Below are 86,693 nucleotides of genomic sequence, written 5' to 3' on the forward strand. Positions count from 1 at the left end.
TGACGTCCACCGATGGGCAAGAAGGCCTGGACGTTGGTGGGGCGGCGCTCGTGTACTCGAAGCACGGAACGAACGCCGCAACCACGCGCGAGCAACCGCGCAAAGAAGAGGAAGAACTCGAGTACTTCACCGAACTCATTGCACCGCTGCCCGGCAAGACAACAGGGCCGCAACTCGAAGCGCAGGCGGGCAAGCACTGCGATTACTGCGCTGTGCGCGCGCTGTGCCCGGTCCAGATCGAAGGGACGATGATTTACAATGGCTGATTTCACACCCCAGGAACTCTTCCAGGCGCTCGGGGACGCATTTCCCCCTAGTAGCCAGCAGGCCGACGTGATTGGTGCCGAGCCGGGGCCGATGCTGGTCGTGGCCGGTGCTGGCGCGGGCAAGACGAAGACGATGGCGGACCGCGTGGTATGGCTCGTCGCCAACGGGTATGTGCGGCCGGAGGAAGTCCTCGGCTTGACGTTTACCCGCAAGGCGGCCCGCGAGCTGGGGCAGCGGATACGGAACCGGTTGCAGGCGTTGGCTCGTCACCGGGAGCTCGTACGGGAGCTCGATCCTTCGGGTGCGCTGGCGGAAAGCTTGGAGGTTATCGCGCCGACTGTTGCTACGTATGACTCGTACGCGGGCGAGCTCGTTCGCGACTATGGGCTGCTTGTCCCGGTGGAGCCGGATGCGCGCCTGATCACGCAGGCTGAGCTGCACGCGATCGCCGTCGAAGTCGTGAGCAATTACAACAAACCACTCATCGCGGAAGGTGCCCCTGCCCCCGCGATGAGCACAGTGGTGGAGGACCTACTGAAGCTCACCACGGCGATGGGCAACGCACTGGCAGACCCAAACGATATTTACGAGGCCGCGGAGATCTTCCTGAAAGAGACGGAATCGCTACCGAAGTCGCCGCGGAGTAAAACCGAGTTCTGCAAGACCATGACGGGGTGGCGCAACAAGCAGCGCCAGCGCCAGTTGATGTTGCCGCTGGTTGAGGAGCTTAACGCGGCGCTGCGTGAGCGTGGTGTGGTCACGTTCAACGAGCAAATGAACATTGCGGCCACGCTCGCGGAGCAGCACGCGTCCGTCGGTGCTGCGCAGCGGCAGAAGTACCGCGTGGTCATGCTCGACGAGTACCAGGACACCTCGCATTCGCAGCGAGTGTTGCTGCGCAGCCTGTTCGGCGAAGGCCAGGACCCCACGTTGACGGTGACTGCGGTGGGCGACCCGATGCAGGCAATCTACGGCTGGCGCGGGGCGACGTCGGAAAACCTCGCGGCATTCGTGGAGGATTTCCCTGCCGCGGGCGGTGTACTGGCGCAGAAGAAGCAGCTCACCATCTCCTGGCGTAACCCGAGCAAGGTGCTTGAGATGGCGAACCAGGTCTCCACCGCGATCCTTGGCAGCGGGGAAGATCGTGCCGTCGCGCCCCTGGAACCGCGCAAGGACGCTGCGGCAGGCGACGTGGACATGCAGTTCTTCCAGCGGGAGGAGGAAGAAATTGAGTTCGTTGCCGACGCGCTGCAGCAGCAGTTTGAGCAGGGCGGTAGGCTCTCGGCCGCGGTGCTGACCAGGAAGAACAGGCATGCGCAGCCGATCGCCCAGGCGCTTGAAGCCCGTGGTGTGCCGTATGAGATCGTGGGGCTCGGCGGCCTGCTGGATACCCCAGAGGTGCAGGACACGTTGGCTGTGGCCACGATGTTGGTCCGCCCTGAGGATTCTGAGGCGGCACTGCGTGTGCTGGGTGGGCCGTCGGTCGGGCTCGGGCTGGCGGATATGGAGGCGCTCGCCGCGCGTGCCAAGAACCTGCAAGCCCGCGCGGACGGTCCGGCCGCGGAGGAGGAAGCAGCCAGGCCGGTGCCCGCGGACCCGGAGGAGCGCCTCATCGAGGAGCTGACGCAGCTTGCACTCGAGGCGGAGGCGCTGAAGATGCAGTCCGCCAAGCCGGCGGGCCTGGCGGACGCGGTGGCGGACCTGGGCGAGCCAGAGCGCTACAGCGAGGACGGCTACAAGCGCCTGCAGCTGCTGGCGTCGCGGCTGCGACAGCTGCGGCGCAATTCGCTGGGCAAGCGGCTCAGTGACCTGTTCGCGGACATCATCGAGGTCTTCGGTATTCGCGTTGAGGTGCTGGCGCGGCGCTCGTCGGCAGGCACGGTGCACTTGGACCAGCTGCTGCACTACGTCGAGGAGTACCCGGGCACGAGCGTGGAAGCGCTGCTGGACTACTTCGAGTTGGCGAAGCAGCAGGAAGACGGGCTTGCGCCGGGTAACGTCACCGTGCGCGGGGACCGCGTGCAGATCCTGACGGTACACAAGGCGAAGGGCCTGGAGTGGGATACCGTCGCTGTGTTGCACGCGGATAAGGACACCTACAGCTCAAAGATTGAGACCTTCCTTGCCCAGATCCCGTTCCTGCAGCCTGAGACGTTCGGTGACCCGGACATCTACGAGGAGTTCGCAGAGGTAGAGCACCGCACGCAGTTTAAGAACGCTGCCAATGCGTGGCGCAAGCACATCGGCGAGGACCTCGCTGAGGAGCAGGCGCGCCTGTTCTACGTGGCTATCACACGTACGGAAAACAGGCTGTTGCTTACCGGATCGAACATCTCTCTGGGCGGCAAAAAGAATCCGAACGGGCCGTACGAGCACTTCGCGGCGTTCGAGGGCCTCGAGCTGCCGGAGCAGGTCGAGGACGAGGATGCGGAGAAAACGGTACAGCAGCCGGAGGTGGCCGTCGGCACGTGGCCTGTGCAGTCCTACGAAGCGGCGCACGCTGCCAGTAGCCAGGCCACTCGTCCGAGTGAGCTGGTCAGGGACGCGCTCGAGACCGAAATCGCGCCCGCGGCCGGCGAGCTCTACGAGCTGTGGGAGCGCGACGCCACCGCGCTCATTGAGGAACACAAGGCGGCGCAGTCGCCGGACGTGCCCGTCATGCTGCCTGGTGAGCTGACCGCCTCAGACGTGGTGGCCATGCAGGCGGACGTGGAACAGTTCGCGCGCCAGGCACGTCGCCCGGTGCCGTTCAAGCCGAACCAGTACGCGAAGCGCGGCACCGCATTCCACGAGTGGATCGAGGATTTCTACGGTGCGCACCCGCTGCTCACTGAGGACGAGCTGCCGGGCATGGGCGAGTTTGAGGTGGATCCGTCGACGCTGCAGAAGCTGAAAGCCAACTTCGAGAACAGCCACTGGGCGTCAAAGACGCCGACGCACGTGGAGTGCCCGTTTGAACTGGCGCTCGGCAAGGCGGTGGTGCGTGGCCGCATGGACGCGGTCTTTGCGGACGGCGACGGCTGGGTCGTGGTGGACTGGAAGACCGGCAACCGCCCGGTGGGTGCGGCGATGGAGGCAGCGAAGCTGCAGCTTGCCGTGTACACGGAGGCGTGGAAGCGAATCGCCAACGATGGCCGCCCAGTGAAGGCCGTGTTCTTCTACGTCCGCGATGGAAAGGACTTCACCGCGACGGAGCTTCCGGATGCGCAGCAGCTGACGAAGTTGTTGGAAGATACAGCAAACGGCGCAACTTCCGGTACAGTTTCACGCCGTAGTAGCGAGGAAGGATAGCGGAGTGAAACTGCCGTTTGCGTTGTCATGGAGTGACCGGTTCCGTGCGGATGCGGATCCGTCGGAAATACCGGTGCACACCCTGCTGGATGTCGTTCGGATTCCGTCGGCGGAACGCACCACTCCATGGGCGTTGATGGCAAGGCGCTTCGGCTACGCGGCCATGTTGGTGTTGGCCGTGGCGACGGTGGTCTACTTCGACAAAGAGGGGTACACCGAGCCACTGACCTTTATCGACGCCCTGTACTATTCGGCGGTTTCGCTCTCAACGACCGGCTACGGCGATATCACGCCGGTGACGCAAAGCGCGCGCCTGATGAATATCTTGGTCATCACGCCGTGTCGTGTGGCATTCCTGATGCTCTTGGTCGGTACGACGTTGTCGGTGTTGACGGAGGATTCCCGCAAGACGCTACAGATTCAGCAATGGAGGAGAACAGTGCGTAATCACACCATCGTTATCGGCTACGGCACGAAGGGCAGGTCCGCGGTGGATGCGCTGCTCGCGGGCGGTACCGCGCCGGGCAACATCGTTGTTGTTGATGATGACGCCGTGGTGCTGTCGAACGCCGAGAAGCGCGGTCTTGTCACCGTCCACGGCAACGGCACTCGCTCGAGCGTGCTGAAGGTCGCGGGTGTGGCGCGTGCGCGCTCAGTTGTGGTGGCGCCGTCCTCGGACGATACCGCGGTGTTGGTCACGCTGTCTGTCCGTGAGTTGGCGCCGAGCGCCATGATCGTTGCCAGCGTCCGTGAGAGTGAGAATCAGCACTTGCTGATGCAGTCGGGCGCGGACTCGGTGGTGGTCTCCTCTGAAACGGCGGGCCGCCTGCTGGGCATTGCGACGGTCACGCCACCTGTGGTGGAGATGATGGAGGACCTGCTCAGCCCGGACGAGGGCTTCGCGGTTGCGGAGCGTCCGATCGCGGACGACGAGGTCGGAGCGAACCCGCGTCACCTCGCCGACATTGTGCTGGGTGTGGTGCGCTCCGGCGAGCTCTACCGCATTGACGCCCCGGAGGCCGAGACGGTTGAGCCCGGCGACCGCCTGTTGTTCGTGCAGATGACGCAGCCGACCCCGCTGACTGAGCGCACGCGCCCGACGGAGTAGGCGGCCTATGAAGCGGTTCATTGCCTTCGATGCCGTCGGCAGGTTTGTGCTTGGAGCTAATGACACGCCCACACTTTTCGACGCCCACTCCGCCCAACCCCACGCCGAGAACACGGTGCACGTCGGCGACGATGTGTGGGCGGTGCTGGTGAGCGAGGCGCAGCTTGAGGCATTGGGCGAGCGCTTCGGCACTTGCCGCAGCCATGCAAGCGACTATCTTGTTGCGCGCGGGTTCGGTCTGTTGCGCAACCAGCGTCAGCTGAGCTTCGACCCGCGCGATGGCAGCGAAGTCACCTGGGGCGAGGCGGGCATCGTTGCGCGTGGTGCCAGCGGGAAACCGCTGTTTCCGCGTATTGACCCGTCGGTGATCGGGGTGGTGCAGTCGACGGACGGGGAGCGGATTTTGCTTGGGGAGAACGCGCGCCGCCCGGGCTACTTCACGCTGATCGCGGGATACATCGATGTCGGCGAGACCATCGAGGATGCCTTCGCGCGTGAGGTGTGGGAGGAAACGGGGCGTCGTGTCGGGGTGGTGCGCTATGTTGGGTCGCAGCCGTGGGCGCTGTCGGGTGCGCTGATGTTGGGGATGGTGGCGTCGACAAGTGATGTTGATGCTGTGGGCCCCTTGGATGGGGAGCTGACGCAGCTGCGCTGGCTGCGCCGCGACGAGCTGGGCACTGTCACGCTGGCGGTGCCGGGGACGATTGCGCGGCGGATGATTGACCAATGGGCTCGAGGAGAGTTCAACGAGAACGGGAGTGGAGCGTAAGTGGCTGTAGATCTGAGCTTGCTGGATGAGGATCAGCGGATCGCGGCGACCGCTCCGCGTGGCCCGGTGTGCATCCTGGCCGGTGCCGGGACGGGTAAGACGCGCACGATTACGTACCGCATCGCGCACATGATTGATCAGGGCACGGTGAGCCCGAACCGGGTGCTGGCGGTGACGTTTACGCAGCGTGCGGCAGGGGAGATGCGCGATCGCCTGCGCACGATGGGCATTGGCGGCGTGCAGGCGCGCACGTTCCACTCGGCGGCGATGCGGCAGCTGCGCTACTTCTGGCCGCAGATTGCGGGGGATCTGCCGTGGCGGCTGCTGGACAACAAGTTCCCGCTGGTGGGGCGGGCAGCTCGCGCGGCCGGGCTGGAGTCGGATAAGGAGATGGTCCGCGATCTGCTGAGCGAGATTGAGTGGGCGAAGGCGAGCGTGATCGGCGCGGAGGACTACGTGGACCGCATCGCGGATACGAACCGGACTCCGCCGACGGATCCGAAGAAGGTCGCGGAGGTCTACCGGCTGTACGAGGAGGCGAAGACGAGCCCGGAGGGCATGCTCATCGACTTCGACGACCTGCTCCTGCACGTCGCGGGTGCCCTGGAGAATGCGCCCGCGGTGGCGGAGGAGTTCCGCTCCCAGTACCAGTCCTTCGTGGTGGACGAGTACCAGGACGTGACCCCGTTGCAGCAGCGCGTGTTGGAGGGCTGGCTGGGGCAGCGCGATGACCTGACGGTGGTGGGGGACGCGAACCAGACGATTTACTCCTTTACCGGCGCGACCCCGGACTACCTGCTGAACTTCTCGCGCACCTATGAGCACGGCACTGTGGTGAAGTTGCAGCGCGACTACCGCTCGACGCCCGAAATCACCGAGCTGGCCAACGCGGTCATCTCGCGCGCGACGGGCCGGGCCGCGGGCACCAGGCTTGAGCTTATCGGTATGCGGGAGTCCGGACCGCAGCCGACGTTCCACGCCTACGACGACGAGCCGACGGAGGCCCGCGAGGTCGCCGCGGCGGTACAGCGCCTGATTGATTCCGGGGTACCTGCCAAGGAGATCGCGGTGCTGTACCGGATTAATGCGCAGTCGGCGGCGTTTGAAGCCGCGCTCGCGGACGCGGGCATCGTCTACCAGGTGCGCGGTGGGGAGGGCTTCTTCCAGCGCGGCGAGATCCGCGAGGCGTTGCAGGCGCTCGTGGCGGCAACCAGGCGCCACGACTTGCCGGATGACCCGGTGGTGGTGGCGAAGGCGGCGTTCGCGCCGCTCGGGTTGACGCCGACGGAGCCGGAGGGCGCCCAGGCACGGGAGCGTTGGCAGGGGCTGCGCGCACTCGTGGACCTCATCGAGGAGATCGTGCACACCAAGGAGGCCTCGAGCCTGGAAGACGTACTGCGTTCGCTGCGTCAGCGCGCGGAGGCGAAGCAACCACCGGCGATTGATGGGGTCACGCTCGCCAGCTTGCACGCGGCGAAGGGCCTGGAGTGGGACGCGGTTTTCCTCGTTGGCCTGGTGGAAAACACGCTGCCGATCTCGCACGCGATCAAGGCGGGCGACGAGAACATCGAGGAGGAGCGCAGGCTCTTCTACGTCGGCGTGACGCGCGCCCGGGAGCACCTGCAGCTGTCGTGGGCGCTGGCCAGGCAGGAGGGCGGCAGGAAGTCGCGCTCGCGCTCGCGCTTCCTGGACGGGCTGGTGCCCGAGCTTGAGTCGGAGGAAACCCCGCAGCGGTTGAAGCAGACCCGCCGCTGCCGGGTGTGCGGCAACGTGCTGTTCGCCCCGGCGGACAAGGCGCTCGGCCGGCACCAGGATTGCGACGCCGACATCGACGAGGACGTCTACCAGGCGCTGAAGCGCTGGCGGCTCAAAACGTCGCGCGCGGCGAAGCAGCCCGCCTACATGGTGTTTTCCGACGCCACCCTGCTCGCCATCGCGGAGACCATGCCGGAGGACGAGCAGGGGCTGCTCGCCGTGTCGGGGGTGGGGCCAGTCAAGGTGGAGCGCTACGGCGCCGAGGTCCTGGAGACACTCGCGGAGTTCCGCTAGACGCCTGGCAACCTAGTAGCACAGCGGGCAGTCGGGGTGCGGCTGCAGGCGAAGCGTCTTGAGTGGGGTGCGGTTGAAGGGGTCCACAAGCAGGGTGTCGCCGGTGCGGGGGTCCGGGGCGGACACGCCCGGCGGGTCCGGCAGTTGGCAGACCCGCCGAGCCATCGTTGCTGCGGCGACCACGCCCGCCTGGACCACGACCTGCCTCTTATACCCCTCCCGATGTGTATTAGAGACCGGGGCTCATGACACGCCCCCCCTTTTCGTCCCCCACCCCGCCCCCCCCCACCCCGAGACTCCGGCGCCCGTCCGCGCCGATGCGGGGCCGGTGCTGGTGTGGGAGGCGCCGCCTCCGAGCGTAGGAGCCGGACGCGAAGGGGGGGGACGTGTTGTTCTGCTGTTTGCGACGCGGGCTGTGGGCTGTGTCTGAGGCACATGGAGATGTGTATGAGAGACGCGGCGATCGCTGCCCACTGGGGGTCGCGCTCGAGGAGGTAGTGCTCGCGACAGATCAGGCACGGGCCCTCCACACCGATTGCGTAGGGGCCGACGAGAACGCGGGAGTCGATTTGCAGCACCGGAATCACAGGTCCCGTGCGGTGCCGGGTGTACGCGGCAAGCGCCCGGGTGCGGTGTGCCTGGTCGACGATGATGAGTGGGAGGGCCGAGGGGGCGTCGAAAAGAAAGCGGGAGAGCGGCTGGGTGGGCTCGGGGGAGCGCACGTGGATGCCGCTGGCACGCAGTGTTTCTACCAGCGTGTTCGCAAGCGTTGAGGTGCCGAGCAGGAGGACCTCGCGGCGCGAAACTTCGACGAGGACGCGGTAGGCAATGAGGTCCTGGATGAGGCTGCGCGCGGCATCCGCGTCCATGGAAACCGCCAGCCGCCGAACCACCTCGGGCAGTGGCCGCGGTGTGGACAGCGAGTCGAGCACCGCGGCGACTGCGCGGGCGTCGCCGACTTCGATGATGCCGCTGCGTGTGGCGTCGAGTCCGAATTGCAGCGCGTGAGGGCCCCTGCTGAGTACCTGTACCCCCATGGCCAGCGCAATGACAGTATCCGACTGGTTACACATGCTTCCCCCTCGTGCCCCTTAAGCTGTGTCGGTTGTACAGCATACAATCTTCGGCATGCAGGAGTCGGAGTTTGAGTATCGGGTGATTCGCTCGCCGCGGCGCACGCGCACAGTGCAGGCCCGGCTTATCGACGGCGTCGTGGAAGTACGCATCCCAGCCCGGTTCAGCGAGCGCGAGGAGCGCGAAGCGGTGGCCGAGATGCTGCGGAAGATCCGGAGGAAGACCCGCCACCAACACGTCAGCGACGCCGACCTTCAAGCCCGCGCGGAGGCGCTCAACGCGCAGGTGCTTGAGGGGCGGGCGAAGGTGGGCTCGATACGGTGGGTGTCGAACCAGACGAAGCGGTGGGGAAGCTGCACCCCGTCAACGGGCACGATTCGGATTAGTGACAGGCTGCAGCACGTGCCGGGCTACGTCCTCGACGCGGTGATCGTGCACGAGCTGACGCACACCTTCATCCCGGGGCACGGCCCGAAGTTCTGGGAGTGGGCAGACAAAGCGCCCCTCGCGGAACGCGCGAAGGGCTACCTTGAGGCCTACCAGCGGTTCGGCGGGGAAGGCTAGTCCTCGTCGTTCTTGCGCAGCTCCTCTTCCAGGCGCGCGAGCTCTTCGTCGAAGTTGTCGTCGGAGGAATCGTCCAGCAGGGTGTCGATGAACGCCGCCGGGTTGGACAGGTGCTCAGGGGCCGGCAGGAAGTCCGGGTGGTCCCAGATCTGGTCGCGGCGGGCCTGGCCCACGGCGGTTTCGACGCGGCGCCACAGCTCCCGTCTCTTTTACACATCTAGATGTGGATAAAAGACAGCGGGTAAGGGGATGGGGCGCGGGCTGGTGGGGGGGATTGGGGGGGGGGAGGGAGGGCGGCAGCTCGATGCCGACGACGTTCGCAAACGCGCGCTCGGCGGAGCCACCCGTTGCGCGGCGACGGTTCCACGCCTCGGCGAGCTGCGGCGTCGACGGGATACGGTCTGCCAGGGAAGCGTCGGTGACAACGTCGACCCAGCCCTCGACGAGCGCGAGCAGCGTCTCCAGGCGGGCAGTGGCGGATGCGTTGCGGGAGGTCACGCGCGGGGAGAGGTCCGCGCCCTCCAACTGCTGCAGCGCCTCCTGGATGGCCTGCGGGTCGCCGCTTTCCAGGTTCAGCCCGCGGGCCATCTCCTCGAGCTGCGAGGTATCGATCTCCAGGCCTGCCGCGTACTCCTCAACGGAGGAGACGAGGCGCTCGACGAGCCACGGCACATGCTTGAACAGGCGCTGGCGCGCCGCCTCGCGGGCCACAATGTAGACCAGAACCTCCTGGCTGGGGATCTCGAGGCCCTTGGCGGCGGCGGTGACGTTCTTCGGCAAAATGGCCGTCACGCCTGCGGGTGCGACGGGCAGGCCGAAGTCGGAGCCGGTCAGGGCTTGCTCGGCAAGGTCGCCGAGGGCGTGGCCGAGCTTGACGCCGAAGTTCATGGCGTTCATCTGCTCCATCATGCCGACCATCGGGCCCATCATCTCGCGGGCCTCGGCGGGCATGGTGTCTCGCTGTGCGCGGTTCATCTGCTCCGCAACGGGGTTGACCAGGCGCTTCCACATCGGCATGGTTTCAACCAGCCAGTCGTCCGCGTTCCACGTGCGCGGCTGGGCGTTCGCGGAAGGAAGCGTAGTGGCGTCGTCAAGCCAGAGGTCGGCGAGGCGTACTGACTCCTCAACCGCGGTGCGATCCCCCGCGGAGACCGCAGCCTTGTCGCCGACGTGCTGGCGTGCCATGCGCAGTGCCATTTCGAAGTTCACGGACTCGCCCTCTGTGCGGGCGTTCATCGTCGAGCCCATGCCGGAGAGCATCTGCCCGAACTGGTTCAAAATATCGCCCAAGCCATCTTGGCCACCGCCAACGTTGCCCCCGAACCCGAACGCGGCGAACGGGTTGTTCTGCTGGTTGCGACGCTCGTCGTCACCGTTGTCACCGTCGTTGTCGTTGTTGGGGAAGGTAAATCCGAATCCATTGCTCATAGGCACCACCCTACAGTCGTGTGCGCAGGTTGTGTTGGGTGCAAGCGGGAAAATCGCAACGCTGTGGGCGAACATCTAAGATTTGTGGGCGTGATGAACGCCGAGCAAGAACAAGCACAGGCACAGCCGCGCAGCCGCCGCCTCGCCACGATTGTGTGGGGCGCCATCCCCCTTGCGGTGCTGGCCGCGGCGCTGAGCCTCGACCATATTCCTGGCACCGATATCTCCCTGGCCGTGCCGTACGCGGCGCAGGGGCCGGGGCCGACGTTTAACACGCTCGGCGATGTTGAGGGCGTGCCCGTTGTTGAGATCGAGGGCGCGGACTCCGACAAAACGGAGGGCAACCTCAACATGACCACGGTGTCTGTGCGCACCAATATGACGCTGGTGCAGGCGCTGACCCGCTGGATCACCACGGATGACACGATTGTGCCGCTGGAGCAGATCATGCCTCCGAATACGAACCGGGAGGAGATGAAGCAGCGCAACCAGGAGGCATTCGTTGCTTCGGAGTCGGCGGCGACGATCGCCGCGATGAACTACCTCGGCCGCCCGACGACAGTGGTGGTTCACGAGGTGATGGACGGCAGCGCCGCAGGCGGTGCGCTGCAGGCGGCAGACATCATCACGAGGGTCGGGGGGAAGGACGTGGCGCAGCCGCGGGAGGTGCAGCGCATCGTGCGCGAGCACGCCCCTGGCGATCGGCTCAGCGTCGACGTGTTGCGTGACGGCGCGCCGCACACGGAGGAGATCACCCTCGGCGCGAATCCGGAGGATAAGAAGGTGCCCATGTTGGGGATCTTGATGACGTCCGCTCCGGCCGATGGCGTGCAGGTGACCTACAACCTCAACGATGTGGGCGGGCCGAGTGCCGGGATGATGTTCTCGCTGGCGGTGATCGATAAGTTGTCGCCGGGTCTGCTCAACGGCGGGAAGTTCGTGGCCGGAACCGGCACGATTGATGAGTCAGGGGAGGTCGGCCCGATCGGTGGCATCTCCCACAAGATCGCCGGTGCCCGCGACGCAGGCGCCGAGCTTTTCCTCGCGCCCGAGGGCAACTGCGCGGAAGTCATGCGCACGGACAGCGGGGAGATGCAGGTCGCGGCAGTCAAAACGCTTGATGACGCCGTGAAGGCCATGGACGCGTTCGCCCACGGCCAGCCGGTGCGCAGCTGCAGCTAGGACTCAGACTCGGTGGAGGTGGTTGCCTCCGCAGGGGTGGTGGCGCCCTCCGGGCGCTTCGCCAGCCCGAGCTTGTAGATGTGTTCGCGCGGGCCTTCGCGGTCCATGGTGAGCAGCTGCTTCATAATCTGGCCTTTGTCATTATCAATGACGGTCACCACGGCAGAGGAGCCAACCGTGGACCAGCCGACCACGAAACGGCCGGTGTCTTCCACGACTTCGCTCGAGCGCAGCTCGGTGAGCACCTGCGTACTCGTGGTGGCGACGGACTCGGACTCCATGAACTGGAACTGGCCCATCTCAGAGCTGCTGCAATCGAACGCGTCCGGGAGGCCGGTCGGGGTGCAGCTGTCCAGCTTCTCGAAGAACTCGGGCGGAGCGAGCGTCGAGAACTGCTTGGCGACCTCAGCAACGCCGTTATCGTCTTTCTTCGCAGTGCTCGTAGTGCTTGTTGACGTCCCCTCCGTCGTAGCCTCCGCGGACTCAGCCTCAGACGCAGACTCCGACGGCGAAGGCGACTCCGTGGTCTCAGTGGTGGAGGAGGCCGGTGCCTCCGTCGTGGTCGGATCTTCCGACGGCTCGTCCTTGCCACCGCACGCGGTGGCTACCACCAGCGCCATCGCCAGCACCGCTGGCGTACCGACGCGCCGACGCCAAACGTTCGAAAATGTAGCCACGTTGTGCTCCTTTACCCTCTTAGGACAGCTCATCTGGGTCTTGTTCCAACCCGTAGCGTAACGCAGCAATCACGTTCGGCGCTACGTTTGGCCCACCGCGAAGCTCGATATCGTCCTGGGCGAACATACCGCGCTCCTCCAGCTCCTCCTCGGTCAGCCGCATCTGGAGCAGGGTTTGCTCGATGCCTTCCTCACGCAGCACACCGGAGAAGAGGCGCGCCGGGCGTGGCGAGGGGTCATCGCTACTGGTGTCCCGGAACATAATCTCCTGCGCCAGCACGGCACCCTCCACCGCGTGTGGCCAGGCGATACGCGCCACGTACTCCGCGAGCTCCTCCGAGCCGGGGCGAATGTTTTCCGGCAGGTTGTCCTGGACAACGAGGGTCAGCGGCGAAGTGGCGTCGTCAACCTCGAGTTGGGCGAGCTCGTCGACAAGCAGGGAGGAGGGCACGAGTGCGAAGAGGGTCGGGCCCTGATCCCAGCCTTCCGCGTGCACGAACTCGACGGCTTCGGACATGGCCTTATTTAATGCTTGTTGGTTGAGCACGGGAACCCTTCTGTCAGTTCAGGCGTTACACTTTTTAAGGTAGAACCTTAATACGCGTACTAAGACTATTTCGAAGGAGCAGGATTTGGCCACCCGCCTCAGCCAACCACAGCCCCACGCGAAGAAACAGAACTCCGGACTTGCCATCACCATTGGTGTCCTCGGTGTATTGCTGTTTTGCATCCCGATCCTGATCGGTCTCTACACCGATTTTCTTTGGTTCGGGGAGCTTGATTTCCGTGGGGTCTTCAACCGCGTCATCGTGGCGCGAGTGGTGTTGTTTGTTATTTTTGCCGCCGTTGGCGCGCTGATCACCTACCTCGCCGCGTGGCTTGCGTGGCGCGGCCGCACAAAAGAAGCCTTGAGCTTTGAAGCCGTTGTCGGCGACACGCGGACCCAGGTCAACTTGCAGCAGGGCGTTCGCACGCTCTTGGTGTGGGTTCCGGTGGTGATCGCGGTCTTCTCCGGCCTGGCAGGGCAGCGCCTGTGGCGCACGTTCATGCTGTGGTTCAACGGGGAATCCTTCGGCGTGGATGATCCGCAGTTTGGCAAGGACCTCGGGTTCTACGCCTTCGCACTGCCGGGTATCACCGCGATTATCGACGGCCTCTCGCTCCTGCTGCTCGTCGCCTTCATCGTTGGCGCGGTGGGCCACTACTTGCTGGGCGGCATCCGCATCGGCAATAAGGTCAGCGGGGTGCCGGGCCACATTTCGACGTCCGCTCGCGTGCAGCTTGCCGTGACCGCGGGCCTGTGGATGGTGCTCAAGGCAGTTAGCTACTGGCTGGAGCGCTACACCCTGCTGTACTCCCAGAACGACATCTTCACCGGTGCGTCCTACACCACGGTCAACGCGTCGCTGCCGGCCAAGGTGATCCTGACGGTCATCGCGGTGCTCGTCGCAGCGGCGTTCTTCGCGTCCGTTGTATATAAGGACTTCCGCGTTCCTGTGCTGGCCGCGGTGCTGATGCTTGTGTCCTCGCTCGTAGTCGGCGGTGTGTGGCCGGCGCTGCTGGAGCAGTTCTCGGTCAAGCCGAACCGCCAGTCGAAGGAAGCCGAGTACATCGCCCGCAATATTGAGGCCACCCGCTACGCGTTCGGCTTGACCGACGAGCAGGTGAAATACCAGGACAACTGGGGCGCGGAAAAGGTCTCCAACGATAAGGTTGCGGACGACGCTGCCACGATCAGCAACATTCGCCTGCTGGACCCGGAGATCATTTCACCGACCTTTACCCAGAACCAGCAGCTGCGTAACTTCTACGGCTTCCCCGACCAGCTGGCGATGGACCGCTACGAGGTTGAGGGCAAGATGCGCGACTTCGTCGTCGCGGCCCGCGAGATGGACCCGAACGCGCTGCGCGAAAACCAGCGTGACTGGATCAACCGCCACACCGTGTACACCCACGGCAACGGCTTCATTGCAGCGCAGGCGAACCGTGTTGACGAGGCCGCGCAGGACGCCGGCTCCACCCGTGGTGGCCTGCCGATCTTCACCGTCTCGGACTTGCAGTCCAACGCGATTGCTGCTGAGAAGGACCAGGCGGACGAGCTGGGGATCCAGGTCGACGAGCCCCGCGTCTACTACGGCCCGGTGATCGCTTCCGCGAACGACGGCCTGGACTACGCCATCGTCGGTGATAACGGTCAGGGGCCGGTCGAGTACGACACTGACAGCTCCACCTACACCTACCAGGGCGAAGGTGGCGTCAACATCGGCAACTGGGTCAACCGCATCGCGTACTCCGCGAAGTACCAGGAGCTGAAGTTCCTGCTGTCCGACCGCGTTGGCTCAGAGTCGAAGATTCTCTACGACCGCGACCCACGCGAGCGCGTTGAGAAGGTCGCGCCGTGGCTGACCACGGATTCCAAGACCTACCCGGCCGTGATCGACGGCAAGATTAAGTGGATCGTGGACGGCTACACCACGCTGTCCCAGCTGCCGTACGCAACGCGCGAATCCCTGACGGATACGACGCAGGACGCGCTAAACCCCGACGGGACTACGCAGCGCCTGCTGAACAACAACGTTGGCTACATCCGCAACTCCGTCAAGGCCACTGTTGACGCCTACGACGGCACGGTGGACCTCTACGCGTTCGACGAAGAAGACCCGGTGCTCAAAGCGTGGATGGGCGCGTTCCCTGGCACCGTGCGCCCGGCGAGCGACATCTCCGATTCGCTGCGCGACCACCTGCGTTACCCGGAGGACCTGTTCAAGGTTCAGCGTGAACTGCTGGCTCGCTACCACGTGAACGACCCAGGCGTGTTTTTCAACAACGACGCCTTCTGGTCCGTGCCGAACGACCCGACCGCGCCGGAAGGCCGCAAGGAGCTCAACCAGCCTCCGTACTACGTCGTCGCCGGCGACCCGGAGACCAACCAGCCTTCCTTCCAGCTGATTACGCCGTTCCGTGGCCTGAACCGCGAGTTCCTGTCCGCGCACATGTCCGTGTCCTCCGACCCGGAGAACTACGGCCAGATCACCGTCCGCGTGCTGCCAACCAACACGCAGACCCAGGGCCCGAAGCAGGCGCAGGACGCTCTGATGTCCTCCGATCAAGTGGCGCGCGACCGCACCCTGTGGCAGGGCACCAACGACCTGAAGAACGGCAACCTGCTCACCCTGCCTGTTGGTGGGGGAGAGATCCTCTACGTGGAGCCGATTTACTCGCAGCGCAAGGACCAGGCATCCGCCTTCCCGAAGCTGCTGCGCGTGCTCGTGTTCTACCGCGGACAGGTTGGCTACGCACCGACGATCTCCCAAGCGCTGAAGCAGGTTGGTATTCACTCTGAGGCCGCCCAGGACATCGACATCGTCGACGACAAGGGCAAGACAAAGCCAGCCGAGGAAACACCAGCCGATGGCGAGAAGGCCGAGACCCCAGCACCAGCAGCTGCCGGTAACAAGGACGAGGCCCTGAACAACATCAACGACGCGCTGCGCAACCTGGAAGGCGCACGCGACGGCTCCTTCGAGGAGTACGGCAAGGCGCTCGACGCGCTCGACCGTGCGGTGAAGGAATACCAGAGCATGTAACCCTTCTCGTATAACCACTTGAATCCCCTGCGAACCCGTGAGGTGCGCAGGGGATTTGGTGTTTGAAAGAGGTATGCGTATAGTTATCACTCGTTGCCCGTTAAGGCAGCAGGTGAAAATCAAATATCACCCGACGCGGGGTGGAGCAGCTCGGTAGCTCGCTGGGCTCATAACCCAGAGGTCGTAGGTTCGAATCCTGCCCCCGCTACCAACTTCGGATCAGCCCCCTCTTCGGAGGGGGCTTTTCCTGTTTCTAGGGGAGAAACACGGCGGGGGAGAAGGTCCGTGATCTCAACACCGAAGAAGTCGGCAGTCTTAAAAAGGTCCTCCGCAGTCCACGCGACCTGACCGTAAATCTTCCTACTGACAGCCGCCCCAGTTATACCAAGTGCAAGCCCGACATCTTTCCGCTTAACACGCTTGCGGAACATCAATTGGTCAACCTTAGCCCCGATGGCTTCGTTGACTGTCATTGCCGTTTTCGTTTGACTCATAGTTAAAACTGTAACATGCAGTCACAACTACAGCAACTAATTGAAACTGTAAGTTGCGAAACCTTGGCCGGTGTGATTACTTAAAAGTATGAACGTGAGTGATAGTTGCAAAAATGAGGTCTGGTTGACTCCAGACGAAGCAAGGAAGCGAATACCGGGCAATCCATCTGGAGTGACTGTTCGAAAGTGGGCCAAGAAAGGCTACCTCGGCGGCGCGATTCAGCTGCCGAACGGGCACTGGCAAATTCCGGTCTCCGCGATCGATCAACTTTTGAAGGGGGCATAGCTGGTGGAGACATTAAAAAACGTCGCTTCTGCTCGCAACAGAAACGACGTCACCGAAAAGAACGGCATTCTTTTTCTTGAGCATATTCTACACCGGAACCATGGTTTGTCTAGGGCGGGGGTGTAAGCGTCATGGGCTTTAAAGAGATGACAGCCGTTGTTGACAACGTTCGCGGCTTGAAGAGTTCAGCCAAGTTTTGCCTCGCAATGATTGCTGACCGTGTCTATCCGCAGCCTGAAAAATATGGCGACCACATCCCTCGAGCGGAGATATTCGTTGACGAGCTTTGTCGCCGCACTGAACAGTCAAGGGCAACTGTGCATCGGCACCTTGCAGAGTTAGAGAAATGCGGACTCATTTTCAGAGATTGTCGGTGGGGGGTCGACCAGAACGGTCACACCACGCGATCGGCGAGCCTGGTTGCACTAAATATTGACGCGATTACGCGAGGGGACTTTCAAGACGACGGCAAAAATGCAGGTCAGGCCGTAAGTCTCAAAATGAGACATACGAAAAACCCGTTCGATAAAGACGCTGGTCAGGCCGTAAGTCTCAAAATGAGACATACGGAAAACGGCATGGACCGTAAGTCTCAAAATGAGAAGCCGTGTGTCTCAAAAGATGGCTCCGTAAGTCTCACTGGTGAGACATATAACTATGAAACAAATAAAACATCCCTGCCCCCCAAGCCCCCCGTTCGGAAGAAACGGGATCGCCGTTCGTCGGCTTCGTCGACGGGCGAACCTAGCGGTTCGAGGGGAGGGGAAGAAACTCTCTACGAATGGACCGATCGGCTTCGCACGATTTCGCTTGCGCTCATCGGCGAAGCGGTCCTGCCGGATGGTGTGACGAACGACGAACTGCAAGCCGTACGCGAGCTCGAGGCGCAACAGCGCACTCACGCGGCAGAGGCGTTGCCAGAAGCTACCAGCGATGTAATTACGCCGGTGGAAGCTGAAACGCCGTCCACGGACCATGCAGCGAGTGAAAGCGTCGTTCTAAGCCAGGACGCTCCCACTGCGGAGCGTGGCGAAGCAGCAGGCTTGTCACAGGCCGAGCTTGTCACCCTTGCGCGTGAGGTGCTGCCAGCAACGATGCAGGCAATGGGTCCACAGCACCTGGCTCGCGTTGGGCATGCGATTGACCAGCGCCTCCACGCTGGCTGGTCGAAGGGCGACGTAACGCTGATCCTGGCGATGCGCCAGCTGCCAAGCAATGTTCGGAACTTAACTGCCCTGGTCATGGCACGTTTGCGGGATGACGTGCCACTGGATCAACCACCGATTAGTCCAGGCCTTGGCCAGCATTCCAGCTTCGAGGCTCCGCTGATGCCGTCGCGCAAAATGGCGCCAGAAAAGCGCGCAGCAATCGATGCGTGCGAGCTATGTGACGACAATGGCTTTGCGCCAACGCCGGATGGAACCGCAGTGATGCGCTGTACCCACAATGCGTGCAAGGAGGCTATCTGATGGGGACGAAGCCTGCTGGCGTCGCCCCTATTGATCGGGAGCGATCGCCTAAAAAAGACCTTGCAAAACAAGTTGCACTCCCGGAGTTTTTCGCCGACGCGGCCTGTGCCACAGCAGGTCTTGCCGGGGCGTGGGATGCAAGCATTCACGGAGAAACCGACGAAGACCGTACTCAGCGCCAGTGTGAAGCGATCAGTGTGTGCAAGCGCTGCCCAATTGCCGAGCAGTGCTATCAATTTGCACTGGAAAGTGTTGAGTGTAAAGGCATCTGGGGTGGAGTGCTCTTCGTGAAAAACCGGCAAAATAGGCCTGCAGCCAGCGCATAAACACAAATAACACCATTGCATACTTATGTATAGCCCCCACTATGGGGGAGGGGGTTTACTTAGTGGCCACTTCGGCAAATATCAGGTCTGATTCATTGTTTTTACATGATTTTCAGAAAGGTAGGGATCGAAGTGAAAGCTAACAACTTTCGCCGTCGTATTATCGCGACGGTACTCGGGGCTTCGCTGCTATGCGGGGTACCCATAGCTCCCACATATGCATCGGCAGAAGATGCGTCGGACTTTAAGTCAATGCTTGATGCACACAATACGAAGTTCAAGGTGTTCTCTGTAGTCCAGGGACAGGAAGCTTATGAATACCGCGGCTTGGGGTCATCTGTGAAAAGCTTGGGGCTCGTCCGTACAGATGGATCTTGGCGGTTCCATGGTTGCCCAGATGACACATGGAGATATTTTGGACTCACTAATTTCGATGCTAATGAGAATGACGGTGTCGGAACTTACGACCGTTTTCAAAAAGCAGTAGAAGATAACCGTGCAGCGTGCGATGCTTCGCTGCAAAGCATCGTCGATACAGCGACTAAACAGCAGTGGAACCGATCGATGGAAGCGCTGGTTGCAGACGAGGCCGCTCTTAGTACTGCAGCGTGAGTACGAGCAGGCAGCGGCGGGGATGACGCAGCCGAGTGCGCGTGCTATCCGATCTGCGCTGAAGTGCTTCACGACACCGCGCTTGCGTGATCCATTGCTTGCTGCGCTGCTTGAGGAGCCACAAGCAGGTCTCAAGTTCGCTGAGCAGGTGATGCGCGCTGTACCGGCTCACTGGCCTGGGATGAGGGCACAGCTTACGGCCACTGTCGCCGTGCTGGCCCAGGCAACCGGCCAGACGGGTCTGGCTGGCGTTGCCGCACACAGGGCCACCGAGATCAGCAGCAAAGAGACGTTCCCGTCGCTGGTGGCGAAGTTAATCGACATTGGCGAGGGCAGTCGTCTCGCAGAAGTGGTTCACGAGGGCGGTGCTCAGGCTCGCGTGCAGTTGTTCGAAAACTAGTACTTCACACCCCGTTGCAGCAGTTGCTGTAGCGGGGTTTTTCTTTTCTACCCACGCCGTGACCAGGGAAGAAGGAAATCTCCACCGAGCAGGGGAGAGGTCTCTAGACAGCAGAGCTGTCTCAAAGAACGGATTGAGAATCAATCCACGACACGGAGGCACGCCATGTACCACTACACCCACGAAGACCTAGAGCTGCTCTACCTCATGTCTGACGGCATGGATGGCGAAGACGCCGATCCGGGTGCCGCACAAGAGCTACGCGACCTGGAAGCAGCAGGGGCACATCTGCCCTGGGCAGTGCTGTAACAGCACTTACAGCAGCAGCAAAGCCGCTGCTCAAACACACAATTGAAAGACAATCACACACTCACTCATATAAGGAGAAATCACAATGTCCAACCCGTTTAACAATGGCACCATCGTTGGCAACGCAGCACGCGAGCCGAAGATCTTTGAGCACGCAAACGGCGGTGCGACGGTGAAGCTCAACGTCTACGCACGTAATACGTTCAAGAACAAGTCCACAGGCAAGGTGGAATCAGAGATTGTCGAACTCACTGGCTACGTGGCTGACGCCAAGAACCTCGGCGTCTTCGGATGCATCGGCGCTGGTGATCGCGTTGCAGTGAGCTACTCGCTGAAGACTGACAACTACACCGATAAGGACGGCAACAAGCACTATCCGCTGGTAGCGCGCATCGACACTGTGCAGCTGATCGACTCCAAGAAGGAGTCTGAGGCACGAGCAGCACGCCGCGAGAACAGCGCAGATAACGCTGCTGCTAATGACTCTGAAGAAGTGCCGTTCTAGTTGCAACAACACCCCGCAGGGAAACCTGCGGGGTTATTTTTTCAGCACAGACCACGCATAACGCCGTCGCCGTCCAGTACGGGAGCGCTGATACTCCTGCTCCAGACGCTCTGTCTCTACACAGTGCATTACATGAGCCATTACATGCGCTGTTTTACTGCACTGTGTACTAGCCATTCCATTACGCACTACGCTGGCGCACTTCAAGTTCATTGAAATCTTCTCAGACATTAGTGGTTCTCCTTCAAGTGAAGAATGCTTTAACTGGCCCCACCTTACCGGCATTCCTCTCAAACTTGGCCTCTGTTCGCTATGAGCGTTGGGGCACAGCGCCTAAGGCGCATACGGAAGCTGGGTTAACATTTACTCATGTCTGTTTCTGAGCTGTCCACCAGTACCCAGAACTATTTGAAAGCTATCTGGGGGCTAAAGGAATGGTCATCCGAGCCCGTTACCGCCACACTTATAGCGAAACAGCTGGGACTCAAGCTCTCCTCGGTCTCCGATGCAGTGCGCAAAATGTCGAAGCAAGGGCTCGTGTCACACACGCCCTATGGCTCTGTGGAGTTAACCGAACTTGGCAGGCAGTACGCATTGGTCATGGTGCGCCGCCACCGATTGCTTGAGTCTTTTTTGGTTCAAGCATTGGATTATACGTGGGACGAGGTCCATGATGAAGCCGAAAATCTTGAACACGCGGTGTCTGACATGCTCATAGAGCGCGTGGATAAGTTCCTCAATTACCCCACTAGGGATCCACACGGCGACCCTATCCCTACGGTTGATGGACAGGTCACTATCCCCAGTGCGCACCGTCTCACCGACAGCGGCGCACAACCGCAGGTGACCGTGGAACGCATTTCTGATTCCGACCCACAACTGCTGGCCTTCCTCAAAGAGCAAGGCATCGTCATTGGGGCTGTTCTTACCACGCGCGAAGGAACGCCCTTTTCAGAATCGCTCGAAGTACAGGTAGCCGACAGTACTCAGTGGGTAGTACTTGGGCGCCCAGCTACGGACGCAGTGTTTGTAGCACACCACAGCCTGTAGTCTTTCCCTTTCTCATTAATCCTGTCCCTACCTGCCCTTTTAAAAACTACGGTGCGGCGTAGTTTGCAACTACGGCTGTACGTAGTTAATCTTTTCGATCATCACCTATCCCACTTATGGCTAAGGCCAGGATGAGCAGGATTGTCATGTCAGACTCACCAGATTTGGTGTACTTTTCTAGCGTTTCTGAAAACACAAAAAGATTCGTCGAACGCTTAGATAGACCCGCAGTGCGCATTCCACTGCGGCCCAAGAAAACCGGAATGATCCAGGTTTCACACCCGTACGTACTCATCGTTCCAACCTACGGCGGTGGCTCGCTCAAACGCGCAGTCCCCAAACAGGTCATCGACTTCCTCAATGACCCAATCAACCGTTCCTTTATCCGGGGCGTGATTACCTCAGGCAATACCAACTTCGGAAGCGCTTACTGCGTCGCCGGCCGCATCATTTCCGCTAAGTGCCACGTTCCAGAGCTGTATCACTTCGAGCTACTCGGCACGCAGAAGGACGTTGCCGCTGTAAAGCAGGGCCTTCACAAGTTTTGGGAGCAGCAAAGCAACTAACAATTACACCCCATTGATTTCCCACAAAATGAAGACCACATCCGCAACACACAGATTGGAAACCACAATGCCGCCACTTAAGGCCACCCCCACACAGCCCATTGGCCCTACGCCCCGCACCGCTTCAGCAGACGATGCCGGCGGTGTCGGTAAGCGCAAGAGCTACCATGCACTCAACGCGCAGCTGAACCTATTCGACGATTCGGGAAGAATCCAGTTCGACAAGGACATTGAGGCAACACAAGACTTTTTAGCGCACCATGTCACTCCCCGCATGCATCAGTTTGAATCCACCAAGCAGCGCTTGGAGTGGTTGGTTGATAACGAATACTACGAGCGGGAATTCCTTGAGCTTTATGATGACGATTTTCTGTGCACTATGTACGACAGAGCCCACCGAGCCAAGCATCAGTTCCGTACTTTCCTCGGCGCATTTAAGTTCTTTACTTCATACGCACTGAAAACCTTTGATGGCTCGCGATTTCTGGAAGGCTACGAAGAACGCGTCGCCACCACAGCTTTGTACCTTGCACAGGGCGATGAAGAGCTTGCGGAGAAGCTGGTGGATGACATCATGACCGGACGCTTCCAGCCCGCCACCCCTACTTTTCTCAACGCAGGAAAAGCCCAGCGTGGCGAAATGGTCTCCTGCTTCCTCCTTCGCATCGAAGACAATTTGGAAAGCATTGGCCGCAGCGTGAACTCTGCACTGCAGCTTTCAAAACGCGGCGGTGGTGTGGCCTTGTTACTGAGCAATCTGCGCGAATCCGGAGCCCCAATCAAAAAGATTGAGAACCAAGCTTCCGGCGTAGTCCCAGTCATGAAAATTCTGGAAGATAGCTTCAGCTATGCCAACCAATTGGGCGCTCGACAGGGCGCTGGAGCCGTCTACCTACATGCGCACCATCCAGATATTCTTCGTTTCCTGGATACCAAGCGGGAAAATGCCGATGAGAAAGTCCGCATTAAGACTCTTTCGCTGGGAGTTGTTATTCCAGATATAACCTTCCAGCTGGCCAAAGAGAACAAGGATATGCATCTTTTTAGCCCGTATGACATCGCTCGCGAGTACGGCGTAGCCATGTCTGACATGTCTATCACCGAGTATTACGACGAGCTGGTTTCCAATCCGCGAATTTCTCATACGACTATCAAGGCCCGCGAGTTTTTCACCACGCTGGCTGAGCTTCAGTTTGAATCTGGATACCCCTACATACTCTTTGAGGATACGGTCAACCGCGCTAATCCCCTCAAAGGACATATCAATATGTCCAATCTGTGTAGTGAGATCCTCCAGGTCAACACGCCATCCACCTACGGCGCCTCAGGTAACTACACCACCGTTGGCCAGGACATTTCCTGCAATCTAGGGTCGCTCAACATCGCTAAAGCTTTTGAATCACCGGACTTTGGGGAAACTGTTGAAACCGCGGTGCGCGCTCTCACGAAGGTCTCAGACCTAACAAATATCGAAGCTGTTCCTTCCATCGCTCACGGTAATGCATCCATGCATGCCATCGGGTTGGGCCAAATGAATCTCCACGGTTTCCTGGCTTCCAAGCGTATTCCTTATGGCTGCGCCGAAGCACTGGACTTTACAAATATCTATTTCCTGACCGTGACCTATCATGCGCTCCGTGCATCCCATGCGCTAGCGGTTGAGAAAGGTCAACGATTCACTGGCTTTGAAGAATCCACCTATGCCACTGGCGTCTACTTCGACAAGTACATCGACCAAGACTGGGCGCCGGCCACTGACCACGTAAAACAGCTATTCCATGAGGCTGGCGTGCAGATTCCTCAACGCGAGGATTGGCTACGGCTCAAGAACCAAGTGATGCAAGACGGCATCTACAACGCCTACTTGCAGGCAGTTCCACCCACTGGATCAATTTCCTACATCAATGACTCCACCGCGTCCATACACCCGATTGCCTCCAAGATTGAAATACGCAAGGAAGGCCGCTTGGGGCGCGTGTACTACCCCGCACCGGAAATGACCAACGACAACTTGGAGTATTTCGATGACTCCTACACCGTGGGGTACAAAAAAATCATCGACACCTACGCTATGGCCACCCAACACGTGGACCAAGGGCTTTCCCTGACTTTGTTCTTCACCGCTGACACCACTACGCGGGACATCAACAAGGCACAAATCTATGCCTGGAAAGCCGGAATCAAGACTTTGTACTACATCCGTTTACGCCAACCTGCACTCCAGGGAACCGAGGTCGAAGGCTGCGTTTCCTGTGCTCTGTAGGAACACGGTCCTTCCTTCATTCACAACCATCCATCAAGAAAGAAAGAAGCTATGTCTTCAACATCAAACACTGCTGAGCTAACCAGCATCTCAGTTACGCCGCCAAGTTACCGGCATGACCCTTCAGCCCGCATCCGCGCCATCAATTGGAATCGGGTGAGCGATGAGAAGGATCTTGAAGTGTGGAACCGCCTCACCGCCAACTTTTGGTTGCCAGAAAAGGTTCCACTTTCAAACGATCTCCCGGCGTGGCAGAGGATGACACCGGAGGAACGCAACCTCACCATGCGGGTGTTCACGGGACTCACCACCCTGGACACCGTCCAGGCCACTGTGGGCGAAATCTGTCAGATCCAAGATGCCCGCACCGAGCACGAGGAGGCCGTGTATACCAACATCGCCTTCATGCAATCAGTCCATGCCCGTTCTTACTCTTCAGTGTTTTCTACTTTGAGCAGTACGAAAGAAATTGATGAGGCATACCGCTGGGCGGTGAATAATGACCTTCTCCAGGCACGCGCCAAAAAAGTGCTCACTCATTATTTTGGACCCGATCCACTCAAGCGCAAAGTGTCATCGACGCTGCTTTCCTCGCTGCTTCTCTACGCGGGTTTCTATCTTCCCCTGCATTTTTCCGTCCACGCCACCCTGACAAATACGGCAGACATGATTCGCCTCATTCTGCGTGACAAGGCAGTGCACGGTTACTACTCAGGCTACAAGTACCAGCGCGGACTGGAAACGTCTGCTCCACAACGGCAACAGGAGATGCATGATTTCACTATTTCCTTGCTCGAAGAGCTTTATGCCCTAGAGCTGGATTATTCCGGCGAGCTATATGAGCCGTTGGGGCTCATGGATGATGTAGCTGTATTCGTTCGCTATAACGCCAATAAGGCGCTCATGAATTTGGGCTACCCGGACTACTTCCCACCTGAAGAAACGGAAGTGAACCCGGAAATCCTCGCTGCCCTAGCACCTGGAGCAGATGAAAACCATGACTTCTTCTCCGGCTCCGGTTCCTCCTATGTCATTGGCACCGCTGAAGAAACGAGTGATGATGACTGGGATTTCTAAACCGTTTCCACGACCAGACCAAGGAAGCTGGCTTGAGACCATCGCGCTGTTTGAAGCCATCCGCGAAGGAAACCAACCAGCAGCCATGCGGCTTTTGGATACGTCCGCCGCACGGGAGGCCGTCCTCGGGGGACTGTTAGGACTCATCGAACTGTACTTCCGCCATGAAGAAGACAAAGTGGATAACTTTCTTACTGCCGCCCACGCCGCCGGGCCACCGCCTGCCTTTGGCTGCAAGCCTTTTCTCCCTTGATCGCACGTACCTACGCCCAACTAAGAAGAAAGGACTTCCTATGACCACCCCACGCATTAGTGTTATCGTCGGCAGCCTGCGCCGCGGCTCATTTGCGCGCAAGATTGCACACGAAGTGCTCACAATGATCCCTGAAAACTACCAGGCAGACATCGTTGAAATCCGTGACTTGCCGCTCTATGACTTCGACTACGATGACCCCTCGGTCACGGACAAGCCCATTCCAGCTGAGTACACCACTTTCCGCGACACCATCAAGAACTCGAGCGGCGTCCTCTTTGTTACCCCGGAAAATAACCGTACTATCCCTGCCTGTCTCAAGAATGCAGTGGACATCGGTTCCAAGCCCAACTCGGATGTGGCTTGGAAGAACCTTCCCGCAGGTATCATCAGTCACTCTGTAGGCCGCATGGGCGGCTACAGTTCACAGAAGAACCTCCGGCTCGCCCTGTCCTACTTCGATATGCCGCTTCCTGGTCAGCCCGAGGTATTCCTTGGCCAATCCCCCACCCTCTTCGAAGACTCCGGCCATCTCAATGAAGGCACCGCAGGCTTTGTCAAAGACTACGTTATACGCTTCCTGCAGTTGGTCGACATGACATTAACAGCCAAGCACAGCTAGCGACGGCGACTAACCCTAGCCACCGCCCTCTACGAAGTACTTGAAGGCTTCTAAAGGGCCTTCTCAAAGACACAAACCCCGGATTCACACTCATCCTTGAGTTACCTGAATCTGAACCCAGGACGCTTCAAAAAACACCGCTCTAATTCTTCGATTTTCGCTGAATTAGAGCGGTTTTAGCGCTGTCGCTGGACACTGACCCTGGCGACATCCTGTTAGGCCGCTACAGGGCCATACAGGGCAGGGGAGACCCCCATCTACGGCTTGCCGCCGTCGGGGGACTCCTTGTCACCGTCGTGGTCGCGCTGTTGCTCCTGCTGGCGGCGCTTAGCGATGCGTTCCAGCGCGCGACGCAGTACTGCAGCGCTTTCCTCCTGAGTACGGTCGATGACGATCTCGCGGTACCGTTGCTTCATCTCTGGGTTGCTGTCAATCTCGACCCGCAAAAAGTCCTGATCAACATGCGAAATCTCCTGCAACGACTGCGTTGCTTCCTCGATGATGATCTTCGCTTCCTGCTCTGCTTCCTCGCGCGTTACTGCAGCGTCACGTGTGGCCTCATCATGTTCTTCACTGCCGAATTCTTCGGCAAGGTCAAGCAGCTCATCTGCCTGAGCTTCAGCGAGACCCAGCGTCTGCTCAGCTTCTTTGCGTGCGTCACTGCGGATCTGCTCGGCTTCTTGCTCGGCCTTTTCGCGTGCTTCGCTGCGGAGCTGTTCAGCTTCCTGCTCTACACGCTTGAGCTTGGCTTCGGCGGCGCTCTCAACCTCCTTGGCACGGTCCAGTAACTCTTCCGCCCGTGCCTCGGCAAGACCCAACTCCTGTTCAGCATCCTTCTGTGCATCATCACGAATCTTTTCGGCGTCCTGCTCGGCCTTCTCGCGTGCTTCTTTGAGTACGCGCTCGGCAACCTCGCGAGCCTGCTGTTCAGCATTTTCCTGCACACGCTGGGCTTCTTCACGGGCCTGCTGCGCCCGTTCGAGTTCTTCTGCAGCTTGCTTGCGGTCTTTCGCTGCAGCATCGACATCTCGCTGTACGGAGCTGTGCTTCCGTTCCACCTCGTCCTCACGGTTCGCAAGGTCGCGCTCCCGGTCCTGCTGTTCGACGTAACGGTCAAGATTCAGCGACTCATTGTGACGTTCAGACACATCTAGCTCTACCGGGTAACCCAACGCGTACATGTGCTCTCGAAGTCCACGCTGCGCGTCGATGAACTTCTGGTTCCCGGAGATTTGTTTGCCCTTCTTCGGGCCAGATATGTACCGCACCGACTCATCAGTGTTGTACGCGATGCCGGGCCGGCAGCGGAGCTTGTCGGGATCAGCCCCCTCTTCGGAGGGGGCTTTTCCTGTTTCCGGCTTAAGGGACATTTTGTGCGTAAACACGGCGTGTCGCGATAAGGGACATTTTGTGTGTGTGTTCAGCTCCGTCCGGCCCACCTTTTTCTCACTCCTAAGCCGGGATTCCACTGATGATCAATGCCGGTATCGAATTCTTTCGGCCCGTCGACCTCTTCCGGTCGACCTCTTCCCGTCGACCTCTTCCGGTCGACCTACTCCGGTTTACCAACGCAGGTCAGCGCAAAATCGGCCAAATAGCACGAAATGGGCCCAAAATGCCGTGACCTGCATTGGTCGACGCTAGGAGGTCGACCGGAACACCCGCTAACTCGATGCGGCCAGAATTGTGCACGTCAAGGGCTTTGCTCGTCCCCTGGCTATTTGCGACCGCCCAACGCACAGGCGGCTGGTTCTAGTTCCTTAGAGTCCTTGATCTCGCTGGGGTTCCTGTGCTGCCCGCAGACTCCATACCACACACCAGACGTCATTCGGTGTTGATTTCTCAAAACGGGCAAATGGAACTGTTTTGAAAACCATATCTGGTTGTTGGCCGAGGCCATCCCGGGAAACCAGATAGACATCTACATACAAAATGTCCCTTACGCCCACATTCGATCTTCGAGCAATAGCGTTGGGAACCGAGACGCGGTCTCCAGCGTCTAAATATAGACAAGCATTCGCAGATGGAGTATCGCCATGATGAAAACAACCACGATTAATGAAGACATTGAGTCAATGAGCAGGGCGCATAACGGACTGTCGCCTCGTGCATGGAGCCTGATTAAGCACCGAACCAAAGAATTGCTCGTATCACATATCGCCGAGTGCGCGGCAACATGGGGAGGAGATGCCAGCAGGGCGGATGCAAGCGGGTGGCAGGTCTTTGGGATTGACCAAGCAGTGCGGCTTTTGGGGGAGGAAACCCTTGGAGCGCAGTTTCAGCGATTGAATGCGTTGACAGAAGGCCTTTCTAGGTACTTGTTGGCCAAGTATTACCAGGTTCCTGCGGGCGTCTATGACGAAGTGACGGATGAACAGATTGATGCTGTCGACGCTCTCCTGGGCACGGGCGATGTTAGGAGCGTTGTAGGCGAGGTCGTTGAGGAAGCGGTTCGTCGTATCCATGTTGTTGAGGTAAAACATGCGCTTGAACAGTTTGTAGCAGGAGAGTCATGAGCGCACATGCTATTGAACAGACCGTGTATCCCGTGTTGCGCGGGACGTATTGCCTCAATGTTGGATTGGACGCTCGCTCGCGGCGAGGACGCAACCAGTTCCAAGCTTGACCGGTCAAACTGAACCGGTGTGCCAGAACGAGTTGCGGTATCGATAACCCCGCTTAGCTGTCCCAGTCCACCGCCCAGGGATCCTCTTCTTCTTGCTGCTCCATCAGCGCGTTGATCGGCTCCGTCAGGTGTTGGTCGATCACCGTCCAGGCGGCTTCGTTCTGGTCCTGCAGGAAGATTCGTTTCATCTCGTCGCTGCTGTCCGGAAGGCTCTGGATGTCCTCCGCCCATCCCGCTAAGCGTTGTGCTCTCCGAGTCCACGACAATAAATCGACCTGTTGGTTCAGCTGCCGCCAAAGTTCCTCGACTGCCTGTGGGCTGTGGTCCTTGCCCAACGTTTTCAGTGCTTCCTCCACGGTAGTTTTCATCACTGCGTCGTTCAGTTCTGCTGGTGTGATCGCTGGCTTGTGGTAGCGCATCATTCCTGCCAGCTTCGTCGCGTCCCCTCCCGTCGCTTCCAAGGCTTTGATCACGAGCTGTCCTACTTGGTATTGCAGAAATTGAAACATTATTCGGTACAGGGATTGATCCTTGTCCTGTTGAATGCCCGGTGTCGAGCGCAGTACGTCGATCGCTTTGCGCTCCAATTCTGTGTGCTCCTGGTTGAGTTGGGACACCATCTTGTACGCGGTCGGCTCGTTCGCGTTCTCCGGATCGGTTATCTTCAGGTACTCCACGATGAGGAAGATCGAGTCGCTGTCGCGATCGACCATCGGAAGATCCCAATCCGACCCTCCCAGGATGTCCGGCACTGGTCGCTTCGGGTAACCGTGAAACCTGATTTGTGGTGTTGTCATCGTTGCTCCCTTCTACTTTCGGCAATGCTATAAAGGCATGCCGACATGACGGCATGGAGTTATGCTGGCGAGACGGCATGCTGACATTCTGTGTTTGAGTCAGCGCTGGTTAGAGGGTGTCCCGGCGTATTTTCTCTCGCAAAGATTTGCGATTTTTCTTTATACTGTCAGGGACTGCTTCGGTGAGGATTTCCGTCATCGGGAAGTTTTCTCTGGCTTGTTCGCTAATACGAATTGTTAATTTCTTCTCACGGTCGGCTGGTTTCATTCCGGTTTCAGTAGCAGTGGTTGATTACCCGTGGTTGCGGAAGACGCATAGGTGGAGAGCGTCGTGCTACCCGTCGCTGACAACCCCCTCCGAGAGGGGAGCAGCTCGCAAGGTATGGTGGCGACCATGAATCACGCCACGTCCGAGTCCCCGGCTGCGCACGCTTCAGCACGTGCGGGTCACGATCCAATGATCCGGGTGCGTGATGCGCACCTGCATAACCTGAAGCACATCGACGTTGATCTGCCTCGGGATACCCTCGTGGCGGTCACCGGTGTGTCGGGCTCGGGAAAGTCCAGCCTGGCGTTCGGCACCATCCATGGGGAAGCGCAGCGTCGCTACCTGGAATCTGTTTCGCCGTTTGCGCGTCGTCTGATCGGTGGCGCGGTCAACCCGCGGGTTGGGTCGGTCGCGGGTCTGCCGCCGACGGTGGCGTTGCAGCAGTCCACCACCCTGGGTGGGGCACGATCTTCTGTGGGAACGATCTCGAATATGTCGAATAGTATCCGGCTGCTCTTTTCCCGCTCTGGCAGCTACCCGGACGGTATGCGTGAGCGGCTGGAATACGGCAGGCTCGATTCCGACGCTTTCTCGCCCAACACCACCGCTGGTATGTGCCCCGAGTGCCAGGGGACCGGTACTGTGCACCGGCCGACGGAAGCGTCGATGGTGCCGGATCCCAGCCTGTCCATCTGGGACGGCGCGATCGCAGCGTGGCCGGGGGCGTGGTTAGGGAAGAACTTCCGGGACATCCTGGGCACCCTCGGCTACCCGCTCGACGTCCCGTGGCGGGATATTCCGCAGGAGGACCGCGACTGGATCCTGTTTACGGACGAGCAGCCGGTGGTCACCGTCCACCCGGTGCGGGATGAGAACGCTGTGCATGGTTCCTATAAAGGCAAGTGGCGTTCGGTTGCCACGTACCTCACGGACACGTTGGCGGAGACGGAGTCGGATAAGAACCGTCGTCGGGTGCTGTCCTTCATGCATTCATCGACGTGCCCGACGTGCCAGGGCCGCGGTTTCCAGCCGGATACCTTGCAGGTCACCTACGCCAGCTACGCCATCGACGAGTTCAACGACTTGGCGTTGAAGGACGTGCTGGCTGTGCTGGAGGATCGCCTGGAGCGCCTGGAGGGCATCACGGAGCAGCAGTGGAACGAGCACGACGAGGCCGAAGAGCTGCTGCTGGATCAGGTGCTGCCCACGGTGCGGGCGGCGAATGAGCTGGGACTGGGGCACTTAAGCCTTTCCCGTCCGGCGCGGACCTTGTCCGCGGGCGAGCACCAGCGACTGCGGCTGGCCTCCCAGCTGAACTCGAGCCTGTTCGGTACGACCTACGTGTTGGATGAGCCCTCGGCTGGCCTGCACGTGGTGGAGCGCAAGGCGATCTCTGAGCTGCTCCAGCGCTTCATCGACGCTGGTAATTCGGTACTGCTGGTGGAGCACGACATGTCGCTCGTGGCGGGGTGCGATTGGATCGTGGATATCGGCCCGCGTGCAGGGGAGCGCGGCGGGGAGCTGGTGTTCTCCGGGCCTATTGACCAGTTCCGCGCCAACGCCGAACAGCTAGGTTCGCCCACCGCGACCGCGCTCAACGAGGCCTTCCCCAAGCTGACGGACACCCCTGCAGGCACCGGTGACTCCATCAGCCTGCGCGGCGTGCACGCACGCGCCTTCGACGGCACCGACGTGGACTTCCCGCTAGGAGCACTCACTGCAGTCACGGGCGTATCCGGTTCCGGCAAGTCCACCCTGGTCATCGGGGTGCTGGCGGACGTGGTGTCCCGCTCTGCCAAGCAGGTGGTCGGCGCCGACGAGGCCTCGGGAGAGGATGCGGATGCCGAACTCACTGCAAACTCCGACGACTCCCGGGATTTCCGGGTGGACAACGTAGAGGGCGTCGAGAAGATTCGTCGGCTGGTGCACATCACTCAGAAGCCGATTGGGCGCACGGTACGCTCCACCGTCGCGACGTACACGGGGCTGTTCGATCACGTCCGCAAGCTCTTCGCCGCGACCCCAGAGGCCAAGCGGCGGGGCATGTCGGTGTCGGACTTTTCCTATAACACGACGAAGGGCCGCTGCCCGGAGTGCGACGGTGCGGGCAGCATCGAGGTCGAGCTGGTGTTCCTGCCGGGCACGTACACCACCTGCCCGGCCTGCCACGGCAAGCGCTACAAACCGGAGATCCTTGAGGTGCAGTGGAACGGCCGCAGCATCGCCGACATCTTGGCCCTGACCGTGGACGAGGCGCTGGAGGTCTTCGCCGAGGAGCCGAAGGTGCTGCGCTCTGTCGAATTCCTGCACGCGCTCGGCCTGGGTTATCTGCGGCTGGGGCAGGGGTCCCCGGAGCTTTCGGGCGGGGAGGCGCAGCGCATCAAGCTGGCCTCCGAGATGCAGCGTGGCTCTAGCCGCAAGCACAGCCTGTACCTCCTGGACGAGCCGACGACGGGGCTGCACCCGGCGGATGTTGATCTGTTGCTTGCCCAGCTGCGCCGCCTTGTCGACGACGGCGCCACAGTGGTCGTCGTCGAGCACGACCTGCGGGTGGTCGCGCAGGCCGACCACATTATCGACGTCGGCCCAGGCGCCGGGGACGAAGGTGGCCAGATCTTGGCCACCGGGACGCCGGCGGTAGTCGCCCAGCAGGGGACGGAGCCGGATTCGCGCTCGGTGACGGCCCAGGTGCTGGCCGAACGGGCTGGGTTGCGCTGAGGGGGAGCATCCAGCGTCCTGCTGGAACGCGGTGATGCTCGACGCGGATACGCTTCTGGGTCTGCTTATCGAGTTTGCGTAGTTCCTTCGCAGCAGAAGATTTGAAGGTGATGCGATAAGGGGCGTTTGACATAGCGGAGCTTTACGCGAACCCGAGTTCCTTTTTGAGGTCCTCGAACGAGATTTCCTCGCTCTCTTGCCGAGCAATTTCGGCAGCGCGGATGTCTTCCAGGTCCTCGAGAGCTTCGACAGCGCGAGCAAAAAAAGAAGGAGAGACGACGACTGCGCGAGCGCGGCTGCCACGGCTGGTGATAACAACAGGTGTGCGCTGCGCTTCTTCTAATAGTTGGCTCTGGGAATTGCGAAATTCGCTGGACGTCACTGATTTTATTTCCATATCGTAAATGTACATCTTGTACATATCAGTTGGCAGCGATATTTCACAGGTTGTTCCGATTCGGGCTTGTGGTCAAAAGGCGCTGTAGCGCGATTGATCTGCAGGGTTTTGCTCGTGTCGAGGTGCTTAAGGAGTGCGATGCAGGTCGCGCATTTTCGCCCAGCCCGGCCGATTTTTGACGACCAGCGTCGCACTCCTTAAGCACCTCGACCGGAACAGGTTGGTGTTTGCTCGAGTTTCCCGTCAATGGGGATCGCGTGGCATCGTGCCGTAGGGCGACGGCTGAAGCCAGACGTGATTTGGAGACCCCACCTCAAGCGGAACCACGGCCGATAGGCAGCCAGATCCCGTTCAGGTGACACAGGGAACCGAAGGTCGGGCACAATGAAAGTTGTGGCGTCACCCCTAAAAGAAGAATTAGGAGAGAAACATGATCCTTGTGGTGCTCGGTGCTGCGGTCGCGCTGTTCAGTGCTTTATTCATCGTGATAATTGGGTTCCTAATTCAATTCTTCCTAGACCCCTTTTCGGTGAAGCGAAAAGTGCTTTCTCCATACCGTTTCTTAGTGGTGATGGTTTTGATAGCACCCGTTTATCTCGTATACGACGTGCGAAATGATGCGATGTGTAACGTCATGTCCAACTATGCGGGCAGCGGGAACTTTAGCTATGCGTTCAGCGCGTACTTAATTACCGCAGTCATCATCAGCGTCCTTTGGCGCATCATTGGGTACTACTTCAGCGAAGAGCGGGAGCAGGGTGGCAAAAACAACTAGGGCAGACGAGTTTCAGTACAAATTTTGATGAGCGGAAGACGCTGAGGCCTCTACTAGCATGGCGCCGGTAGAGGCTTTTGCGGTTAGCCAAAGGTCAGCGAATAGAGCTTCACACCAGCTGAAGGCCGAATCCGCAGCACTCCTTCCATAGGTGTGTCGCTTTTCACGAGGTCGAGGGTGCCGTCGGAAACATCAAAGGTCCGGTGGGTGCCGTCCGGGTACTCCACTTCTACTTCGCCCTTGCCCGACACGACCAGCTGCACCCACGCAGCATAGACGTTGATGTCCATGTGCCCGCCGTCCGTCTCGACGGATTCTGGCCCCAACGTCCACTTCCCGGACAGTGCGTACATGTATCGTTCCGGCGCGGGCTGTTCGCTGAAGTCGTGCGGGCCGTCTGTGTAGCCCTGTTGGGTTGTGTATTTCGCGCGTGCCGTACCCAGGTAGGTCTCTGGGTTGCGGTCTTTCGTGCCAGACTCATTACTTTGCTTTTCGACGACCTCCGGCAGCACCACGTCAGGATTCGTCTCTCGCAGCAACTCGCGGATGAGTTGTTCTGTCTCTGCGTAAGAACCTTCACCTTCCACGATCTGACGGACATTGCCGTGTTGATCAATGAGGTACCGCGCCGGCCAGTAGCGGTTGTTGAAGTTCTGCCAGGTGGCAAACGAATTATCTTGCGCTACCGGGTAGTGGATACCTTCCTTTTCTACGGCGGCTTTCACGTTGTCCAGATCATGTTCGAAGCCGTACTCGGGGGAGTGGATCCCGACGACGGTGAGGCCGGCGTCACGGTAGGCGTCGTAAAGCTTGGTGATATGCTCGCCGGCTCGCTGGCAGTTGATGCAGGCGTAGGCCCAGAAGTCGACGAGCATCACTCCGCCATCATGCGGGCTTGGTGGTTGGTCGGTGTTGATCCAGTTCTCGAGCTCTGCAAACTCCGGGGCAGGGCCGCAGTCGAGGAGAGAGGTGGGGTCGGATCGTCGGCAAGTGTTGAGCTCGCCTGTGCCCAACGCATTGGTAGCGAAGTCTGAGTTTTCAAAACGTTGTGACAAGCCCGCTGTCCAATTCGGAAGTGAGCGCTGAATCGCTGCCGGTGCATTGAGTGCGAGAGCAAGCGTGAATACGAGTACCACGACGCCGATTGAGCGGCGGTGGCGCTGCATCACATCGACTTTCTCCCCGATCTTGTTGCCGGCAAGTGCGAAGATGAACAGGGGTAGTGCGGAGCCCAGCGCGAACGCTACGGTGAGCAGCACCGTATTCCAACCAATTTCACCTGTACTGCCCGCCACCGTCACAGCGGCCAGTACTGGCCCCGCACATGGCACGTACACTGCTCCGAGCGCCAACCCGATTACAAAACCACCTTTGTTCTTCGCATTCTGCTGGAGTTGGTATGGGCGTGGGATGGCGTCGAAAGGCTTCTGCACGACCTCCCCGATTTTCGGAAAAATCATGCCCAAACCCACCAAGCACAACAGCGCGATACCCGTCCACCTCAGCACTGACGGCGGCAAATGAAGCGCACTGAGCAACAGGGACCCCAGCAACGCGATCACCGCGAAGCTTATGGTGAGACCCGCAACTACATGCGATGGTCTGCGCCCGACACTGACCCCGAGCACCACCGGCAACACCGGCAAAATGCACGGTGACAGCGCTGTGATCACCCCTCCGATGAATCCAACAAGAACAACACTGAACATCTCGAACGTCCTTACTTCATTACGTTTTCCTGACATCCAGAACTACGGAGCACCCCACATTTTCGGATTGCTCCAATCCGTCGCTGTGGGCGGCTCCGTAGTACTTGATAACGGGCCAGAAAACTGCGCCCGTGATACCGACACAACGAAGGAGACACCATGTCTATCAACCGCACCATCACCACCGTCAGCGCTATCGCCATCGCCGCGACCGGGCTCGTTGCCTGCAACGACACCGACAACAAGATGGACGACAAAATGGACAGCTCCATGACCCCGACCTCCTCCGCGATGATGAGCGAGGACAAGATGGCACCGTCCAGCGCGATGATGAGCAAGGACAAGATGGCACCATCCAGCGCCATGATGAGCGAGGACAAGATGATGGAAGAGTCCAAGTAACTCGTGCTGCAAGTGCTAGATTTGAAGCCTGTGGAACTAGGCAGTCTGTTAGATGGCGTGCGCGCAGGTAACAAGTCCGCCTTCGCCGATCTTTACGACGCTCTGGCGCCCCAGGTTCTTGGTCTAGCCACACATATTTTGCGCGACCACGCCCAGGCGGAAGAGGTCACGCAAGAGGTGTTCGTCGAGGTGTGGCAGAAAGCCCATACGTTCGACCCGGCTCGTGGCAACGCGAAGTCGTGGATTCTTCGAATGACAAAATCGCGGTCCATCGACCGGCTGAGGAGCTGGCGCAGCGCCCAGGCGCGCGACGAGGAAGAATTCAAGAGGCAGCTCACAACTTGGGTTGCGCCCGCAGAAGATGAGGCGCAACTCAGGCTAGAGTCGCAGGAGCTTCAACAACTCATTGATTCGATTGGGGAACCCCATCGCAGTGCGCTCATGTTGGCGTACTTTGGGGAGTGCACCCACCAAGAAATTGCTGATGCGACAGGTGTTGCGCTCGGCACCGCTAAGACGCGCGTGCGCGATGGTCTGAAAAAGTTGCGCAAGGCCGTGACATTGAAAGGAGGCCTGTGATGGATAAGGATTTCGAGGATCTTTTTAATTCTGCAGCCTTGCCAGTTGCGCCACCGCCGGAGCTCAAAAGCGCGATCATGGCGCGTATTGACGAAACGGAGCAGGTCACCGATCTCTCCTCGGCCAGAGGCAAGCAGCCGAGTCGCCGCCTCTTCGCGGTGGCAGCCGCAGTGCTCCTTGTGGCCGGTTCTGGGGTCGTGGTTACTCAGTTCAGCAACAACGATGCGTCAGAGTCCATAACAGCGCAGGGCATTGACGAGATGCATGCAGTGATGGGTGCTGAAGATGCCCGCCAGGGCCAGGTCGATGCTATGGGGGCAACCCTCGACATCGTGCTCAGTTCCGACATGGGCAAGGGCGGCGCCATGGTCAACGGTCAACCTGCGCTGGCCCATGGCATGGGGGCTCAAGTGTGGGCCGTTATGGACGACGGTGCGATGAAATCTGCCGGAGTCATCGGTCAAGAACCCCATGATGACGTGTGGATGCCGTTGCCCGGCGACACCACCTCTGTTCTTGTAACTGAAGAAGTCGCCGCGGGCGCCGAACAGCCTTCGGGTGCGGTGCTGGCGAAAGTGAAGCTTTAGCCGCAAAAGGGGAGTGGAGCACGCACGGCCTGCAGGTTAAGCATGAGCGCGGGGTGTGCTTGCTTTTCGACGTTCGTCCGCTCGCATGTCGCGGTGTGTGCGTTGCCATTGACTACCGGTCTTGAGTTACGCTCGTGGTTCGGATACTGAACTCGTGAATTATCTTGTGGCGCGGAGCTAGCTTTTTTGAGCGAAGCAGCAAGAAAGCAGTATTAACCGAACTTAGTCTGGTTGGCACAGGGAAGCTCAAATGGATAAACGACAATTAGCATCACGCATCTGGGAATCTGCGAACACCATGCGTTCCAAAATCGAAGCGCAAGAGTACAAGGACTACATTCTCGGCTTCATCTTCTATAAGTTCCTCTCCGATCAGGTTGAGCAACTCATGTACTCCAATGACGTGGAACCCAACGAGCTTGCCGAAGTGCTCGTCGAAGATGATGCTGAGACTGTCGAGTTCGTGCAGAATCGCTTGGGCTACTTCATCTCGTACAACAACCTCCACTCGACATGGCGCGCTGCAGGCAGCGACTTCAATGTCGCTGATGTGCGTGATGCACTAGCGGCGTTTGACCGTCTTATCCTGCCGAGCCGTGCTCATGTGTTCAACGACATCTTCCGCACGCTTGAGACGGGACTGTCGAAGCTAGGCGCGAACGCCACGTCGCAGACCAAGGCCATTAAGGAACTGCTCGACCTGATTCATGACATCCCTACGGACGGCGCCCAGAGTTACGACGTACTTGGGTACGTCTACGAGTACTTGATCTCGAAGTTTGCAGCGAACGCCGGCAAGAAAGCCGGCGAGTTCTACACCCCGCACGAGGTCTCTGAGGTGATGAGCCGCATCGTCGCCGCACACACTCAAGACCGTGAGACCCTCACCATTTACGACCCGACCTCTGGTTCTGGCTCGCTGCTGCTGAATATCGGTCAGGCTGTCGCACGTCATATGGGGGATCCTGATGCGATTAAGTACTACGCCCAAGAGATCAAGGAAAACACCTTCAACCTCACGCGCATGAACTTGGTCATGCGAGGGGTCAAGGCAGACAACATTGTCGCCCGCAACGGCGACAGCCTGAAGCATGACTGGCCGATGTTCGACGAGTCTGACCCAGAGAACACTTATGATCCGTTGTTTGTTGATGCTGTTGTGTCGAACCCTCCGTATTCACAGAAGTGGGAGCCAGAGGGGATGGACGCCGATCCACGCTTTACCCAGTACGGTCTGGCACCGCAGAACAAGGCAGACTTCGCCTTCTTGCTCCACGAGCTGTTCCACATCAAGCCGGACGGCATCATGACCATCGTTCTGCCGCACGGTGTACTTTTCCGTGGTGGGGCAGAAGAGATCATCCGTACACGTCTTATCGAGGCCAATAACATCGATACGATCATCGGCCTGCCGGGGTCGATCTTCTACGGCACCGGCATTCCGACCATCATTATGGTGTTGAAGAAGCAGCGCAGGCACGATGATGTGCTGTTTATCGATGCATCCCAGGGCTTTATCAAAGACGGTAAGAACAACCTGCTGCGCGCACGTGACATCGAGCGAATCGTTGATACTGTTCAAGCTCGCCGCGACGTCGAGCACTTCGCTCGTGTTGTATCTCGCGATGAGATCCGCGCTAACGACTACAACCTCAATATCCCGCGCTACGTCTCTGCGACGCTGCCACCGGAGTCCGTAGACTTCTTCGCCACCGTCAACGGTGGTATTCCGGTCAGCGAGATCGACGCTGTTGCCGACTACTGGGACGTGCTGCCGGGCCTGCGTGAGGCACTCTTCGATGAAGATGCCAATGGTTATGCAACCATCCGCCCTGACGATATTCGCGAAACGGTCTTAGAGCACAGTGCTGCTCAAGCGCTGGCAGACACATTGAACGCGTCACTGGATGGGTTTGCTGAGTCCTTGGAAACAGCCCTGATCGATAACGCGATGGCTGTTCCAGTCAGCACCGCCGAGGATGGGATCAAGGCTGACCTGTTCGCGCGTCTGGCCCCGGTGCCTCTGGTCAATGAGTACCAGGGCTATCAGTTACTGCATGAGAAGTGGCTCACCATTGCCAACGACCTGACGATCCTGCAGACCGAGGGCTGGGATGCAATGCGTGTGATTGACCCTGTCATGGAGTGGAAGACGAAGAACAAGAAGAAGGAAGAAGTCCAAACGGGCTGGGAAGGTCGTGTAGCGACTTTCGAGGTCATCCGTGACCTGTACTTGCCTGAACTCCGTGACCAGGTAGATGACCTCACTGCTGAGCGCGACAGCGTTGATGCTGAACTCACAGCCCTGATCGAAGGCCTGAGCGAAGACGACAAGACTGATCTGGCTGATGTGCTCAACGCCAAGGAAACTGGTTTCTTGAAGGGTGAACTCAAGAAGGCGGTAAAGAACCTAACTAACGACCAGCAGTGGCCCGAGAGCAGTGTTGAGGCCATTCAGATTAACGCAAAGCAGCTCATCGACCGCTTGGACCAGGTGAAAACCCAGCTCAAGGAGTCCACCGAAGAGCTAGAGGCTAAGACTCACGAGACTGTTGAAAACCTTACCGACGATCAGGTCGTAGAGGTGCTCTCGGCAAAGTGGGTTGCAGCGCTTATAGCGCAGCTTTCACTACTGCCGACGCTTGCGTTGCGTGAACTCGCTGACCAGGTGCAGCGCTTGCAGGATAAGTACGTCACGCCGCTAACTGCGTTGGATACGCAGATCGCTACCACTGAGCGCAGCCTGCTTGCATCGCTGGACCAGCTCACTGGCTCAGGTGCGGATATGCAGGCTGTTGCAGCCCTGAAGCAGATGCTGGGCGATGGTCAGCGTGACTAAGAAACACATACCGGCGCTGCGGTTTGATGGGTTCTCGAATCCTTGGGTACTTCGCCACCTGGCGGAGTTTGAAATCACCACAGGCCCATTCGGAAGCACCCTTCACGCCGAAGACTACGTTGAACACGGCACTCCAATTGTGACCACAGAGCATTTCAAATCCGGGATGCTCCCGTTGACTGGTCAAGGGGTTCCCCAGGTGAGCGACGATGATCGGTGCCGACTAAAAGTGTACTGGCTGCAGACAGACGATATCGTGTTTTCGCGTGTAGGCTCTGTGGACATTAATGCGCGTGTAACCGAACTGCAGAATGGTTGGCTCTTCTCAGGACGTGTTCTTCGGTTACGCCCAGATACAACCTGTGATGCTGAATTTCTGCACTCAGTTCTAGAAACAGACCCGGTTCGAGGTGCTATTCGCAAGCGGGCGGTCGGCATGTCGATGCCTTCAATCAACACCGCAATCTTGGCAAATACGTCCTTCTATCAGCCTCCCACTCTCGAAGAACAGCGCGCCATTGGTGAACTCTTCGCTGATCTTGACACACTTATCGAGCAACACCGCACCAAGCACGCGAACCTGCAGCAGACCAAGACTGCGCTCCTACAGCGCATGTTCCCGCAAGACGAGGCTGATGAACCAGAGCTGCGGCTTAATGGGTTCAGCGCGGCGTGGGACGAGGTGCGAATACAGAATGTCTCTGACGTTCTTGTCGGTAACCCGTTCCAAAGCTCTAGCTTTGTGGATGACGGCATTAGATTAGTTCGAGGGATGAACGTCAAGAGAGGCTGGCTTGATTTCGATCAAAGCCTGACCGTTTTTTGGCCCTCGATTCGTGGCGTGGAAACCTTCCTCCTCGATCAGAACGACATCCTTTTGCAAATGGATGGTGCCTTAATCGGTAAGAGTTTTGCGATGGTGTCAAAAACGGATCTTCCAGCGCTCCTTGTACAACGCGTCGCCCGCGTGCGAGCACACCATAATGTTGACCCGAAGTTTTTGTACCAGTGGTTTGCAAAGGATTTCTTCGGGTATATCAGAAGCGTGAAGACAGAAACCGCTGTCCCTCACCTTTCTGCGCTAGACATCCTGTCGTTCCGCGTCAAAATCCCTCCTAGTCTCGAAGAACAGCGTGCTATCGGTGAGGTGTTCGCTGATCTCGATGCGCTTATCGCAGCTGAGAGCCGCTACATCACGCAACTGACGCAGGCCAAGACTGCGCTGCTGCAGCGCATGTTCGTCTAAGGAGTGCTCACTATGACTACACCACTGACCTACACAGAAGAGGCTCAGTTCGAAGACGACGTTGTTGCCCTGCTGAGCCGTCACGGCTGGGGTGAGGTGCTTGACCGCCCCACTGAGCGCCAGCTCATCGACAATTGGGCCACGATCCTTTACAACAACAACCGTGACCAGGACCGGCTCAGTGATGTGCCGCTGACATCCTCTGAGATGGATCAGATCATCGAGCAGATCACTGAGTTGCGCACGCCGTTGCGGCTCAACGAGTTCATCAACGGCCGCAGCGTGGCTATTACCCGTGATGCGCCTGAGGCGCACAACCTGGGCAAAGAAGTCTCACTCAAGATTTACGACCGCCGCGAGATCGCAGGTGGGCAGTCCTGTTATCAGATCGCACGGCAACCGAAATTCTCAACTGCAGCACACAAGCTCATGCCTGAGCGGCGCGGAGACCTCATGCTGCTGATTAACGGCATGCCGGTGATCCATCTGGAGTTGAAACGCTCTGGTGTTCCTGTCTCGCAGGCTACGAACCAGATCATCAAGTACGCCCACGAGGGTGTCTTCACTGGACTGTTTTCGCTGGTGCAGATCTTCGTCGGCATGACGCCGACCGAATCGCTCTACTTCGCTAACCCTGGTCCAGGCGTGAATTTCAACCCTGATTTCTTCTTCTACTGGGCTGATTTCAACAATGAGCTGATCAACGACTGGCCACGAGTCGTGACCTCGCTGCTGTCCATCCCGATGGCGCACCAGCTCATCGGCTTCTACACGGTCACTGACCGCGCAGCCGGTGTATTGATGGTCATGCGCTCGTACCAGTACTTTGCTGCGCACCGCATTGCTGACCGGGTGGAAAGCCACGAGTGGGGCAGTGACAACAAGGGCGGCTACATCTGGCATACCACTGGGTCTGGCAAGACCATCACCAGCTTCAAAACCGCGCAGCTGATCGCTGATTCTAAAAACGCCGACAAGGTTGTCTTCTTGCTTGACCGTGTGGAACTAGGCACGCAGTCGCTGGCGAACTATCGCAGCTATGGCGGCGACACCATCGACGTTGCAGACACCGCGAGCGCTGATGAGCTACTACGACTGCTCTTGAATGACACTTCGGTGTTGATCGTGACTTCGCTGCATAAGTTCCACCACTTGCAGGCCGACACACTTCGTGCGCCTGATCTGAAGAAGTTGCGTGATAAGCGCATCGTCTTCATCATTGACGAGGCACATCGCTCCACCTTCGGAGACATGCTGCTGAATATTAAGACCACGCTGCCAGACGCGCTGCTGTTCGGTTTTACGGGCACGCCGATCCACGACGAGAATCAGAAGCTGCACGCCACCACGGCCACCATCTTTGGCGATGAGCTGCACCGCTATTCCATCGCCGATGGTATTCGTGATGGAAACGTTCTCGGTTTTGATCCTGAGATGGTTGAGACGTTCCGTGAACATGATGTGCGCAAAACCATTGCCCTGGAACAGGCCAAGGCCGATGATGAAAAAGATGCCCTAAGTAACGCAAGCAAGAAAAAGACCTTCCTTAAGTACATGGACAAGGCACAAGTCCCGATGGCCGGAGTGCGCCACGAGGACGGTTCTTATGACAAGGGGATCGAGGACTATATCCCTATGGCGCAGTACGATCAGCCGGAACACCGCGAGGCTGTTGCGTCCGATATTGCTGAACACTGGGTGCATTTAAGCCGTAACGGCGCTTTTCACGCGATCCTGGCAACACACTCGATCCCCGAGGCTATTGAGTATTTCCGAATCTTCCGTGACGCATACCCGCAGTTGAACGTTACTGCGTTGTTCGATCCGAATATCGACAACACGGGTGAAGCTCAACTCAGAAAAGAAGACGGTCTTGTCGAGGTGCTAGAGCACTACAACGCGAAGTTTGACCAGCACTTCACCATGACAACGCACGCTGCGTTTAAGCGCGACATTGCTGCACGGCTGGCGCACAAAGCACCGTACAACACGCCGACCTTTACACACGATAAGCAGATTGACCTGCTCATTGTGGTCGATCAGATGCTTACGGGTTTTGACTCGAAGTGGCTCAATACGCTCTACCTCGACAAGGTTATTTCCTACGAAAGCATTATCCAGGCGTTTTCGCGAACTAACCGTGTCTTCGGCCCAGATAAGCCATTCGGTTCTATTCGCTACTACCGCAAGCCTCACACGATGCAGCGCAACATCAACGCTGCCGTGAAGCTCTACTCGGGTGATAAACCTTTTGGGTTATTTGTAGACCACCTCGATGAGCACTTAATGCAGATCAACCAGTGCTTTACCGTCATTAAGGGGTTGTTTGCTGGGATTGATGACTTCTCTCGGCTGCCAGACGATGAAGCAGACCGCCTTGAGTTCGCAAAGGTACTGCCTGAACTCTACGATCACCTCCAGGCTGCGCAGATCCAAGGTTTTACCTGGGAGAAGAGCACTTACGACTTTGGAAAAACCACTGTTGAAGTAGAATTGACAGAGCCGGTGTATATCGCGCTGCTGGCGCGCTACAAGGAGCTTGACAGTTCAGACGGTGAACCCGAGCCGGGACCTGATGGAAGTGATGGTCGTCCGCCGTACGACATCGACGTTCACATCACTCATATCGATACTGCTCGTATTGATGCGGACTACCTCAACGCGAAGTATACGAAGTATCTGTGTGCTATCGAGGCCGGTGTACCGCAGGCTGAACTTGATGAATTGCTCTCTGACCTGCACGCAGGCTTTGCGCGCTTGAGTGCGGACGACCAGGTGTTTGCGAACCGTTGGCTCCATGACATCCAGTCTGGCGATGCAGTTCTTGTGCCTGGCAAGACAGTGCAGGATTACATCAACGATTACAGACTCACACAGCAAGACCGTGAGATCGCGCAACTCGTGCGAGCTATTGGTGTTGAAGCAGAGCTGTTGCGAGCACTCCTCGCAGCCCATGTCGATGAGGCTCACATTAACGAGTTCGGCCGCTTCGATGACGTCATCAACTCCGTTGACCTGGACGCTGCGGCCGAGTACTTCCGTCAACAGACCGGGAAGAAACTCCCGCGCTTTAAAGTGAACACGGCCGTCGATAGAATGCTGCGGCAATACGTGCTGCATCACGTCCTGCCTGTAGACCTCGAAGAAGCCGCGGTAGGGGATTAGGCATAGCTGTCTCAGTCCACCGCCCAGGGATCTTCCTCTTCTTGCTGGTCCATGAGGGCGTTGATCGGCTCGGTTAGATGCTGGTCAATCGCGGTCCAGGCGGTCTCGCGCTGGTCCTGCAAAAAGACCTGTTCCATCGCGTTTCTGCTGCGCGGGATGTCGGCGATGTCCTTTGCCCACCCGGCGAGGCGTAGTACCTTCTTCGCCTGCGCGATCAGGTCTGCCTCCTGGTTGAGCTCCAACCAGAGTTCTTCGACGGCCTGCGGGCTGTGGTCCCTCCCGAGCGTTTTCAGTGCATCCTCCATGGTGGTTTTCATAACGGCGTCGACAGCTCAAGCGGGTTCGATTCCTGGTTGGTGGTAGCGCATCATCCCGACCACCTTGTACGGGTTTCCGTCGGTGGCCTCCAGGGCTTTGGCCACGAGCTGCCCGGCTTGGTACTGGCGGAACTGGAACATCACCCGGTAAAACGCCTGGTCCTTCTCCTCCTGGATGCCTGGTGTCTCGCGAAGTCGGTCAAATACTCCCTTTTCCATTGCGCGGTGTTCGTCGCTGAGCTCGCGAAGTAATTTGTAGGCCGCCGGCTCGTTCGCGTTTTCGGGGTCGGTGATTTTCAGGTACTCCACGAGGAAAAAGATAGAGTCGCTATCGCGGTCGGTCATGGGTACGTCCCAGTCGGAGCCGCCGAAAATATCGGGGACGGGGCGTTTCGGGTAGCCGTGGAACCGCGCTGTGGGCGTTGTCATGATTGGACTCCTTCGGTGTTGTTGGTGTTGCTGCAATGTACCGAACGGATCCGACATTTCGGCGGGCAAGCTCGCTCGTAGTCGCAGATATGTTCGGGTTGAGAATCGCCCCCGGACACCACAAACAACGCATATCCTGGCACCTACTGAAATCATTGGACCGAGAGGTGTTGTACAGGAGGTACGCCCGTGCTCGTAGACGTGCTCACCTGGGCAACGGTGATGGCGATTCCGGGGCCGGACATTGTGGCGATCGGCACGCAGACTTCACGCTACGGGCAGCGGGCGGGGTTCTGGACGGCGCTCGGGGCGATGCTTGGGGTGGCAACGTGGTCGGTACTCGCGCTGCTCGGGATTGAGGCGCTCCTGCACGTCGTGCCCGCGCTGTCGGTGGTGTTGCCGCTGGCGGGGTCAGTGGCGCTGATGCTGCTCGGCGCGTTTGGTCTGTGGGGGAGCGTGAAGCGGGCGAAGGGGACGTCGAAAAGTAATGAAGAGCAAGAAGTAGCGAGCGTGGCCGGGTGCACGACGGGCGCCTCGGTGCGACTGGGGTACGTCACCAACATCTCGAACCCGAAAGCGCTGGCGTTCTTCGCCTCTTTCTTCACACCGATGATGAGCCACTACGAGGGGCTGGCGGAAAAGCTCAGCATGCTGGGGCTGCTGCTGGGTGTGACGCTGCTGGTGTTTAGTGCGATGTCCGTGCTGATTCAGGTGGCGGCGCGGACGCAGCTGCGCAACATCCCGGGGCTGCAGTACCTGCCGGGGATCATCTTCCTGGGCATCGGGCTGTTCTACTTCGTGGAAACGCTGGCGAAATAGCGCCAAAAATGTGACCTATGTCGCAAAAATTCGGTGGATTTTTCCCTGCGACACTTTTGCAATGAGGGAAAACTAACAGGGGTCCAGTCAATATAGTGCTCGCCACGGAAGGGGCGCCACGAAGAAAGGATTCACATGTCTATCGATCAGCAGATCTCTGACTATTACGGCAAATTGCAGATGAGGAACGCGGGGGAGCCGGAGTTCCACCAGGCGCTCGCGGAAGTGCTTGACTCCCTCAAGATCGTCCTCAATAAGGATCCTCACTACGCTGACTACGGACTCATCGAGCGTCTTTGCGAGCCAGAGCGCCAACTTGTGTTCCGCGTCCCGTGGGTCGATGACAATGGGCAAATCCAGGTCAACCGCGGCTTCCGGGTGCAGTTCAACTCCGCGCTCGGCCCATACAAGGGCGGGCTGCGATTCCACCCGAGCGTGAACCTGGGCATCATCAAATTCCTGGGCTTCGAGCAGATCTTCAAGAACTCCCTGACCGGTCTGCCAATCGGCGGCGCGAAGGGCGGCTCCGACTTCGATCCGAAGGGCAAGTCCGACGCCGAGATCATGCGGTTCTGCCAGTCCTTCATGACGGAGCTGCACACCCACATCGGCGAATACCGCGACGTGCCAGCCGGTGACATCGGCGTTGGCGCCCGCGAGATCGGCTACCTCTTTGGCCAGTACCGCCGCCTGGAAAACAGCCACGAGTCCGGCGTGATCACTGGCAAGGGCCTGAAGTGGGGCGGCTCCCTCGTGCGCACCGAGGCAACCGGCTATGGCCTGGTCTACCTCACCTCCGAGATGATGCAGACGCACGGCGAGTCCTTCGAAGGCTCCAAGGTTATCGTGTCCGGCTCTGGCAACGTGGCTATCTACGCTGCGGAGAAGGTGCAGCAGCTCGGCGGCGTGGTTGTGGCCATGTCGGACTCCTCCGGCTACGTCACCACCCCGAACGGCGTGGACATCGAACTGCTCAAGGATGTTAAGGAAGTGCGCCGCGGGCGCATCTCCACCTACGCGGCTGAGGCCGGCGAGGGCGTCGAATTTCACCGGGATGGCAACGTGTGGGAGGTCCAGGCGGATGTTGCCCTGCCGTGTGCCACCCAGAACGAGCTCGATGGTGACGACGCCAAACTCCTCGTGGACAACGGTGTCCGCTACGTCGCCGAGGGTGCCAACATGCCGTGCACCCCAGCGGCTGCCCACTACTTCCAGCAGAAGGGGATCGCGTTCGCGCCGGGCAAGGCCGCCAACGCAGGTGGCGTGGCCACCTCCGCGCTGGAGATGCAGCAGAACGCCTCGCGCGACTCCTGGTCTTTCGAATACACCGACCAGCGCCTGCACGAAATCATGTCGAACATCTTCAAGACGGTTGCTCGCACCGCGAAGCAGTACGACTTGGAGGGAGACTACGTGGCAGGCGCGAACATCGCGGGCTTCAAGAAGGTCGCTGACGCGATGCTGGCGCAGGGTGTTATCTAGGGATATATGAATATGCGTTGATGGCATAAAATACGCTCGGTTGCCCACTGTCGACACTGGCTTAAGGCCGGTTCGGTAGTGGGCAGACGTGTTTCCGGGGGTAGGAGGAAAGAAATTTTCCTGAATAACATACAGCGCGCCGTATATCTGTTACGCTGCCGTGTATGTCAGAGCAAAAAGTGTTGAACGTAGCAGTCGCGGGCGCTACCGGGTACGCCGGCGGCGAGATCCTCCGCCTGCTGCTCGGCCACCCGGCATACCTCGCGGGCGAGCTTGCAATCGGTGCGCTCACCGGAGCCTCCAACGCGGGCGCCTCGGTAGGGGAGATCATGCCGCACCTGCCCGAGCTTGCCGACCGCGTCATCGAACCCACCACGGTAGAGGTGCTCGCGGGCCACGACGTCGTCTTCCTCGGCTTGCCGCACGGGCACTCCGCGAAGATCGGCGCGGCGCTGCCGCCAGAGGTCACGGTCATCGACTGTGCTGCGGACTTCCGCCTGCGCAGCGCCGATGCCTGGCAGCACTACTACGGCTCCGAGCACGCCGGCTCCTGGCCGTACGGCCTGCCGGAGCTGCCCGGCCACCGCGAGCAGATCGCAGCAGCCACGCGGATCGCGGTGCCCGGCTGCTTCCCGACGGGCGCTACGCTCGCGGCGTGGCCCGTGGTGGCATCCGGCCTGGTCGAGCCGGACCTGACTATCGTCTCCGTCACCGGCGTGTCCGGCGCAGGCAAGAATGCGAGCGTTGCCATGCTGGGCGCGGAAACGATGGGCTCGCTGAAGGCCTACAGCGCTGGCGGCACCCACCGGCACACCCCGGAGATCCAGCAGAACCTGCAGGAAGTTGCGCAGTCTCCGGTCGGCATCAGCTTCACGCCGGTGCTCGCACCGCTACCGCGCGGCATCCTCACCACCGTGGTGGCGCCGCTTGCCCAGGGCGTGGACGCGGCCGCGGTCCGCGCGGCGTACGAATCCGCCTACGCGGGCGAAGCCTTCGTCACCCTGCTCCCGACAGGTCAGCAGCCACAGACGCAGCACGTGGTCGGCTCAAACATGTGCCACGTGCAGGTAGAAGTCGACGAATCGGCCAAGAAACTGGTGGTCACCAGCGCCATCGATAACCTCACCAAAGGCACCGGCGGCGGTGCTGTGCAGTGCATGAACCTCGCGCTCGGGCTCGAAGAGACCGCGGGACTCTCGCGAGCCGGGGTGGCCCCGTAACCGCCAGCCCCATTCCATCTCTACTTCTTCTCATAACGGACTGTAAAGGACATTTTCATCATGAGCACTACTGGTGTTACCGCCCCCAAAGGATTCAGCGCCGCAGCAACCTCGGCCGGCATCAAGGCATCCGGCAAGCCGGACATGGCCGTCGTGGTCAGCGAAGGGCCAAAGAACGCGGCCGCTGCCGTGTTCACCCGCAACAAAGTTTTCGCAGCGCCGGTCAAGGTCAGCCGCGAAGTAATCAAGGGAGGCGCTCTCTCCGCCGTCGTGTTTAACTCCGGCAACGCCAACGCCTGCACCGGCGCGCAGGGCCTCGAGGACGCCAAGGCGATGCAGCAGCTGACCGCCGCAGGCATCGGGGCGGACGCCTCGCAGATCGCGGTGTGCTCCACCGGCATCATCGGCGACGTGCTGCCGATGGACAAGGTAGAGCACGGCATCGGGGTCGTCGTGAAGGAGCTCGGCGACCATGGCGCGGACGCCGCTGTCGCCATCAAAACCACGGATACTGTGGCGAAAGAGGTCGTCGTCAAGGGTGACGGTTGGGCGCTCGGCGGGATGGGCAAGGGCGCGGGCATGATGGCGCCGTCGCTTGCCACGATGCTCGTGTGCATCACCACGGACGCAGACGTCGAGAGCCAAGCGCTGCAGACCGCGCTCGAGCGCGCCGTCGCCACCACCTTCAACACCCTCGATATCGACGGCTCCACCTCCACCAACGACACCGTCATCGCCATGGCCAGCGGCGCAAGCGGCGTCACCCCGACGCAAGAGGAACTCGACGCCGCGATGCAGGACGCCTGCTCGCAGCTCGCCGCCATGATGCAATCCGACGCCGAAGGCGTAACCAAACGCGTGGCCATCACCGTCGAAGGCGCAGCCGACGACGCCCAGGCGCTCAACGCAGCCCGGGCCATCGGGCGCGACAACCTGGTCAAGACCGCAATGTTCGGCTCCGACCCGAACTGGGGCCGCGTCCTCGCCGCCGTCGGCATGGCCGAGGCCGAGATGGACGCCGAGAACATCTCCGTCACCTTCAACGGACACACCGTGTGCGCGCAGTCTGCGGGCGCGCCGGGCGCGCGCGACGTGGACTTGAGCGGTGCGGACATCGAGGTCGTCGTCAACCTCGGCACCGGCGGGCAGGGCACCGCCACCGTGCGCACCACCGACCTGTCACACGCCTACGTCGAAATCAACTCCGCATACAGCAGCTAGGAGGCAGTCGTGTTACCGAATCTCAGCAGCGAGCAGCGGGCAACCGTCCTGGCAGAGGCACTGCCGTGGCTGCAGCACTACCGCGACAAAATCGTCGTGGTCAAGTACGGCGGCAACGCCATGATCGACGAGGACCTCAAGGCCGCGTTCGCCGCCGACATGGTCTTCCTGCGCACCGTCGGCGCGAAGCCCGTCGTCGTCCACGGCGGTGGCCCACAGATCAGCGCGATGCTCTCCCGCCTCGGCCTCGACGGCGGCGAGTTCGTCGGCGGCTTCCGCGTCACCACCCCGGAGATCCTGGACGTGGTGCGCATGGTGCTCTTCGGCCAGGTCGGGCGTGACCTGCTGGGCAAGATCAACTCCCACGGGCCGTACGCGGTGGGCACCTCCGGCGAGGACGCCGGGCTGTTCACCGCGAAGCGCCGCACCGTCGACGTCGACGGCGAAACCCGCGACATCGGGCTCGTCGGCACGATCACCGACGTCAACCCCGCCGCCGTCATGGACATCATCGAAGCAGGACGCATCCCGGTGGTCTCCGGCATCGCGCCGGGCGGCAACGGCGAGGTGTACAACATCAACGCCGACGAGGCCGCGGGCGCGCTCGCCGCGGCGATCGGCGCGGAGCGCCTCGTGGTGCTCACCAACGTGGAGGGCCTCTACACGGACTGGCCGAATAGGGACTCGCTGCTGTCTAAGATCGAGGCCGGGGATCTCGAGCAGATGCTGCCAGCATTGGACTCGGGGATGATCCCCAAGATGGAGGCGTGCCTGACTGCAGTGCGGGGTGGGGTGAAAGCCGCCCACGTCATCGACGGGCGCGTCGCGCACTCCGTGCTTCTTGAGCTGCTCACGATGGGCGGTGTGGGCACCATGGTTCTGCCAGATGATTACGACCGTTCCCAGTACCCGGACGGCACCATTTTTAGAAAGGATGACGCATGAAGGACTTCACGCAGCGTTGGGCGGGCGCGCTTTTAGATAACTACCCGGTTCCGCCAGTCGAACTCGTCGAAGGTTCCGGCTCCACCGTGACTGACGCGGATGGCAAGCAGTACATCGACATGCTGGCTGGCATCGCGGTCAACGCGCTCGGCCATGCGCATCCGGCAGTGGTCGAGGCGGTCACCAACCAGCTATCGACGCTCGGCCACGTCTCGAACCTGTTCGGCTCCGCACCCGTGGTCAAGGTCGCTGAGGCACTCCGCGAGCACGTCGGTGATGACACCGCCCGCGTCTACTTCGGCAACTCCGGCACCGAGGCCAACGAGGCCGCCTTCAAACTCGCGCGCCTGACGGGTCGCCGCCGCATCCTCGCAGCGCAGCACGGTTTCCACGGTCGCACCATGGGTGCGCTCGCGATGACCGGGCAGCCCGACAAGCAAAAGCCGTTCGAGCCACTGCCTGCCGGGGTTGAGTTCTACCCGTACGGCGACATCGACGCGCTCACCGCATTGGTGGAGCAGGACCCGTCGGACACCGCGGCGATCATTCTGGAGCCAATTCAGGGCGAGACCGGCGTCATCCCCGCCCCGGAAGGCTTCCTCACCCAGGTCCGCGAGCTGTGCGACAAGCACGGCATCCTCTTTATCACCGACGAGGTGCAGACCGGCGTCGGCCGCACCGGCGACTTCTTCGCCTTCCAGCACGAGGGTGTGCTCCCGGACGTCATCACCATGGCCAAGGGCCTCGGCGCGGGTCTCCCGATCGGCGCGACGATCGCTCGCGGCGAGGCGGCGAAGCTCTTCACTCCGGGCAGTCACGGCACCACGTTCGGCGGCAACCCAGTCTCGTGCGCGGCGGCCACGGCAGTGCTGGCCACCATCGACGACGCCTTCCTCGCGGAGGTGCGCCGCAAAGGTCAGGTGCTTTACGACGCCACCTTGGCAATCCCAGGCGTAAAGGAAGTGCGCGGGCGCGGACTCATGCTTGGCCTGGTGCTGGAGCAGCCGGTGGCGAAGCGCGTCGTCACGCTGGGACTTGAGCAGGGCGTGATCCTGAACGCGCCGGCGGATGACGTGATTCGCCTGACGCCGCCACTGGTGATCAGCGACGAGGAGATCGCACAGGCGGTTGAGCGTCTCGCGGCCACGATTGCGGGAGCGTCTCAGTAAAATGCCAGGCTTGACGTATCGCTTTCACATGTGCTGTAATTTGATTGTTCAATTCATTAATTGAACGTTAGTTAGTGGGGCGGAGGTATCCGCCCTTGCGCCTTCACATTCCTTGCTCGGAATCGGTGCAACCACCCCAAAGTGAAAGTCGATGCCATGGCCTTCTCCGCCAAGAAATCTCTCCCAGCTGTAGTGCTCTGCGCCGCGATGATGTGGACAGTCACTGGATGCAGCACCTCTACGAACAACGAGTCCACTCCGGAAGCGAGCCAGACCGTTGCAGATGCCTCGCATGCAGTGACCATCACGGACATCACCGGGAACACGATTCAACTGGAGAAGCCACTCGAGCACGCCGCCATCCAGCTTTCTGGTTCAGGCGGGCCGCTTTTGACGATGGCGGCCCTCGACCGGGACAACTACACGTCCAAGATCGCTGCGATGGACAAGGGCCTCGAGTCCAACCGACAAGACCTGTGGGACCTGTTGCTTAAGGCGAACCCGGAGCTTGCTGATATCCCGAAGATTGGTGATGCGACGAAGGATCAGATCTCCGCCGAACAACTGTTGACGATGGGTGTCGACGGAGTCATTGCTCCGGTTCGCCAAAAAGCAAAGATGGATGTCATCGCTGAACAGACTGGCATCCCGGTAATCTACATCGATTACCACAGCCAAAAGCTGGAAAACCATATTCAGTCCACCAAGATCATCGCTGAAGCCACCGGGCTGACGAAGAACGTCGACGAGATCACGAAGTTCTACGAAGACGTCGTCGGCGACATTGAGGAGCGCGCTTCGAAGCTGGACCGCACCACGTCGGTCTACTTCGAGACGACCTCGAACGGCCCAACCGAATTCGGCAATACCTACGGTGCCGGCATCATGTGGGGCGCCATCCTGGACGCCGTCGGTGCGGACAACATTGCGACGCACTTCATGGCTGCGGACGACGCCGAGGCGCTCTCCGCCGAACAGGTCTTGGTCAGCAACCCGGACAAAATCGTGCTCTCGGGTTCCCTGTGGGCGAACCAGCCGGACTCGGTCAAGATGGGCTTCTCCGTCTCCAATGAGGAGGCGCTGGCCTCGATGGAGCCGTTCCGCCAGCGCGAGGGCTGGGACAAGCTTAAGGCAATCCAGAACAACGAGCTGTACGCGATTGGTCACCCTATGACCCGCGAAATGCTGGACTTCTACTCCTACGCGCAGCTTGCCAAGCTTTTCCACCCGGAGGAGTTCGCGGACCTGGATCCGGAAGCGCTGATCAAGGAGTACTTCGATAAGTACATGCCGATCCCATACGAGGGAACCTGGTTCATCAAGTATGAGTAAGGCAAGAACAAAAAGCCTCCCGAAAGGACTACTGGTCGCATTTGCCATTTTGGCGGTCGTAGTCCTTTTCGTGGTGGATCTTTGCGTCGGCCCCGCCAACATCAAGCTCTCGAACTTCTCCGCCGTGCTAGATCCTGATTCGGTTGAGCACATTGCGTTCTTCCGCATGCGCATGCCGGCTGCCCTCATGGCAGTTGGGGTGGGGATGAGTCTGGGGTTGGCGGGTGCCGTGATGCAGACGATCCTGAATAACCCGCTTGCCAGCCCGTTCACGCTTGGCGTGTCCTCGGCAGCGAGCCTTGGCGCAGCCATCGTCTTTGTGATGGCGCTGCCGATGGTGTTCGTTACCGGCGGTGCGCTGCTGCTCGCGCTGGTCTCCGTGCTGGTTATCTTCGCGGTGGGCAAGTACATCGAGATGAGCAACTCATCACTCGTGCTTGCGGGCATCGCGCTGAACTTCCTCTTCGACGCCTTCCTGTCCCTGATCCAGTACCGCGCGTCAGAAGAGAGCCTGTCGTACATCGTCTTCTGGACGATGGGCGGGCTCACCCGCGCCTCGTATCCGCAGGCGTGGATCCTGCTCTCGACGTTCGTCGTTGTCTTCGCGGTGCTGCTGCGCAACGCGTGGAACCTGACCGCGCTGAAGTTCGGTGAAGCACGAGCGGAAGCGCTCGGCGTCAAAGTCGGGCGCGTGAAGATCCTCTCCCTCGTCTTGGCCTCGATTCTGACCGCGCTCGCGGTGAGTTTCTGCGGAAAGATCGGGTTCATCGGGCTGGCCGCGCCGCACTTGGCACGCCGCCTCGTTTCCGAAGACCAGCGTTTCTACCTGACAAGCTCCGCGATCCTCGGCGCGATGATCCTGCTGGTGTCCTCTATACTCTCGAAGCTGATCGTCCCTGGGGTTGTGGTGCCAATCGGCATCATCAGCTCCATCATCGGCATTCCGTTCCTGGTCTACGCGCTTACCAGCCAGCGCCGTCAAAGGGCGGTGTAGCGGCATGATTCGCGTCAAGAACTTCTCGTTCGATTATGGCGAGCGCCAGATCATCAACAACATCAGCTTCCAAGCCAAACCCGGCGAGGTCACCGTACTGATGGGGCGCAACGGTGCTGGCAAGACCACGCTGATGACGTCGATTGTCCGCTCACACAACCAAGGGCGCGGCAAGAAGATCTCCGGCGAGATTACAACCACCGGTAACATTTCTTACCTGAACCAGCACACGGAAGGCGACCTACCGTTCACCGTGTTTGAAACGGTGATGATCGGCAAAGTTGCCAAGCTGGGCATCCGCACCACGCAGGAAGACATCGACGACGTCAACGAGGTGCTCGACATGCTTGAGTTGCAGCCCCTGCGCGACGTCGCCATCCGCAACCTGTCCGGTGGCCAACGCCAAAAAGTCTTCATCGGGCAGGCCATGGTCAAACGGCCAGACATCCTGCTTTTCGATGAGCCCACGTCCGCACTCGACATCGAAAACCAGTACAGAATCCTGCACCAAATCAAGGCGCTCACGGTTGAACGAAACATCACAACGGTAGTAAGCCTGCACCAAATCGACCTGATTGAGCGCTTCGCGGACCACATCATCGTGCTCCACGAAGGCAAGATCTATGCCGAAGGCTCACCCGCCGAAGTGTTTACGAAGCAAACGTTCCGCGACGTCTACTCCGTCGAGGCGATTCTGGCGGGAGTCAAGGACCGGATCCTCTTCGGGTTCGACCTGTTAGACCACCCGAAGATCCCGCCCGAGCACTCACCAACCTCCATCCATTAGTCCCGGTGGCGGGTAAGCTTCAGCGCCCGCTGCTGGTCCAGCACCTCGAAGTAGGGCAGCGGGTCGATGTCTAGCGCCTCCACGTAGTCCGTCAACATGTCACGCACTACGCTGTGCAGGTTCTCGACGTCCCACGGCTTAGCGATGTAGTAGTCCAGGTTCGCCTCGTTCACCGCGTGCACGGTGTCCTTGAGCTGCGCCTGCCCGGTTACCAGCACCTTCCGGGTCGCCGCGGTGCGTGGGTCTTGCATCATCTGCACAAGGAACTCCACGCCGGTGGTCCCGGGCATGCGGTGATCACACAGCGCGAGCGCGAGGAGGTCGCCGTCGTCGCTGAGCTCGTCGATCACCTCCCATGCCTCGTCGGCGTTGGAGGCAACCTCCAAGCGGACGGTGTCCGCGAACAAGAGGAGGTCGCGCTCAAGGGCGGCGCGCACTTCGGCTTCATCTTCAAGAATCAGAATGGTGAGGTTCATGGTGTCTCCTTGGTCCGTTGATACGTAGGCGCACGCTGGCTTGGGTGCCTCGTGGCGAGGACTCCAGCGTGATGGTTCCGTGGTGCTTATTGATGATGCTTCGGCACACAGTCAGGCCGATGCCCATCCCGAAGCGCACCTGGCCGTTCTTCGTGGTGAAACGCGGTTCGAAGAGCCGCTCGAGGCGCTCGCCGGGGATGCCGGGGCCGTCATCAATAATGTCGACTTCGACCCAGCCCGGCTCGGGCGCGCTGGTTCTAATCGTGACAGTGCCGCCAACGCCGGTGTCCTGCATCGCCTCGGCGGCGTTGGTCAGCAGGTTCGTCCACACCTGAGCAAGCTGGCCCGGCATGCACGTGATGTTGGGCAGCTCCGCATAGTCGCGGATGACCTCGACGTGGTCGAGCCGGTGCGAAATCAGCCGGAGGGTGTCGTCGATACCTTCGTGGACATTGACGTCGGTGACGGGGTCGCCGTCGGGGCGCGCGTACGAGCGCAGCGAGGCCACGAGTTCCGTGATGCGGGTCGCCGCGGTGGAGAGGTTACGCACCCCAGTGCCGATCGCCGCAGCGCGCTCGATGGTCTCGAAGTCGAGCCTGCGGGAGCGAGCCACCTGCTTAGCAAAGGCGGCGTCGTGCAGACCGGCGAGCACCCAGCGCTGCGCAAGCGCGCGGTCGCCGATGATCTCGGTGAGCTCACGCCGCAACCTGCGCGCCTCCTTCGTACTCACCGATGGTGCACGTTTTGCCTGCTCAAACGCCTTCAGTACGCCCTCGCGCCACTTCCGGTTCGGGCTCGAAGCCAGCAGCGTATCGACGTCCTCTCCGAGATGCGCCGCCGTTCGCTCAATCGCGGCCATCGGGTTGTTCAGCTCGTGGGCGACCCCCGCCGCCAACTCACCGAGTGAGGCGAAGCGGGCCTGGCTCATCAGCTCTCGGCGGGCCTCCTCCAGGTTGCGCAAGGCGGTGCTGAGCCGCGCCCGCTCCTGCTCAAGCTCCGCGGTCATCTCGTGCTGGTGCACCTGGATGTCCTCGGAGCGGCGCAGGCGCCGGTCGTAGGAGCGCACCAGCAACACAGCGAGCATGCGGTCCAGGCCAGGGGCGATGTCGAGCAGGTAGTTGAGTTGGTCCATCGGCAGCTGCACCGCCGTGACCTCCGTCGTGGTTCGCGCGGTGAAGAACCCGATGCGCGTGCCCGCTAGCGCCAACAGGCCAATTACCTGGCCCGTCGATCCGCGGTGCATCGTAATATCCCCGGCGTCCGTGCTGCGCTGCAGCACCACCTCGCCCGAGATGGTCAAGATGACTTCCTCGACCTCTTTGCCCTCCGTGGTCAGGTTCACCCCGGGAGGGAAGACCAGGCGCGGCTGGCGCCCGAGGTGCCGGTCGGCGGCGTCAATAATGTGCTTGATGATCTCCTCGTCGCTGAGCTCCACGTCCAGCGCCGGCGCCGCCGGCTGGTCGTACTTCGACGCCAGCTCGGGGTTGTCGTGGTAGCGCGACGCCCAATAGCGGGTGAGCTGCTGCTGCAGGTTCCGTGCCAGGGCCTCGTCGTGGATCTCCGGCGTGTACACCAGCATGTCCAGCCTGCCCAGCTCGCTGAGCCGGTCCAGGCCCGACACCGTCGGTGCCGTGGTCAGGACGATGATGCGGGTGTGTTCGTAGTGGGCGTCGTCAAGAAATTTGACCAGCGGGTGATCGGCGGTGAGCCCGTGCTCGTGCACCGTGACGGTGACGAGCGCGAGGTCGTCCGTGCGAGGCAAGTCCGTCAGCGACGGGTAGGTGAGCACCGTGTGGGTGCCGCCGAACGCGTCGCGCACGATGGTCTGGATGGTGCGTGACGCCTCCGACGCACCGATGACCGCGATTGTTGAGTGGGGAATCATCTACAGCAGCCCCAACAGCGTCCACACTGACGGCATCACGAAGATCAGCAGCAGCGTTGCCACCGTACCCACCACCAGGCCGACCTGCGCCATCTGTGGGATGGTGATCTCCTTTGTGGCGTACGCAATCGCGTTTGGCGGGGTGGAGATCGGCAGCGCCATACCCAGCGAGCAGGCGATCGCCACAATCACCGCGATGAGCATCGGGCTCGGCTCGGACAGCGTGATCGCCAGCGAGACCGCCAGTGGCACCAGCAGGTTCGCCGCCGCCGAGTGGGAAATGACGTTCGCCATGGCAAACCCGATCAGGCCCAGCAGCGCCAGGATCATCATCGGGCCGAGCACCTTCCAGTTCACGGAGCCGACCAGCCAATCGTCGAGCCCCGTCGCGCCCACGCCCGTGCCCAGCGCAATACCGCCGGAGACCAGCCACAACACAGGCCAGTCCAGCGCCTGGACGTCCTTGCCCTTCATCACTTTCAGGCTCAGCAGCGCGACGACGGGGAAGAAACCGACAATATTCGAGGAGATCCCGTGAAGTGGCTCGCTCATCCACAGCGCAATCGTCAGCCCCGCGACGGCGTAAAACAGCTTCGCGTTCGACGACGTATCCCAGGACGCATCCATTGCAATCGAGATCCGCGTCTCCGAAGGGATGAACGCGACGCACAGGAACAGCCACGCAAACACCAGCACAACCAGCATGAACGGGACGGCAAGCAGCATCCACTGCACGAAGGACACCTTGATGCCGTATTCTGCCAGCGCACCAATCGCGATCGCGTTCGGCGGCGTACCTACCGGAGTACCGATGCCGCCCACGTTCGCCGCTAGCGGAATCGACAGCGCCACACCCGCGCGCACCTTACCCGGCGGCAGCGTGCGCAGAATCGGGATGACCACCGCGAACATCGTGGCCGTCGTCGCCGTATTCGACATAAACATGCTCAGCAGCGCGGTAATCAGCATGAGCCCCAGCACCGTCAGCCGCGCCTTGTCCGGGAACGGCCGAAGCATGATCGCCGCCAGGTTCTTGTCCAGCCCGAACTTCTCCGCGCCATGCGCAATCATGAACCCGCCCAAGAACAGGATGATCACCGGGTTCGCCAGCGCCGCAAAGTAGTCGGACGCCGGCAGCACCGTCTCCTTCAGCGCCTCGACGCCACCCGTCGGGTCAACGATGGCGCCCTTCGAAAGCAGGATGACCTCGAGGAAGATCACTAGCACCGCGGTCGCGGTCAGCGGGATCGGCTCGAGGATCCAGAAGACAATCGCCAACAGGAAAATAGAAAGCATCCGCTGGCCGGGCGCCTCGAGGCCAGGGATGTTGAAAAAGAAGGGGAGCGCGAAGAGCACGGCGCCAAGAATGAGGCCCGCCCACTGCTTTTTCGAAAGGGAGGGGGCGCGCTGCTGGAGCGCCGGTGGTGGAATCGTTCCATGCTGTACAGCCATACCTCTGTATCTTAATCGTATGACCAGCGAATTTCGGTGGTTAGAATAAGCAGAATGAAACACTCAAAGCTTTTCGTCGCAGCACTCGCCGCCGCCTGCGTATCGACGGCCACTTCGTGCACCACCCAGCCCCTCCCATTCGAGCAAACACCCGCCGCACCGGCTTCGCAGGAAGCAGAGACCGCGCCCGATGCCGATCCAGGCGTGATGGACGAGCCCGCCTTCGAAGACGCCATCATTACCATCTGGTCAAAGACAGACGAGATGCGGGGCATCGGCGTGCCCGAGTCCGAGATCGAAGATTTACAGGCCCGCACCGACAAGCGCGACGAGTCGATGGGGAAGCGCGCAATGTTTTACGTCACCGAGGCTGACAAGCTCAGCGAACAGTATGCGTCAGTGACTGAAAACGGTTCTTAAGCCCAGAGCGGTCCGGTGCGGGTGTGGTACCCGGCAGGCTCCACATGCACGATCGTTTCCGACTCACCGATGACCGCAGTGATGCCATCCTCGATGGCGTCGGCGTGCTCGTGGGAGTACGCCACAGTCCACCCGCCGGGGACCTGCACGACGAGGCTGATAAGCCGATCGCGGCCAAACGCAGCCGTGCGCACCGACGTGAACTCGACGTCGTGCTCGGCAGCGTAGCTATTAAGGAAGCCGTGCAGCTTCTCCAGCTCATCTTGCGGCAGCGCTTCCGAGAGCAGCCCAAGAATGGCGCCTTTGAGCAGGCGGTAGCCGGTGAACAGGACGTTGAAGCCGACGCACAGCGCGATGATCGGGTCGAGCAGCTGCCAGTCCGTAATCCAGACCGCCGCGATGCCGACGATCACTCCGACCGTGGTCCACACGTCAGTGAGGAGGTGGTGGCCGTCGGCGTCCAGTGTTGAGGAGCGGTACTTCTTCCCAGCTTTCACCAGCGCGACGCCCACCGCGAGGTTTAGTACCGTGGCGGCAACAGAAAACGCCAGGCCGATACCGATCTGCTCAACCGGCTGCGGGTGAATAATGCGCTGCACGGACGTATAGATAATGGCCACGGACGCCACCAGAATCAGCGAGCCCTCCACCTGCGCGGAGAAGTACTCGGCCTTCGCGTGGCCAAAGTTGTGGTTTTCGTCTGCGGGCTTGGCGGAAAGCTTCAGTGCCCACAGGCCGACGAGGGCAGCAACCAGGTTGATCACGGACTCGATGGCGTCGGAGAGGAAACCGACTGATCCCGTAATGCCGGCCGCTGCCATCTTCAAAGCAATGGTGATGACGGACGCTGTGATGGAGAGCCACATAAACCGTTCGAGGAGCCGCTGTTCTCGTTTACGTTCAGCATTGATTTCGGACAAAGGCATGTCTGCTTTCCGCCTCCCTATATCTGACCTGCAATATGTTAACAGTGCGGTCGGGGAGGGGTATGGGACCAGGCGAACCGGGAAAGGTTGAAAGTTGGACCTTAAAAGCTCCCAGGAAACTTTTGAATGTTGATTTATAAAATAATGAAAAAACAACAGTATGTAATTCAATCGAACCATCGAATCTCGGATATTCAATAAAGGGGTAGAGGGTTTCTATTTTTGGCCCAATTTTCGGGACATTTTTGGGAAATCTGCAGCTGACAGTACATTTGTACTGTTTAAACACACCCCAATGCGGGGGTAGTCGAAATGTATAAAAATATGAATGGGGCTTTTATAAAGTCGCTCGGAGGGGGATTATATATGCAATAGTTTGAAAGTTATGCAAATAGTGCCTTAGGGAATTCTGAAATGTGTTTCGGAATGTATTGTGTTTGGCATGTCAAATACTTCTAGCGCCACTACGGCAGCGGACATCAAGGGTCCGCCAATCAAACCAGTGAGCCACGGCAAGGCAGTGTTGTTCCTTGCCCTTGGTACAGCATTCCTTGCCGGTACCCCGTTGTGGGTAAAGGCCACAAACATGGATCCCGCCACGCAGGCCTTCCTGCGCGTTGTGCTCGGTTGCCTCGTGTTGATCCCGTTCGGTGTTATGGAAATCCGCAAGAAAGAATCCCTGAGCAAGAAGGGCATCATGCTCTCCATTGCCTCGGGTCTCTTCTTGGGCGTGGACTTCACATGCTGGAACTACTCCATTTTCTACGTAGGCGCTGGTGTTGCCGCGATTCTGCTGAATCTGCAGGTCATTATCGTGCCGATGCTTACGGCAATCTTTGATAAGTACAAGATTCCGCCAGTGTTCCTGATTCTTGTTCCGATCATGGCCGTCGGTGTGCTGTTGACCGGTGGCGTATTTGAGGCGGCGGAAGCATCCGGCGGCCCGGAGAGCATTTACGGCATCAAGACCGCGACGCTGGGCACCATCTTCGGTTTGACCTCCGGCGTGTGCTACTCGTTCTACCTCTACCTCTCCCGCAAGGCTGGTACCTCCGCACGTAAGGACCTCTACGTCCAGCCGATGATGTACACGATGGCAGCGCAGGCTGTTGCGCCTACCATTGTTGCGCTCTTCATCTCCCCGCGTGGCGGCTTCGACTTCGTCAATGGCGTCTTGATCGACGGTCAGCTCCCATTGGTTGACCCGGAGACCACAGTCGGCGACCCACTGACTGCATGGAACTGGTTCAACCTGATCTGCTTGGTTATCCTCGGCCAGGCGTTGGCGTGGACCTTCGTCCAGTACGGCACGGTCTGGCTCGACCCAACCCTGTCCGCAGGTATCCTGCTGCTTTCGCCGGTGACCTCCGTTATCATTGCGGCCCCGCTGTTCGGCGAGATCCCATCGGTACTGCAGATCATCGGTATCTTCCTGATTTTGGGTACAGTGGCATATCAAAATGGGATGTTCACAATGTTTTCAAAATCGAAGATGAAACCGGACCACGAGAATCCCGACCATTCGCTCGATGAACAACTCGTCAGAGAGGGATTAGCGCCCGGACACTCACCGGAAGAAGCCTCGGATAACCCGAAGAAGCATCACCATCACCACTAATTCGGACTAGGTTCGGGGCGAACCGAAAGATTTCACAACTACAGTGAAAACCCGAACCCCGTTCGTTCCGAAAGGACAGGCGGGGCATCGGCAAATAATCGAATAATCATCGTCAACGAGCAAGGAGAAGAAATGAAGCTGACCCAGCGCGAACAGGAAAAGCTGCTCATCGTGGTTGCTGCCGATGTGGCACGTCGCCGCAAGGAGCGTGGCGTGAAGTTGAACTACCCAGAGTCGGTAGCGCTCATCACGGACTACCTCATGGAGGGCGCTCGCGATGGCAAGACCGTAGCGCAGTTGATGTCTGAAGGCATCCAGGTACTTACCCGTGACGACGTCATGGAAGGCGTTCCAGAGATGATCTCTGACGTCCAGGTTGAGGCAACCTTCCCTGACGGCACCAAGCTTGTCACTGTCCACAACCCAATCCGATAAAAGGAGACTATCCATGATTCCAGGCGAGTACTTCATCACTGAAGGCAAGGTCATCCTGAATGAAGGAAGCGAGTCGATCACGCTCGAGGTGAAGAACACTGGCGACCGCCCGATCCAGGTCGGCTCCCACTTCCACTTCGCAGAGGCAAACAGCGCCCTCGAGTTCGACCGTGAAGCTGCGATGGGCAAGCGTCTCGACATCCCGTCGGGTACTGCAGTCCGTCTCGAGCCAGGCGATTCCCGCACCGTTGAGCTTATTGACTTCGGCGGCAAGCGCGAAGTTCACGGTTTCAACGGCCAAGTCAACGGCCCAGTCAAGTAAACGGATTACGAAACCTTTAAGGAAGGGAACAAAATGGCATTTGAGATAGATAGGCGTCAGTACGCTGAGCTTTACGGCCCACACACAGGCGACGGTGTCCGCCTCGCGGACACCTCGCTGATCGCACGCGTTGAGAAGAACCTGCTGAAGCCAGGCGAAGAAGTCAACTTCGGTGGCGGCAAGGTTATCCGTGACGGCATGGGGCAGAACTCCCGTGTTACCGGCGAAGAACTGATTCCGGACCTCGTCATTACCGGCCCGATCATTATCGACTACACCGGTATCTACGTTGCTGACATCGGCATCAAGGACGGCAAGATCCTCAAGATCGGCCGTGCAGGTAACCCAGATATCCAGGACGGCATCGACATCGTTGTCGGCGTCGCAACCGAGGTCATCGGCGGCGAGGGCAAGATCGTCACCGCTGGTGCAGTGGATACCCACATTCACTTCATTTCCCCAGAGCAGGTCCTGGCTGCGCTGGACAACGGCACCACCACGCTCATCGGTGGCGGCGTTGGCCCGGTTGATTCCACCAACGCAACCACCGTCTCCGCTGGTGCGACCAACATCAAGCACATGATCGAGGCTTCGGTTGACTTCCCGGTCAACGTTGGATTCCTGGGCAAGGGCCACGCGTCCGCGCTCAACCCGCTGCGTGAGCAGATCAAGGCCGGCGCTATCGGCCTGAAGATTCACGAGGACTGGGGCGCGACCGCGAACACCATCGACAACGCGCTTAAGGTCGCGGACGAGATGGACGTCCAGATCGCGATCCACACCGACACCCTCAACGAGGGTGGCTTCGTGGACAACACCATCAAGGCAATTGACGGCCGCGTCATCCACACCTTCCACACCGAGGGTGCTGGCGGCGGTCACGCGCCGGACATCATTGAGCTGGCTGGCCACTCCAACGTGCTGCCAGCGTCGACCAACCCGACGCTGCCGTACACCCACAACACGCTGGAAGAGCACCTTGACATGATCATGGTCTGCCACCACCTGAACCCGGATCTTCCGGAGGACGTGGCGTTCGCAGACTCCCGTATCCGCAAGGAGACCATCGCGGCGGAGGACGTCCTGCACGACATGGGCATCCTCTCCATCACCTCCTCTGACTCCCAGGCAATGGGCCGCGTCGGCGAGGTCGTGCTGCGCACCTGGCAGGTCGCTGACCGCATGAAGCAGCAGCGTGGTCCGCTCGAGGGTGACTCCGAGGGCAACGACAACGAGCGCATCAAGCGTTACGTGTCCAAGTACACCATCAACCCGGCTATTGCTCACGGTATCGCGCACGCAGTCGGTTCCGTTGAAGAAGGCAAGCTTGCTGACCTGGTGGTCTGGGAGCCAGCACACTTCGGCGTCAAGCCGCTGCTCGTGCTCAAGTCCGGCTACGTCGCACGCGCAGAGATGGGCGACTCCAACGCATCCATCCCGACGCCACAGCCACGCACGATGCGTTACTCCTACGCAGCGTACGGTGACGCTGTGCGCCGCACCAGCGTCACCTTCCTGCCGACGGCCGCATTCGAGGCCGGCGTGCCGGACCAGCTGAACACGAACCGCAGGTTTGTTGAGGCCAAGGGCATCCGCAACCTCTCCAAGGCAGACATGAAGTACAACTCCGAGACGCCTGACATCAAGGTCGATCCGGAGACCTACGTGCTGACCGTCAACGGTGAGGAAATCCACTCCGAGCCAGCTGAAGAACTGGCTATGGCACAGCGCTACTTCCTGTTCTAAGGTGGACGTGTAGCAGAAGCGAGCGGGGGCAGCAGACGCTGCCTACGCTCGCTTTTTCTCTTTCTGCGACAAAAACTATTGAAAGGTACTTATCGTAAAATGATCGTTACTGAGATTCTCGGCAACGTGAATACAACCGAGGGTATTGATGCGTCGAACTGCGACTACGTCGTGTTCGACAACGAATCCCGCGTCAAGCGCATTCAGCGCCTGACCACCGAGCAAGGCACCGAGCTCGGCATCCGTCTCGACAACGACTTCCGCGAGTTCGTCGACGGTGACATTCTTGCCCGCGAGGGGGACAAACTGATCGTCGCGAAAATCGCGGCTTCCGATGTCCTGGTGATCGAACCTGCAACGATCCGCGAGGCGCTCGAGGTTGCGCACGCGCTCGGTAACCGCCACCTCCAGGCACAGTTCTTCGCCGCAGGCGAGAATGCATTCGACAAGGACGTTATGGTTGTGCGGTACGACCACACCGTCGAGCACCATATCCAGCACACCGGTGTGTCCTACCACCGCGGTGAATACGTGATGCCAAAGGCGTTCCGTCATGCAGAGCACACCCACTAATCGCAGCCAGCTCGTCGTCTGGCACCTCACCGACTCCGCCCTGCCAACTGGTGGCTTTGCGCACTCCGCGGGCATGGAAACGTACCTGCAGCGTGACGTCATCCGCGACGCCGACACGTTCGCGACGTGGCTGCGCGGCTACCTGTACCAGGCCACGTTTAATGACGCCCTGGCGGCCAGGTTCGCCATCGAGCTGCAGCAGTCTGGCCTGTCGGAGGCGGAGCGCGTCGAAAAGCTCGCTGAGCTCGATGCCCTGGTGCATGCGACGCAGACGCCGAAGGAGCTGCGCGCCGCGATGCAGTCGATGGGTCGGCGCATGTCGAAGGTTGCCAAGATTGTCGACGCCAACGATGCGCTCGTCACCGAGTACGACCGCGGGCTTGCGGCCCGTGAGTACAAGGGCAACCCCGGCATTGCGTTCGGGCTGGTGCTCGGCGCGGCTGGCGTGGAGGAGTACACCGCTGTCGAGGCGTACCTCATGCAGCTTGCGACTTCGATGGTGCAGAACGCGATCCGCGCGATCCCGCTCGGCCAGGACGCGGGCCAGCGTCTGCTGGTTGGCGTGTATGACTGGGTGTCGCGCTACGCCGCGGTGACCATGGAGCACACGATCCACGACTTGGGTGTGGCGGCGCCGGATATGGAAATTGCGCAGATGGAACACGAGTTCCTGCATTCGCGAATGTTTATGTCTTAAAACTTGGAAGGAAGATAGAAGTATGTCAGTAATCAAGATTGGCGTCGGTGGCCCTGTCGGCTCCGGTAAGACGCAGCTCATCGAGCGTATTACGCGCGCGCTTGAGGGAGAGATCTCCATGGCTGCGATTACCAACGATATTTACACCACCGAGGACGCACGCATCCTCGCCCGCGATGGCGTGCTGCCAGAGGACCGCATCATCGGCGTAGAGACCGGTGGCTGCCCGCACACCGCTATTCGTGAAGACACCTCGATGAACGAGGCAGCCTACGAGGAGCTGCTGAACCGCCACCCGGACCTGGAGCTGGTGTTCATGGAGTCCGGCGGCGATAACCTGTCCGCGACGTTCTCCCCGGAGCTCGTTGACTTCTCGATTTACATCATCGACGTTGCGCAGGGCGAGAAGATTCCGCGTAAGGCAGGCCAGGGCATGATCAAGTCCGACCTGTTCGTGATCAACAAGACGGACCTCGCTCCGTACGTCGGTGCTGACCTGCAGGTCATGGCGGATGACTCGAAGAAGTTCCGCGGTGACAAGCCGTTCGTGCTGACCAACCTCAAGACCGACGAAGGCCTTGACCAGGTCATCGAGTGGATCCGTCGAGATGTGCTCATGCAAGATCTCGACACCAAGGCGTAGCTTGATGTGGGGCGAGTCACGCGCGGTGTTCACCCACGAACCGCCGCATGAGGAAACTGGTGTACTAGAGCTCGGTATCGGCATTGGCGGTACCAAGTCCGTAGCGAAACGGCAGTACCACGAGGGTGCGTTCAAGATCATCCGCCCGCACTACCTGGATGACTCCGGGCAGGTCTACTACACCATCGCGAACCCCGGCGGGGGCTACGTCGGTGGCGACGTGTACCGGATGGACATCGAAGTAGAACCGGATGCCTCCGTGCTCCTGACGGACCAGTCCGCAGCGAAGGTGTACCGCACGCCGAACGACTACGTCGTGCAGAACGTGGAGTTCACCCTGCACGGGAACGCTGTGATGGAGTACATCCCGGACCAGCTGATCTTGTACCGTGATGCGGACTTCCGTCAGCAGATCACCGTCAATATGGACGCGGAATCGCAGCTGTTCATGTCGGATATCGTCACACCGGGCTGGTCCCCGGACGGCCGTATGTTCTTGTATGAGCAGGCGCACCTGCGCAACGTTGTGCGCGTCGACGGCAAGCTCGCCGTCGTGGACAACGTGCGCATTGAGCCGACGAAGGAACTCTTCAACGACGTGAAGGGGTCCTTCCTGGGCCAGCACACCCACTTCGCGACGGCCATCTGCATCGACCCGAACATGACTCCAGAGCTCCTGGAGAAGGTGAGGGACGCTGTGCGTAACTCCCTGGAAGGTAAGGGTACCGCGAGTGCCTCGGTCACAGAGACCGAAGTGCCAGGCTTCGTGCTGCGCGGGGTTGCTGACTGGACGGAGGACCTGATGCGTATCATCAAGGCGGCAGCGAACGTGGTTCGTGCCGAGACGCGCGGCCAGGGGCCGATCGACCTGCGCCAGTACTAGTTACTGGTTATCGGCAGAATCCGGGCCATGTCCATGATCGTGGGCATGGCCCGCACCTATCCAGTGCAACAGCTCGTGGATGTCATCGTTTGCGATGGCGTAGTAGATGCTGCGACCGTCGCGCTTCGAGGACACCGTGCCGTTGTTTTCCATCGCGCGCAGCGCGGCGGAAGCAGTCGCGATGCGCAGCCCTGTGCCCTCGGCAAGCTCGGTCACGGTCAGTTTATGCTGGCCGGCGTGGTGGATCGCAGCGAGCAGCGTCAACCGGGTCTGGTCCCCGAGGATCTTGAAAATCCCGGTCCAATGGGGGAAATCTACTGACTGAGCCACTACTGAAACCTTTCTGGAATCGTTTTCACTACACCGGATGGGAAATGTGGAGTACCGGGATGTCCTGGTTATCTCGGTCTAGGTTACCGCTCACTCCGAAAACATTCTCAAGGACTGCTGGAGTAAGAACGTCGTCTGGCGCGCCGTTGCCCTTGAGCTGCTTGTCGTGCAGCAGCAAGAGGCGGTCGCAGTAGCGCGCGGCGAGCGCCAGGTCGTGGATCGCCAGCACGATGACCGTGTTGTGCTCACGGGACAGGTGGCGAAGCATGTTCATCAGCTTGTACTGGTGATGCAAGTCGAGGTGGTTCGTGGGCTCGTCCAAGAGCATCACCTTCGAACGCTGCGCCATCGCGCGTGCCACCATAGCTCGCTGGATCTGGCCGCCGGACAGTTCCGACATTTTGTGGTCCACGATGCCCTCGAGGTCCGCGTGCCGCAGCGCGTGGAGGATGATTTCCTCGTCCTCCGGTTGGGCCTGCGCGAACGGTCCGCGGCCAGCGCTGCGTCCGAGTTGGATCACCTCGCGCACGGTGAGCGGGATCTTGTCGCCGGAGTGCTGCGCCACGTAGGACAGCACGTGGACGCGCTCGGTGCGAGGGTAGTCGCGCAGCGGCTTGCCGTCGAACAGCACATCGCCTGTGAATGGGTGCACCCCGGCGATGGATTTGAGCAACGTCGACTTGCCGCAGCCGTTCGGGCCCACGAGCCCGATGACGGACGGGGCGTCGAGTTCGAACGAGATGCCGCTCAGGATGGTCGTACCGGGGAAGCCCGTTTCAAGGTTCTTGACTTCTAACATCAGTGCTTCCTCCGCAGGATCAAGAAGAACGCAGGGACGCCGATGAGCGCGGTGATCACGCCGACAGGCAGTTCCTGCGGGGCGAACAGCGCGCGAGCGATGGCGTCGGCAACCACAAGCGTGATCGCGCCGACCACCGCGGAAATCGGGATCAAGCTCGCGTGCCGCGGGCCGGACATCATGCGCACAGCGTGCGGAACAATCAAGCCCACAAACCCGATCGCGCCGACGGACGCGACCGTAGCCGCCGTCATCAGCGACACCGCCACCAACACCGCGTAGCGCAACGCCACAACCGGAATGCCCATCGTGGACGCCGTCGCATCACCGAGGGAGAGCGCATCTAGGTAGCGCGACATCATCCACAACGCCACCGTGCCGAGCGTGCCGACGATGAACACCGCGATCACGGTGTACCAACGCGCGGCGCTGAGCACGCCGAGCAGCCAGAACATGATGCCGCGGGTCGACTCAGCGTTCCCGGACGCGGTAACGATCAGCGAGGTCAACGACTGGAACAGGAACCCAATCAGCACACCGGTCAGCACCACACGTGCGGCGTCGGCCGCACTGTTGCGCAGCAGCAGCATCAACATGCCGAAGGACACGAGCGCACCCACCGCTGCACCGGCGATGATGCCGTACTGCCAGGTTGAGAACAGGATAGCCACGACAGCGCCCGTCGACGCGCCCGAGGAAATACCCAGCAGGTACGGCTCGGCGAGGTCGTTGTGGGTGATGGCCTGCATCGCCACACCGCACACCGCGAGGATCGCCCCGACCATCGCAGCCATCAGGATGCGAGGGATGCGAAGCTCGGTCAGGATGGACATGCGCAGCGGGGAAGGGGCGGGCAACGCCGGATCAAAAATCCCCCGCAGCTCAGTAAAGCTCAGGGAGCTTGAGCCAATCGGAATAGAACAAACCATCGCGAGTACCAGCAGTACTAACGCGATGGCTGAAACAGTGACGGTCTTCTTCACAGTTACTTGGCTGCTCCGTCGAAGAGGCCGTCGTCAATTGCCTTCGAGATGTTCTGCACTACCTCGTAGGAACGAGCGGAAGCCGAGGTGGCGACGCCAGGAACCACAATGTACATGTTGTTCTTGACTGCCTTCATCTCCTTGGTGCCCGGGGTGGACTCGAGGTCTGCGACCTTCTCCTCCCACTTATCGCCCGGCTCGCCGCGGCCAGGCAGGTCCGCGAGGATGATCACGTCCGGATCGGCCTCGGCGACGGCCTCCCACGACACCTGCGGCCACTCCTCATCCAGGTTGGCGAAGACGTTCTTCATGCCGGTGCGCTCTCCCATGTTGGTGACGATCGACGGGCCGCCAGCGACGTACGGGGAACCGCCAACAGACGAGTAGAGCAGCATGAACGTGGTGCCCTCAGGCGCCTGCTTTGCGTTCTCCAGCTCGGAGGTCTGCTTCTCAATGAGCTTCTTCGCCTCCTCTTCGCGGCCGAAGAGCTTGCCCAGGTCCTCGAGGTCCTTCGCGATCAGCTGGAAGGAGTCCTTGCCCTTGTTGTCGCCGTAGGACGGGCACTCGCTGTTCGGGTTGAAGGTGGCGACGCCCAGCTTTGCCCACTCCTCGCGGGTACCTGCGGCGTCGGCGCGCCAGTTCTCGTCGAACGGGGAGAAGATGAAGTCCGTGTCCGCGTCACGCAGCTGCTCCGAGTTCGGCACCGACGGGCTGACTTCCTTCAGTCCGTCGAGGGAGAAGCCAGCTGGTGGCAGGTCCTTCTGGTGGCCGTAGCCTGCAATCTGATCCTTGGCGCCGAGCAACAGCAGGGTGTCCGTTGCGCCCTGCTCGAGCGTGGTCGCACGCTGGACCGGTCCCTGAACGGTGACCTCGGTGCCACAGTTATCGATGGTGATGGCGGAGTCGGACTGTGCCTGTGGGGTTTGCTCATCCGTGGAGCTGCAGCCGGTCAGAGCCAGCCCTGCGACGAGAACAGAACCAAGAGCTGCAGAGATTGCGCGCATGGAGCTTCCTTTCAAATAATCAATGATCTGACAGAATGAGACTAGCGCGAAACCTTAGGAAAAGCTAGAAAAATATTTATGAGCGACGAAGACGCATCACACGATGCGGAACTCCAGTGTCAAGGAACTCCTCGCCCTCGGCGACAAGGCCGAACTGCTCGTAGTAGGGGACCAGGCCAGACTGTGCCTCGACGATCAGGTCGCCCGGCCAGCGCTCGGTGAGCTGGATGCCCGTTCGCGCGATCTGCGCGCCCAGGCCTGTGCCGCGAGCGGCCGGGGCGACGACGAAACGGCCAAACTGGGAACCCGTTGCGGTGGGAAAGACGCGGGCGCAGCCCTCCAACACCGCACCGTTCCACGCGAGCAGGTGCAGCGTGTCAGGGTGCGCGTCCTGCTCGTCGAGTTCCCGATAAGGGCAGTGCTGCTCGGCGACGAAGACGTCGACGCGGAGCTTGAATAGTTCGAACGCCTCGAGCGAGGTGAGCTCCGAAAGCGGTGCTACTTGGATTCGGTGCGTGCTCATTGCGGGAGGGCCTTTCCACTCGCAGGATCTGAGTATGGTTCGATGCGGCGCGTCGGGCCGTATGAGAGGCGGCGGTGCAGCGACTCGAACGGGCCCTGCTTGCCCATGCGCTCAAGCAGGGCGGCGAGCGCCACCGACAGCAGCCACACCGCGGTCCCGAGCAATATTGGGCGGAGCTCCCCGAGACCCGGCAGCCACGAGTAGCCGATCAGTACCGCGGTCGGAAGCAACACGAACGTCTGCAGAAGGTAGCCGGACATGGAGCGCTTCCCCAGGGCGATCATCGGCATCGTCCAGCGCGGTGGCTGCTGGTTCCAGTGCTGCGTTGCCAGCGCGAACGCAGCCAGGATGCCCGGTCCGGTGAGCATCCCGAAGCTCTGGTTCAAAATTGACCAAAATGCCGCTGTCGACGCAGGCAGGATGCCCAGCTGTGCAAGCCCAAGTGGGATGCCGATCGCAACAACGACAGCGACGGCCACCGCTACCCAAATCCACAGCGTCCGCGCGTGCTCATTCACGTCAGTGAGCACGCCGTCACGCGCCCACACAAAACCAATCAGGGAAAGCGCGCCCAGCTGGATCACAACGAGGGGCTGCGAGAAAAACATGTAGATCGCGAACTCTTGGTTCCCGGCAAAGTACGTGGCAAAGGAGCTAGCATCCGGTGCCGGCGTTGCAAGGTCCAGGGGTGTTCCATAGAAAAACACCGCAACCAGCGAGTACACAATGCACGACAGTCCCAGAATGATGCCAGCAATGACGTAGAGCACCCCCGAGCGCACGCGCAGGAACATCGCCATCAGCACACCAATAAGCCCGTAGGTCAACATGATGTCGCCGCTAAACAGCAGCCACATGTGTGCCAGGCCAAAGAGCGCGAGCATCCCGTAGCGCTTCGCCAGCACGCGCCGGGCAGCACCGGCCGGGTACCCTTTGCGTGCCAGACTCGCCGCGACCAGACCGAAGCCGAAGCCGAGGAGCGTTGAGAACATCGGCAGGCCACGGACGTGCACGAACATCGCCGCGAAGACCGTCGCGGCTTGGTCAGCCACCGTGCCTGGGTGCTCGCCTGTCACGGTTGTGCTTAAAGGAGTGAGCCAGTACGAAATCGCGTTGGCTACGGCGATGCCGAGCAGCGCCAAACCCCGCGCGATATCCGGGACGACGAGCCGTGTACGGTGCTGTTGCTCTACGGTACGCATGCAACGAAAGCGTACGGCAGGCCTACCCTCGCATCAACCACGGAGACGTAGAGACCAAGATGGCCTGGATACTGCGGTCAAGCACCGGCTGCAGGTCAGGGGCGAAGTACGGCGAGTGGTTCGAAGGGGCGCCGTCGATATCTTTGACACTGCCCAAGAACCAGTAGAAGTACGGGGCGCCGAACGCGTTGCCAATCGTGGGGAAGTCCTCGGAGCCGGAAAGCCTGCCGAAGTCGCCGACCTCGTCGAAGTTCTTCCGGAACGCGGTCATGACAGTGTCGGCCGTCGCCTCGTCGTTGTGGAACTCCGGTGCGCCGCCGATGCGCTCGAACGCGGGCGGCTTTGGCGTGCCAGCGGCCTCGCACTCTGCACGAACGATCCGCTTGATGGAGGCGTTGAGCTTCTCCGAAAGCCCGGAGGTAAACGCGCGCGTGGAAACGGAAATCTCGGCCGTCGCGGCGATCGTGTTCGCGGAGTTGCCTGCGTGGACCGCGCCAACCGTGACTACGGCCATGTCCTGCGGGTCCACTTCGCGTGCAACGATCGTTTGCAGCCGAGTGATAATGCTGGCCGCGATCACCACCGGGTCGATGCCGTTGTGCGGTTGCGAGCCGTGGGCACCCTGCCCGAAAATGGTGACCTTCGTCTGTTCGGCCGCAGCGAACACCGGCCCTGGTAGTGCGCCGAGGCCGTAGTTCGGCAGCATCGGTCCTACGTGCTGGCCAAGCACTACCTCGGGGGTAGGTACCTTCGTGGCTAGCCCCGCGTCGGCCATGTCCTGGGCGCCGGCGCCAGTCTCCTCGCCAGGCTGGAAGATGGCAAGGAAGGTGCCGCTCCACGCGTCGGTATTTTCCTGCAGCAGGCGAACCGCACCCAACAGTGCGGTCGTGTGCATGTCGTGGCCGCAGGCGTGCATGATGCCCAGCTCCGGCGAAGCCGAGTACTCAAGCCCCGTTTCTTCCTTGATTGGGAGGGCGTCAAAGTCGGCGCGGAAACCGACAGTTGGGCCGTCGCCGTTTCGCACGACGCCCACGAGCCCCGTTTTGCCGACGGGCACCACCTCGACGCCGAGCGCCTCCAGCTCCTCCTGAATGCGAGCGGAGGTAGCAAACTCCTGCATGGATAGTTCGGGGTTCTGGTGGAACCACTTGTACAAATTCTCTAGCTCACCGCGGTGAGCTTCCAGGCTTTGTAGGAACGGCGTGAACTTTTCTTCTAGGCGCATGGCTTGAGCATAGTTCCGCACCCACACCTTTTGTGCTGGCTGCCGTGCCGATGGGGCAAATTAGGGCAAAAGGTGGCATTGTGTACTCAAGAAACGTCTGTGGTTGGAGTGGAAGGGTGCCTATGTTGCTTCGCCGAGTGTGTGCGCTCGTTGCTGGGGTTGGAATCGCGGTCGCAGGGGTGGGGTTCGCGCCACCGGCAACAGCGCAGGTGCGCTCGGAGTACGAGGGCAACGTCGACCCAAACTATGTCTGGCGTAGCGACGCCGCTTCGAAGCTACTCGCCGGAAAACCTTGGACCGACTACGTGCTGCACCGCGTGCCCGGTTCCTTCCACGACGCCCCGCGGATTCCGGAGGCCTCGAACCAGGCGCTCACTCGGGGAAATTCCCTCTACGGGCCCAGCACCCCGATTTACGTGAAGCGCACCAATGGCACCGAATCAATGTGCACCGTCGCCGTGGCGGGCCACGACGATAAAGGGCACAAGTACGCGCTGACCGCCGGGCACTGCGGTGAAGTTGGCGACGCCGTCACCTCCGCCGACTCCTGGCAAGTCGGGCCTTCCGGCACCATCGTGGAGGTCAACCGGGACCTCGACTACGCACTGATCGAGCTGGGATCGAACGCAGAGGTGACACGCTCCTACAACGGCGTCCACATCAACCACCTCGGCAGCAAGCCGATCAAGCCCGGCAACGTGGTGTGCAAGCAGGGCGTGGCCTCCGGCCGAACGTGCGGCGTGACGCTGCACGACTGGGAGTCCATGAACATCTCCCACACCTGCGCCATGCAGGGCGATTCGGGCGCACCCGTAGTGGTGGGCGACCGCCTCGTCGGAATTCTGAACGGCGGGGTCCTCCCATCACCGTTCGATGTCTCGTGCCACAGCCCGCTGCAGGGCGTGATTCACGCGCCGACGGGCGCCGTCCGGATGGACGCGGTGCTGTCCACGCTGGACAACGGCTTCCGCCTGCCTTAAGGCTTCAAGCGCTTGAAGTTTCTTAGGCGCCGATCACCTCGCGGGCGGCGTCGTGCAGCAGCCCGTTCGTGGCGATCGCGTCGCCACCGTGCGGCCCAGGCTCACCGGCGAGTGAGCTGAACGTGCCACCAGCCTCGGTGACCAGGACGGACAGGGCAGCAAGGTCCCACACGGACACCTCTGGCTCCGCTGCGATGTCGACGGCGCCCTCCGCGACCAGGCAGTAACCGAAGAAATCCCCGTAGCCACGCAGGCGCCAGGTGCGCTCAGTGAGCGCAATGAAGTTATCCTGCAGGCCGCGGGCCTTCCAGCCCTCAAGCGAAGACATCGCCAGGGAGGCGTCCGCAAGCTCGCCCACGTGGGAGACCTCGAGGCGCTTCAGGCTGCCCTTGTTAAACGTCCGCCACGCGCCGGAGCCTTGGGCCGCGTACCAGCGGCGCGCAAGCGCTGGGGCAGAGACGACGCCTAGGACTGGTTGGCCGTCGACAAGCAGTGAAATCAACGTCGCCCACACGGGTACACCGCGAACGAAGTTCTTCGTGCCGTCGATCGGGTCGATGACCCACTGGCGGCCCTCGAAGGCGGTCTCGCCGCCGAACTCCTCACCGACGATGGAGTCGCCCGGGCGGGCCTCGGCGAGGCGCTCACGCAACACCTCCTCGACAGCGACATCGGCGTCGGAAACCGGGGTCATATCCGGCTTTGATTTCACCTTCAGGTCGGAAGCCTCGAAGCGGTCGAGCGTAATCGCGTCGGCAGCATCCGCAAGCTCTAGTGCAAGTGCGAGGTCATCGTCATAAAGATTCGTCATGCTCAGTAAGCCTAGCTTCAATGTCCGACACAATTTGTGGATTTCCGGCAACACACCAGGTCACCCCGCCAGCAGGCACCTTCTTTGCCACGCCCCCAACGGCCTCAATGAGCGCCTTGCCCGGCAGCCAATCCCAGTCGGCGACGGAGTGCTGCAGCCAGCCGCCCAGCTGGCCACTAGCGATATTAGACAGGTCCACGGAACCGGCGCCCCACATGCGGATCGTCGCCGCGTCGCGCACCGCGCGCAACCACGCGTTCCGGATGACGTCATCGCGCATGAACGTCGGGTGCAGGTACGTCACCAGGCCCTGCGAGGCCAGCGACGCCGCCTCGAGGTCGGGCAATGGGTCGCCGTTGCGCGTCGCGACGCCATCGTGGGCAAGCCACGTCGTATTCATCGCCGGGCGGTGCACCGCGCCAATCAGGATGCGCGCCGGGTCCGAGGGGTCGCCCTCTACCAGCGCGAGCGCCGAGCAGAAGTAGTCCGATCCCTGCGTGAAGTTAAACGTGCCATCAACCGGGTCAATCACCCACGTCCGTGAGGAATCGCCATGTTTGGAAGCACCCTCTTCGCCGAGGACGCCGTCGTGTGGGCGCAGCTCGGCGAGCGTTTCTGCGACGAATCGTTCCGCGGCACGGTCCGCTTCCGTCACCACGTCAGAAATTGAGGTCTTGTAATCCGTCGAAAGGCCTTCCTCCCGCATCCGCAGCGCAAGCGAGCCAGCATGCTCAACTAGCGCGGCGGCCAGTGTTGCGTCATCAGAGTCGCGATGTTGCTCAATGAAAAAAGAAGTCATGTACCCATTATGGGGCTGTGCGCGCGATTTGTGGAGCGTCGTCTAGACTTCGACGGTATGCAACCGGAGACGCTCGCTCGAATCAAACGTATTGACGCCACGTTGACCACCATCGAAAAAGTCATGGACCTCGACGAAATGGCCCTGCGCATCAAAGAACTCGAGCAGCAAGCCGGCGACCCGAGCCTCTGGGACGACCCCGCCCACGCGCAGCAGGTCACCTCGGAGCTCTCCGGCGTCCAGGCTCGCCTGAAGAAAGTCACGAGCTTGCGCTCGCGTATCGACGACCTCCCCGTCATGTACGAACTCGCCGAAGAGGAGGGCGATCCTTCGCTCGCCGACGATGAGCTCGACGCCGTCGAAGCGGACGTCGATTCCCTGGAAGTGCAGACGATGTTGTCCGGCGAGTACGACGAACGCGAAGCCGTGGTCAACATCCGTTCCGGCGCCGGTGGTGTTGATGCTGCCGACTGGGCCGAGATGCTCATGCGCATGTACATCCGCTGGGCGGAAAAGCACGGTCACAAGGTGGACGTGTACGACATTTCTTACGCGGAAGAGGCTGGGATTAAGTCGGCGACCTTCGTGGTGCACGGCGAATACATGTACGGCCAGCTCTCCGTCGAGCAGGGCGCGCACCGGCTGGTGCGTATCTCGCCGTTCGACAACCAGGCGCGGCGCCAGACCTCGTTCGCTGAGGTGGAGGTGTTGCCGGTGGTCGAGCACACCGACCACATCGACATCCCGGATTCCGATATCCGTGTGGACGTCTACCGCTCCTCCGGCCCCGGCGGGCAGTCGGTGAACACCACGGACTCGGCGGTGCGCATCACGCACATCCCGACCGGCATCGTAGTGACCTGCCAGAACGAGAAATCCCAGATCCAGAACAAGGCGTCCGCGCTCAACGTGCTGCAGTCCAAGCTCCTAGAGAAGAAACGCATGGAGGAAAAGGCCGAGATGGACGCGCTTGGCGCCGGCGGCAACGCCAGCTGGGGCAACCAGATGCGCTCTTATGTGCTGCACCCGTACCAGATGGTGAAGGACCTCCGTACGAACTACGAGGTAGGCGACCCACAAAAGGTGCTCGACGGCGACATTGACGGCTTCCTGGAGTCCGGTATCCGCTGGCGCATGGAGCAACTTCAGTCACAGGAGTAACAGAAGAAGTAGTAGTGTGTAGCGGGTGATCACTTTTTCCAACGTGACGAAGGTCTACCCGACGTCCACACGACCAGCACTCGACGATGTCTCATTCGAAATTGCTGACGGCGACTTCGTCTTTCTCATCGGCCCGTCCGGTTCCGGAAAGTCGACGCTGTTGCAGCTGATGATCCGTGAGGAAAACCTGACCTCGGGGGACATCCACTTCGGCGACTTCCACGTCAACGCCCTCAAAGGCAGCAAGGTGAACCTGCTGCGCCAGTCCATCGGCTACGTCTTCCAGGACTTCAGGCTGCTTCCCAAGTTGAACGTCTACGACAACGTGGCGTTCGCGCTCGAGGTGATCGGGAAGAAGAAGCAGCGCATCGCAAAACTGGTGCCGGAGGCCCTTGAGCTGGTCGGACTGGATGCGAAAGCGAACCGTATGCCACACGAACTGTCAGGCGGCGAGCAGCAGCGCGTCGCAATCGCGCGAGCGTTCGTCGATAAGCCCCCACTCGTCCTTGCCGACGAGCCCACGGGCAACCTCGACCCCGCTACCGCCGACGAAATCATGGCGTTGCTCGCGCGCATCAACCGCCTTGGCACCACCGTTGTGATGTCCACCCACAACGCGCGCGCCGTCAACGAGATGCGCCAGCGCGTCATGGAACTACACCTGGGCAAACTTGTTCGCGACGACGCCAACGGCGTCTACGGAACCGTGAGGGGATAAGCATGAACTGGAACTTCATTTTCCGCGAAGGCCTCCGCGGCCTCGGGCGCAACTTCACGATGACCATCGCGCTCATCATCACCACCGCGCTTTCGCTCGTGCTCGTCGGCGCAGGCATCCTTATCTCGCAGGCGACGAGCGCGACGAAGGACCTCTACCTCGACCGTGTCGAAGTCATGGTGGAGCTCGACGAGACCATCTCCGCCGAGGACAGCGACTGCTCCTCCGAGGCCTGCCGCGAGGTGCGCGACACCCTGCAAGCCGACGACCGCGTCGAACAGGTGACCTTCCGTTCCCGCGAGCAGTCCTACGAACGCTTCGTGGAGCTCTTCCAGGACTCCGAGCCGGACCTCGTGCGCGAAACCTCCCCGGACGCGCTGCCCGCCGCGCTGCACGTGCGCCTCAAGGACCCCTCCGACATCGCACCTATCGACGCCATCCGCGACATGCCGCAGGTTGCCATGGTCAGCGACCAGGCCGACACCGTACGCGAGGCCGCCGGCACCATGGACACCTTCCGCAACGTGACCTTCGTCGTCGCCGCCGCGCAGGCACTGGCCTCGCTGTTCCTGATCGTGAACATGGTCCAGCTCGCCGCGTACAACCGCCGCGAGCAGATCGCCATTATGCGCATGGTGGGTGCATCCCGCTGGTTCACCCAGGCCCCATTCGTGCTGGAAGCGGTGCTCTCCGTGCTGATCGGTGCAGTACTTGCCACCGTGTTGGCGTGGGTGGGGAAGCGCTCGCTCGTCGACCCGATCCTCGGTGACCTCTACGCCTCCCAACTCGTCGCCCGCGTTCCGGACTCCGCCGTCATGACAGTGATGCCGCTTGTCGGACTCGGGGCCGTCGTCATCGGCGCCCTCGCAGCTCAGGTGGCACTGCGCAGCTACGTGCGGAAGTAGTAGGGTGGAACGCCTATGGGCAAGAAGAAGAAACAGAAGCTGAGCAACACCGGGGTACTTGCGACCAACCGCAAAGCGCGGCACGACTACAACATCCTGGACACCTGGGAGGCCGGCATCGTGCTTGTCGGTACCGAGATTAAGTCGCTGCGCGAAGGCAAGGTGTCGCTGGTCGAAGCATTCGCCACCATCGATAACGGCGAGGTCTGGCTGCGCAACATGCACATCCCCGAATACTCGAAAGGGCACTGGACGAACCACCCTCCACGCCGGACCCGCAAGCTACTAATGCACCGCCGCGAAATCGACTCCCTACAGGGCAAACTTCGCGACGGTAACCGCACCCTCATCCCGCTCTCGCTCTACCTCAAGGACGGCCGCGCGAAAGTGGAGCTCGGCCTGGGGCAGGGTAAGCAGGACTACGACAAGCGACAAGCCATCAAACGCCGCGCCGAAGATCGCGAAATTGCTCGTGACCTTGGCAGGAAGTTCAAAGGCATCAAGGCCTAAGGAGATTTCAGGTTGAAGCAAGCACTCGTCACAGGCGCCTCCCGCGGTATCGGTCGTGCGATCGCGGAGGAACTCGGCCGCGACCACCACGTCTACGTCGGCGCCTCCCGCTACGCCTCCGAGGTCGTCAGCGCACTGCCCAACGCCGAGCCCTTCGAGGTTGACCTCACCGACAGTGCTGCGATGGCGGAGGCGGCGTCGAACATTCAAGAGCTCGACGTGCTCGTGCTCGCCGCAGGCGTCATGATGCCCGCCCGCCTCACCGACCTTACCGAGGCCGACCTGCGTCGCACCATGGAAGTCAACGTGATCGCACCAATGCTGCTGACGAAAGCGCTCTTGCCCGCGTTGCGACGCAGCAACGGCCTCATCTTGACCATCAACTCCGGCGCCGGCTTCTTTGGTATCGACGGCAGCTCCGCCTACTGCGCCTCCAAATTCGGCCTGCGCGGCTTCACCGATTCCCTCCGCTTGGAGGAAGCCGGAGCCGTGCGCGTGACCTCCCTGCACCCGGGGCGCACCGACACCGACATGCTCCACGGCGACACCAACGGGCCGAAGATGGCGCCACAATCCGTGGCGAAGGCCGCACGCCTCGCCGTCGACGCCGGCCCGGATGCCGTGGTCGAATTCCTGCGCATCACCCCAACCGCCTAAGTCGGGGCCCTTGCGCGGGAGCATACTCGTCGGCTAGGGTGGTGCTTCTACGGTTCCCGTAGTACGAGGGGTCGATTCTGGTTTCGACTTCATCGACTAAGCCAGGGGAAGCGTGCCGGTGCAGGCTAGAGACCACCGTAAGCGTCGTAGCAACCAATAAACGCAGAGAAGAACTCTCAGCGTGACTACGCCCTCGCTGCCTAATTAGAAAGGTTCAGCGACCTGCGTGTCCGTCAGGCCGGGGATGCCCACGACCCGGTACCTGGCGTCGACTTAGGGGGCTTGCCTTCCGGCCCTGTCAGTGGGGCCTCGGAAGGGACATTTTTCACTGACTGGGCCCGTCATCCGGACATGTTTGCCTGATCCGGAGGGCCGAGCAGAGGCAGTGCGCGAACTGCGCACGGAGAAGCCCTGGCGCGGTGGTGAAGGACCCGGGTTCAATTCCCGGCGGCTCCACTGACCCTCTACTTGTTTAAGCAGGTAGAGGGTCATTTTCTTCATATCTTGCCGAGGCTATTCCATCGGCTTCAGGTTGCATACCTGGTGCTCGGTAGACCGAGCTTGTTACGCTTCAGTGTGACTGTCCCTAAGGAATGGATCGGGTTCTAGTGTGAGTCTTCCAAAGGTCCTGTGGATTTGTGTTGGTATTGCGACGGTGATCTTGGCCACCAGAAGCGGGATCCCGTGGGAGCTGACTGTTGTCCTCTGCTTCGTTACCGCCGTAGTGACGGTAAGGCTCGTTGCTTCAGGTTCTGAACCGTCATTCGCACGGGTGGCCATCGGCGCACTTACGATGTGCGCGGTTGCTGGCATTTTCTTACCGCTGGTTCTTCCGCTCGCATATGTCGGATACGTTGCATGGACTTGGTTTTCGATTGTGGGCGATTGTGAAGGAGAGTAACTACAAGTTGAGGGTCTGGGTATGACCCAAATTTCGGCCAACCGTTAGAGAAAGCAGATGACGCGTACAGTGGCGCCCATGACTGAAACGACGACTGCACGCAAGAACGTTCTGTACATCGGTGGCCACGGCAAGGTGGGGCTGTTGGCAGCGCCAAAGCTCGTCGCCGCTGGCCATACTGTCCATTCCCTCATACGCAACCCCGACCAGGCTGCCGATATTGAAGCACTCGGTGCTACCCCTGTCCTGCGGGACCTGACCGAGATCTCCGTTGAGGACTGGGCTGAGCTCCTTGCCCAGTATGACGTTGTGGTGTGGGGTGCCGGTAACGGTGGACGCACTGGTGCGGAGGTGACGTGGGCAGTCGACCGCGACGCCGCCCTCGCTTCCATTGCTGGGCTAGAGAAACTGGCTGTGGAGGGGCAGCAAGCACCGGCTTACGTGATGATCTCCTACGTCGGTGCCACGGAGAACACGACCGACCCTTCGGATGAGTCGTGGTATGCGTATGTCGAGTCGAAGAAGGCCGTCGATAAGAAGCTGAACTCGACGGACCTCAACTACCTGATCCTCGGCCCAGCGGCGCTCACCGAAGAGCCTGCTGAGGGCATTACCGTGCTGGGCAATAATGCAGAGCGCGCCAGCAGCATGACGACTTCCCGGGAGCTTGTCGCGGATGTTGTTACCGAGGTCGTCGGTCGTGAGCATTTCCCGGCGTCGCCGCTGGAGTTCATTGACGGCGAAGGCAGCGTCAAAGACATCTAGAGGCCGGAGCCCCAAGTGAAAGGTAAAGCGTGATGAGCGAGCCAGTTGAACACGGGTGAAGATTTGCTCGAATACGTGGTGAGTATTGGCCCTAGAATATGAAGCTGGTTTCGGAAGATGAAGCGGATATTGAACTTGCCGATATGGTTGGTGCTCCGTGGGACTCGTTCACCGAAGGGTAAAGCACATAGCTAGTTGTAGCCGTCACTGTGAGTGGCGGCTTTTGGCTTGGAGGGGATCTCACGTTTATTGACGATCGGTAGAATCTCTTCCGTTCCCCTCAGTGACGTTACGCCTTGTCTGTGTACAGGTGGCGGGAGAATGCTGAAAGAGCTGCGGCAGCGCCTATGGCAATCGTCCAGGCCCAGCCGGTCGCCAGATATGCAAGGGCAGTACCGAGGATGTAGATGGCTGAGTTGTTGAGTGGTGAGTTCATCGGGAAGCATCCTTTCGCACGAGCGCGACTGTGTCCCAGGTGAGGGCGACAACCGCGACCGCAAGCAGGATCCATACGATGGGACTGCTAGGGGCAACGATGTAGGCGAGAAAGAATGCGAAGACTGCGATTGTGGACATTTGGAGTCCTCCTATTGTACTGACGCGGTGAGATCCAGTGCTCCGAGTATTCTGTCACAGCTAAGGTGTGCTTGCACCAGATGGGGCTGCGGCCAATGGCTGATTCGATGCGATCTAAGCTGCGTAGATGCAAGACGCGGGGGTAAGAAGAGGGGGACGTCGATAATTACTTTCTTCTCTAAGCCTTGCCTAACTCTCATGGGTGATTTAGGCTGAGTGAGGTAACCCTACCCTTGGATATGAGTAGCAAGGATACTTTTCAACATGATTCGTTTTTCACGTAAGACCATCGTGGCTGTTGCAGCCGCCGCAGCGATGACGCTGACCGCCTGCTCTGAAGCAGAGTCGAACAACGCGTCCACTTCGGAGACCCAGGCTAGCGCCTCCGCTACGACGACTGCCGCGGAAAACGGCACCGTGACCGTGACCGACAACTATGGCGAAAAGACTGTGCCGACTCCGCCGAAGCGCGTCGTTGCGCTCGACAACCGCACCTTCGAGCTCCTGGACTCCTGGGGTGTGAAGCCGGTTGCGGCGCCAAAGAAGTTGGTTTCGAAAGATGTTCCGGGCCTGCGAGACAATGACGATATTGCGGACATCGGCAATCACAAGGAGCCGAATCTGGAGATCATCGTTGCAGCTGACCCGGACGTAATCATCTCGGGCCAGCGTTTTGAAAAGTACGACGACGAGATTCAGAAACTTGTTCCAAACGCAGTACTCGTCGACTTCGAACCACGTGACGATGAACCCTTCGACCGTGAATTGATCCGTCAGACCCTCGAGCTCGGCGAAATCTTCGGTAAGCAGGCCGAAGCGGAGAAAACCGTCGAAGACTTCACCAAGGCAGTACAGCGTGCTCGCGACGCATACGACCCAGCGCAGACCGTGATGGCTGTCAACGTTTCTGGTGGGGAAATCGGATATGTTGCGCCGGGCATCGGCCGCACCTTTGGCCCCCTCTTTGACCTCATCGGTTTCACTCCGGCGCTGAAGGTAGAAAACGCCTCGAGCGACCACAAGGGTGACGATATTTCTGTTGAGGCTATCGCCGACTCCAACCCAGATTGGATCTTCGCCCTTGACCGCGACGCGGCCATTAAGAAGGAAGGGGAGTCCCCGGCTGCTCTGAGCGTGCTGAGCGACTCTGCCGCACTGCAGAATGTCACCGCAGTCAAGGAGAACCACATCTATGTGGCTCCGCAGGACACCTACATCAACGAGTCCATCCTGACCTACACCGAAATCCTGAACGGCATTGCTGACCAGCTGGAGGCCGCCAAGTAATGGCGCAACCGGGTACGCGCACCCACCCCAAACTTCTTAACTGGAAGCTTGGGGTGGGTCTCGTCATTGTGATCGTGCTGCTGGCCCTGTCCTTATTGGTTGGCCAGTACGACGTTTTTCGATCAAGCGACGGCTGGGACATGTTCAAAACCACCCGCGTTCCGCGCACTATCGCGCTGGTGCTTGCTGGCGCCGCGATGGCGATGAGCGGTCTGATCATGCAGATGCTCACGCAGAACCGCTTCGTCGAGCCCACCACGACGGGTACCACCGAGTGGGCTGGCCTGGGCTTGCTGGCGTCGTACGTATTTTTGCCCGACGGCACGATCCTGCAGCGCATGATCATTTCCGTCACCTTCGCATTCATCGGGACGATGGTCTTCTTTGCGTTCCTTCGGAGGGTGACGCTGCGCTCGAGCCTGATCGTCCCGATCGTCGGCATCATGCTCGGCGCCGTTGTCAGCGCATTCTCCACGTTTTGGGCGCTTCAAACTGACCTGCTTCAGTCGCTCGGGATTTGGTTCGCTGGCTCGTTTACCTCAGTGATTTCCGGGCAGTACGAGGTACTCTGGATCGTCGTCGCGGTCGTGATTGCCGTGTTCTTCTACGCCGACCGCCTTACGGCCGCCGGCCTGGGGGAGGACGTCGCCACGAACATTGGCCTTAACTACGGCCGCATCATCTTGGTCGGAACGAGCCTCGTTGCGGTCGCAGCGGGCGTCGTGACGGTGGTCGTCGGCAATCTTCCTTTTCTTGGGCTCATTGTTCCCAACATTGTTTCCATGATGCGTGGCGACGACCTCCGCTCCAACCTTCCGTGGGTCTGCCTCCTTGGCGTCGGCATCGTCACCGTGTGCGACTTACTGGCCCGCACGATCATCGCCCCGTTCGAGATCCCGGTGTCCGTCATCTTGGGCATCATCGGTGCGGTGGTTTTCGTCTTCTTGATCGTGAGGCAGAGTCGCCGTGCCTAAACAGCTTATCGACGCCCGCTTCGTCGGAGCCTTCCAATCCACCAAGAGCAAAACCCGCTACTGGATAATTCTTGCGTGCCTTATCATCGCCGCCGTAGGGTTTACTGCCGGTCTGTTGGCGTACGGCAACCCCATGGACTTCGGCACCACCGGATACTGGCTGATTGCGAAGCGCCGTTTGAACTCGGTTATCGCGATGGCGATTGTGGCGCTGTGCCAGGCGGTGGCGACCGTTTCGTTCCAAACGGTGACGAACAACCGCATCATTACGCCGTCCATCATGGGTTTTGAAGCCCTCTACGTGTCGATTCACACCTCGACCGTGTTCTTCCTCGGTGCCGCTGGCCTGAACAATGGATATACGCTCCAGATGTTCGTGCTGCAGCTAGTGCTCATGGTTGGCCTGAGCCTTGTGCTGTACGCGTGGCTGTTGTCCGGAAAGCACGCAAATATGCACGCGATGCTGCTGGTCGGCATCGTGATCGGTGGCGGACTCGGCAGCGTGTCGACGTTCATGCAGCGCCTCCTCACACCAAGCGAGTTCGACGTCCTCACCGCGCGGTTGTTTGGCTCCGTCAACAACGCGGATCCTGAGTACTATCCGGTCGCTATCCCACTCGCGGTCGGCGCCACAGCACTACTGGTCTTCAATTCACGCCACCTCAACGTCCTCGCACTCGGCAGAGATGTCACCGTGAACCTCGGCGTTAGCCACCGATTCCACTCGATCTTCACATTGGTGCTGGTCTCCATCTTGATGGCGGTCTCGACCGCGCTCGTCGGGCCGATGACGTTCCTGGGGTTCCTCGTAGCGACGCTCGCGTACCAATTCTGCGATACCTACGACCACCGTTACATCTTCCCAATGGCAGTACTGCTGGGATTCTGCGTACTCAGTGGCGCCTACTTCATCATGAACCACGTGTTTTATGCGCAGGGCGTCGTGTCAATCATCATTGAGCTCGTCGGTGGCATCACCTTTTTGGCAGTCATCTTGAAGAAGGGACGCTTATGATCACGCTGAAAGAAGTCCGCAAAGACTACGGCGACGACGTCAAAATCGGACCCGTCAATATCGAGATTCCCGCTGGTGGCATCACCGCGCTCGTTGGACCGAACGGTGCGGGCAAGTCGACGCTCCTCACGATGATTGGGCGTCTCTTAGCTATCGACTCCGGCACCGTCGAAATCGGCCGTATGGACGTCACCAGCGCTAAATCAAAAGATCTCGCAAAGATCATCTCGATCTTGCGTCAGGAGAACCACTTTGTGACGCGCCTGACGGTGCGCCAGCTCGTCGGCTTCGGGCGCTTCCCGTACAGCCATGGACGTCTCACTCCCGAGGACGAGCAGATCATCTCGAAGTACATCGACTTCCTTGGTCTCCACGAACTCGAAAACCGTTACCTGGATCAGCTCTCAGGAGGGCAGCGTCAGCGCGCTTACGTTGCGATGGTGCTCTGCCAGGAAACTGACTATGTTCTTCTCGACGAACCACTAAACAATCTCGACATTGCACACTCGGTGGAAATGATGAAGCACCTGTACTCCGCCGCGAGGGACTTCGGGCGGACCATCATCATCGTGCTGCACGACATCAACTTCGCAGCGAAGTACGCCGACTACATCTGCGCCACCAAGGATGGTCAGATCGCCGCGTTTGGGACTCCGCGCGAAATCATGAACGACGAGTTGCTCACGCAAATCTTCAACACGCCCGTGCATGTAATTGAGGGCCCGGATGGGCCACTCGCTACATATCACTAAAATGCTCGTTACGCAGGCGATTTGTGTTGTTTGTTGGTTCGTGGTTAAGTTATCCCTCGTTGCCGACGAGCGGCCTGGTCGCTTGGAGGGAATGATCAAAGTGAATAAAGTTGCTGCTTGTGGGCGGTTTTGAGTCTGGCTGGTTTGGTTGGATTTGACTTTGTGTTTACGGGTGTGTAACTTTGTTTCAGCTGCTTGACGCTGGCTCTGGTTGTGGGGTTGGTTGTTGGGTGTGCGGTTGTTGTTTGAGAACTCGATAGTGTGCCAATGTACTTTTTATATTTTTGATTGCATTGACTTTTGGTTGCGTGCTGTGTGCCATGTTTTGGTGTGTGCCGGCGGTGATGCTTGAACCTATGATTGGGTGTCACTGGTGTGGTGCAGATGCACGGTCGCGTTGACTGTATTGGTTGATGTGGTTGTGACTGGTCCTGTTTTGCCCCGTCGGGTTGGGACTGGTTGTTTGTACTTTACAGTTTTTGTAATTTTAGGATTTTGCCAGACACTGGCGATGACTGTTTTGGTTGTTGTTGGTGGTTGGTTTGTTTTTGGTTAGGTTTTCGGGCTTTTCACGGCCTTGTTTCTTTCTGAAATAGTTTTTGTGGAGAGTTTGATCCTGGCTCAGGATGAACGCTGGCGGCGTGCTTAACACATGCAAGTCGAACGGAAAGGCTCCTGCTTGCAGGGGT

84 protein-coding genes, 1 tRNA gene, 1 rRNA gene, 1 other RNA gene and 2 pseudogenes (1 of these 89 running past the window's edge) are annotated in these 86,693 nt (G+C 60.1%); 63 read left to right on the forward strand and 26 right to left on the reverse strand.

The window, feature by feature from the left end:
- The 5 genes in view from BQ4436_RS06390 to BQ4436_RS06410 are tightly spaced (at most 10 nt apart) and all read left to right on the forward strand, a layout consistent with a single transcriptional unit that may run on beyond the window.
- Positions 1–266, forward strand: partial view of an ATP-dependent DNA helicase gene (locus BQ4436_RS06390; protein WP_083329466.1) — the 3' end only. Its footprint begins 2,797 nt before the window's first position; only the last 266 of its 3,063 coding nucleotides appear in the window; its start codon lies beyond the left edge, outside the window; it ends in the stop codon at positions 264–266.
- On the forward strand, positions 259–3,558 hold the full coding sequence (locus BQ4436_RS06395) for an ATP-dependent helicase (RefSeq protein ID WP_070975934.1): 3,300 nt from the start codon (positions 259–261) through the stop codon (positions 3,556–3,558). Before BQ4436_RS06390 ends, BQ4436_RS06395 begins: the two co-directional genes overlap by 8 nt.
- Before the next feature lie 10 nt (positions 3,559–3,568).
- Positions 3,569–4,666: a potassium channel family protein gene (locus BQ4436_RS06400; protein WP_176754828.1), complete on the forward strand. Its 1,098-nt coding sequence runs from the start codon at positions 3,569–3,571 to the stop codon at positions 4,664–4,666.
- A 7-nt stretch (positions 4,667–4,673) separates the two neighbouring features.
- Positions 4,674–5,435 carry an NAD(+) diphosphatase gene (locus tag BQ4436_RS06405; RefSeq protein WP_070975936.1) on the forward strand — a complete coding sequence of 254 codons (762 nt, stop codon included), beginning with the start codon at positions 4,674–4,676 and terminating at the stop codon, positions 5,433–5,435.
- Entirely contained in the window at positions 5,436–7,484 is a 2,049-nt protein-coding gene (locus BQ4436_RS06410; RefSeq protein ID WP_070975938.1) for an ATP-dependent DNA helicase UvrD2, read from the forward strand. It abuts the gene before it with no gap.
- 12 nt (positions 7,485–7,496) lie between these two features.
- Here the strand turns inward: BQ4436_RS06410 and BQ4436_RS06415 are convergent, their stop codons facing one another.
- A complete protein-coding gene (locus tag BQ4436_RS06415; RefSeq protein WP_070975939.1) occupies positions 7,497–7,682 on the reverse strand; it encodes a hypothetical protein in 186 nt (61 codons plus the stop codon).
- A 245-nt stretch (positions 7,683–7,927) separates the two neighbouring features.
- Here BQ4436_RS06415 and BQ4436_RS06420 point away from each other — a divergent pair, with 245 nt between their 5' ends.
- Positions 7,928–8,257, forward strand: a complete 330-nt coding sequence (locus tag BQ4436_RS06420) for a hypothetical protein (protein WP_143000834.1) — start codon at positions 7,928–7,930, stop codon at positions 8,255–8,257.
- 355 nt (positions 8,258–8,612) lie between these two features.
- Entirely contained in the window at positions 8,613–9,122 is a 510-nt protein-coding gene (locus BQ4436_RS06425; protein WP_070976055.1) for a M48 metallopeptidase family protein, read from the forward strand.
- On the opposite strand, the pseudogene BQ4436_RS06430 reads toward BQ4436_RS06425, so the two are convergent.
- Positions 9,119–10,550: pseudogene (locus BQ4436_RS06430) on the reverse strand (zinc-dependent metalloprotease). The gene BQ4436_RS06425 and the pseudogene BQ4436_RS06430 sit on opposite strands and share 4 nt — an antisense overlap.
- A gap of 93 nt (positions 10,551–10,643) precedes the next feature.
- Here BQ4436_RS06430 and BQ4436_RS06435 point away from each other — a divergent pair.
- Positions 10,644–11,732 carry a YlbL family protein gene (locus BQ4436_RS06435; protein ID WP_070975943.1) on the forward strand — a complete coding sequence of 363 codons (1,089 nt, stop codon included), beginning with the start codon at positions 10,644–10,646 and terminating at the stop codon, positions 11,730–11,732.
- On the opposite strand, the gene BQ4436_RS06440 is transcribed toward BQ4436_RS06435, so the two are convergent.
- Together BQ4436_RS06440 and BQ4436_RS06445 are read right to left on the reverse strand one after the other, a co-directional pair.
- Entirely contained in the window at positions 11,729–12,409 is a 681-nt protein-coding gene (locus BQ4436_RS06440) for a hypothetical protein (RefSeq protein WP_083329467.1), read from the reverse strand. The genes BQ4436_RS06435 and BQ4436_RS06440 overlap by 4 nt on opposite strands.
- A gap of 19 nt (positions 12,410–12,428) precedes the next feature.
- Positions 12,429–12,926, reverse strand: a complete 498-nt coding sequence (locus tag BQ4436_RS06445; RefSeq protein WP_070975945.1) for a PPA1309 family protein — start codon at positions 12,924–12,926, stop codon at positions 12,429–12,431.
- Positions 12,927–13,101: 175 nt separating this feature from the next.
- On the opposite strand from BQ4436_RS06445, the gene BQ4436_RS06450 reads away from it, so the two are divergent.
- From BQ4436_RS06450 to BQ4436_RS06500, 15 genes and pseudogenes are all read left to right on the forward strand, one after another.
- Positions 13,102–15,996 carry a UPF0182 family protein gene (locus BQ4436_RS06450; RefSeq protein WP_070976059.1) on the forward strand — a complete coding sequence of 965 codons (2,895 nt, stop codon included), beginning with the start codon at positions 13,102–13,104 and terminating at the stop codon, positions 15,994–15,996.
- A gap of 134 nt (positions 15,997–16,130) precedes the next feature.
- Positions 16,131–16,207 (forward strand) — tRNA-Met (locus tag BQ4436_RS06455).
- Between the two features lie 775 nt (positions 16,208–16,982).
- A pseudogene (locus BQ4436_RS12675) lies at positions 16,983–17,123 on the forward strand (hypothetical protein); the annotation flags it as partial.
- Positions 17,124–17,621: 498 nt separating this feature from the next.
- Positions 17,622–18,245 carry a hypothetical protein gene (locus tag BQ4436_RS12505; RefSeq protein ID WP_070975947.1) on the forward strand — a complete coding sequence of 208 codons (624 nt, stop codon included), beginning with the start codon at positions 17,622–17,624 and terminating at the stop codon, positions 18,243–18,245.
- The gene (locus tag BQ4436_RS06465; RefSeq protein WP_070975949.1) at positions 18,245–18,571 is read left to right on the forward strand and encodes a WhiB family transcriptional regulator; all 327 of its coding nucleotides are present in this window, start codon (positions 18,245–18,247) and stop codon (positions 18,569–18,571) included. Before BQ4436_RS12505 ends, BQ4436_RS06465 begins: the two co-directional genes overlap by 1 nt.
- 105 nt (positions 18,572–18,676) lie before the next feature.
- Positions 18,677–19,183, forward strand: coding sequence for a hypothetical protein (locus BQ4436_RS12035; RefSeq protein ID WP_143000836.1), 507 nt, complete (start codon positions 18,677–18,679; stop codon positions 19,181–19,183).
- Entirely contained in the window at positions 19,149–19,583 is a 435-nt protein-coding gene (locus tag BQ4436_RS06470; protein ID WP_255366143.1) for a hypothetical protein, read from the forward strand. The genes BQ4436_RS12035 and BQ4436_RS06470 overlap by 35 nt, the downstream gene beginning before the upstream one ends.
- A 165-nt stretch (positions 19,584–19,748) precedes the next feature.
- Complete coding sequence (locus tag BQ4436_RS12240) at positions 19,749–19,892, forward strand: hypothetical protein (protein ID WP_165482993.1); 144 nt, start codon at positions 19,749–19,751, stop codon at positions 19,890–19,892.
- 85 nt (positions 19,893–19,977) lie between these two features.
- Entirely contained in the window at positions 19,978–20,397 is a 420-nt protein-coding gene (locus BQ4436_RS06475) for a single-stranded DNA-binding protein (protein WP_070362918.1), read from the forward strand.
- Positions 20,398–20,766: 369 nt separating this feature from the next.
- Positions 20,767–21,447, forward strand: coding sequence for a metal-dependent transcriptional regulator (locus BQ4436_RS12575; RefSeq protein ID WP_022862719.1), 681 nt, complete (start codon positions 20,767–20,769; stop codon positions 21,445–21,447).
- 116 nt (positions 21,448–21,563) lie between these two features.
- Entirely contained in the window at positions 21,564–22,013 is a 450-nt protein-coding gene (gene nrdI, locus BQ4436_RS06485; protein ID WP_052093126.1) for a class Ib ribonucleoside-diphosphate reductase assembly flavoprotein NrdI, read from the forward strand.
- Positions 22,014–22,080: 67 nt separating this feature from the next.
- A complete protein-coding gene (nrdE, locus tag BQ4436_RS06490) occupies positions 22,081–24,276 on the forward strand; it encodes a class 1b ribonucleoside-diphosphate reductase subunit alpha (protein WP_052205721.1) in 2,196 nt (731 codons plus the stop codon).
- 51 nt (positions 24,277–24,327) lie between these two features.
- A complete protein-coding gene (gene nrdF, locus BQ4436_RS06495; RefSeq protein ID WP_034666259.1) occupies positions 24,328–25,353 on the forward strand; it encodes a class 1b ribonucleoside-diphosphate reductase subunit beta in 1,026 nt (341 codons plus the stop codon).
- A complete protein-coding gene (locus BQ4436_RS12040) occupies positions 25,334–25,606 on the forward strand; it encodes a hypothetical protein (RefSeq protein ID WP_133065267.1) in 273 nt (90 codons plus the stop codon). Before nrdF ends, BQ4436_RS12040 begins: the two co-directional genes overlap by 20 nt.
- Before the next feature lie 40 nt (positions 25,607–25,646).
- Positions 25,647–26,228, forward strand: coding sequence for an NADPH-dependent FMN reductase (locus tag BQ4436_RS06500; RefSeq protein ID WP_022862715.1), 582 nt, complete (start codon positions 25,647–25,649; stop codon positions 26,226–26,228).
- A gap of 257 nt (positions 26,229–26,485) precedes the next feature.
- Here the strand turns inward: BQ4436_RS06500 and BQ4436_RS06505 are convergent, their stop codons facing one another.
- Positions 26,486–27,598 carry a coiled-coil domain-containing protein gene (locus BQ4436_RS06505; RefSeq protein ID WP_070478496.1) on the reverse strand — a complete coding sequence of 371 codons (1,113 nt, stop codon included), beginning with the start codon at positions 27,596–27,598 and terminating at the stop codon, positions 26,486–26,488.
- Positions 27,599–28,264: 666 nt separating this feature from the next.
- On the opposite strand from BQ4436_RS06505, the gene BQ4436_RS06510 reads away from it, so the two are divergent.
- Entirely contained in the window at positions 28,265–28,744 is a 480-nt protein-coding gene (locus BQ4436_RS06510) for a hypothetical protein (protein WP_070478498.1), read from the forward strand.
- 163 nt (positions 28,745–28,907) lie between these two features.
- Here the strand turns inward: BQ4436_RS06510 and BQ4436_RS06515 are convergent, their stop codons facing one another.
- Positions 28,908–29,651 (reverse strand): hypothetical protein, encoded by a 744-nt coding sequence (locus tag BQ4436_RS06515; protein ID WP_070975951.1) that lies wholly within the window; start codon positions 29,649–29,651, stop codon positions 28,908–28,910.
- A gap of 109 nt (positions 29,652–29,760) precedes the next feature.
- Positions 29,761–29,919: a hypothetical protein gene (locus BQ4436_RS12245; protein WP_176754821.1), complete on the reverse strand. Its 159-nt coding sequence runs from the start codon at positions 29,917–29,919 to the stop codon at positions 29,761–29,763.
- Between the two features lie 126 nt (positions 29,920–30,045).
- Between BQ4436_RS12245 and BQ4436_RS06520 the strand changes: the two genes are divergently transcribed.
- Positions 30,046–32,637, forward strand: coding sequence for an excinuclease ABC subunit UvrA (locus BQ4436_RS06520; protein WP_083329481.1), 2,592 nt, complete (start codon positions 30,046–30,048; stop codon positions 32,635–32,637).
- Between the two features lie 142 nt (positions 32,638–32,779).
- Here BQ4436_RS06520 and BQ4436_RS06525 read toward each other — a convergent pair whose 3' ends face one another.
- Positions 32,780–33,049 (reverse strand): type II toxin-antitoxin system Phd/YefM family antitoxin, encoded by a 270-nt coding sequence (locus tag BQ4436_RS06525; RefSeq protein ID WP_255366144.1) that lies wholly within the window; start codon positions 33,047–33,049, stop codon positions 32,780–32,782.
- A 415-nt stretch (positions 33,050–33,464) separates the two neighbouring features.
- Between BQ4436_RS06525 and BQ4436_RS06530 the strand changes: the two genes are divergently transcribed.
- Positions 33,465–33,809 (forward strand): hypothetical protein, encoded by a 345-nt coding sequence (locus tag BQ4436_RS06530; protein ID WP_070975953.1) that lies wholly within the window; start codon positions 33,465–33,467, stop codon positions 33,807–33,809.
- Positions 33,810–33,892: 83 nt separating this feature from the next.
- Here the strand turns inward: BQ4436_RS06530 and BQ4436_RS06535 are convergent, their stop codons facing one another.
- Complete coding sequence (locus BQ4436_RS06535) at positions 33,893–35,518, reverse strand: cytochrome c biogenesis protein CcdA (protein ID WP_070975955.1); 1,626 nt, start codon at positions 35,516–35,518, stop codon at positions 33,893–33,895.
- 159 nt (positions 35,519–35,677) lie between these two features.
- Here BQ4436_RS06535 and BQ4436_RS06540 point away from each other — a divergent pair, with 159 nt between their 5' ends.
- From BQ4436_RS06540 to BQ4436_RS06565, 6 genes are all read left to right on the forward strand, one after another.
- The gene (locus tag BQ4436_RS06540; RefSeq protein WP_255366145.1) at positions 35,678–35,920 is read left to right on the forward strand and encodes a hypothetical protein; all 243 of its coding nucleotides are present in this window, start codon (positions 35,678–35,680) and stop codon (positions 35,918–35,920) included.
- Between the two features lie 30 nt (positions 35,921–35,950).
- Positions 35,951–36,499 carry a sigma-70 family RNA polymerase sigma factor gene (locus BQ4436_RS06545; RefSeq protein ID WP_070976066.1) on the forward strand — a complete coding sequence of 183 codons (549 nt, stop codon included), beginning with the start codon at positions 35,951–35,953 and terminating at the stop codon, positions 36,497–36,499.
- A complete protein-coding gene (locus BQ4436_RS06550) occupies positions 36,499–37,086 on the forward strand; it encodes an anti-sigma factor (RefSeq protein WP_070975956.1) in 588 nt (195 codons plus the stop codon). Before BQ4436_RS06545 ends, BQ4436_RS06550 begins: the two co-directional genes overlap by 1 nt.
- Before the next feature lie 250 nt (positions 37,087–37,336).
- On the forward strand, positions 37,337–39,925 hold the full coding sequence (locus BQ4436_RS06555) for a type I restriction-modification system subunit M (protein ID WP_070975958.1): 2,589 nt from the start codon (positions 37,337–37,339) through the stop codon (positions 39,923–39,925).
- A complete protein-coding gene (locus tag BQ4436_RS06560; protein ID WP_176754822.1) occupies positions 39,918–41,171 on the forward strand; it encodes a restriction endonuclease subunit S in 1,254 nt (417 codons plus the stop codon). The genes BQ4436_RS06555 and BQ4436_RS06560 overlap by 8 nt, the downstream gene beginning before the upstream one ends.
- A gap of 12 nt (positions 41,172–41,183) precedes the next feature.
- Entirely contained in the window at positions 41,184–44,336 is a 3,153-nt protein-coding gene (locus BQ4436_RS06565; RefSeq protein WP_070975961.1) for a type I restriction endonuclease subunit R, EcoR124 family, read from the forward strand.
- An 11-nt stretch (positions 44,337–44,347) separates the two neighbouring features.
- Here BQ4436_RS06565 and BQ4436_RS06570 read toward each other — a convergent pair whose 3' ends face one another.
- Complete coding sequence (locus BQ4436_RS06570; RefSeq protein WP_070975963.1) at positions 44,348–44,641, reverse strand: hypothetical protein; 294 nt, start codon at positions 44,639–44,641, stop codon at positions 44,348–44,350.
- A 27-nt stretch (positions 44,642–44,668) separates the two neighbouring features.
- The gene (locus tag BQ4436_RS06575; protein ID WP_070975965.1) at positions 44,669–45,082 is read right to left on the reverse strand and encodes a hypothetical protein; all 414 of its coding nucleotides are present in this window, start codon (positions 45,080–45,082) and stop codon (positions 44,669–44,671) included.
- A 189-nt stretch (positions 45,083–45,271) separates the two neighbouring features.
- Here BQ4436_RS06575 and BQ4436_RS06580 point away from each other — a divergent pair, with 189 nt between their 5' ends.
- From BQ4436_RS06580 to BQ4436_RS06620, 9 genes are all read left to right on the forward strand, one after another.
- Positions 45,272–45,901 (forward strand): LysE family translocator, encoded by a 630-nt coding sequence (locus tag BQ4436_RS06580; RefSeq protein WP_070975967.1) that lies wholly within the window; start codon positions 45,272–45,274, stop codon positions 45,899–45,901.
- A 135-nt stretch (positions 45,902–46,036) separates the two neighbouring features.
- Positions 46,037–47,383, forward strand: a complete 1,347-nt coding sequence (gene gdhA / locus BQ4436_RS06585) for an NADP-specific glutamate dehydrogenase (RefSeq protein ID WP_070975969.1) — start codon at positions 46,037–46,039, stop codon at positions 47,381–47,383.
- A gap of 164 nt (positions 47,384–47,547) precedes the next feature.
- Positions 47,548–48,603, forward strand: a complete 1,056-nt coding sequence (gene argC / locus BQ4436_RS06590; RefSeq protein ID WP_070975970.1) for an N-acetyl-gamma-glutamyl-phosphate reductase — start codon at positions 47,548–47,550, stop codon at positions 48,601–48,603.
- 60 nt (positions 48,604–48,663) lie between these two features.
- The gene (gene argJ / locus BQ4436_RS06595; protein ID WP_070975972.1) at positions 48,664–49,824 is read left to right on the forward strand and encodes a bifunctional glutamate N-acetyltransferase/amino-acid acetyltransferase ArgJ; all 1,161 of its coding nucleotides are present in this window, start codon (positions 48,664–48,666) and stop codon (positions 49,822–49,824) included.
- Between the two features lie 9 nt (positions 49,825–49,833).
- Positions 49,834–50,769, forward strand: a complete 936-nt coding sequence (gene argB, locus BQ4436_RS06600) for an acetylglutamate kinase (protein ID WP_070975973.1) — start codon at positions 49,834–49,836, stop codon at positions 50,767–50,769.
- Positions 50,766–51,938 (forward strand): acetylornithine transaminase, encoded by a 1,173-nt coding sequence (locus BQ4436_RS06605; RefSeq protein WP_070975975.1) that lies wholly within the window; start codon positions 50,766–50,768, stop codon positions 51,936–51,938. Before argB ends, BQ4436_RS06605 begins: the two co-directional genes overlap by 4 nt.
- 156 nt (positions 51,939–52,094) lie before the next feature.
- Positions 52,095–53,270, forward strand: coding sequence for an ABC transporter substrate-binding protein (locus tag BQ4436_RS06610; protein ID WP_070975977.1), 1,176 nt, complete (start codon positions 52,095–52,097; stop codon positions 53,268–53,270).
- 49 nt (positions 53,271–53,319) lie between these two features.
- Positions 53,320–54,264 carry a FecCD family ABC transporter permease gene (locus BQ4436_RS06615; RefSeq protein ID WP_176754823.1) on the forward strand — a complete coding sequence of 315 codons (945 nt, stop codon included), beginning with the start codon at positions 53,320–53,322 and terminating at the stop codon, positions 54,262–54,264.
- A gap of 4 nt (positions 54,265–54,268) precedes the next feature.
- Complete coding sequence (locus BQ4436_RS06620) at positions 54,269–55,051, forward strand: ABC transporter ATP-binding protein (RefSeq protein ID WP_070476951.1); 783 nt, start codon at positions 54,269–54,271, stop codon at positions 55,049–55,051.
- Here BQ4436_RS06620 and BQ4436_RS06625 read toward each other — a convergent pair.
- From BQ4436_RS06625 to BQ4436_RS06635, 3 genes are read right to left on the reverse strand one after another with little or no spacing between them, the layout of a single operon-like run.
- A complete protein-coding gene (locus BQ4436_RS06625; protein ID WP_070975980.1) occupies positions 55,048–55,527 on the reverse strand; it encodes a response regulator in 480 nt (159 codons plus the stop codon). The two genes, BQ4436_RS06620 and BQ4436_RS06625, sit on opposite strands and share 4 nt — an antisense overlap.
- Positions 55,502–57,412 (reverse strand): ATP-binding protein, encoded by a 1,911-nt coding sequence (locus BQ4436_RS06630; protein WP_218117851.1) that lies wholly within the window; start codon positions 57,410–57,412, stop codon positions 55,502–55,504. Before BQ4436_RS06630 ends, BQ4436_RS06625 begins: the two co-directional genes overlap by 26 nt.
- Positions 57,413–58,864 carry an SLC13 family permease gene (locus tag BQ4436_RS06635; RefSeq protein ID WP_070975982.1) on the reverse strand — a complete coding sequence of 484 codons (1,452 nt, stop codon included), beginning with the start codon at positions 58,862–58,864 and terminating at the stop codon, positions 57,413–57,415. It lies immediately after the preceding gene.
- Between the two features lie 54 nt (positions 58,865–58,918).
- Between BQ4436_RS06635 and BQ4436_RS06640 the strand changes: the two genes are divergently transcribed.
- The gene (locus tag BQ4436_RS06640; RefSeq protein WP_070362898.1) at positions 58,919–59,284 is read left to right on the forward strand and encodes a hypothetical protein; all 366 of its coding nucleotides are present in this window, start codon (positions 58,919–58,921) and stop codon (positions 59,282–59,284) included.
- Here the strand turns inward: BQ4436_RS06640 and BQ4436_RS06645 are convergent.
- Positions 59,281–60,210, reverse strand: coding sequence for a cation diffusion facilitator family transporter (locus BQ4436_RS06645; protein WP_070362897.1), 930 nt, complete (start codon positions 60,208–60,210; stop codon positions 59,281–59,283). The genes BQ4436_RS06640 and BQ4436_RS06645 overlap by 4 nt on opposite strands.
- A 442-nt stretch (positions 60,211–60,652) precedes the next feature.
- Here BQ4436_RS06645 and BQ4436_RS06650 point away from each other — a divergent pair, with 442 nt between their 5' ends.
- The 8 genes from BQ4436_RS06650 to BQ4436_RS06685 all read left to right on the forward strand — a co-directional run bounded on the left by BQ4436_RS06650 (position 60,653) and on the right by BQ4436_RS06685 (position 67,127).
- Positions 60,653–61,828 (forward strand): DMT family transporter, encoded by a 1,176-nt coding sequence (locus BQ4436_RS06650; protein ID WP_070362896.1) that lies wholly within the window; start codon positions 60,653–60,655, stop codon positions 61,826–61,828.
- Between the two features lie 132 nt (positions 61,829–61,960).
- A complete protein-coding gene (locus BQ4436_RS06655; RefSeq protein ID WP_070362895.1) occupies positions 61,961–62,263 on the forward strand; it encodes an urease subunit gamma in 303 nt (100 codons plus the stop codon).
- 13 nt (positions 62,264–62,276) lie between these two features.
- Positions 62,277–62,585, forward strand: coding sequence for an urease subunit beta (locus BQ4436_RS06660; protein ID WP_070975983.1), 309 nt, complete (start codon positions 62,277–62,279; stop codon positions 62,583–62,585).
- 33 nt (positions 62,586–62,618) lie between these two features.
- Complete coding sequence (gene ureC, locus BQ4436_RS06665) at positions 62,619–64,331, forward strand: urease subunit alpha (protein WP_070975985.1); 1,713 nt, start codon at positions 62,619–62,621, stop codon at positions 64,329–64,331.
- A gap of 99 nt (positions 64,332–64,430) precedes the next feature.
- The gene (locus tag BQ4436_RS06670; RefSeq protein ID WP_070362892.1) at positions 64,431–64,904 is read left to right on the forward strand and encodes an urease accessory protein UreE; all 474 of its coding nucleotides are present in this window, start codon (positions 64,431–64,433) and stop codon (positions 64,902–64,904) included.
- Positions 64,885–65,601, forward strand: coding sequence for an urease accessory protein UreF (locus BQ4436_RS06675; RefSeq protein ID WP_070975987.1), 717 nt, complete (start codon positions 64,885–64,887; stop codon positions 65,599–65,601). The genes BQ4436_RS06670 and BQ4436_RS06675 overlap by 20 nt, the downstream gene beginning before the upstream one ends.
- A 22-nt stretch (positions 65,602–65,623) precedes the next feature.
- Positions 65,624–66,244: an urease accessory protein UreG gene (gene ureG, locus BQ4436_RS06680; protein ID WP_070362890.1), complete on the forward strand. Its 621-nt coding sequence runs from the start codon at positions 65,624–65,626 to the stop codon at positions 66,242–66,244.
- 4 nt (positions 66,245–66,248) lie between these two features.
- Positions 66,249–67,127: an urease accessory protein UreD gene (locus BQ4436_RS06685; protein ID WP_070975988.1), complete on the forward strand. Its 879-nt coding sequence runs from the start codon at positions 66,249–66,251 to the stop codon at positions 67,125–67,127.
- On the opposite strand, the gene BQ4436_RS06690 is transcribed toward BQ4436_RS06685, so the two are convergent.
- The 7 genes from BQ4436_RS06690 to BQ4436_RS06720 all read right to left on the reverse strand — a co-directional run bounded on the left by BQ4436_RS06690 (position 67,128) and on the right by BQ4436_RS06720 (position 73,193).
- Positions 67,128–67,457, reverse strand: a complete 330-nt coding sequence (locus tag BQ4436_RS06690) for an ArsR/SmtB family transcription factor (RefSeq protein WP_070975990.1) — start codon at positions 67,455–67,457, stop codon at positions 67,128–67,130.
- Between the two features lie 28 nt (positions 67,458–67,485).
- The gene (locus BQ4436_RS06695; RefSeq protein WP_070975992.1) at positions 67,486–68,256 is read right to left on the reverse strand and encodes an ABC transporter ATP-binding protein; all 771 of its coding nucleotides are present in this window, start codon (positions 68,254–68,256) and stop codon (positions 67,486–67,488) included.
- A complete protein-coding gene (locus BQ4436_RS06700; protein WP_070975994.1) occupies positions 68,256–69,239 on the reverse strand; it encodes a FecCD family ABC transporter permease in 984 nt (327 codons plus the stop codon). Before BQ4436_RS06700 ends, BQ4436_RS06695 begins: the two co-directional genes overlap by 1 nt.
- 2 nt (positions 69,240–69,241) lie before the next feature.
- Positions 69,242–70,243: an ABC transporter substrate-binding protein gene (locus BQ4436_RS06705; RefSeq protein ID WP_070975995.1), complete on the reverse strand. Its 1,002-nt coding sequence runs from the start codon at positions 70,241–70,243 to the stop codon at positions 69,242–69,244.
- Between the two features lie 76 nt (positions 70,244–70,319).
- A complete protein-coding gene (locus BQ4436_RS06710) occupies positions 70,320–70,766 on the reverse strand; it encodes a GNAT family N-acetyltransferase (RefSeq protein ID WP_070362884.1) in 447 nt (148 codons plus the stop codon).
- A complete protein-coding gene (locus BQ4436_RS06715) occupies positions 70,763–71,968 on the reverse strand; it encodes a DUF418 domain-containing protein (RefSeq protein WP_070975997.1) in 1,206 nt (401 codons plus the stop codon). The genes BQ4436_RS06710 and BQ4436_RS06715 overlap by 4 nt, the downstream gene beginning before the upstream one ends.
- A gap of 22 nt (positions 71,969–71,990) precedes the next feature.
- A complete protein-coding gene (locus BQ4436_RS06720) occupies positions 71,991–73,193 on the reverse strand; it encodes an amidohydrolase (protein WP_070975998.1) in 1,203 nt (400 codons plus the stop codon).
- 122 nt (positions 73,194–73,315) lie between these two features.
- Here BQ4436_RS06720 and BQ4436_RS06725 point away from each other — a divergent pair, with 122 nt between their 5' ends.
- Entirely contained in the window at positions 73,316–74,173 is an 858-nt protein-coding gene (locus BQ4436_RS06725) for a S1 family peptidase (RefSeq protein WP_255366146.1), read from the forward strand.
- A 22-nt stretch (positions 74,174–74,195) separates the two neighbouring features.
- Here the strand turns inward: BQ4436_RS06725 and hisN are convergent, their stop codons facing one another.
- Together hisN and BQ4436_RS06735 are read right to left on the reverse strand one after the other, a co-directional pair.
- The gene (hisN, locus tag BQ4436_RS06730; RefSeq protein ID WP_070976000.1) at positions 74,196–74,984 is read right to left on the reverse strand and encodes a histidinol-phosphatase; all 789 of its coding nucleotides are present in this window, start codon (positions 74,982–74,984) and stop codon (positions 74,196–74,198) included.
- Complete coding sequence (locus BQ4436_RS06735) at positions 74,968–75,783, reverse strand: inositol monophosphatase family protein (protein ID WP_070976002.1); 816 nt, start codon at positions 75,781–75,783, stop codon at positions 74,968–74,970. The genes hisN and BQ4436_RS06735 overlap by 17 nt, the downstream gene beginning before the upstream one ends.
- A 57-nt stretch (positions 75,784–75,840) precedes the next feature.
- On the opposite strand from BQ4436_RS06735, the gene prfB reads away from it, so the two are divergent.
- From prfB to BQ4436_RS06770, 7 genes are all read left to right on the forward strand, one after another.
- A complete protein-coding gene (gene prfB, locus BQ4436_RS06740; protein ID WP_070976072.1) occupies positions 75,841–76,944 on the forward strand; it encodes a peptide chain release factor 2 in 1,104 nt (367 codons plus the stop codon).
- Between the two features lie 25 nt (positions 76,945–76,969).
- Complete coding sequence (gene ftsE / locus BQ4436_RS06745) at positions 76,970–77,662, forward strand: cell division ATP-binding protein FtsE (RefSeq protein WP_070976004.1); 693 nt, start codon at positions 76,970–76,972, stop codon at positions 77,660–77,662.
- Between the two features lie 2 nt (positions 77,663–77,664).
- On the forward strand, positions 77,665–78,567 hold the full coding sequence (ftsX, locus tag BQ4436_RS06750; RefSeq protein ID WP_070976006.1) for a permease-like cell division protein FtsX: 903 nt from the start codon (positions 77,665–77,667) through the stop codon (positions 78,565–78,567).
- A gap of 15 nt (positions 78,568–78,582) precedes the next feature.
- A complete protein-coding gene (gene smpB, locus BQ4436_RS06755; protein ID WP_070976007.1) occupies positions 78,583–79,077 on the forward strand; it encodes an SsrA-binding protein SmpB in 495 nt (164 codons plus the stop codon).
- 12 nt (positions 79,078–79,089) lie between these two features.
- Complete coding sequence (locus BQ4436_RS06760; RefSeq protein ID WP_070976009.1) at positions 79,090–79,734, forward strand: SDR family oxidoreductase; 645 nt, start codon at positions 79,090–79,092, stop codon at positions 79,732–79,734.
- 67 nt (positions 79,735–79,801) lie between these two features.
- Positions 79,802–80,193, forward strand: a transfer-messenger RNA (tmRNA) gene (ssrA, locus tag BQ4436_RS06765).
- 520 nt (positions 80,194–80,713) lie between these two features.
- Positions 80,714–81,400 carry an NAD(P)H-binding protein gene (locus tag BQ4436_RS06770; protein ID WP_070976011.1) on the forward strand — a complete coding sequence of 229 codons (687 nt, stop codon included), beginning with the start codon at positions 80,714–80,716 and terminating at the stop codon, positions 81,398–81,400.
- A gap of 289 nt (positions 81,401–81,689) precedes the next feature.
- Here BQ4436_RS06770 and BQ4436_RS12250 read toward each other — a convergent pair whose 3' ends face one another.
- Positions 81,690–81,836: a hypothetical protein gene (locus BQ4436_RS12250; RefSeq protein ID WP_168156196.1), complete on the reverse strand. Its 147-nt coding sequence runs from the start codon at positions 81,834–81,836 to the stop codon at positions 81,690–81,692.
- Entirely contained in the window at positions 81,833–81,976 is a 144-nt protein-coding gene (locus BQ4436_RS12255; RefSeq protein WP_176754824.1) for a hypothetical protein, read from the reverse strand. The genes BQ4436_RS12250 and BQ4436_RS12255 overlap by 4 nt, the downstream gene beginning before the upstream one ends.
- Positions 81,977–82,240: 264 nt before the next feature.
- Here BQ4436_RS12255 and BQ4436_RS06775 point away from each other — a divergent pair, with 264 nt between their 5' ends.
- The 5 genes from BQ4436_RS06775 to BQ4436_RS06795 all read left to right on the forward strand — a co-directional run.
- The gene (locus BQ4436_RS06775; protein WP_070362874.1) at positions 82,241–83,263 is read left to right on the forward strand and encodes a siderophore ABC transporter substrate-binding protein; all 1,023 of its coding nucleotides are present in this window, start codon (positions 82,241–82,243) and stop codon (positions 83,261–83,263) included.
- Positions 83,263–84,237: an ABC transporter permease gene (locus tag BQ4436_RS06780; RefSeq protein WP_070476993.1), complete on the forward strand. Its 975-nt coding sequence runs from the start codon at positions 83,263–83,265 to the stop codon at positions 84,235–84,237. The genes BQ4436_RS06775 and BQ4436_RS06780 overlap by 1 nt, the downstream gene beginning before the upstream one ends.
- Positions 84,230–85,252: an iron chelate uptake ABC transporter family permease subunit gene (locus BQ4436_RS06785; protein ID WP_070976013.1), complete on the forward strand. Its 1,023-nt coding sequence runs from the start codon at positions 84,230–84,232 to the stop codon at positions 85,250–85,252. Before BQ4436_RS06780 ends, BQ4436_RS06785 begins: the two co-directional genes overlap by 8 nt.
- Positions 85,249–86,004: an iron ABC transporter ATP-binding protein gene (locus BQ4436_RS06790; protein WP_070362871.1), complete on the forward strand. Its 756-nt coding sequence runs from the start codon at positions 85,249–85,251 to the stop codon at positions 86,002–86,004. The genes BQ4436_RS06785 and BQ4436_RS06790 overlap by 4 nt, the downstream gene beginning before the upstream one ends.
- A 598-nt stretch (positions 86,005–86,602) precedes the next feature.
- Positions 86,603–86,693, forward strand: a 16S ribosomal RNA gene (locus BQ4436_RS06795); the annotation flags it as partial.

The organism is Corynebacterium sp. MC3 (assembly GCF_900099485.1).
Classification (GTDB): domain Bacteria; phylum Actinomycetota; class Actinomycetes; order Mycobacteriales; family Mycobacteriaceae; genus Corynebacterium; species Corynebacterium pseudogenitalium.

Bases quoted from the DNA above. Each gene is read 5' to 3' on its own strand.
- BQ4436_RS06540 (WP_255366145.1), top strand. From the start codon at position 35,678: ATGTCTATCAACCGCACCATCACCACCGTCAGCGCTATCGCCATCGCC.
- BQ4436_RS06515 (WP_070975951.1), bottom strand. From the start codon at position 29,651: ATGACAACACCACAAATCAGGTTTCACGGTTACCCGAAGCGACCAGTG.
- BQ4436_RS06445 (WP_070975945.1), bottom strand. From the start codon at position 12,926: ATGTCCGAAGCCGTCGAGTTCGTGCACGCGGAAGGCTGGGATCAGGGC.
- argC (WP_070975970.1), top strand. From the start codon at position 47,548: ATGTCAGAGCAAAAAGTGTTGAACGTAGCAGTCGCGGGCGCTACCGGG.
- BQ4436_RS12245 (WP_176754821.1), bottom strand. From the start codon at position 29,919: ATGAAACCAGCCGACCGTGAGAAGAAATTAACAATTCGTATTAGCGAA.
- smpB (WP_070976007.1), top strand. From the start codon at position 78,583: ATGGGCAAGAAGAAGAAACAGAAGCTGAGCAACACCGGGGTACTTGCG.
- BQ4436_RS06625 (WP_070975980.1), bottom strand. From the start codon at position 55,527: ATGAACCTCACCATTCTGATTCTTGAAGATGAAGCCGAAGTGCGCGCC.
- BQ4436_RS06660 (WP_070975983.1), top strand. From the start codon at position 62,277: ATGATTCCAGGCGAGTACTTCATCACTGAAGGCAAGGTCATCCTGAAT.
- BQ4436_RS06715 (WP_070975997.1), bottom strand. From the start codon at position 71,968: ATGCGTACCGTAGAGCAACAGCACCGTACACGGCTCGTCGTCCCGGAT.
- hisN (WP_070976000.1), bottom strand. From the start codon at position 74,984: ATGACGAATCTTTATGACGATGACCTCGCACTTGCACTAGAGCTTGCG.
- BQ4436_RS12250 (WP_168156196.1), bottom strand. From the start codon at position 81,836: ATGAACTCACCACTCAACAACTCAGCCATCTACATCCTCGGTACTGCC.
- BQ4436_RS06710 (WP_070362884.1), bottom strand. From the start codon at position 70,766: ATGAGCACGCACCGAATCCAAGTAGCACCGCTTTCGGAGCTCACCTCG.
- BQ4436_RS06780 (WP_070476993.1), top strand. From the start codon at position 83,263: ATGGCGCAACCGGGTACGCGCACCCACCCCAAACTTCTTAACTGGAAG.
- BQ4436_RS06655 (WP_070362895.1), top strand. From the start codon at position 61,961: ATGAAGCTGACCCAGCGCGAACAGGAAAAGCTGCTCATCGTGGTTGCT.
- BQ4436_RS06425 (WP_070976055.1), top strand. From the start codon at position 8,613: ATGCAGGAGTCGGAGTTTGAGTATCGGGTGATTCGCTCGCCGCGGCGC.
- BQ4436_RS06790 (WP_070362871.1), top strand. From the start codon at position 85,249: ATGATCACGCTGAAAGAAGTCCGCAAAGACTACGGCGACGACGTCAAA.
- BQ4436_RS06435 (WP_070975943.1), top strand. From the start codon at position 10,644: ATGAACGCCGAGCAAGAACAAGCACAGGCACAGCCGCGCAGCCGCCGC.
- BQ4436_RS06500 (WP_022862715.1), top strand. From the start codon at position 25,647: ATGACCACCCCACGCATTAGTGTTATCGTCGGCAGCCTGCGCCGCGGC.
- BQ4436_RS06670 (WP_070362892.1), top strand. From the start codon at position 64,431: ATGATCGTTACTGAGATTCTCGGCAACGTGAATACAACCGAGGGTATT.
- BQ4436_RS06525 (WP_255366144.1), bottom strand. From the start codon at position 33,049: ATGTACATTTACGATATGGAAATAAAATCAGTGACGTCCAGCGAATTT.
- BQ4436_RS12255 (WP_176754824.1), bottom strand. From the start codon at position 81,976: ATGTCCACAATCGCAGTCTTCGCATTCTTTCTCGCCTACATCGTTGCC.
- BQ4436_RS06725 (WP_255366146.1), top strand. From the start codon at position 73,316: ATGTTGCTTCGCCGAGTGTGTGCGCTCGTTGCTGGGGTTGGAATCGCG.
- BQ4436_RS06465 (WP_070975949.1), top strand. From the start codon at position 18,245: ATGGGGACGAAGCCTGCTGGCGTCGCCCCTATTGATCGGGAGCGATCG.
- BQ4436_RS06570 (WP_070975963.1), bottom strand. From the start codon at position 44,641: ATGGAGGATGCACTGAAAACGCTCGGGAGGGACCACAGCCCGCAGGCC.
- BQ4436_RS06395 (WP_070975934.1), top strand. From the start codon at position 259: ATGGCTGATTTCACACCCCAGGAACTCTTCCAGGCGCTCGGGGACGCA.
- ureC (WP_070975985.1), top strand. From the start codon at position 62,619: ATGGCATTTGAGATAGATAGGCGTCAGTACGCTGAGCTTTACGGCCCA.
- BQ4436_RS06620 (WP_070476951.1), top strand. From the start codon at position 54,269: ATGATTCGCGTCAAGAACTTCTCGTTCGATTATGGCGAGCGCCAGATC.
- BQ4436_RS12035 (WP_143000836.1), top strand. From the start codon at position 18,677: ATGATTTTCAGAAAGGTAGGGATCGAAGTGAAAGCTAACAACTTTCGC.
- BQ4436_RS06645 (WP_070362897.1), bottom strand. From the start codon at position 60,210: ATGCCTTTGTCCGAAATCAATGCTGAACGTAAACGAGAACAGCGGCTC.
- BQ4436_RS06555 (WP_070975958.1), top strand. From the start codon at position 37,337: ATGGATAAACGACAATTAGCATCACGCATCTGGGAATCTGCGAACACC.
- ureG (WP_070362890.1), top strand. From the start codon at position 65,624: ATGTCAGTAATCAAGATTGGCGTCGGTGGCCCTGTCGGCTCCGGTAAG.
- BQ4436_RS06520 (WP_083329481.1), top strand. From the start codon at position 30,046: ATGAATCACGCCACGTCCGAGTCCCCGGCTGCGCACGCTTCAGCACGT.
- BQ4436_RS06695 (WP_070975992.1), bottom strand. From the start codon at position 68,256: ATGTTAGAAGTCAAGAACCTTGAAACGGGCTTCCCCGGTACGACCATC.
- BQ4436_RS06535 (WP_070975955.1), bottom strand. From the start codon at position 35,518: ATGTTCAGTGTTGTTCTTGTTGGATTCATCGGAGGGGTGATCACAGCG.
- BQ4436_RS12040 (WP_133065267.1), top strand. From the start codon at position 25,334: ATGATGACTGGGATTTCTAAACCGTTTCCACGACCAGACCAAGGAAGC.
- BQ4436_RS06735 (WP_070976002.1), bottom strand. From the start codon at position 75,783: ATGACTTCTTTTTTCATTGAGCAACATCGCGACTCTGATGACGCAACA.
- BQ4436_RS06775 (WP_070362874.1), top strand. From the start codon at position 82,241: ATGATTCGTTTTTCACGTAAGACCATCGTGGCTGTTGCAGCCGCCGCA.
- BQ4436_RS06605 (WP_070975975.1), top strand. From the start codon at position 50,766: ATGAAGGACTTCACGCAGCGTTGGGCGGGCGCGCTTTTAGATAACTAC.
- nrdE (WP_052205721.1), top strand. From the start codon at position 22,081: ATGCCGCCACTTAAGGCCACCCCCACACAGCCCATTGGCCCTACGCCC.
- ftsX (WP_070976006.1), top strand. From the start codon at position 77,665: ATGAACTGGAACTTCATTTTCCGCGAAGGCCTCCGCGGCCTCGGGCGC.
- BQ4436_RS06610 (WP_070975977.1), top strand. From the start codon at position 52,095: ATGGCCTTCTCCGCCAAGAAATCTCTCCCAGCTGTAGTGCTCTGCGCC.
- BQ4436_RS06635 (WP_070975982.1), bottom strand. From the start codon at position 58,864: ATGGCTGTACAGCATGGAACGATTCCACCACCGGCGCTCCAGCAGCGC.
- BQ4436_RS06405 (WP_070975936.1), top strand. From the start codon at position 4,674: ATGAAGCGGTTCATTGCCTTCGATGCCGTCGGCAGGTTTGTGCTTGGA.
- BQ4436_RS12240 (WP_165482993.1), top strand. From the start codon at position 19,749: ATGTACCACTACACCCACGAAGACCTAGAGCTGCTCTACCTCATGTCT.
- BQ4436_RS06650 (WP_070362896.1), top strand. From the start codon at position 60,653: ATGTCAAATACTTCTAGCGCCACTACGGCAGCGGACATCAAGGGTCCG.
- BQ4436_RS12575 (WP_022862719.1), top strand. From the start codon at position 20,767: ATGTCTGTTTCTGAGCTGTCCACCAGTACCCAGAACTATTTGAAAGCT.
- BQ4436_RS06475 (WP_070362918.1), top strand. From the start codon at position 19,978: ATGTCCAACCCGTTTAACAATGGCACCATCGTTGGCAACGCAGCACGC.
- argJ (WP_070975972.1), top strand. From the start codon at position 48,664: ATGAGCACTACTGGTGTTACCGCCCCCAAAGGATTCAGCGCCGCAGCA.
- nrdI (WP_052093126.1), top strand. From the start codon at position 21,564: ATGGCTAAGGCCAGGATGAGCAGGATTGTCATGTCAGACTCACCAGAT.
- BQ4436_RS06720 (WP_070975998.1), bottom strand. From the start codon at position 73,193: ATGCGCCTAGAAGAAAAGTTCACGCCGTTCCTACAAAGCCTGGAAGCT.
- BQ4436_RS06550 (WP_070975956.1), top strand. From the start codon at position 36,499: ATGGATAAGGATTTCGAGGATCTTTTTAATTCTGCAGCCTTGCCAGTT.
- BQ4436_RS06630 (WP_218117851.1), bottom strand. From the start codon at position 57,412: ATGATTCCCCACTCAACAATCGCGGTCATCGGTGCGTCGGAGGCGTCA.
- prfB (WP_070976072.1), top strand. From the start codon at position 75,841: ATGCAACCGGAGACGCTCGCTCGAATCAAACGTATTGACGCCACGTTG.
- BQ4436_RS06510 (WP_070478498.1), top strand. From the start codon at position 28,265: ATGATGAAAACAACCACGATTAATGAAGACATTGAGTCAATGAGCAGG.
- BQ4436_RS06675 (WP_070975987.1), top strand. From the start codon at position 64,885: ATGCAGAGCACACCCACTAATCGCAGCCAGCTCGTCGTCTGGCACCTC.
- BQ4436_RS06565 (WP_070975961.1), top strand. From the start codon at position 41,184: ATGACTACACCACTGACCTACACAGAAGAGGCTCAGTTCGAAGACGAC.
- BQ4436_RS06575 (WP_070975965.1), bottom strand. From the start codon at position 45,082: ATGACAACGCCCACAGCGCGGTTCCACGGCTACCCGAAACGCCCCGTC.
- gdhA (WP_070975969.1), top strand. From the start codon at position 46,037: ATGTCTATCGATCAGCAGATCTCTGACTATTACGGCAAATTGCAGATG.
- BQ4436_RS06530 (WP_070975953.1), top strand. From the start codon at position 33,465: ATGATCCTTGTGGTGCTCGGTGCTGCGGTCGCGCTGTTCAGTGCTTTA.
- BQ4436_RS06770 (WP_070976011.1), top strand. From the start codon at position 80,714: ATGACTGAAACGACGACTGCACGCAAGAACGTTCTGTACATCGGTGGC.
- BQ4436_RS06505 (WP_070478496.1), bottom strand. From the start codon at position 27,598: ATGTCCCTTAAGCCGGAAACAGGAAAAGCCCCCTCCGAAGAGGGGGCT.
- BQ4436_RS06685 (WP_070975988.1), top strand. From the start codon at position 66,249: ATGTGGGGCGAGTCACGCGCGGTGTTCACCCACGAACCGCCGCATGAG.
- nrdF (WP_034666259.1), top strand. From the start codon at position 24,328: ATGTCTTCAACATCAAACACTGCTGAGCTAACCAGCATCTCAGTTACG.
- BQ4436_RS06705 (WP_070975995.1), bottom strand. From the start codon at position 70,243: ATGCGCGCAATCTCTGCAGCTCTTGGTTCTGTTCTCGTCGCAGGGCTG.
- BQ4436_RS06640 (WP_070362898.1), top strand. From the start codon at position 58,919: ATGAAACACTCAAAGCTTTTCGTCGCAGCACTCGCCGCCGCCTGCGTA.